The organism is Nocardia sp. NPDC057227 (assembly GCF_042669725.1).
GTDB lineage: Bacteria > Actinomycetota > Actinomycetes > Mycobacteriales > Mycobacteriaceae > Nocardia > Nocardia asteroides_A.
Map to the genome: position 1 here is coordinate 1 of NZ_JBHUXA010000007.1, position 112,825 is coordinate 112,825.

Below are 112,825 nucleotides of genomic sequence, written 5' to 3' on the forward strand. Positions count from 1 at the left end.
CGGAGATGTGTATAAGAGACAGGCGCACGGCCACGCGCCGGGCACCGTGCTCGCGCCACGACCTGGAAGGCTTCTCCCCATGATCGAATTTCCCGACTTCGACGCGCTCCGCGCCGCCGTGGGCACCGAGCTCGGCGGCAGCGACTGGATCGAGATCGACCAGGCGCGGATCGACCGGTTCGCCGAGGCGACCGGGGATCACCAGTGGATCCACGTGGACGCCGAGCGGGCCGCCGCCGGGCCCTACGGGCGCACCATCGCGCACGGGTTCCTCACGCTCGCGCTGCTCGCGCCGATCGCGCAGCAGGTGATGGCGGTGCGGTCGGCGCGGATGGCGATCAACTACGGGCTGGACAAGGTGCGGTTCATCGACCCGGTGCCGGTGGGGAGCAGGGTGCGCGGGACGGTCGCGCTCACCGCGGTCACCGAGGTGTCCGGTGGGGTGCAGGCGTCGCGGACCGTCACCATTGCCGCCGAAGGGGCCGCCAAGCCCGCGTGCGTGGCCCAGCACCTGGTGCGCTACCTGAGCTGATCGGCTCGCTGCAGGCGCACCGGCGTGAGCAAGCCGATGCCGCGGATGTCGGCGGGATCGCGTGCAACGAGGCGGAACTCGGCGGTGCCCGCGAGTGCTTCGGCCAGGGCCGGGTCGATGAGCACCGTATCGGGCTCGGCGAGCGCGGTGAGGCGGCTGGCCAGGTTCACCGTGGTGCCGAAGACGTCGCCGAGCTGGTGGATGACCGGGCCCCAGGCGGCGCCGACGCGCAGCCCCGGAATATCCGGGTCGGCGGCGAAGGCGTGGATCAGCCCGGTGCCGATCTCCGCCAGCGCGGCGGGAGTGTCTGCGGTGAACAGGATCTCGTCGCCGAGCAGCTTGACGACGCTGCCGCCCGCCGCGGCGACCACGTCGATCGAGCGGTGCTCGAACCGCGCCACCACCCGGACCAGATCACCCGCCCGGCGATCGCGGCTGAGCTCGGTGAAGCCGACGACGTCGGCGAAGCCGACCCCGCTGTCCCTGCCCGCCGGCGGGTCGGCCGCCGGGTCGAGCACGTGCAGGGCGTCCTCGAGCCGCCGCCGCCAGAGCTGGCCGAGCAGCCACTGCACCTCCGGCATCCGCTCGGCCAGCGCGGAGACGGTGTCGACGGTCTGCGGGGCGCGCTGCATCTGCCCGGCCACGATGTCGACCTGCAACCGGGCCAGCTGCGCGATGGCCCTGGCCAGGACGCCGGTCAGGTGCAGCGCCTCGGCCTCGTCGACCATCCCCTCGTCGACGTAGCCGGTGAGCAGCCGCAGCAGGCGGACGTCCGACGGCGCGAAGTCGGGGGTGCTGTCGTCCACCGCCGGGTAGCCGAGGGCGCGCAGGAACCTGCGGGCTCTGGCGGGCGGGATGCCGGCGACCTCCGCCGCGCGGTCGGCGGTGTACCGGCGGGGTTCGCCGAACGCCACCGGCCCCGCGGCCTCCCGCCCCGTGCCGCGCGCGACGGCGTCCGCGACCGCCTGCACGGCGTCGAACTCGGCATCCGCCACACCGGATCGCGGTCGCGCCGGCGTCGTGACGTCGGCGGGCGCGGTGGGGCCGGTGCCCGGTTCGGGCGGATCACTCACTCCCCCCAACCCCCGACCGTCAGGCGGGGCGGGCGACGGCGGGCGCGGCCGGGCAGACGGCGGGGGCGAGTTCGCGCGCCACCGCGGCGAAACCGTCGCGGACGTTCCCGTGCGGGCGCACCCCGCGCGCGACGGGGCAGGCGAAGACGTCGCCGACGGCGTCGACCAGGCAGATGTCGCGGCCCGCGCCGCACTCCTCGGCGAGATCGCCGGTGGGGTGCACGCCGAACCGCACCCGCTCGCGGTGCTCGGCGGCCCAGGCGGCGACGGCCCTGCGCTGCGCGGCGTCCGGCGCGGCCTCGGGCGGCCGGTCGCCGGTGAGGCGCAGCCCGGCGCCGAAGATCCCGGCGACGGCGAGCAGCGCGTCCAGCCGCTCGGCGCTGTGCCGGGTGAGCGGCACCGCGACCTCGAACTCGTAGACCCCGGCGGAGGCGAGCAGCTCCATGGCGCGCACGCTCGCCCGGTAGGCGCCCGGTCCGCGCACGGCGTCGTCGGCCGCCTCGGTCGGCGCGGCCAGCGCGACCCGCGCGGTGCGCCGGTGGTCGCCTGCGAGCTGCCTGGCCAGCGCGGGGGTGACCCCGGTGCCGTCGGTGTGGAAGGCGAAGCCGAGCCCGATGGCGCTCGCGTGCGCGGCGAGATCGGGGAAGTCGGCGCGGCCGGTCGGCTCGCCGCCGGACACCTCGACGGTGACCACGCCGAGCCGCGCGAATTCGTCGAGCAGGGCCAGGCTTTCGGCGGTGTCGAGCACGCGCGGCGCGCCCGGAGCGGGCAGCCGGTACGGCCCGGAGCGGGGGTAGCGCGGCGCGAGCTCCCAGACGACGGTCGCCGGTGCGGTCATGCCGACCTCCTCATGAGAATTACATTCTCCACACAGGATAATCCTGCTTCCGCAGCAGAACAAGGGCTGCGCGGCGCTACGGACCATCGACCCGGCGTTTCCCCTGCGGTATCCTCGAGCCAGGTGTGAGAGTGCCGTTCTCTTGATCGAAGATCGACCATCTCGGCACAGTCCACGACAGAGCGAGGAGTCCCGTGAACACCGACGACCTGATTCTGGTGAGCATCGACGACCATGTGGTCGAGCCGCTCGACATGTTCGACAACCACGTGCCGCGGAAGTTCGCGGAGTACGTGCCCAAGGTCGTCCCCAACGACAAGGGCATCGACCAGTGGATCTACCGCGACCGCCCGACCGGCGTCGCGGGGCTGAACGCCGTGGTCACCTGGCCCGCCGAGGAGTGGGGCCGGGACCCGGCGGGCTACGCCGAGATGCGCCCCGCCGTCTGGGACGTGCACGCCAGGGTGCGCGACATGGACGTCAACGGCGTCCTCGCCTCCATGTGCTTCCCGACCTTCACCGGGTTCAGCGCGGGCCACCTGAGCCGCGGCGGCCAGGACGAGATCACCGTCGCCATGATCGAGGCCTACAACAACTGGCACATCGAGGACTGGGCGGGCGCCTACCCGGGCCGCTTCATCCCGATCGGCATCCTGCCCATGTGGGATCCGCAGCTCGCGGTGGCCGAGATCGAGCGGCTGGCGAGCCGCGGCTGCCACTCGGTGACCATGCCCGAGCTGCCGCACATCGACGGCCTGCCCAGCTACCACGACGGCGACTACTGGGCGCCGGTCTTCAACGCGCTGCAGGACAACGACACCGTGATGAACCTGCACATCGGGCAGGGCTTCGGCGTGCTGCGGCTGGCGCCGGACGCGCCGATCGACAACCTCATGGTGCTGGCGCCGAGCATCTCGCTGATCGCCGCGCAGGACCTGCTGTGGGGTCCCGCCTTCCGGAAGTTCCCGAAGCTCAAGGTGGCGCTCTCCGAGGGCGGCGTCGGCTGGATCCCGTTCTTCCTCGACCGCTCCGACCGGCACTACACCAACCAGCGCTGGCTGCGCCGCGACTTCGGCGGCAAGATGCCGAGCGAGGTCTTCCGGGAGCACGTGCTCGCCTGCTACGTCACCGACCGGACCGCGCTGAAGTCCAGGCACGACATCGGGATCGACAACATCGCCTGGGAGTGCGACTACCCGCACTCGGACTCGATCTGGCCGAACGCGCCCGAGTTCGTGCTGGAGGAGCTGGAGGCGGCGGGGGCCTCGGACGCCGATATCCACAAGATCACCTGGGAGAACGCCTGCAGGCACTTCAACTGGGATCCCTTCCAGCACATCTCGCGCGCGGACGGCTCGGTCGGCGCACTCCGCGCCACCGCCACCGACGTGGACATCTCGACCACCTCGCGCGCCGCGTACGCCGCCGCCTACGCCGCCAAGGCCGGGTGACGCGGTGCCCGCTCGGCTGATGGTGTTCGCGACCCCGAAGGAGGGGCGTGACGAGGAGTACAACCGCTGGTACACCGAGGTGCATATCCCGGAGATGCTCGCCATTCCCGGCGTTGTCGCCGCCGAACGGCACCGGCTCGTGCGCGGTGGTCCGGACGAGGGGCGCTACCTCTCGGTCTTCACGCTGGAGGGTGATCCGACCGCCGTGCTGGCCGAGCTCGGGGCGCGCGCCAAGGATGGGCGGATGGCGGTGACGGATGCCGGTGATCCCGCGCGGACGCGGCTCACCGTCTGGGAGGAACTCTGATCGATCGGGACGAGCCCGGCACCTTTCGGTGCCGGGCTCGTCCCGTGTAGGGGGAGATTTTCGCCGTGCGGCGGCTGCCCGGTGGGCGCCGGGTCAGGACCGCCCCGGGCCCTCGAGGATCGTGACCGCGGCTACCGCGGTGGGGCCGCCGAGGTTGTGCGCCAGACCGATTCGGGCGCCGTCGACCTGGTTGACCGCGGTGCCGCGCAACTGCTCGAAGAGCTCGACGCACTGGGCGACGCCGGTGGCGCCCGGCGGGTGGCCCTTGCACTTGAGCCCCCCGCTGGGGTTGACCGGGAGCGCGCCGCCGACCGAGGTGACCCCGGCCTCGAGCAGCTTGTACCCCTCGTGCCGCTCGGCGAAGCCGAGGTCCTCGTAGCTCATGAGCTCGATGCCGGTGAAGTAGTCGTGCACCTCGGCGACGTCGATGTCGGACGGCCCGAGCCCGGCCATGTCGAAGGCGCGGCGCGCGGCGCGGACGGTGGCCTGGAAGGTGGTGAGGTCGGCGCGGTGCTGGTGCATGACGGTGTCCAGCCCGAGCCCGACGCCGCGCACCCAGACGGGGGCGTCGGTGTAGCGGTCGACCACGTCCTCGGCGGCGAGGATGAGCGCGGCGGCGCCGTCGCTCTGCGGCACGCAGTCGTAGACGCCGAACGGCTCGGCGACGATCGGCGCCGCCAGCGCCTGCTCCATGCTGATCTCGAAGCGCAGCCGCGCCTTCGGGTTCGTCGCGCCGTGCCGGTGGTTCTTCACCGCGACCATGGCGAGGTGCTCGCGGGTGGCCGGCGATTCGTACAGGTACCGGTTGACGTGCAGCGCGAACCCGGCGGGGGCGAAGAGCCCGAGCTGGTAGTCCCAGGAGCGGTGCCGCGTCATCGACTCCCACTCGCGCAGCATGTCCTTCTCCGCGGTCTCGCGCAGCTTGTCCGCGCCGATCACGAGGGCGACGTCCACCGCGCCGGAGGCGATGGCGTAGAGCGCGTTGCGCACCGCGTCGTTGCCGGTGGCGCAGGAGTTCTCGACGTGCGTCACCGGCAGGTCGGGCACGCCGAGCGAGTCGGCGAGCACGCCTGCGGGGAAGCCGTCGGTGGTGCGCAGCGCGCCGAACCAGGCGGCCTCGATATCGGTGAGCCGCACGCCCTTGTCCACCGATGCGGCGCATTCGGCGAAGGCCATGGGCAGCAGATCCTGGATGCCGAGCGCGTAGTGCTCGGCGAACGGCGTCATCCCGGCGCCGACGACCGCGACCCTTCTCATGAGTTCTCCGTTTCGGGTTCGAAGGCGTACCCGTAGTCCGGCACGCCGGAGCGCTCCGCGACCCGGCGCAGCACCATCCGCCCGCGCACCCCGATGGCGGCGGTGCCCGCGTCGGCGCCGGTGACCTTGGCGAGCGCGCGCACCCCCACCCCGTCGAGTTCGACGATGACCAGCGAGTACGGGCTCTTGAGCCCGGGCACCGGCATCCGGACGGTGGTCTCCGCGTACACGGCTCCGGTGCGCGGCAGCGGGACGAGGGTGTAGTCGGTGGCGAGCGTGCCGTCGGCGCCGAGCCGGTAGCGCGGCGGGAAGTCCAGCTCGTCGCTGCCCGGGTGGCTGCCCGCCTCCCAGCGCACCTTGGCCTCGAAGGCCCGGTCGTAGGCGGCGAGCGAGATCGGCAGGTCGGCGCCGGGTTCGAAGGTGCCGTCCGAGGGCGGCCGCGCGGGCGGCTCCACCCGGTGCAGCGCGACCGGGCCTGGCACGACGGTCACCCCGGAGAGGCTGGCCTGCTCGACGCCGACCAGCAGCCCGGCCGCGTCCCACTCGACCATGGTGGCGAGCGCGAAGAGCGCGGCGGAGGCGCCGAGCGTCGGCACCTGCGGCGGCGGGGTCTGGCAGAGCGCGGTGGCCTGCTTGTGGTCCACCCCGGCCACCGCGACCGGGGTGTCCAGCCAGGCCGCGGAGAGCGAGGCGGCGAGGCCGCGTTCGCGCAGCAGCCGGGGATCGCCGTAGTCGTGCACGCCCGCGTCGTTGCGGGTGCGCACCGGCAGGCTGCGGGAGACCCGCGCCGTGGTGCGCACCTGCGCGCCGTCCCGATCGGAGAGCCAGGCCGCCGCCGCGCCCGCGGGTTCCAGGTCGACCCCGATGACGAGGGTGCGCGGGCGGGCCGAGCTCAGCGCGTCCAGCGTGGCGGGGGCGCCGCCGAGCCGCTCGATCACCTCGAGTTCGGGGTCCAGCCCGAGCCCGGCCAGCAGCACCGCCGCGTTGCTGCTGCCGACCAGCGGCAGCTCGCGGCTGACCAGGACCACCCGCTCGACCGGTTCGCCGCCCGCCAGCGCGGCGCGCCCGGCCTCGACGGCGAGGGTCACGGCGTCCTCGTCGTCGCCGGCGACCCGGTCGTGGCGATCCCCCCAGCACGGCAGGTACGTCCCCATCGACGCGACGTGCGGCATGATCAGCTCCTCTCGGGCGTCAGGAGACCGCGCCCGCGGTCTTCAGCGCGATGATGCGGTCCCAGTCGAAGCCGAGCTCGAGCAGGACCTCCTCGGTCTGGGCCGCGAACTCCGGGCCGGGCCGCAGCTCCGGCGCGGCCACGTCGAACTGCACCGGGCTGGAGACCAGCTGCAGCTCGCCCGCGGGCAGCACGTACTCGTTCGCGCGGATCTGCCCGTCGGAGAGCAGCTGCTGCGAATCCTGCACCGGCGCCCACGGCCCGGCGAGGGTGGCGAAGCGCTCGGTCCACTCGGCCAGCGTGCGCGCGCCGATCGCCTCGCGCAGGATGGCCACGCCCGCCGCGGTGTTCTCCGCGATGGCCGCGGCGTCCGCGAAGCGCGGGTCGTCGGCCAGCTCCGGGCGGTCGATGTGCCGGACCACGTCGGCCCAGAACTTGCCGGGCTGCAGCATGACGAAGGAGAGGAACCTGCCGTCCGAGGTGGCGTAGAGCCCGGAGAGCGGGTTCGTCGGCGCGCCGTGCGTTCCCGGCTTCGGCGCCACCATCGGCTGCTTGCCGTGCGCGGAGAGCGCGATGGTGTGGCCGAGCGCCCAGAGCCCGCTGCCGAGCAGCGAGACGTCGACCACCGAGGTCTCGCCGGTGCGCTCCCGCTTGAGCAGCGCGGCCGCGATCCCGCCCGCCAGGTTGGTGCCGGAGATGGTGTCGCCGAAGGCGGGGCCGGGCGGCTGGATCATGCCGTCGGTGCCGGGCGGGGTGATGGTGGCGGCGACGCCGCCGCGGCACCAGAAGGCGGTCATGTCGTACCCGCCGCGCACCGACTCGGTGCCGCGCGGGCCGAGCGCGCTGCCCCTGGCGTAGACGATCGACGGATTCACCGCGCGGATGTCGTCCACGTCGATGCCGAACTTGCTGCGCGCCGAGGGCAGGAAGCTGGTCAGGAAGACGTCGGCGCCCTTGGCCAGCTCCAGGATCACCTCGCGCCCCTCGGCCACCGACATGTCGATCCCGACGCTGCGCTTGCCGCGGTTGGCGTGCTCGACGTTGGGATTCGGGTCGCCCTCGACGGTGAAGGCGCCGACCCGGCGCAGCCCGCGCTGCGGGTCGCCCGACACCGCGTGCTCCACCTTGACCACGTCGGCGCCCCAGTCGGAGAGCACCGCGCCCGCCGAGGGGACGAAGCCGTACATGGCGACCTCGAGCACCTTGATGCCCGCGAGCGGCCCGCTCACGGGAGCACCTCGGCAAGGGTCTTGAGCTGCAGGAACTCCTCCAGCCCCACCCGGCCCATCTCGCGGCCGATGCCGGACTGCTTGTACCCGCCGAACGGCGCGTCCGGGGCGAAGTAGTTGCCGCCGTTGATGCTGAAGGTGCCGGTGCGGACCCGCCGCGCGATCGCCTTGGCGCGCTCGGAGTCGGCGCTGAACACGCCGCCGGAGAGGCCGTAGATGGAGTTGTTGGCGATCCGGACGGCGTCGTCGTCATCGTCGTACGGGATGAGCGCGAGGACCGGGCCGAACACCTCCTCCTGCGCGATCTCGCTGTCCGGGTCGACGTTCGCCAGCAGCGTCGGCGCGTAGAAGAAGCCGGGATCCAGCTTCTTGCCGCCGGTCACCAGGGTGGCCCCTGCCTCGACCGCGCGCTGGACCAGCCCGTCCACCTTCTCCCGCTGCTGCTCGCTGATCAGCGGGCCCATGTAGGTGGCCGGGTCGTTCGGGTCGCCGTGCTTGACGTGCGCGAAGTTCGCCGCCACCAGCTGCGCGACCTGGTCGTGGTCCTTGCGCGGCACCAGCAGCCTGGTGGTGAGCGCGCAGCCCTGGCCCGCGTGCGTGACGATGCTGAACGCCGCGAACACGGCGGCCTTCGTGTAGTCGGCGTCGTCCAGCACGATCGCGGCGGACTTGCCGCCGAGCTCCAGGAACACCTTCTTGAGCGTGCCGCTGGCCGCGGCCATGATCTGCCGCCCGACCGGGGTGGAGCCGGTGAAGGTGACCACGTCCACGTCCGGGTGCGTGGTCATCCGCTTGCCGACCTCGACGTCGGAGGAGGCGAGGACGTTCACCACGCCCGCCGGGATGTCGGTGTGGTTCGCGATGATCTCGCCGATCGCGAGGGTGGCCAGCGGGGTGTCCGGGGCGCCCTTGAGCACCACGGTGCAGCCCGCGGCCAGCGACGGCGCCAGCTTGGCGAAGGCCAGCTGGTGCGGGTAGTTGTAGGCCGCGATGGCCGCGACGACGCCCGCCGCCTCCTTCTCCACCCAGCGGTGGTGCTGCTGGCCGCGGATCTCGACATTGCCGAGATCCTCGGTGAAGTCGTAGGTCTTCAGCAGGTCCGCGTAGTAGCGGACGATCTCGATCGGCGCCTCCAGCTGGTTCGCGTGCGTGAGCGCCTTGGTCGCGCCCACCTCGGCGATGGTCAGCGCGCGCAGCTCCTCGAGGTTCGCGCGCAGCGCCGTGTGCAGTTGATCGAGGCAGTGCGCCCGGAACTCCGCGTTGGTCGCCCAATCGGTCTCGTCGAAGGCGCGCCGCGCGGCGGCGACCGCCGCGTCCACCTCGGCCACGCCGGCCTCGGGGGCGTACCCGTAGATCTCGCCGGTGGCCGGGTCGAGCGAGGCGAGCGTCCGCCCGGTCTCGACCAGCTGCCCGTCGATCAGCAGTCGGCGCGCCACTGCGACCGCCTGTTCCTGCGTTGACATCCCGTCTCCTCGCTACTGGAAAGCACATTCTCTCTTGGCGAGAATGATACATTCAGCACAGCGGGCCGTGGCAACTATCGCCGATCGGGATTGCTCGCCCGCCTTGCGAAAACGGACAGCGCGAGAGTACCGTTCTCACATCCGAAAAGGAGATTCTTGTGTCGAAGACTACACCCGGGGGTCGCGCGTGAGGACCGCTGTGGTCACCGGAGGCGCATCCGGCATCGGCCTCGGTATCGCGGAGCGGCTGCGGAGCGACGGCTACCGCGTCGCCACCCTCGATCTGGCCCCCGCCGAGGACGACAAGCTCGGCTTCAAGGCCGACGTCACGAAGCCGGAGGAGATCGCAGCCGCGCTGGAGACGATCCGCGCCGAGCTGGGGCCGGTCACCGTGCTGGTGAACTCGGCCGGGCTCGAGGGCTTCGAGAAGTTCAAGAACCTCACGTTCGAGGCATGGAAGCGCGTCGTCGACGTGAACCTGCACGGCGTCTTCCACTGCGTGCAGGCCGTGCTGCCGGACATGCTCGAGCAGCGCTGGGGGCGGATCGTCAACATCTCCTCCTCCAGCACGCACTCGGGCCAGCCGTTCATGACGCACTACGTGGCGGCCAAGTCGGCGGTCAACGGGCTCACCAAGGCGCTGGCGCTGGAGCTCGGCCCCAACGGCATCACCGTGAACGCGGTGCCGCCCGGCTTCATCGACACCCCGATGCTGCGCAAGAACGAGGACGGCGGGCGCCTCGGCGGCACCGTCGAGGACCACATCAAGCGAACCCCGGTGCGCCGCATCGGGACCCCGGCGGACATCGCCGCGGCCTGCGCCTTCCTGATCTCGGAGGAGGCCGGCTACATCACCGGCCAGATCCTCGGGGTCAACGGCGGCCGGAACACCTGAGCAAGATCGAACGAGAGGAATTCCCGTGGGACGTGTAGAGGGCAAGGTCGCCTTCGTCACCGGTGCGGCCCGCGGCCAGGGCCGCAGCCACGCCGTCCGGCTGGCGGAGGAGGGCGCCGACATCGTCGCCATCGACATCTGCCACGACATCGACACCATCGGCTACCCGATGGCCACCCGCGAGGACCTGGACGAGACCGCGCGGCTGGTCGAGAAGACCGGCCGCCGGATCATCGCCGAGCAGGCCGACGTGCGCGACGCGCCGCGGCTGCGCGAGGTGGTCGCCACCGCCATCGCCGAGTTCGGCAGGCTGGACATCGTGGTTGCCCAGGCCGGGATCGCCGGGATGAAGGGCCAGCCGCAGTGGCAGGCCTGGTCGGACGTGATCGACACCAACCTGATCGGCGTCATCAACACCATCCAGGCGTCGCTGCCGCACCTGAAGGCGGGCGCCTCGATCATCGCCACCGGCTCGGTGGCGGCGCTGATGGACATCGGCAAGGTGGACCAGCCGGGCAAGGACCCGGGCGGTATCGCCTACGTGGTGGCCAAGCGCGGGCTGGCGCAGTACGTGCACCAGCTGGCGCTGCACATCTCAGTGCAGAACATCCGCGCCAACGTCATCCACCCGACCAACTGCAACACCCCCATGCTGCAGAGCGAGCCCATGTACCGCTCGTTCCGCCCCGATCTGGAGCACCCGACCCGCGCCGACGCCGAGCCAGCCTTCGGCGTCCAGCAGGCCATGCCGATCCCCTACGTGGAACCAGGGGACATCAGCGACGCCGTGCTCTTCCTTGCCTCCGAGGAGGCACGCTTCATCACCGGTACGCAGCTGCGCGTCGACGCGGGCGGCTACCTGAAGTGGTACGACTACCACATCTGAGAGGGAGAAACACCGTGAAGGTCCAGGTCGATCAGGATCGCTGCCAGGGGCACACATTGTGCGCCATGATCGCCCCGCAGTCGTTCGAGCTCAGTGATATCGACGGCCACTCCACCCCGGTGGCCGAGCAGGTCCCCGGGGATCAGACGGAGCAGGTGCGCGAGGCCGTGCACTCCTGCCCCGAGCGCGCGATCTCCGTCGCGGAATAGGAGGCGGCCCATGACCACCGGCGAGAACACGAGCCACCGGCAGCCCCGTTTCCACTTCGACCGGTTCGCACCCGAGTACCGGGAGAAGTTCCAGGACATCACCGAGGAGATGCAGGGCGAGTGCCCGCTCGCCTGGACCGACACCTACGACGGCCACTGGGTGGCCGCGGGCAACCGCGAGGTGTTCGAGCTCGCGCGCTGCCCGCACGTCTCGAACGACCACGATCCGCACGGCGTGCGCAAGGGGTACCGGGGCATCTCCATCCCGCCCGCCCCGCGCGCCCGCGGTATCCGCGGCGGCATCCTGGAGATGGACGAGCCGGAGCACCGCGAGCTGCGCTCCGCGCTCAACCCGTACCTCTCCCCCGCCGCGGTGAAGCGCTGGATCCCGTTCGTGGACGAGGTGGTGCGCGCCGCCATCGACGAGCACATCGAGAGCGGCCGCATCGATTTCGTGGACGAGCTGGCGAATGTGGTGCCCGCCGTGCTCACCCTCGGCATGCTCGGCGTCCCGCTGGCCAAGTGGACCATCTACAACGAGCCGGTGCACGCCGCCGTCTACACCCCGCCGGACTCCCCCGACTATCCGCGGGTCGCGGAGATGCACCGCGCGCTCGGCATCGACCTGCTCACCAACCTGGCCGAGATCAAGCAGAATCCGCGCCCGGGGCTGATCCACGCGGTCGCCGCCGCGCAGGTGAACGGCGAGCCGCTGCCGGACATGGAGATCCTCGGCATGCTCAGCCTGCTCATCGGCGGTGGCTTCGACACCACCACCGCGCTCACCGCGCACGCGCTGGAGTGGCTCTCGGAGAACCCGGACCAGCGGGCCGAGCTGAGCCGGGAGCGGGACGTGCTGCTCGACTCCGCCACCGAGGAGTTCCTGCGCTACTACACCCCGGCCCCCGGCGACGGCCGCACCGTCGCCGAGGACTTCGACGCGGCGGGCGCCTCCTTCAAGGAGGGCGAGCGGCTCTGGCTCTCCTGGGCCATGGCCAACCGCGACCCGGCCGTCTTCGAGGACCCGGAGCAGGTGGTGCTGGACCGCAAGGGCAACCGGCACTACAGCTTCGGGCTCGGCATCCACCGCTGCATCGGCTCGAACGTGGCGCGCACGGTCTTCAAGCGGATGCTGGTCGCGGTGCTCGACCGGATGCCGGACTTCCGGGCGATCCCGGAGGAGACGGTGCACTACGACACCATCGCGGTGATCCAGGGGATGCGGCACCTGCCCGCCACCTTCACCCCCGGCCCCCGGCTCGGCCCCGGGCTGGCGGAGACGCTGGAGAAGTTGCAGAAGGTCGTCGACGAACAGCGGCTCGCCGAGCCGGTCACCGTGCACCGCGGCGCCGCCGAGATCTGAATCCGGACCGATCGCGGGCCGCGCACGGGAATTCCGGGCGCGGCCCGCGCTTCGGCAGTTCACGAGTTGTGAGGAGGCGCCGTGGCGGACGGCACATCGGCGGAGACGCCTGCTTCGGGGCGGCCGTTGCCGCAGCTGGGGCTCGATACCGAGTTCTTCTGGAAGTCCGGCGCGGACGGGGTGCTCCGCATCCAGGAGTGCCGCTCCTGCGCCGCCCTGCTGCACCCGCCACAGCCGATCTGCCGCTACTGCCGCGGCCACGACCTCGGCGTCCGCGAGACCTCGGGGCGGGCGGTGCTGGCGAGCTGGACGGTGAACCAGCGCTTCGCGGTGCCCGGACTGACCCCGCCCTACGTGGTCGCCACGGTCGCGCTGGCGGACGACCCCCGGGTCCGGCTGACGACCAATATCGTCGACGCCGAGCCGGACGACCTCGTCCTCGGCATGCGCCTCGAGGTCACCTTCCAGCCCGACGCCGACGTCTGGCTCCCGCTCTTCCGCCCCGCCGCCGAGCAGGGCGAGCCCGCCGCGCTCCCGGTGGACGAGATCCCGCCGGAGCGCTTCGGCGAGCACGTCCGCCCCATGCTCGGGACCGACAAGTTCGAGGACCGCGTCGCGCTGACCGGCATCGGGATGTCCCGGATCGGCCGCAGGCTCATGGTGCCCGCCCTGGAACTGACGGTCGAGGCGTGCGAGCGCGCGGTGGCCGACGCCGGGCTCACCCTGGACGACATCGACGGCCTCGCCTCCTACCCCGGCGGCGGCAACCTCGGCGGCTTCGGCGAGGGCGGCGTCACCGCCCTGGAGGCCGCGCTCGGCATCCGTCCCACCTGGCACAACGGCGGCATCGAGACCTTCGGCCCCGGCGGTTCGGTGATCGCGGCGATGACCGCGGTGGCGACCGGCATGGCCAGGCACGTGCTCTGCTTCCGCACGGTCTGGGAGGCGACCTTCGCCGAACTGATGAAGGCGGGCCGGATCACCCCGTCCGGCGGCCGCACCACCAGCTGGCACATGCCCTTCGGCGCGACCTCCGCCGCGCACACCCTCGCGCAGAAGGCGCAGCGGCACTTCCACGACTACGGCACCTCGAAGGAGACGCTCGGCTGGATCGCGCTGAACCAGCGCGCCAACGCCGAGCTGAACCCGAGCGCGGTCTACCGCGAGCCGATGACCATGGACGACTACCTGAATGCCCGCCCGGTCACCACCCCGTTCGGGCTCTACGACTGCGACGTCCCGTGCGACGGCGCGGTCGCGGTGATCGTCTCCGCGGTCGAGGCCGCGCACGACCTGCCGATCACGCCGGTGCTGGTGGAGGCGGTCGGCACGCAGATCGTCGAGCGGATCGAGTGGGACCAGAGCACGCTCACCCACGAACCGCAGGTGCTCGGCCCGGCCGCGCACCTCTGGACCCGCACCGACCTGCGCCCGGCCGACGTCGACGTGGCCGAGCTCTACGACGGCTTCACCTTCAACTGCCTCTCCTGGATCGAGGCGCTCGGCTTCTGCGGCATCGGCGAGGCGGGCGACTTCCTGCAGGGCGGCAAGAACATCGCGCGCGACGGCGTGCTCCCGCTGAACACGCACGGTGGCCAGCTCTCGCACGGCCGCACGCACGGCATGGGGCTGCTGCACGAGGCGATCACGCAGCTGCGCGGCGACGGCGGCGAGCGGCAGGTCGCGGACGCCAAGGTCGCGGTGGTCTCCAGCGGCGGGCTCACCCCCGGCGGCGCGATCCTGCTGCGGACCGCGTCGTGACCCTCGCCGACCTGCGCACCGGCCCCGAACCGGTGCTCGCCGAGGTGAACGGCATCCCGGTCTCCGGGCTGCGCGCGGTGGCCGAGGCCCCGCGCGCGGTGCTGGTGGCGATGCACGGCGGCGCCACCAGCGGCCGCTACTTCGACTGCCCCGGCCACCCGGAGCTCTCGCTCTTCCGGATCGCGCACCGCCTCGGCTACACCGTGGTCGCCCCCGACCGCCCCGGCTACGGCGCCTCCGCCCCCTTCGCCGACGACCTGATCGAGCCGGAGCGCAGGCTCGACCTCATGTTCGGCGCGGTCGACGCCTTCCTCGGCGACCGGCCGCGCGGCGCGGGCACCTTCCTGCTCGCGCACTCCGCCGGGTGCGAGCAGGCGGTCCGCATGGCGGTCGACCCGCGCGCCGACGACCTGCTCGGCCTGGAGCTCTCCGGCACCGGCAGGCACCCGCACCCCGACTTCGCGCGTGTCTTCGAGGCCAGGCTGCGCGACGACCGCACGCCCGGCGTCGGCGAGCTGCTCTGGTCGCCCGCCCGGATCTACCCGCCGGACATCAGGGGCGGCGCCACCATCGGCGCGCCCGGCCCGCGGATGGAGGCGACGGCGCTGCGGACCTGGTCGAGCCAGGACTTCCCCGCGCTCGCCGCGCGGGTCCGGGTGCCGGTGCGGTTCACCGCCGCCGAGTACGAGCGGGTCTGGCGCGGCGACCCGGAGGCGCTGGCCGAGGTGGGCGCGCTGTTCACCGCGGCCCCGCGCGTGGTACTCAACCGGCAGCCCAACAGCGGGCACAACATCAGCGTGGGCCACACGGCCGCCGCCTACCACCTCGGGGTGCTCGCCTTCCTCGAGGAGTGCGTGGTAGCGGCCGTGACCGGTGAGTTCACCGGTCCCACCCCGCAATTCGACGGCGGTTCCGCGCCGTCGGGAAGGTGAAGGCAATGGTCGAGACCGATATCGCGCTGCTGCTGCTGCGCGTGGTCGTGGGCGGCACCATGATCGCGCACGGCGTGAACCACTGGATCGGCGGCGGCAAGATCGCCGGGACCGGGCGCTGGTTCGAGAGCCTCGGGCTGCGCAACGGCGTGCTGCAGGCGTGGGCCAGCGTTGTCACCGAGATCGGTGCCGGCGTGCTGCTGATCGCCGGGCTGCTCACCCCGTTCGCCGCGGCCGCCGTGGTCGGCGTGACGCTGGTGGCCGGGCTGCTCGCGCACCGGAAGAACGGCTTCTTCGTCTTCAAGGACGGGTACGAGTACGTGCTCGTGCTCGCCGCCACCGTGGTCGCGCTCGGGCTGCTCGGGCCGGGGCGGATCTCGCTCGACCACGCCTTCGACATCGAGATCACCGGCTGGGCGGGCGGCGGAATCGCGCTCGGGCTCGGGGTCGTCGCCACGCTCGGCCTGCTCGCGACCTTCTACCGGCCCACTACCTCGGAGGAGGCGCACTGATGCGCGTCGGATTCATCGGACTCGGCAGCCAGGGCGGGCCCATGGCCCGCCGGATCGCCGATGGCGGCTTCCCGACCACGCTGTGGGCGCGCCGCGCCGCTTCCCTGGAGCCGTACGCGGACACCGCCGCCCGCACCGCCGACTCCCCCGCCGCGCTCGCCGAGGTCAGCGACCTGGTGTGTCTCTGCGTGGTCGGCGACGCCGACGTCCGCGAGGTCGCGGCCGGGCAGAACGGGGTGCTGGCGGGCATGGCGCCCGGCTCGATCCTCGCCATCCACGCCACCGTGCACCCGGACACCTGCCGGGAACTCGCCGAACTCGCCGCGCCGAAGGACATCACGGTGATCGACGCCCCGGTCTCCGGCGGCGCGCCCGCGGTGGAAGCGGGGCGGCTGCTGGTCATGGTCGGCGGGCCTGCGGAGGCGGTGGAGCGGGCGCGGCCGGTCTTCGAGACCTATGCGAACCCCATCGTGCACCTGGGCGAGCTCGGCTCGGGGCAATCCGCCAAGCTGCTCAACAACCTGCTCTTCACCGCGAACCTGGCCACCGCGCACGGCGCGCTCCGGCTCGGCGCGGAACTCGGCATCGACCCAGGTCGCCTCGGCGAGGTGATCACGCACGGCACCGCGAACAGCTTCGCCCTCGGGCGGGTCGTCGCCGCGGGCGGTTCGCTGGACCAGCTGGCCGCGCACGCGGGTGACCTGCTGCTCAAGGATGTCCGGCTGGTGGCCGACCTGGCCGCGAAGGCGGGGGTCGCGACCGGGATCGAAGTCGGGGCCGCCGACGCCACGCTGGCGCTCATGGATCGGCAGCGCTGACCATGCGGGTCGGTTTCGTCGGTGCCGGGCGAATGGGCGCGCCCATGGTCGCCCGGCTGGCCGGGGCGGGCCACGAGGTGCGCGCGCTCGGCCGCTCCGCCGACGCGCGGGCCGGGGTGGCGGAGCTCGGCGCCACGCCGGTCGGCACCCTGGGGGAGGCGGCCGACGGCGCCGACGCCGTCGTGCTGTGTGTCTTCACCGACGATCAGGTGCGCGAGGTCTGCGCTGCCGAATCCTTCGGGGACGCAACGCTGATAGTGCACACCACCGGTAACCCGGAGACCGTCACCGCAGTTGCCGCCCGCGGCACCCGCGTGGTGGACGCCCCCGTGAGCGGCGGCCCGCACGACATTGCCCGCGGCTCCCTGACGGTCTTTCTCGGTGGTGCCGATGCCGATGTGGCCGTAGCGCGGGAAGTATTGCGCGCCTACGCGGATCCGATCCTGCACGTCGGCCCACTCGGCTCCGGCCAGCGGGTGAAGCTGGTGAACAACGCCCTCTTCGCCGCCCAGATCGGTCTGGTCGCGGACGCCGTCCGCCTCGGCGCCGAACTCGGCCTGCCCGAGGACGCCCTCCTCGCCGCACTCCCCCACGCCAGTGGCAACTCCCGAGCCCTCGCCGGCATCGCCGCCAAAGGCTCGGTGGCCGAATTCCGCTCCTCAGTAGGCGAATTCCTCCGCAAGGACGTCACCGTGGCCCGCGCCCTCGCCGAAACCCTCGGCGCCGACCTCGGCCTGCTCAGCGCCCCGATAGACGCCGGCGTCACCCGCCTCTGAGCTACCCGAGCGCCCTGTCGGGCCAAGCGCGATCGCCCGCCGTCGCGCGAGCGCCCTGTCGGGGCAGCGCGATCGGCCGCCGCCGCGCGAGCACCCTGTGGGGGGCAAGCGCGATCGGCCGCCGTCGCCGGGCGGCGATCGCGGCACGTGCCTGGTCGGCGCCGATAATCGACACCGGCACGCCCTGGCGCAGATCGGCCGCCACCGCGAATATCCGCTCGTGCGCCGCAGCGCCCTGGCGCCGGGTGAGATCGGCGACCTCCCACCACTGCGCCGGCACCGCCAGCCCCCGGCTACTCGACCGTGATCGCCCGCTCCGGGCAAGCCGAAACCGCCTCCTCGACGACCGACTCGAACTCCACCGGCACCGCGCCGGACACCGCCTCGGCGTACCCGCCGTCGGTCAGCGTGAAGACCTCGGGGGCGAGGCCGAGGCAGGCGCCGTGCCCGCGGCAGCGATCGTCGTCGACGGTGACCTTCACCGGTCACCGTCCGCGACATCGAGTTCCAGGTGCAGGGAGGTGAGGCCGCGCAGGATGAAGGTGGGCAGGTAGTGGTACTTGCGGGCGTCGGCGGGGCCGTGCACCGACTCGTCGACGCGCACCTCGGCGGTGCGGGCCAGCAGCCGCTCGATGGCGACGCGCGCCTCGGCGCGGGCCAGCGGGGCGCCGGGGCAGGAGTGCACGCCGCGACCGAAGGCGAGGTGCTGGCGGGCATTCGAGCGCGCGGGGTCGAAGGTGGTGGGGTCGTCGAAGCGGCGCGGGTCGCGGTTGGCGGCGCCGTTGACCACCATCAGGATGGTGCCGACCGGGACCTCGGTCTCGCCGACGGTTCCGGTCTCCTTGGCGAGCCGGAAGTCGCCCTTGACCGGGCTCTCCATCCGCAGCGATTCCTCGATGAAGTTCTGGATCCGGCTGGGATCCTCGCGCAGGTACTGCTGGATGTCCTGGCGCTCGGCGATCAGCTTCAGCGCCGAGCTGAGCAGCCGGACGGTGGTCTCCTGGCCCGCCGAGAAGAGGTTCGCCGCCACCCGGACCACGTCGATCACCTCGGGCTGCGAGCCGTCCGGGAAGGTCGCGGTCGCCATGCTGGTGAGCACGTCGTTGCGCGGGTTCTGCCTGCGCTCCTCCACGTAGCCGGAGAACTTGCCGTACAGGAATTCGATCGGGCTGTGCGACAGGTCGTCACCGGAGTTGCTGCCGACGGTGCCGCTCTGCCGGTGCGGGTCGCGCTGCAGCGCGTGCAGGAACTCCTCCTGGTCGTCCTTCGGGACGCCGAGCAGGTCCGCGATCACGTACAGCGTGAAGGGGCCCGCGAATTCGCGCATGCAGTCGCCGCCGGTCGCGAGGTAGTTGTCCAGCATCTTGTCGGCGATCGACCACATCGCCTCCTCGTTCTCCTTCAGCCGCTTCGGCGTGATGAGCCGCATGAGCAGCGCGCGGTGGGCGGTGTGCGTCGGCGGGTCGAGGGTGGGCAGCTGGTCGCTCATGGGGAGGCTGTCGCGGTGCTCGGCGATCAGCGCGGCGACGTCGTCGCCCTCCTCGATCTTCACCGGGAAGCCGGGGAACGGGCCGGTCACCGCGATGCAGGAGGAGAACCGGTCGACGTCGTTGTAGACCTCGAGCGCCTCCTCGTACCCGGTCACCATCATGACGTCGTGGTGCTTCTCGCGCTTCACCGGGCACTCGGCGCGCAACTCGTCGAAGTACGGGTACGGATCGGCCACCAGATCCTGGCCGAGGAAGAAATCCAGATCCTGGAAATTGTTGGCCACGCGACGGTCCCTTCGACACTCCGGCGGACTCCGCTGCGCGGCGACTTCGCCAGTTGACTTCCGTGATTGAGAATAAGGCTCTCACATGTGAGTATGAGATTTCCACAACGGCAGCTGCGCGTCAACCGAAGGACCGGATCCATGACCGATGATTCCACCGCGGACCGGCGGTTTTTCCAGGCCACCACCCGTGACTTCCTAGCCGGGACGGTACCGATCGGCACCGTTCGCGCGCTCGCCGAGTCCGGCACCGGTTTCGACCGGGGCTGGTGGCGCCGCGGCGCCGAGCTCGGCTGGACCGCCATGCTGGTGCCGGAGGAGCTGGGCGGTGGCTCGATCTCCGGGCAGCCGATGACGGAGCTCGCCCTCGTCGCCGAGGAGCTGGGGCGGGCCGCCGCACCCGGGCCGTTCGTCACCACGAGCGCGGTGCTGGCCGGGCTGGCGACGGGCGAGGACGTGGCCGAAACGGTGGCCGCGATCCTGTCCGGCGAGACCATTGCGACCTGGGCGGTGTACGAGCCGGGCCGCGGTTTCGACGCGCTCGGCGGGCGGGTGCCCGGCACCACCGCGACGCGATCGGGTGACGGCTATCTGGTCACCGGGGTGAAGGACCGGGTGGAGGCGGCCGACCAGGCCGATGTCTTCCTGGTCACCGCGGACGGCGACGACGGCCCGATCCAGCTGCTGGTGCGCGCCGACGACCCCGGCGTCACGGTCAGCCCGGCCTGGACCATCGACCTCACCCGCCGCACCGCCACCGTCACCTTCGACGCCGCCGCGGGCACCGCCGTGCACACCGGCGATGCCGCGGTGCCTGCGCTGCGCGCGCAGGCGAACACCGCAGCGCTGCTCACCGCGGCCGAGTCGGTCGGCGCCGCCGACCAGGCGCTCACCGCGACCCTGACCTGGCTCTTCGACCGCTACACCTTCGGCCGCCCGCTCGCCTCGTACCAGGCGCTCAAGCACCGCATGGCGGACAACAAGACCTGGCTGGAGGCGTGCCGCGCCACCGCCTTCGCCGCAGCGGCGGCGTGGGACGCGGGCTCGCCCGCCACCACCGAGAACGTCAGTATCGCGAAATCGTATGTGGCCGAACGCACCCCGGTGATCGCGCAGGACTGCGTGCAGCTGCACGGCGGCATCGGCGTCACCTGGGAGCACGACCTGCACCTCTACCTCCGCCGGATCACCCTCGGCCGCGCGCTGTACGGCACGCCCGAGGAGCACCGCAGGCACATCACCGACCTGCTCGAATCCGCCGCCTGACCGGAGAAAGGCCCGCACGCATGAGCACCGACACCGAGTCCGTCGAGGAATTCCGGGCCCGCGCCCGCGACTGGCTGCGCGAGAACCTGCCGCCCTCCTCCGGCACCGAGATGAAATCCGACTCCGAGGAGGCGTGGGACCGCGCCAGGCAGCTGCAGCGCATCCTGCACGACGGCGGTTTCGCCGGGATCTGCTTCCCCGGCGAGTACGGCGGCCGGGGCCTGAGCCCGGCGCACCAGCGCGCCTTCGACGAGGAGTCGCTGCCGTACGAGATGCCGCTGCTGCTCAACGTCCCGACGCTGGCCATCTGCGCGGCCAGCCTGCTCGACCTGGGCACCGAGGAGCAGAAACGCGCGCACCTGCCCGCGGTGCTGCGCGGCGACCAGGTGCTTGTCCAGTTCCTCTCCGAGCCGCAGGGCGGCTCCGACCTGGCCGGGCTCACCACCCGTGCCGAGCGCGACGGCGAGAACTGGATCCTGAACGGCTCCAAGATCTGGAGCTCCGGCGCCTACGCCGCGGACTACGGGCTCTGCCTTGCCCGCACCAACTGGGAGGTGCCGAAGCACCGCGGCCTGACCCTGTTCCTGGTCCCTGTGCACGCCGACGGCGTCACCGTGCAGCGGATCAAGCAGGTCACCGGCTCGACCGAGTTCTGCCAGGAGTTCTTCGACGACGTCGTGCTGCCCGCAGGCGCGGTGCTCGGCGAGGTGGACGCGGGCTGGGCGGCGGCTTCCCGGCTGCTCTTCCACGAGCGCGGCGCGCTCGGCGGCACCTCGCCGTTCACCAGCGGTGCGAAGCCGCACCTCGGCGGCGAGGCGGACGCCCTGCTCCGGCTGGCGCGGGCGACCGGGCAGCTCGGCGACACCAGGGTGCGCGAGGACATCGGCGCCGCGCGCGCCATGACCGTGGTGCGCGACCAGCTCATCGACCACGTCACCCAGGCCATCACCAGCGGCGCGCTTCCGCCGGCGGCCGGCTCGATCACCCGGCTCTTCTCCGCCGAGAACGCCTGGCTACAGACCGACACCGCGCTGCGGATCGCCGGGGCGGACGGCGCCACGCACGCGCCGGGCGCCGCCGCCGACACCGAGACGGTGGGGCTGGACTACCTCTTCCGCGCGGCCTGGAGCCTGGCGGGCGGCAGCACCGAGATGGCGCGCACCGTGATCAGCGAGCGGGTGCTCGGGATGCCGCGGGAGTACGCCGCGGACCGGGACGTCCCGTTCAACCAGGTCAAGCGCGGGCGGAGCTGACCGTGCGGTTCCTCTTCCACTACCCCGAGCTCGCGGGCGACCGGGGCGACCTGCTGGACGCCGGGCCGCTCGCCGAGGTCGCCGCGGCGGCCGAGCGGCACGGCTTCGACGGCTTCTCGATCAGCGAGCACCCGGCGCCGGGCGCGCGCTGGCTGGCCTCGGGCGGGCACCAGACGCTCGACCCGTTCATCGCGCTCTCCTTCGCGGCGGCCGCGACCACCCGGCTGCGGCTGCTCACGTACCTGTCGGTAGCGCCGTACCGGAATCCGATGCTGCTCGCCAAGGCGGCCGCGACGCTCGACCTGCTCTCCGGCGGGCGGCTCGTACTCGGGCTCGGCACCGGGTATCTCAAGGGTGAATTCCATGCTCTCGGCGTCGATTTCGCGGAGCGGAACACGCTCTTCGACGAGGCGCTCGACGTGCTGCCGCTGCACTGGAGCGGCGAGCCGTTCAGCTACACCGGCACGCACTTCGACGCCAGGGAGGTGATCGCCCGGCCGCGCCCGGTGCAGCGGCCCATCCCGATCTGGGTGGGCGGCAACTCGGCGCTCAGCCGCAGGCGGGTCGGGGCAAAGGCGCAGGGCTGGATTCCGATGACCGGCGGCGCGGAGCTCAGCACCACCGCGCGGACCGCGGAGCTGGGCACCATCCCGGAGCTGGCCCGCAAGATCGGCGAGATCCGGGAGCAGGCGGCCGCGGCCGGGCGCACCGAGCACATCGACCTGGTGTACTCCTACCACGCCGCCGCCGACCCGGAGATCGAGCCGGAGCGGCACCGCGCGGCCTTCGCCGAGCTCGCCGCGGCCGGGGTGGACTGGCTGGTCATCTCCAACCGGACGCCGACCGCCGAGGCCACCTTCGACTTCCTGGCGGCCTTCGGCACGACCTACCTGGCGTCATGAGCTGGTTCGAGGAGCGGGCCGGGCTGGCGGGCACGGTCGCGATCGTCACCGGCGGGGCGGGCGGGCTCGGGCAGGCCATCGTGGCCGACCTGGTGGCGAACGGGGTCGAGGTGGCGGTGCTCGACCGCGACCCCGAGGCCGCCGCCGCGCTGCCGGACGGCGTGCTGGTCCTGGTCGGCGACGCCCGCGACCCGGCGCAGCTCGCGGCGCTCTTCGCCGCGGTGGACGAGCGCTGGGGCCGGCTGGACACCCTGGTGAACGTGGTCGGCGGCACCTTCCGCGCCGCCTTCACCGACACCACACCCGGCGGCTGGGACGCGCTGCTGCGCACCAACCTCACGCACGTCCTGCACGCCTGCTCGCTCGCCGTTCCGCGGATGCGGGCCGGCGGGCGCGGGGGCAGCATCATCACCATCTCGACCGTCGAGGCGCACCGCGCCGCACCGGGTTTCGCGGTGTACGCGGCGGCCAAGGCGGCGGTCGAGCACTTCGCCCGGACGCTGGCGGTGGAGGTGGCGCCGGACGGGATCCGGGTGAACAACGTGGCCCCCGACTACATCCCGACCCCGAACCTGCGCCGGATCGGCGGCGGCGACGGGGCGCTGGACGACCCCGCCGGGGTCCGGGTGGCGATCCCCATGGGCCGGGCGGGCGTCGTCACCGACGTCTCGCACAGCGTGGTGTTCCTCGCCTCCCGGCTCTCGGCGTACATCACCGGGACCACCCTGCACCCCGACGGCGGCACGCACGCCTCGGCGGGCTGGTTCAACTGGCCAGGCGAGGGGTGGGCGAATCACGTTCCGCCGCGCTACCTCCGGGATCAGCCGACCGGGCCGATGTAGGGCAGCACGACGGCGCAGTCCGCGGGTGCGGCGTGCGCGGGGTCGAGGGTGTTCAGGATCTCGCGCACGGCCACCGGGTCCGCGGTGAGCTCGAAGTGCTCGGTGTAGTCGGTCGCGCACAGGTCCTGCAGCACCACATTGCGGACGTTCGGGCCGGACAGCTGCCCGGTCGGCCACGGGGTGGCGATCTGGTCGTACCGGGAGACGATGGTGGTGAACTCGATCTCCGGCGCGATGGCCGGGTCCGGGTTCAGCTCGGCCAGGAACGCCGTGCCCGGCGAGAATTGGCACGGCCCGCACGTCTCCTCCGCCTGATCGCGGACGCCGAGCTGCTCGAGCACGACGGTGAACGGCGCCGCGGTGCCGCTCAGCGTGGCGCCGTGCAGCGGCGCGGCCAGCGCGATGTAGTCGTCGATCGCCGGGATCCCGCCGAGATTGCGCAGGTAGTAGAACGGGATGGCGCCGCCCATCGAGTGCCCGACCAGATCCACCTTCGCGGCGCCGGTCTCGGCGCGCACCCGGTCGATGAAGGCGGCGATCTGCCGGGCGCTCTCCGGCGCGGGGCCGACCGAGCCGATCGGGCCGAGCGCGCCGGTGCCGAAGGTCAGCGAGAAGACGCAGAAGCCTGCCCCGGCCAGCACCGGGGCGAGGGTGTCCCAGGTGACGGTGTCGTTGCTCAGGCCGTGCAGCAGCACCACCGGCTCCGGATGCTCCTGACTCGGCTCGCACCCGGGCACGTTCGCGCCCGGTGGCGAGCTGCCCGGCGCGGTGACCTGCGCGGCGAGGCCGGACAGGTAGCTGTAGGTGGGCAGCTCGTCCGCGGCGGCGGGCGCTGCCGTCCACACCGTCGCGAGCGCCGTCGCGGCGGCGAGCGGTGCCGCGAGGCGGCGGGGAATGCGCATATCGATCTCCTGGTAGGCGCCGGTCGATCGCCGTGACCGACCGGTCGGTCACACCGTAGCCTGCCGGTAGGATCGGCGGAAGGGGGCGACGGGAAGGAATCGCATGCCACGTCCGGCCGAGCCGGGGCGCACCGCGCTGCTCACCGCGGGCGCCGAGGTCGCCGCCGATCGCGGGCTGCGTGGGCTCTCGATCAATGCCGTCGTCGAGCGGGCCGGGATGGCGAAGGGGACCTTCTACCATCACTTCGCGGATCGGCGCAGTTACGTCGTCGCGCTGCATCGGCGCTACCACGACGCGCTCGGCGCGACGGTCGCCGACGTGACCGTCGGGCTGGCCCCCGGCCTCGACCGGCTCACCGCCGCGGTCGCCGCCTACCTGGACGCCTGCCTGGCCACGCACGGGACCAAGGCGTTCCTGGCGCAGTCGCGGACCGACACCGACCTGCTGGACGAGGTGCACGCCCGCAACGGGACCGTCGCCGCCGGGATCGAGCCGGATCTGAGCGCGATCGGCTGGCCGGATCCGGGCGCGGTCGCGCACCTGCTCGTCGCGATGGTGGCGGAGATCGCGCTCACCGAGCTCTACGCCCGGGAACCACGACCCGACCTCCGCGCGACCGCGCTCACCCTGGTCACCCGCCCGTCCGCGTGAATCCCCCGGCCGCCCGCGTGAGCGCGTAGACCCGGGGGTAGTTCAGGCGGGCGGTGTCAGCGCGCGCAGGGCGAAGGCGGTGATGCGGTCGACCAGTTCGGGGTCGGGGAGTTCCCGGCGGCGGAGCAGGTCGGTGAGGGTGCCGATGGTGGCGTGCGCGATGAGCGCGGCGTCGAGATCGGGCGTGGCACTGCCCAGTTCGGCCAGATCGGCGTGCAGCAGCCCGGCCAGCGCCTCGCCGACGACGCCGGGGCCGGGCTCGAGCGCGATGCCAGGCCCCGCCGCGTTCCAGAGGACGGCGAGCGTGGCGGCCGCCGACTCCGCCTCGGCCTGGGCGAGCACCGCCCCGACCCAGCGCCGGACCCGGGCGCGCGGCTCGCGCTCCCCGGCCATCCGGTGCCCGGTGTAGCGCGCGAGCCGCTCCGCTCCGTCCTCGAGCAACGCGGCGACCAGCGCGTCCTTGGAGGGAAAGTGGCGGTAGAAGGCTTCGTTGGAGAGCCCGGCGGCGGCCACGATATCGGCGACCCGCGGCTTGCCGGTGGTACCACCGGCCGCCATGACGACCAGCGCGGCGTCCAGCAGGCGGCGCACCTCGTCGGCGTAGTCGGCGCCGCGCCTGGCCAGCGCCCGCTGCGCGATCCGGCGCGCCACCGCACCCGGTTCGTCCACCCGTGCCACCACCTTTCTCAGAATTGCATTCTGGTTCATGAGAGGCTTATTCTCAAGCCGACTTGGAGGTGCGATGACCGACCTGCACACCCCGCGGCTGGCCGCCTGGATGGATGCGGCCGGGCTGCCCGGCTCCGGCGCCCCGCTCCGCACCCGGCTGCTCTCCGGCGGCACCCAGAACGAGATCTACGAGGTGGCGCGCGCCGATTTCCGCGCGGCCCTGCGTATTCCACCGGCGGCGGCCCCGCCCGACCGGGACAGGGGAATCCTGCGCGAGTGGCGGATCATCGCGGCGCTGGACGGCACCGACGTCCCGCACACCCCCGCGCTCGCGGTCTGCACCGACCCGGCGGTGCTCGGCCGCACCTTCTACCTCATGGGCTTCGTGGACGGCTGGTCGCCGATGGACCACCAGCAGGCCTGGCCCGACCCCTTCGACGGCGACATCGAGTCCCGCCGCGGGCTGGCGCTGCAACTGGCCGAGGGCATCGCGCTGCTCTCCCGGGTGGACTGGCAGGGCCGCGGCCTCGGCGATCTGGGCCGCCCGGATGGCTTCCACGATCGCCAGGTCGACCGCTGGACCGGCTTCTTCGACCGGATCAGGGGCCGCGAACTGGACGGCATGGACGCCGCGACGAACTGGCTGCGCGCGCACCGCCCGCTCGACTTCGTGCCTGGCATCATGCACGGCGACTACCAGTTCGCGAACGTCATGTACCGGCACGGCGGCCCGGCCAGGCTGGCCGCCATCGTGGACTGGGAGATGGGCACCGTCGGCGACCCGAAACTGGATCTGGCGTGGATGCTGCAGGGCTGGCCGTTGAATACCGCCGACCCGGAACCGAGCGCCTTCGCCTACGTCGACATGAAGCACCTGCCCTCGCGCGAAGAGGTGGCCGCGCACTACGCCGCGGTCTCCGGTAGGCAGGTCGACGACCTGGACTATTACCTGGTGCTGGCGCAGTGGAAGCTGGCCATCGTGCTGGAGCAGGGCTTCCAGCGCGCGGGCGGCGACGAGAAGCTGCTCTCCTTCGGGCCGATCGTGCCCGAGCTCATGCGCTCGGCCGCCGAGCTCGCCGAGAGCACGGGGTACCGCGGATGAGCGCCGAATTCGAGTACGAGCGGCACGGCGCGGTCGGGCTCATCCGGTTGAACCGCCCGGCCGCGCGGAATGCCCTGACCGTCCCCATGATCGAGGGGATCGGCGCGGCGGCGCTGGCCGCGGAGGCCGACCCCACCATCCGGGTGCTGCTGCTCACCGGCGCGGGTGATCGCGCCTTCTGCTCCGGCATGGATCTGCGCGCCTTCGCCTCCGGCGCCGAGTTCAACGACAGCTCGCCGGGCGCGGTCGGGTACCTGCGGCTCACCGGGGGCGAGCTGACCGTGCCGGTGGTCGCGGCGGCGAACGGCTCGGCGGTCGGCGGCGGGCTGGAACTGCTGCTCGGCGGCGATATCCTGATCGCCGCGGAGAACGCGACCTTCGCCTTCCCCGAGGTGCGGCGCGGGCTCTTCCCCGGCGGGGGCGGCACCGCCATCGGGGCGCGCATTCCGGTGCACATCGCGCTGGAGCTCACGCTCACCGGCGCGTCGATCACCGCCGCGCGCGGGTATCAGCTCGGGCTGTTCAACGCGGTCGTCGCGCCGGACCTGGTCTTCGCGACCGCGCTGGAGTACGCCGAGCGGATCGCGGCCAATGCCCCGCTCGGCCTGGCCGCCTGCAAGGAGCTGGTGCGGCTCGCGGTCACCGACCCCGCGCGGGCGGCGGAGCGGCGGGCGCACTGGCAGCGCACCGTTTTCACCAGCGCGGACGCGGCCGAGGGGGCGCGGGCGTTCCTGGCGAAGCGGCCACCGGTGTGGCGGGGTCGCTGAGGTGCGCGCCGCGGTGTGCCCGGCGTACGGGCCGCCCGAGGTGGTCGAGGTACGGAAGATGCCGGAGCCCGAATCCGGCGCGGTGCGGGTGCGGGTGGTGGCCGCGGCGGTGAACTTCCCCGATGTGCTGCTGGTCGCCGGGCGGTACCAGGTGCGGGTGCCGCCGCCGTTCGTGGTCGGCAGCGAGTTCGCCGGGGTGGTCGCGGCGGCCGGTGGCGGGTTCGCGGCCGGGGAGCGGGTGACCGGTACCGGCATCACCGGCGCCTTCGCGGAGCTGGTGCGCGCGGATCCCACCGCGCTGCGGCGCATTCCGGACGGGCTGCCGTTCGATGTCGCCGCCGCGGCCGGGGTCGCGCACGGCACCGCCTATCACGCGCTGCGTGCGGTGGCGCGGGTCGGCGCGGGCGATCGGGTGATCGTGCTCGGCGCGGGCGGCGGGGTCGGGCTGGCCGCGGTGCAGCTCGCCACCGCGCTCGGGGCCGAGGTCACCGCGGTGGCCTCGACGCCGGAGAAGCGCGCGGCCGCCCGCGCCGGCGGCGCGGCCGCCACCGTCGACCCGAAGGGGGATCTGCGCGCGGCGCTGCGCACCGTGCTCCCGGACGGCGCGCAGGCCGTCATCGACCCCGTCGGTGGCGAGCTCGCCGAACCCGCGCTGCGCGCGCTGGCCCGCGGCGGCCGCTACGTGACCATCGGCTTCGCCTCCGGCGTGATCCCCCGCATCCCGCTGAACCTGGTGCTGATCAAGGGCATCCAGGTGCTCGGCTTCCAGTTCGGCGACCTCGACCCCGACCTCTACCGACGGCATCGGACCGAGTTGGCCGCGCTGCTCGCCGACGGCACGGTCCGCCCGCACATCGGCGCGCGCTATCCGCTGGCGGAGACCCCGGCCGCGCTCCGGCTGGTCGCGGACGGCCGGGCCGTCGGCAAGGTGCTGATCGAGCCGTGACTACTCGTACTCGATCGTGATGGCGGGGGTGCGCGGCTCGGACTGGCAGGTGAGGACGTACCCCTCGGCGAGGTCCTCATCGGTCAGCGCGTCGTTGATCCGCATCTCCACCCGGCCCTCCCGCAGCACGGCCATGCAGGTGCCGCAGTTCCCCGCCTCGCAGGCGAAGGGCGGGTTCAGCCCGGCCCTGCGGGCCGCCTCCAGCACCGTGTCGTCGGAGGCGAGCAGCACCGTCTCGGTGCGGCCGTCGAGCAGGATCGTCGCCTCGACGGCGGTCGCGGTAGCGGGCTCGTTGGCGTTTCCGGCCATGGCGGTACTCCCCTGGTCGAGCTCGAGCGAACGCTCGGCGTGAAGGCTGAGCACATGCTTAGCATGTGCTCGCGGACCCGGTCAACGTCCGCTCCACTCCGGCCTGCGCTTCTCGGCGAAGGCACGCGGCCCCTCCTGCGCGTCGGCGCTCTCGTAGCACTCGGTCGAGGCGTGCCTGGCCGCCCGCAGGGCCGCGGAGCGCCCCATCTCGGTGGCGAGCATGACCGTCTCCCTGGCGGCGCGCACCGAGAGCGGCGCGCCCGCCAGGATGTCGCGGGCCAGCTCCAGCGCGGTCTCCAGCAGGTTCTCGGGCTCGGCGAGCCGGTTGACCAGCCCGATCTCGTAGGCGCGGCGGGCGTCGATCGGCTTCCCGGTCAGCAGGATCTCCATCATGATCCGCTGCGGGATCATGTGGATGAGCGGCGACGCCCACGGCGAGCTGCGCCCCACCTTGACCTCGGTGACGGCGAAGGTCGCGGCGGTGCTGGCCACGCAGAGGTCGCAGGCCTGCGCGATCATCCAGCCACCGGCGAAGGCGTGGCCGTTGACCGCGGCGATGGTCGGCTTGCTCAGCTCGATGGTGTCGTAGGGCAGCGGGAACATATCCCGCGGCGGGACGCCCATGCCGGTGGCGACCATCTCCTGGAGGTCGCCGCCCGCGCAGAAGGTGCGGCCTGCGCCGGTGAGGATCGCGACGCGCAGCGCGGGGTCGCGCTCGAAGCGCTCCCAGGCGGCGAAGAGGCCGTCGCGGACATCCTTCGCCAGGCAGTTGCGGGTGCCGGGGCGGTTCAGGGTGAGGACGGCGATGCCGTCCGGGCGGGCGTCGAACAGGACGGCGTCGTCGCTCATCAGAATCCTCTCCGCTGGATCTCGCGGGCCGCGCGCTCCAGGTCGTCGCGAAAATCGGGGTGCGCGATGGCGACGAGGCGGCGCGCGCGCTCGGCCAGGGTGCGGCCGGCCAGCTCGGCGGCGCCGAACTCGGTGACGATCACGTCCACGTCGCTGCGCGCGGTGGTGACCGGGCCGGAGAGCGCGGCCGTGATCCGGCTGACCGTGCCGCCCTTGGCGGTGGCGGGCAGCGCGATCACCGCGTGCCCGCCCGGCGAGCGGGCGCCCGCGCGCACGAAGTCGACCTGGCCGCCGGTGCCGCCCAGGTAGGCCGAGCCGCTCTGCTCGGCATTGACCTGGCCGGTCAGGTCGACCTCGACCGCGGAGTTGATGGTGACCAGCCGGTCGAGCCGGGCCAGCACCGCGGGGTCGTGGGTGTAGGGGGTGGCGCACATGCGGATGCGGTCGTTGCCGTCGGCGAAGCGGTAGAGGCGGTCGGTGCCGATCAGGGCGCCGGTGATCGAGACGCCGGTGTCGATCGCCTTGCGCGCGTTGGTGATCACCCCCGCCTCGACCAGGTCGACCAGGCCGTCGCCGAGCATGCCGGAGTGCACGCCGAGGTCGCGGCGGTCGCCGAGCAGGCGGAGCACGGCGTCCGGGACCGCGCCGACGCCGACCTGCAGCACCGAGCCGTCGCCGATGAACTCGGCGACGTTGGCCGCGATGGACTGGTCCAGCTCGGTGATCGGTGCGGGCGGCACCTGCACCGGGTCCCGCGAGACCGCGACGGCGTAGTCGATGTCGGCCGCGGCGATGCGCTCGCCCGCGGTGCGCGGGACCCGGTCGTTGACCTCGGCCACCACGGTTCGCGCCGCGCGGACGGCGGCGAGGACGTGGTCGCTGATCAGGCCGAGGCTGTGCGTGCCGTCGGGGTCGGCGGGGGGTACCTGGACGAAGGCGACGTCGCAGGGGATGGCTCCGGTCGCCAGCATCGGGCCGACGCGGCTCACGTGGCACGGGATCACGTCGAGCAGGTGCGCCTTGGCGAGGGCGCGGAGCGCGCCGATGGCGCCCATGCTCACCGGGCGGAACGCCTTGGCGGCGGCCGGGGTGAGGAGGCCGGAGAAGCTGGTCGCGATGAAGAGCGAGAGGTCCGGGATCGCCGGGCCCTGCTCGATCAGGGCCTCGATCAGCGAGGTGGGCTCGCCGCAGGCCTGGCCGGCGACGATGTGGTCGCCGGGGCGGAGGATGGTCCGGAGGTCGAGGTCGGCGCGCGGGATCGCGGTCACCGCGCGGACCCGTTCGCGGCGGTGCCGTTCGCACCGGAGTGCCGCGCCGATCCCGAAACGGGCTCCGCGCGTCCGAGGCCGGCCAGGATCGCCTCGGTGTCGGCGCCGAGCCGGGGGGCGGGGCCCGCGATGCGGCCTGGGGTGCGGGAGAACCAGGCGGGCGGGCCGGGGAAGCGCAGGGGCCCGTTGGGTGAATCCACCGTCTGGAAGAAACCGGCCGCGTTCAGGTGCTCGTTGTCGAAGAGGTCGTCCAGCGAGTTCACCGCCGCCGCGGGGATCTGCAGGTCGCGCAGCAGCGCGAGCCACGCCGCGGTGGTTCGCTCGGCGAAGGTCGCGCTGAGCAGCCCGTACACCTCGTCGATGCGCGCCGCCCGCTGGGTCAGCGTCGCGAACTCCGGCCCGGCCCAGGCCGGTTGCACCGCGCCGACGAACGCGGCCCAGTGCTTGTCGTTGTAGACCAGCGCCGCCAGGTACCCGTCGGCCGTCTTGTACGGCCGCCGATTCGGCGTCACCGCCCGCGGATACCCCGCCGGACCGAGCGGCGGGTCGAAGAGCCGCCCGTTCGCATGCTCGACCAGCATGAACGCCGCCATGGTCTCGAACATGGCGATCTCCACCTCCTGCCCCTCCCCGGTGCGCTCGCGGTGGAACAGCGCCATCGTGGTGGCGTACACCGCGGTCAGCCCGGCCACCTTGTCCGCGACGATGCTGCCCATGTACCCCGGTGTGCCGGTGAGCATCTCCTGCGCCGCGGGAATCCCGCACTCGGCCTGCACGGTGTCGTCGTAGGCGGGTCGATCGGCGTCCGGGCCGCCGCGGCCGTAGCCGTAGCAATTGGTGTAGACGATGCCCGGGTTCAGCGCCGCGACATCGGCGTAGCCGAAGCCGAGCCGCTCGATGGCGGCGGCCCGCATGGAGTGCACGAAGACATCGGCCCCTGCCACCAGCTCGCGCAGCGCCGCGGCGTCCGCCTCGGTGCGCAGATCGAGCACCACGCTGCGTTTACCCCGGTTGACGTTGACGAAGACCCCGCCCATCCCCGGCTCCGGCCCGACCGAGATGTACCGCGTGTCGTCGCCGCGCGGCGGCTCGACCTTGATCACGTCGGCGCCCATGTCGGCCATGATCTGGGTGCAGTAGGGGCCCATCACCATCGCCGTGAGATCGATGACCCGCACCCCGGAGAGCGGACCTGTGTGCTCCATCGCGTCCTCTTCCGCCGCTATCTGATGAATCCTTGCAAGGATAGTGGTATCAAAGAGCGGTGGACAGTTTCTCCGGCGAACTCCGCGCCCCGCGCCCGATCGCGGCCGTGCTCGACGCCGCACTCGCCGCACGCCCGGCGGCCCCCGCCGTCATCGGTGCCGCCGGGACCTGGAGTTATCGCGAGCTCAACGAGCGCGCGGCACGGGCAGCGGGGGCGTTCTGGGCGCTCGGCGTCCGACCGGGCGACCGGGTCGCCGCCTGCCTGCCCAACGATCTCGAGATCGTCGCCGCCTTCCACGGCGCGCAGCGGATCGGTGCGATCTGGGCCGGAATCGGCGAGGCGCTTGCCCCCGCCGAGCAGCAGTACCTGCACGATCTGCTCGAACCGCGCGCGGTGCTTGCCGGGCCGCGCTGGTCCGGAGAATCCCGTTCCGCCGTCGATCCGGATCGGTGGGCGGAGCTCGTCGCGAGCGCCGGACCGGCTCCGGAGGTGGCGCACGACATCGACGCCCCGGCCGGAATCGGCTTCACGAGCGGTACGTCCGGCCGGCCGAAGGCGGTGGTGCACAGCCAGCGCAACCTGCTGCTTCCCGGCGCGGTCACCGTCGCCACCAGGGGCTGGGGGCCGGAGCTGCGCCGCGGCGACAGCTTCCCGCTCACCATCCTGAACATGCTGGTGCTCTCCACCCTGACCACGGCGCAGGCGCAGGGCTGCGCGGTGATCATGGACCGCAGGGACGCCGCCGGGGTCGCCGAGTGGATCGAGCGGCACGCGGTGACGGTGTGGAACGGCGCCCCGGCCCAGCTGCACGACCTGGCGCGGCGCCCGGAGGCGGACCTCGGTTCGCTGCGCGAGGTGTGGAGCGGCGGCAGTGACACTCCCGACACCCTGCGCGCGGCGTTCGCCACCGCGCACGGGATCGTCCCGCGCGCCACCTACGGGCTCAGCGAGGCGCCGACCGTGGTCGCCATCGATCCGCCCGGTGCCGCCTGGACCCCTGGCGCCAGCGGCGTCGTGACTCCGCAGTTCGATGTCGCCGCCTACGACGACGCGGGCACCCGGCTGCAGCCCGGCGCGCTCGGCGAACTCCGGCTCGCCGCCGCGAGCGACGGCCCGTGGGCCGGGCTCTGGCGGCCGACGCTGGGGTACTGGGCGGACGGTGCGGTCCGGCCGGTCGAGGCGGGGCCGTTCGCCACCGGCGACATCGGCACCGTCGACGCCGCGGGCAACCTCGCGGTGCTCGACCGCAAGAAGATGGTGATCATTCGCGGCGGCGCCAACGTCTACCCGCTGGAGGTGGAGCGGGTGCTCGCCACCCATCCGGACGTCACCAAGGTGGCGGTCTGCCCGGTGCCGGACGAGCGACTCGGGCAGAAGGTCGCCGCCGTGGTCGAGAGCGCGCGCGAGCTCGACTTCGCGGAGCTGGCGGCACACTGTCGCCGCGAACTGGCCGGGTACAAGGTGCCCGAGGTCTGGACGCGGGTGGCGGCGCTGCCGGTGAACGCCATGGGCAAGGTGGAGCGGACCGGGCTCACCGCCCTGGTCACCGCGGCGGACGCGGAGCCGGCCCGATGAGCGCCGAACCGGGGCCGGTGTTGCGGCTGTTCGGCCTGCGGGGGCGGGTGGCGATCGTGACCGGCGCCTCCTCGGGGCTCGGCGCGGCGGTGGCGGAGACCCTGGCCGAGCTGGGCGCCCGGGTCGCGGTGGTCGCGCGGCGCGCGGATCGGCTCGACGAGCTCGCCGCGCGGACCGGCGGCCTTCCCATTGCGCGCGACCTCTCCGATCCCGCCCAGGTGGCCGAGATCGTGCCCGCGGTCGTCGAGCAGCTCGGGCCGCCGGTGATCCTGGTGAACGCCGCGGGCAACCGGTTCACCACCGCGCGCGCCGAGGACGAGCCGCTCGATGCCGTGCACGACACCATCGGGCTGAACCTGGTGGCACCGTTCCTCTTGGCCCAGGCCGTCTTCCCGCACATGCGGGACGCGGGCGGCGGCGCGATCGTGAACGTCTCCTCGATCAGCGGGCGGGTCGGGGTGCCCGGCATCCCGCAGGCCTCCTACGCGGCGAGCAAGGCGGGGCTCTCCGGGCTCACCGCGGAGCTGGCGGTGCAGTGGGCGCGGCACTCGATCCGAGTGAACACGGTGGCGCCCGGCTTCTTCCGCTCCGAGATCACCGACAGCCTCTACGACGACGAGCGCGGCGCCGCCTACCTGCGCCGCAACACCCCGCTGCCCACCGAGGGCACCGCCGAGGACCTGGTCGGCGCCATCACCTGGCTCGCGGGCGACGCCGCGCGCTACGTCACCGGGCAGACCGTCGTCGTGGACGGCGGCTGGACAGCCCGCTGAACTGCAAGTTTCCGGCGCGAGCCGGTTGACACCCGAACACCTGGATGAAAGCATAATTTTACCCATAGGAGAATTGCATTCTCATCTGCGATGAGAATCAGCTCCGACCGGAGGAAGGACACTCTCGGCGATGTCTTCTGCACTACTCATCGAGAAGGGCGACGCGGGCACGACGGCGGCGCTGACCAGCGTGGACGATAGCGCGCTGCCGGAGGGGAACGTGACGGTCGACGTCGCCTACTCCACGCTCAACTACAAGGACGCGCTCGCGCTCACCGGCTCGTCGCCGGTGGTGCGCAAGTTCCCCATGGTTCCCGGCATCGACTTCGCCGGTGTGGTCGCGGAGAGCGACCACCCGGACTGGTCGGCGGGCGACGCCGTGATCCTGAACGGCTGGGGCGTCGGCGAATCGCACTGGGGCGGGCTGGCGCAGCGGGCGCGGGTGAACGGCGACTGGCTGATCCCGCTGCCGTCCGCCTTCGACGCGCGGCAGGCGATGGCGATCGGCACCGCCGGGTACACCGCCGCCCTCTGCGTCGAGGCGCTGGAGCGCTTCGGGATTCGCCCCGGGGACGGCGAGATCCTGGTGACCGGGGCGACCGGCGGGGTCGGCAGTGTCGCCATCGCGCTGCTCGGCGCGGCCGGGTTCACCGTGGCGGCGGCGACCGGGAAGGCGGCCGAGGCCGGGTACCTGAAGGGGCTCGGCGCGAGCACCGTGCTCGACCGGGCGGAGTTCGCCGAGCGCGGGAAGCCGCTGCAGAAGGAGCGCTGGGCGGGGGTGGTCGATACCGCGGGGAGCTACACGCTGGTGAACGCCGCCGCCCAGACCAGGTACGGGGGCGCGGTCGCTGCCTGCGGGCTGGCGCAGGGGATGGATCTGCCCGGCACCGTCGCGCCGTTCATCCTGCGCGGGGTGACGCTGCTCGGCATCGACAGTGTGCAGGCGCCGAAGGAGCGCAGGCTCGAGGCGTGGGCGCGGCTGGCCCGCGATCTGGACCCGGGTGCGCTGGATTCGATCGCCACCGAGATCCCGCTGGGCGAGGCGATCGCCGCCGCGGGCCGCTTCATCGACGGGACCGTTCGCGGTCGCATCGTCGTCGACGTGAATCGCTGAGGAGCAGCCGTGAGCACAGGTAATTCCGCAACGCCGCGGAAGACGGCGGGAACCGGAGCCGGCGCGCGGAAGACCGCGGGAGCGACCGCGGCTGCCGACGCGTCCGAGAGCAAGGTCGCACCCGCGGATACCGGCGCGGCCGCGAGCCAGGCCGCACCCGCGACCAAGGCTGCCCGGGCGACGAAGGCCGCGCCCGCGCGGAAAGCCGCCGCCGGGCGGAGTAATTCGGCTCCGGGCAAGGGCGCGGTCACGTCGCCGGGCGGCGTCGAACTCGACCTTTCCGATGTCGACCACCGGGTGGGCAAACCCGTCGGCGGCGGCCAGCTGTGGGACCCGTGCAGCACCTCGGACATCCGCCGCTGGGTGATGGCGATGGACTACCCGAACCCGCTGCACTGGGATCACGAGTTCGCCCGCGAATCCCGCTACGGCGGGCTGATCGCCCCGCAATCCATCGCGGTCGGCCTGGATTACGGCCACGGCGCGCAGCCCGCCTGCGTCGGCCACATCCCCGGCTCGCACCTGATCTTCGGCGGCGAGGAGTGGTGGTTCTACGGCGCCCCGGTACGTCCGGGCGACACCCTGTTCCAGGACCGCCGCTTCCACGACTACAAGGTGGCCGAGACCAAGTTCGCCGGGCCGACCATGTTCTCCCGCGGCGACACCACGCACCGCAACCAGCACGGCGTGCTGGTCGCCAGGGAACGCTCCACCGCCATCCGCTACCTCGCCGAGGAGGCGAACAAGCGCGGCATGTACGAGAACCAGCTCGGCGAGGTGAAGCGCTGGACCGCCGCCGAGCTCACCGAGGTGGAGCAGCTGCGGCACGAGTGGATCCTCTCCAACCGGCTCGGCGTCTCGCCGCACTTCGACGAGGTGAAGGTCGGCGACAAGCTGCCGCGCCGGGTGATCGGCCCGCACAGCATCGCCACCTTCACCACCGAGTACCGCGCCTTCCTCTTCAATATCTGGGGCACCTTCGGCTGGGTCGCGCCGCCCGGGATCAAGGATCCGTGGATCAACCAGGACCCGGGCTGGACCGAGGGTTTCGAGTTCGACGAGGAGGGCGCCAAGATCGACCCGCGCAAGCGCGACGGCCTCTACGTCGGCCCGTCGCGCGGGCACATCGACGGCGACAAGGCGGGCGAGGTCGGCATGGCGCGGGCCTACGGCTACGGCGCCACCATGGGCGCCTGGTGCACCGACTACCTCGGCTACTGGGCGGGCAACGACGGCCTGGTGCGGCACACCAAGGCCGACTTCCGGCTGCCCGCCTTCGAGGGCGACGTCACCTACTTCGACGCCGAGATCGTGGACAAGATCACGGATTCGGCGTGGGGCGTGCCGCTGGTGCAGGTGAAGCTGAAGCTCACCGACCAGAACTTCGGCACGCTGGTCAGCTGCCTCGCCGAGATCGAACTCCCGCACTGAGGGGCACGGAAACCATGACCACCCGCTCCCCCGCCATCGCCGCGGGACCACCCCTTGCCGACGAACCCGGGCTCGGCCCGCTCACCCTGCCCGGCTTCCTGCGCGAGGTCACCGCACGCTACGGCGACCGGGAGGCGCTGCGCGTCCCCGGCGGCGTCAGCTGGACGTACCGCGAACTGCACGATCGGGCGGTCGAGGTCGCCCGTGCGCTCCGGGCCGCGGGCGTCGGCAAGGACTCCCGCGTCGGCGTGCTCATGACCAACCGGCCGGAGTGGCTGGCCGCCGTCTTCGGCACCTCGCTGGCCGGCGGGGTGGCGGTGGCGCTGAGCACCTTCTCCACCCCGGCCGAGCTGGACCACCTGCTCCGGGTCTCCGGGGTGTCGGTGCTGCTGTTCGAACGGCACGTGGCGCGGGCCGATTTCGCCGCGGTGCTCACCGAACTCGAACCGGCACTGGCCGGGACGGCCCCCGGTGAACTGCGCTCGACGGCGTACCCGTTCCTGCGGCACCTGGCCGTGGTCGGCGAGCCGACCGGCGGCACGATCGAAGGCTGGGACACCTTCCTTGCCCGCGGCGCGAGCGAACCGGCCGAGCTGGTCGAGGCCGCCGCGGACTCGGTGCGGCCGAGCGACACCGCCGTGCTCTTCTTCTCCTCGGGGACGACGAGCAAGCCGAAGGGGATCCGCAGCGCGCACCGCGGGGTGGCGGTGCAGATGTGGCGCTTCGGGCAGATGTTCGGCTTCACCCCGGACGACACCGTGCGCTGCTGGACCGCCAACGGCTTCTTCTGGTCGGGCAACTTCGGCCAGGCGCTCGGCGCCACGCTCGCCGTCGGCGGCACCCTGGTGCTGCAGCGGCTCTTCGACGCCGCCGAGGCGGTGGCGCTGATCGAGTCGGAGCGGGTCACCTTCCCGGTGGCCTGGCCGCACCAGTGGGCCCAGCTCGCCGGCGCGCCCAACTGGGCGGAGACCGACCTGAGCAGCTTGACCTTCGTGGACAAGCACACGCCCGCCGCGGCGCACCCGACGGTGACCACCGAGTGGACCGAGTGCGGCCACGCCTACGGCAACACCGAGACCTTCACCATCACCACCTGCTACCCCGCCTGCACGCCGGACGAGGTGCACGCGGGCAGCAGCGGGGTGCCGCTGCCCGGGGTGACGGTGAAGATCACCGACCCGCTCGGCGGCGCGGTGCTCGCGCGCGGCGAGAGCGGCGAGATCTGCGTCAAGGGGCCGACGCTCATGCTCGGCTACGTCGGCACACCGCTGGACGAGACGCTCGACGCCGACGGGTACTTCCACACCGGCGACGGCGGCTACCTGGACGACGTCGACCGGCTGTACTGGGAGGGGCGGCTCACCGACATCATCAAGACCGGCGGGGCCAATGTCTCGCCGCTCGAGGTGGACGAGGAGCTGGCGCGGTTCCCCGGGGTGAAGGTGGGGCGCACGGTCGGGGTGCCGCACGAGACGCTCGGCGAGGTCGTGGTGGCGTGTGTGGTACCGCAGCCGGGAGCCGCGGTGGACGGGGACGCGCTGCGCGGGTTCCTGCGGGAGCGGTTGGCCAGTTACAAGGTGCCACGGCATGTGCTGCTCTTCGCGGAGGAGGAGTTCACGCTCACCGGGAGCGCGAAGATCAAGTCGTCCGACCTGCGGGAGTTGGCCGCGAAGCGGTTGGGCTGAGTCTCGGCGCCACAACGGTGTGGCGCCGGATGGGCGCGCGAGGGGTTCCGGAGGCCGACAAGGGAGTCGGTGCCGGAGCCCCTCGCGCGGTGTTTCAGCGGTGCGTTCCGGCTTCGGCGGCGAGCAGGCAGAGGGTGCCGATCGGGTCGGGGCCGAGGGGGTAGATGCCGACGTGGTCCGCGCCTGCGTCGAGATGGGCGGTGAGGGCGGTGACCACCTCGGGGGCGGTGCCGTGCAGCGCAAGGGCATCGATGAGGCGGTCGCTGCCGGTACCTGCCAGGTCGGCATCGGTGTAGCCGAGGCGGCGGAGGTTGGCGGCGTAGTTGGTGACGGCGATGGCGGTGCCGGGCGGGCCGGAGCGGGCGAGCGTGCGGGCCGCGGCCGGGTCCGGCTCGGGGAGCGCGAAGTGGCCGGGGAGCAGGAGCCGGTCGGGGCCGACGATCGCGCGCGCCCGGCGGGTGTGCTCGGGGGTGACCAGGCAGGGGACGGTGCCGCCCGCCCGCTCCCGCGCCAGCCGCAGCATGCGCGGGCCGAGCGCGGCGAGCACGATTCGCTGCTGCGGCACTCCCGCTTCCCGCAGGGTGTCCAGGTACGCGGCCAGCGTGTCGTACGGCGAGGCGTAGCCGGTGTCGACCTCCCGGTGCCCGATTCCGATCCCGAGCAGGAACCGGTCCGGATACCGCCCGGCGATCCGGTGGTACGACGCCGCCACCGTCACCGGGTCCGCCGACCACACGTTCACCACGCTGGTCCCGACGGTGAGCCGGGTGGTCGCCGCGAGCAGCCGTTCGGCGTACGCGAGGTCGGCGGGCGGCGAGGCGTCCAGCCACAGCGTGCCGAACCCGGCCCGCTCCAGCCGCGCGGCCCCGGCCCCGTCCACCTCGTGCGCACGCAGGTGCGCACCGAACAACCCCAATTCGATACCCATGCAACGACTTCAGCAGCCACGCGGGCGGGGAGCCAGATCGGAACCGCACGCGCAGCGATAAGCTCCGCTTATGGAACTGCGGGCGCTCCGGTACTTCGTGACGGTCGCCGAGGAGCTGCACTTCGGCCGGGCCGCCGAGCGGCTGCACATCGCGCAGCCCGCGGTGAGCCAGCAGATCGCCCGGCTGGAGCGGGAACTCGGGGTGCGGCTGCTGGACCGCTCGCCGCGCCGGGTCCGGCTCACGAGTGCCGGGCAGCGGGTGCTCGCGGCGGCGCGGACCGCGCTGTCCGCGGCCGAGGAGGTCAGGGCGGCGGCGGGTGCGCACGCGGTGACGCTGCGGATCGGGATCGCGCCCGGGCTCGGGGCCAGGCTGGAGCGCGGGATCGACGCGCTGCGCGCGGCGGGCGAGCCGTTCGACGTGGTGCTGGTGGATCTGCCGCTCACCGCACGGTTGAGTGCGCTGCGGCGCGGTGAGCTGGATCTGGCGCTCGCCCGCGGCGAGGTCTCGGCGCCCGGCTTCACCGTGCTGCCGACCTGGACCGAACCGCTGCTCGCGGTCGTCTCCCGCAGGCATGTCGCGGCCGGGCTGGCCGCGGTCTCGTTCGAGGATCTGGCGGGCGGGGTGCTGCGCATGCCCGCCAGGGAGCACGATCGGCAGTTGCACGATGCGGTGGCGAGCGCGGTGCGCGAATCCGGGGTGCGGCCGCGGCTCGGGCGGCCCGCGGGGGCCGCGCGGGACGCGGTCATCGAGATCGGGGCCGATCCGGAGAGCTGGACGGTGCTGCCCGCCGACCAGGTCGCCGAGCTCGGCTCCCGTGGGATCGCCGCCATCCCGCTGACCCCCGCGGTCACCATCAGCGGCAGCGTCGTCGTGCCCGACGCGGGCCCCGGTCACGCCGCGCTCTGCGCCGCACCCGCCTTCGCCGGTGCGCTCGCCGCGCCGCCGCCTCGGCTCCGATAGCGCCTCAGGCGCGGTAGCGGGCGGCGAGAATGCGGCGGTGGGCGGCGGGGGTGCCGAAGAGGGCGCGGTCGAGGGTGGCGCGCTTGAGGTAGGTGTGGATGCCGCTCTCCCACGTGTAGCCGTAGCCGCCGTGCAGCTGCATCGCGCTGCCCGCGACCGCGACCGCCGCCTCGGTGGCGTAGGACTTGGCCATGCCGGCGGAGATCTCCGCACCGGGTGCGGATGTCTCCAGAGCACGGACCGCCTCGGCGACCAGGTGCCCGGCGACGGTCACCCGGACCAGCATGTCGGCGCACGCGTGCTTGACCGCCTGGAACGAGCCGACCGGGCGGCCGAACTGCTCCCGCACCCGCACATAGGCGACGGTCGCGTCCAGCATGGCCTCGGCGATGCCGAGCGAGTCGCACGCCGTCGCCAGCGCGGCCCGCGCGCCCAGCGCGAACGGCCTCTCGAACCGCCACACCGCGCGGGGTTCCGCGCCGTCCGCGGTGACGGAGCCGACCGTCCGGGTGGCGTCGACCAGCGGTACAGGAGTGCAGGTCACGGCATCGGGATCGACCGCGGCGAGAACCGCGTCGCCACCGGCATCGCGAGCCGGGATCAGCAGCAGATCCGCCGTCGGAGCGTCCAGCACGAAGTGCGCGGCGCCGGTCACCCGCCCGCCCGCCAGCCGGAAGGCCGCGGAGTCGGACGCCGTAGCCCCCGTACCGCCCTCCCCGAACGGGGAATCGCTCCCGAGCACGACGACCGGCACCCGCCGCCCCGCCACCACCGCGCGCAATACCTCGTCCCGCAGCGCATCACCACCGACGGCGAGCAGCGCGGGCACGCTCAGTGCGAGCACCGAGGGCAGCGCGGTCCGCGCGGCAGCCCGACCGGCTTCGGTCAGGAGCAGAGCCACCTCGGCGACCCCCGCCCCGGCCCCGTCGAACTCCTCGGGCACCGCCAGCCCCGGCCACCCGGCCCGAGCGACAGCGTCCCAGGGCACCGGCCCGTCCCCCGCCTTGCCGAGCAGCTCCCTGGCAACGGACCGCAACTCGTCGTGGAACTCCGCGAACGCGCTCACGGCACCACCGGTTCCCGCGGCAGCCCGAGCCCGCGCTCCCCGATGATGGTGCGCTGGATCTCGCTGGTCCCCCCGGGAATGGTCCACTCCCAGGACCCGATGAAGTCCAGCACCCAGGCCCCGGACTCCCACCCGCCGGACGCGGGTTTGCGCAACACCGTGTGCGCACCGACCCCACCGAGCTCGGCCCCGAAATCCGTCATCCGCTGTAGCAGTTCGCTATAGAAGAGTTTCACCACGGAGGCGTCGGCGGGCCCGGCCGTCCCGGCTTCGTGCCGCTCGACCAGGTCGCGGCAGAGCGCACGCAACCCGGTGAGCTCGATCTCCAGCGCGGCGAGCCGATCGTCGACCACCGGGTCGTCGTGCACCCGCGCCCCATCGACCAGCCACCGGAATCCGGCGTGGCCGAGCCGCTCGGCGAGCTCGAGCATGGTCAGCCCGCGCTCGGCGCCGAGCGTCTGCTGCGCGACCTGCCAGCCCTCGTTCTCGGCACCGATCAGGTTCTCGGCCGGGATGCGCACCTCGTCCAGGAAGATCTCGCAGAAGTGCGCGTCGCCGGTGGCCTGCCGGATGGGCCGCACCTCGATCCCCTTGCTGCGCATGTCGAGCAGGAAGTACGAAATGCCGCGCCGCTTGGGCGCTTCCGGGTCGGTGCGGGCGAGGAGCAGGCACCAGTCGGCGTACTGGGCGCCGCTGGCCCACACCTTCTGCCCGGTGACGACGAACTCCTCGCCCTCGCGGCGCGCGGCCGTGCGCAGGGCCGCGAGGTCCGAGCCTGCGCCGGGCTCGGAGAAGCCCTGCACCCAGATCTCGCCGTCCAGAATCGCGGGCAGGTGTTTCCGCCGCTGCTCCGGGGTGCCTGCGCCGAGCAGGGTGGCTGCGGCGTGGTGCACCGAGACGAAGGCGAGCACGAGCCGTGGCGCGTCGTGCGCGGCCAGCTCCTGGTAGAGCACGATCTGCTGCTCGACCGGCATGCCGCCGCCGTACTCCGCGGGCCAGTGCGGAACCGCGAACCCGGCCCGGCGCAGCCGCTGGAACCAGTCCTGCTGGAACGCGACGAAATCCGCCCCACCGACACCGGTCTGCGCCTGCCGCCAATCAGCCGGAATCTCGCGCCGGCACCACTCCCTGACCCGCTCCCGGAACGCCCCGAGCTCCTCCGCGCTCACCGCGCGCGATCCCGCAACGCCAGCAACCGATCCCGGTGCTCCGCACTCTGCATGGAGACGACCTCCGCCGCGAACCCCGCCTGCATCGGCCCGCCCAGCGCCTGCGACAGATACATGTTCACCACCCGCTTGGTCCCTCGCAACGCCTCCACCGGCTGCGCCGCCAACCGCCGCGCCAGCGCCAGCGCCTCGTCGAGCAGTGCGTCCGGCGCGACGACCCGGCTCGCCAGCCCCACCTGCACGGCGGTGGCCGCATCGATCCGATCCCCCGTGTACAGGAACTCCCTGGTCCGCAGAATCGGCGTGAGCAGGGGCCAGAACGCGGCGCCGCCGTCCCCGGCGACCAGCCCGACCGCCACGTGCGGATCGGCGAGATACGCCTTCTCCGACATGAGCACCACATCGCAGAGCACCGCGATGCTCGCGCCGAGCCCGACCGCGCCGCCGTTCACCGCCGCGATGACCGGCAGCGGGAAACGCAGCAGCTCCTCGATGATCTGCGCGCCCTCGCGAATACTCTCGTCCCGCGCCACCGGGTCGTCCAGGAACGAGGTGATCCAGTTCAGGTCGCCGCCGGCACTGAAGGCGCGACCGGCACCGGTCAGCACGACCGCCCTTGCCTCGGTGTCGGCGGCCAGATGCCGCCAGACCTCGGCCAGCGCGCGATGCAGGTCGGCGTTCACCGCGTTGAGTTCGTCCGGCCGGTCGATGAGCACGATGCGCACCGGCCCGTCGGCGGTGATGGTGAGCCCGGGAGGCAGCTGCACGGCGGTCACACCCCTCGCGGGTCGGAGAAGAGCCCGGCCAGCCCGGCGGTGCCGATGCGGGCGGCCAGCGCCTCCTCGGTCCCGGCGATGCCGAGCGGAAGGCGGCGCAGCGGGAGGCTGTGCCGGGAGAGCCAGGAGAGCGTGGCCTCGTCGCAGAAGCCGAGCGCGCCGTGCACCTGGTGCGCCACCCGGAAAACGGTCTCCGCGGCCTCCAGCGCGGCCAGCCGCAGCGCCAGCGCGTCGGCGACGGCCTCGGGGCGGCCCGCCTGGATGCTCCAGAGCGCGTAGCGGGCCAGCATCTCGACGCCCCTTCGCTCCACCTCGGCGTCGGTGAGCTGGAACTGCACCGACTGGAACTCGGCCAGCGGCTTGCCGAACTGCTCGCGGAGCAGCACGTGCTCGCGGGCGAGTTCGACGGCGCGGTCGAGCATGCCGAGCAGGGTCCAGCCGGGCAGGGTCAGGGCGAGCGCCGGGTCGCCGGCGGCATCGGTCGGCACGACCTCGATCGGTACGACGAACGCGGTCTCCCGCGCGGTCCCGGTGCCCGGCAGTGCCCGCACCAGCCCGCGCGAACCGGTCAACCCGACCGCGGCCACCCGCAGCTCGAGCCCGGCGAGCGGCGCGGCCGATTCCGGGCCGGCCACCACGACCAGCGCGTCCACCTCGAGATCGTCCGGGCGGGCGAGCCGCTCGGCCACCGGATACGGCGTCGCCCAGTACCCGGCGCTGCGGCACAGCGCCGCCGCCGCCTCCAGCTCGACCGGATCCCGATACGGCGCCAGCTCCCAGGCGCCGAGCCGCTCCAGCACCGGCGCGATCAGCCCGTGCCGCAGCCCCGGCTCGGCCTCCGCCCGCTGCACCAGCTCGTCCCCGCCCGCGGCTTTCAGGGCACGCAACGCCTGCGCACCGAATTCCCGCGCCTCATCGGCCAGTTCGATATGCATCGCACCCCCCTCCAGCGACTGCTCCCCGTGCGCGTCGTGCACGACCACCGCCCGCACGCCGGCCTGCGGCAGGGCTACCCCGGCACCGGACGACAGCGCCCCCTCGGGCGGAACAGCCGCGGCACTCACGCCGCCTCCCCGTTCCGGCGACCCCCGCCGAGCAGTGCCCGCGCCAGCAGAATCTGCTGCATCTCGATACTCCCCGAGGCTACGGTGGCGGCATTCGCGTACCGCCAGTGATCGTCGACCGCACGGCGGAAGCGCCGCCGCGGCCCCTCCTCGTCCGGCACGTGCGCCGCCAGCTCGGCGAGCAGTGCCGCACTCTCCTGGTCCAGCCGGGTGACCGCGATCCGGTAGGCGGCGGTGTCGGCCGGGTCCACCGTGCCGGTGCTCTGCGTGGCGATCACCTGATAAGCCAGCAACCGCGCCCGCCGCGCCCTGGTGAGCATGCGCGCCCAGCGCCCCGGCAGCGCCGCGGGCAGCGTGGCCCAGCGCTCGCCGAGCACCTCGGGCGCGGTCAGCAGCAACCGCTCGCAGCGGGCGTAGCGCGCGATCCCGACCCGTTCGAAGGCGAGCACCTCGCGCACCACCGACCAGCCCTCGCCCACCCCGCCGAGCACGTCGGCCGAGGTGGCGCGCACCCCGTCGAAGAACACCTCGTTCAGGTGGTGCGGCCCGAGCATGGACCGGATCGGCCGCACCAGGATCCCCGGCGCCGACATGGGCAGCAGGAAAACGGTCAGCCCCTGCTGCTTCCGCTCCCCCGACCCGGTGCGGGCGAGCAGGAAGCACCACTGCGCCATGGTCGCGTAGGAGGTCCAGATCTTCTGCCCGGAGATCAGCCAGCCGTCGCCGTCGGGCCGCGCCGCGGTGCGCAGCGAGGCCAGGTCGGAGCCGGCGTCCGGCTCGCTGAACCCCTGGCACCAGATCACCTCGCCGCGCGCGATCGGCGGCAGGTGCTCGCGCTGCTGCTGCTCGGTGCCGTGCCGCATGACGGTCGGCCCGACCCAGTTGACGCCCATGTACTGGGCGCCGCGCGGTTCGTGCTGCGCCCACATCTCCTCGCGGACGACGGTCTGCTCCCACACCGAGGCGCCGCGGCCGCCGAACCGCTCCGGCCAGGCGGCGCAGAGCAGCCCGCGCTCGGCCAGCACCCCGCTGAACCGCTGCGCGACCGCGAGATCCGCCGGGTCGTCGGTGAAGGCGCCGAGAAAGCCGTCCGGGACCTCCGCGGCGATCAGCCGCCGGAGCTCGCCCCGCAGACTCGCGGCGGCCTCGCCCATCGTGAAGTCCATGCGTCGCACCGTACTTCAATCCTCATAAGGATAGCAATATTTGTATGGTCATCCACCGCTGACTACACTGCCGCCATGACGGTGAGAGCGACCCGCGGGCGGACCGGCGAAGGGCGGCGCCGATGACGAGCCCCCGCCGCGGCCGGGTGCCGCAGCGCCGGATCGCGGAGACCGTCGCCGCCGAGCTGCGCACCCGCATCCTGGCCGGGGACGACACCTACCGGCTCCCCACCCAGGACCAGCTGGTCCAGGACTTCGGGGTCAGCTACCCGTCGATCCGGGAGGCGCTGCGCATCCTGGAGACCGAGGGGCTGGTCACCGTTCGGCGCGGCAATGTCGGCGGCGCCGAGGTGCACCGGCCGGACGCGACGTCGGCCGCCTACCACCTCGGGCTCGCGCTGCAGGGCGCCCGCGTCACGCTCGGCGACCTGGCCGCGGGGCTGCGCATGCTGGAGCCCACCTGCGCCGCCGAGTGCGCCACCAGGCCGGATCGCGCCGAGACCGTCGTCCCCGCGCTCACCGAGAACGTCGAGAAATCCGCGGGGCTGCTCGACGACGGCGTCGCCTTCACGCACGTCGCGCGCGAGTTCCACGATCTGATCGTCGCGCACACGCCGAATCTCACCGTCCGCTACGTGGTGAGCACGCTGGTCACGCTGTGGTCGGCGCAGGAGGAGGCCTGGGCCGAGGTGATCACCAGGCAGGGCGAGTACCCCTCCCGCGACGAGGCGAACGCGGTGGTGCGCACGCACCGCCGGATCGCGAAGGAGATCGAGGCCGGCCGCGCCGCCGAGGCGGAGCGGCTCTACCGGACCCACCTCGCCGCCAGCCAGGCCGTCGTCCTTGAACGGTTCGACGGCGGCGTGGTGAACGCCTCCTCGGCGGGGGCGCGGCTCGCCATGCAGTCGGTGTCGCGCACCCGGCTGTAGCCCGCTTTCCGCGATATTCGCCCTGCTCGCGCGCATTCTGGGTAATCTCATTCTCAAAATTGTTCATATCACATTCCGGCAGCGGGGCGAGCACCGCCCCGCGGCCGGGCGGGTCCGCGCGCCCACCCGACGACCCCTGCCTGCCTTCGGTTTTCATTACTAAAGGCAAGTATTGCAATCCTTGTGAGGATTGACGTAGCGTGGCCCGCGACACACTCCTCCGATCCGCACGGGAGGCTCCGCCTTGACTCGAGGGGCGCGCTACAGCACCACCACACCGTTCACCCTCGCCGAGGGCGTCAGCGTCGAGCGGCGCACGCCGCCGAGCCGGCTGTTCGGCGCCAACGGCCTTCGCACCGGCCCGGACAACCGCATCTACATCGCGCAGGTCGCAGGCAGTCAGATCAGCGCGCTCGACGTGCGGACCGGCGATCTGGAGACGATCAGCGCCAAGGGCGGCGATATCGTCGCCCCCGACGACATCGCCTTCGACCCGGCGGGCAACCTGATCGCCACCGAGTACATGGACGCCAGGGTCAGCGTGCGCGGCACCGACGGCAGCAGCCGGGTGCTCCGCGACGACCTGCCCGGCGCCAACGGCATCACCGTGTACAACGGCAGGCTCTTCGTCAACGAGTGCCGGATCGGCGGCCGGCTCATGGAGCTGCCGCTCGACGGCAGCGCGCCGGTGGTGCTGCAGGACAACCTGCCCATGCCGAACGCCATGGAGGTCGGCCCGGACGGGCTCCTCTACTACCCGGTCATGGGCACCAACGACATCTGGCGGATCGACCCGGACGGCGGGACGCCGGAGCGGGTCGTCGGCGACCTGGCCGGGCCGGACTCGGTGAAGTTCGACGCCGCCGGGTTCATCGTCTCCACCCAGGCCGGCTCCGGCCAGGTGCTGCGGATCGACCCGCGCACCGGCAACCGTGAGGTGCTTGCCCAGCTCGCCCCCGGGCTGGACAACTGCACGTTCGTTGACGGCCGGCTCTTCGTCTCCAGCTTCGACGGCTCGATCACCGAGGTGCTCGGCGGCGGCGACAGCGCGTCCGTGCTGCCCGGCGGGCTGCTCTGGCCGCTGGATCTCACGGTCGGCCCGGACGGCACGCTCTACGTCGCCGACGGCACCTTCCTCTACGAACTCCGCGACGGCGCGCTCCAGGTGGTCGCCTCGCTGTTCAGCCTCAATTCCCCCGGCTACGTGCGCGGCATCACCGCGACCGGCGTCGGCGAGTTCGTCGGCTCGACCTCGACCGGGCAGATCGTCACCTACAAGCACGGCCCGGAGCCGGAGACGGGGCTCATCGCCGACGGCTTCGACCAGCTGTACGGGGTCGCGGTCGCCGCGGACGGCACCATCGTCACCGCGGACGCGGGCACCGGAAAGGTGGCCTCGATCCGCGGCGGGCAGACCGAGGTGATCGCCTCCGGGCTGCAGCGCCCGATCGGCGTCGCCTTCGGCCCGGACAATGCCGTCCTGATCTCCGAGTCCGGCGCCGGGCGCATCGTCTCCGCGGGCGCGGGCGGGGTCGACACCGTGGTGGACGGCTTGGAGACCCCGCACGGAATCCTGGTGCGCGGCAACCAGTTGCTCATCGTCGACGTCGGGCTCAAGGCGCTGATCGCGGTCGATCTGGTGACCAAGGCCAGGCAGACGCTCGCCGCCGAGCTGCCCCTCGGGGTGCCGGAGGGCGTGGTCGCCAAGCCGCTCAAGGGCACGCCGCCGTTCTCCGGCCCGATGGGGCCGTTCGCCGGCATCACCGCGGGCCCGGACGGCACCGTCTACGTCTCCGCCGACGCCGAGGGCAGTGTCCTCGCCGTCCGCATCGACGGGTGATGGTCGTGCCCGAGTCCGGCCACGCCGAGTTCCCGGCCGCACCACGGAGGTGCGCGGCATGAGCGATATCGATCTCGGCCTCTCCGGCCGCGTGGTGATCGTGGCGGGCGCGGGCGGCGGTGGTATCGGCACCGCCGTCACCAAGCTGATCGCCAGGGCGGGCGCCACCGTGATCGCGGTGAGCCGTGGCAAGGAGAATCTCGCCGAGCACGTCGAACCCCTTGCCGAAGCGGGTCTTCCGGTGATCCCCTTCGCCGCGGACGCGAGCACCGACGAGGGCGTCGCGAGCATCCTCGAGCGCGCCCGCACCGCGGACGGCGAGCTGCACGGCCTGGTCAATATCGCAGGCGGCGCGGCACCGACCACCTGGATGCCTGCCACCCGGGTCACCCGCGAGGACTGGCGCGCGCTCTTCGCGCAGAACCTGGAGACCATGTTCTTCCTCAGCCAGGCGGTCGCCGCCGAGCTGAAAGCGGAGAACCGCGCGGGCTCGATCGTCTCGCTCTCCTCGATCAGCGGCATGAACACCGCCCCGTTCCACATCGCCTACGGCACCGCGAAGGCCGCGCTGGTCGCGGCCACCCGCACGCTCGCGGTCGAGCTGGCGCAGACCGGCATCCGGGTGAACGCGGTGGCGCCCGGCGTCACCGCGACCCCCGCCTCCACCGCCTACGTCGGCGACGACCCGGAGCGCGATCGCACCGCCATCGCCATGGGCCGCCGCGGCACCCCGGAGGAGCAGGCCGGGCCGATCCTGTTCCTGCTCTCCGACCTGTCGAGCTACATCACCGGCCAGACGCTGCTGGTCGACGGCGGGCTGAACCTCAAGTGGACCCACCTCGGCGCCGACCACACCTCGCTCTTCCTGGAGAACGAGGACTTCCGGGCCGCGATCACCCGCTGACCTTCGAACGGGAGGATGTCATGACCGACAACACAACGGAACCGCTCTCGACCCCGATGGAGATCGGCGTCGATGCCTATATCTCGCCGGAGTACGCCCGCGCCGAGGGCGACAAGCTGTGGGCGAAGGTGTGGCAGCAGGTCGGCCGGGTGGAGGAGATCCCGCGGGTCGGCAACTACCTGACCTACGACATCATGAACGACTCCATCCTGGTGGTGCGCACCGCGCCGGACACCTTCCGCGCCTACCACAATGTCTGCGCGCACCGCGGCCGCAGGCTGGTCGACACCCCGCCCGGCGCGCACGACGCGCGCGGCAGTGCCAAGCAGTTCGTCTGCGGCTTCCACGGCTGGCGCTACGACCTGGAGGGCCGCAATACCTTCGTCCCCGAGCGCGAGGACTGGAACTGCGCCCTCACCGAGCGCAACGACGGACTGAACCAGGTCAAGGTCGACACCTGGGGCGGCTGGCTCTGGATCACCATGGATCCCGAGGCCGAGCCGCTGCGCGACTACCTGAACCCCGCCGCCGCGCTGCTCGAGCACTTCGAGCTGGAGAAGATGCGGTACCGCTGGCGCCGCTGGGTCGACTTCGACTGCAACTGGAAGGTCGCCTTCGAGGCCTTCATGGAGACCTACCACGTGCCGTACACGCACCCGGAGTTCACCAATTTCGGCAGCTTCCTCGGCTGGGCGCGCCCGCAGGGCAAGCACTCCAACATCGGCTACGACGCGCCGAAGGGCATGGAGGAGAACCAGGCCAAGCTGCGCGTCGGCGGCGGCGCCGACGCCAGGGTCTCCACCGCCACGCTGCAGAACTTCACCTGGGAGAACGCCAACACCAACACCACCCGCACCCTGGTGGATGTCGCCAACCGGCTGGTTGACGAGCTGCCCGAGGGCACCCCGAGCGACCAGGTGCTGCGCTACTGGCTGGACACCGCCCGCGCGGAAGATCAAGCGCGCGGGGTGGATTGGCCCAAGGTCGACCCCTCGGTGGTGGCGCAGGCGGGCACCGCGTGGCAGATCTTCCCGAACTTCCAGATCGGGCACGCGGTGAACAACATGCTCTGCTACCGCTTCCGGCCCAACGGCGCCGATCCGGACAAGTGCCTCTTCGAGGCCGCCGTCTTCGAACTCTTCCCCGAGGGGCAGGAGCCGGAGACGCACTGGGAGTACACCCCGGTCGGCGACCCCGGCTGGCGCTCCGTGCTGCCCCAGGACTTCGACAATATGGCCGCCGTGCAGCAGGGCATGAAGTCACGCGGCTTCTCCGGCCCCAAGCCGAACCCGTACCGCGAGCGCAGCGTCGTCAACCTGCACCACAACCTCGCCAGGTACATGGGCACCGGCGAACCCACCGACCTGATCTGAAGGAACCATCCCATGACCGACTGTGCACCCACGCAGACCCCCGAGGTCGACCTCGACGCGCTGCGCGAGATCTACCTCGCCGAGCGGGACAAGCGGCTGCGGACCGAGGGGCAGGGCCAGTACCTCGTCACCGAGGACGGCTTCGACGAGTTCTACGCGGGCGACCCGTACACCACGGTGGAGCCGCGCGAGCCGATCACCGACGAGATCGGGGTCGCCATCCTCGGCGGCGGCTGGGCCGGGCTGCTCGCCGCGGCCCGGTTGCAGGAGGCGGGCGTCACCGACTTCCGGATCATCGAGCTGGCGGGCGATTTCGGCGGCGCCTGGTACTGGAACCGCTACCCCGGCATCCAGTGCGACACCGACAGCTACGCCTACCTGCCGCTGCTCGAGGAGACCGGGTACATCCCGACCGAGAAGTACGCCCGCGGCGACGAGTGCTTCGAGCACGCGCAGCGGATCGGCAAGCACTACAACCTGTACGAGCGCGCCATCTTCAGCACGCTAATCGAGTCGCTGGAGTGGGACGAGCCGAGCGGCCGGTGGAATATCGGCACCAACCGCGGCGACGCCATCCGCGCGCGCTGGGTGATCCTGGCGCAGGGCCCGTTCAACAAGCCGAAACTGCCCGGCATCCCCGGTATCTCGGAGTTCGAGGGGCACACCTTCCACAGCGCCCGCTGGGACTACGCCTACACCGGCGGCAGCATGCAGGGCGGCCTGGACGGGCTCGCGGGCAAGAAGGTCGCGGTGATCGGCACCGGCGCCAGCGGCATCCAGGTGATCCCGCACCTCGCGAAGTCCGCCGAGCACCTGTACGTCTTCCAGCGCACCCCCTCCTACGTCTACGAGCGCGGCGACGTGCCGACCGATCCCGAGTGGGCCGCCACGCTGAAGCCCGGCTGGACCAGGGAGCGCAAGCGCAACTTCCACACCGCCGCCTTCGAGGCGTTCGCGCCGGGCCAGCCGGACCTCATCTGCGACGGCTGGACCGAGGTGAGCCGCAATGTGGAGGCGCAGATCACCGCCACCGAGGGTTGGGCAACGCTGACCCCGGAGAAGTTCATGGAGCTCCGCGAGGCCGCCGACTACGCGGCGATGGAGCGGGTGCGGCAGCGCGTGGACGCGCTGGTCGACGACCCGGCGACCGCGGCGGCGCTCAAGCCGTACTACCGGTTCCTGTGCAAGCGGCCGTGCTTCAACGACGAGTACCTGCCCACCTTCAACCGGGACAACGTGACGCTGGTCGACGTCTCGAAGACCAAGGGCGTCGAGCGCATCACCGCGACGGGCATCGTCGCCGACGGCGTCGAGCACGAAGTCGACTGCATCATCTTCGCCAGCGGCTTCGAGATCACCACCGACCTGGACCGGCGGCTCGGGATCGCGCCGTTCACCGGGCGCGACGGGGTCTCGCTCTACGAGCACTGGGGCGACGGCTACAAGACGCTGCACGGGCTGACCACCCGCGGGTTCCCGAACGTCTTCTTCACCGGGTTCATCCAGGGCGGGGTCACCGCGAGCACCACCGACATGTTCGACCAGCAGGCCGGGCACATCGCCTACATCCTGGCGCACGCCGCCGGGGCCGGGGTCACCTCCATCGAGCCGACGCCGGAGGCGGTTCAGGAATGGTGCACCACCGTCCGGGAGACCGCGGTGGACAACACCAGCTTCCAGCGCGAATGCACGCCCGGGTACTACAACAACGAGGGCGAGAAGCAGATCCGCTCGCACCTCGGCGAGCCGTACTGGCCCGGGTTCTACGCCTTCGAGGACGTCCTGCAGGCGTGGCGGGATACCGGCGAGCTGCCGGGGCTGGAGCTCGGCAAGTGAGCACCGGTCTCCGCCGGACGGCACGCGGGCTCGGCGCGGCAGCGCCGACAGGCGCGCGGCGATGAGCGAACTGCGCTACGACGGGCGGGTCGCCGTGATCACCGGTGGCGGGCGCGGGCTGGGGCGCGCGTACGCGCTGCTGCTCGCCGCCCGCGGCGCGAAGGTCGTGGTCAACGACCTGGGCAGCAGCGTGCGCGGCGACGAGGTGGTCGGCAGCCCGGCCGCCGACGTGGTCGCCGAGATCGAGGCCGCGGGCGGCACCGCGACCACCTCGACCGACTCCGTCGCCACCCCCGATGGCGGGCAGGCGATCGTCGACACCGCCCTCGAGCGCTTCGGCCGCCTCGACATCCTGATCCACAACGCGGGCAATGTCCGCTACGGCTCACTGCGCGACATGCCCTACGCGGATTTCGAGGCCGTACTGGACGTGCACCTGCGCGGCGCGTTCCACGTGGCGCGGGCGGCGTTCCCGGTCATGGCCGACGCCGGCTACGGCCGGGTGGTGCTCACCTCGTCCATCGGCGGCATCTACGGGAACAAGAACGTCGCGAACTACGCGGCGGCCAAGGCCGGCGTGCTCGGCCTCTCCAACGTGATCGCCCTGGAGGGCGCCGAGGCGGGCGTGACCAGCAATGTCATCGTCCCCGCCGCGGTCACCCGGCTGGCGGACGGGCTGGACACCTCCGCCTACCCGCCCATGGGCCCCGAGCTGACGGCACCCGCCGTCGGCTGGCTCGCGCACGAATCCTGCTCGGTCAGCGGCGAGATCTACGCCGCGGTGGCCGGGCGGGTGGCGCGGCTCTATCTCGCCGAGACCACAGGGGTGTACCAGCCCGCCTGGACGGTCGAGCAGGTCGGCGAGCGCATCGACGAGATCCGGGACACCGCGAACTCCTGGATCCTGCCCACCGCAACCGGGCACGTCGACCATTTGACGAGAAGTTTCGCGCTGGCCACGGAGGGTGCGCAGCATGTCGGTTAAGGTTTACGAACGCATCATCCAGCTTTTCGAAGCCGAGGGCATCAATACCGTATTCGGTATTCCGGACCCGAACTTCGTGCACATGTTCCACCTCGCCGAGGAGCGCGGCTGGAACGTCATCGCCCCGCACCACGAGGAGACGGCCGGGTTCATGGCCGAGGCGGTCTCCCGGATGACCGGAAAGGCCGCGGTCTGCATCGGCACGCTCGGCCCCGGCATGGCGAACATGGCGGGCGCCATCCAGTGCGCCAAGGTGGAGAACTCCCCGGTCATCTTCCTCGGCGGGCAGCGCGCCCGGATCACCGAGCAGCGGGTGCGCCGCGGGCGGATCCAGTTCGTCAAGCAGGCCGAGCTCTTCGCGCCGTCGGTGAAGTACAGCGCGAGTATCGAGTACGCCGACCAGACCGACGAGATCATCCGCGAGGGGCTGCGCCGGGCGCTCACCGGCACCCCCGGCCCGGTCTACATCGAGTGGCCGAAGGGCATCATCCAGGAGGAACTGGATGTCCCCGAACCGCTGCCGCCGCACCGCTACCGGCTGATCGGGCAGACCGCCGGGCAGGACCGGATCGACGAGGCGGCCGAGCTCATCCGCGCCGCGAAGCAGCCGATCCTCATCGTCGGGCACGGCGTGCACACCACGAGGGCCGGGGAGTCGGTGCGCGCGCTGGCCGAGCTGATGGCGGTGCCGGTGATCCAGACCTCCGGCGGCACCTCGTTCATCGAGGGGCTGGAGGACCGCACCTTCGCCTACGGCTTCTCGCCCTCGTCCATCGACGCGGTGGTCAAGTCCGACCTGGTGCTCGCCGTCGGCACCGAGCTCGGCGAGCCGGTGCACTACGGCGTCGGCAGGCACTGGGTCGCCGGTGAGGCGAACCGGAAATGGATTCTGGTGGAACAGAATCCGGAGGCGATCGGGGTGAATCGCCCGATCGACGTCCCGCTGGTCGGCGATCTCCGCGCCATCGTCCCGCAGCTGGTCGCGGCGCTGAAGGACACCCCGCGCACGGCGACCCCCGAGCTGGCGGGCTGGATCGAACAGGACGCCGCGCGCCTCGCGGAGCTGGCCGAGACCGCGCCGTCGGGGCAGAAGCAGGTGCACCCGGCCCGGCTCATCGTGGAGGCGACGAAGGCGTTCCCGCCGGAGGGCATCATGGTCCGCGACGGCGGCGCCACCACCATCTTCGGCTGGACCTACTCGCAGGCCAAGCCGCACGACGTGATCTGGAACCAGAACTTCGGGCACCTCGGCACCGGGCTCCCCTACGCCATCGGCGCCTCGGTGGCCGAGGGCCGCAAGCGCCCGCTCATGCTGGTCACCGGCGACTCCTCGTTCCTCTTCCACATCGGCGAGCTGGAGACCGCGGCCCGGCTGAACCTGCCGCTGGTCTGCGTGGTCGCGGTGGACTACTCCTGGGGGCTGGAGGTCGGCGTCTACAAGGGGCTCTTCGGCCAGGGCTCGCTGGAGACCGGAACGCACTGGAGCACCGAGACCCGCTTCGACAAGATCGCGGAGGGGTTCGGCTGCCACGGCGAGTACGTGGAGCGCGAGGAGGACATCGCCCCCGCGATCAAGCGCGCCTACGCCAGCGGGCGGCCCGGCGTCATCCACGTGGTGGTCGACCCGAAGGCGAATTCCGAGGAGATGCCGAGCTACGACGAGTTCCGCACCTGGTACGCCGAGGGGATGCAGTAGCCATGCGCACGTTCGGCACCTTCTACATCGGCGGCAAGTGGATCGAGCCGGCGACCACGGCCACCTTCGAGGTGATCAACCCGGCCACCGAGGAGGTGGCGGGCACGGTCGCACTCGGCTCGGCGGCCGACGTCGACCGCGCGGTGGCCGCCGCCCGCTCCGCCTTCCCCACCTGGTCGGCGACGCCGGTCGCCGAGCGCGCCGCCGTGCTGCGCGCCATCGGCGACGAATACGACAGGCGCCGCGGCGATCTCGCGGCGGCGCTGACCGAGGAGATGGGGGCGCCCTCCGCGCTGGCGGGCGGCTTCCAGGTCGATCTCGGCGCCGGGCACCTGAGCACCGCCATCGGCATCCTGGAGACGTTCGAGTTCGAGGAGCAGCGCGGCGCCACCCTGGTGGTGAAGGAGCCGATCGGGGTCTGCGGGCTGATCACGCCGTGGAACTGGCCGCTGAACCAGATCGCGGTCAAGGTCTTCCCCGCGCTCGCCACCGGCTGCACCGTCGTGCTCAAGCCGTCCGAGCAGTCGCCGTTCTCCGGGCAGATCCTCGCCGAGATCCTGGACGCGGCGGGCGTCCCCGCCGGGGTCTTCAACCTGGTGCAGGGCGACGGGCCGAATGTCGGCGTCCCGCTCTCCGCGCACCCCGACGTCGACCTGGTCTCGTTCACCGGCTCCACCAGGGCCGGGATCGAGATCGCGCGCAATGCCGCGCCGAGCGTCAAGCGGGTCACCCAGGAGCTCGGCGGCAAGAGCCCCAATATCGTGCTGGACGACGACGATCTGCCGTCGAACGTCGGCATCGCGGTCGGCACCCTGATGAACAACTCCGGCCAGACCTGCAGCGCCCTGTCGCGCATGCTCGTCCCGCGACACCGGGTGGACGACGCTGTCGCCGCCGCCCGCGAGGCCGCGGCCGGGCTCACCGTCGGCGACCCCACCGGTGACGTCGCGGTGGGGCCGGTGGTCTCCGGCACCCAGTTCGAGAAGATCCAGGCGCTCATCGCCACCGGCATCGAGGAGGGCGCCACCCTGGTCGCGGGCGGCCCCGGCCGCCCCGACGGCCTCGACCGGGGCTACTACGTCAAGCCGACGGTCTTCGCGAACGTCACCAACGACATGACGATCGCCCGCGAGGAGATCTTCGGCCCGGTCCTCACCATCATCGCCTACGACGACCTGGACCACGCCGTCGAGATCGCCAACGACACCGAGTACGGGCTCGCGGGCAACATCGCGGGCGCCGACCTCGAGGTCGCCCGCTCGCTCGCCCGCCGCATCCGCGCCGGGTGGGTCTCCATCAACGACGCCTTCGACTTCCACTGCCCGTTCGGCGGGTACCGCAAGAGCGGGAACGGGCGGGAGTGGGGCGAGTTCGGGTTCCACGACTATCTGGAGATCAAGGGGATTCTCGGGTACGCGCCGGAGGGGTGACGCCCGGAAGCGGGGCGTGTTTTCGCTGGTCGTCGGCGGAAACGAGCGGCGGGATTGTTCCACACCGAAGCAGACCGGCAGGTCGGGTCTGGGCCGTAGCGTGGCGGCTGTCATGCGTCAGTCCATTCGGCACGGCCGAACCCGGGCCTGCCTCTGCCAGATCGGGTGTGAGCATCATGACGACAGACATCACGACACCGCCCTTGGCGGTCCTGCTCGCCGAACCACCGCCGGTTCGGACCGCGGAGTTCCAGGCCCGGATGAGCGAGTTGCGGGCACAACTGGAACGCGAGGGCGCCCACTGGAAGGGCGACGCCAAATGGTGGGGTTACGTCCTGGAACTGAACCAGAAGGCCGTCGACACGACGCTGGAAATCCGCGAGCTGCTCTGGGACATCCTCAGCGACTTCCTCCCCGACGCCATCGCCTGGCCGGTCAGCGCGATGATGTTCGCGCACAAGATCTGGATCCAGGAGGTCTCCGGCGGGTGGGGCTGCAAGCTGACCGCGACCTGGCTGATGCCGCTGTGGCCGGTGCCGTCCTCGCTCGGCCCGGTGGAGGACCCGTTCCTGTGGTGGTCGGTCTACGAGCCGGGGCAGACGTGGAGCGCCGACGAGAAGTTCGCCAGCCACATCAGCGCCGCCAACCCGGCCCTCGCCGAGTACCGGGACCGCCTGTACTGCGTCTACCGCGGCTACGGTGACGCCCACCTGTGGTGGACGACCTACGACCCCGACACCGGATGGAACGACGACAGCACGCTGCCCGGCGCTCCCCAGAGCCGCAACGGGCCCGCGCTCGCGACCTACCGGGACAAGCTCTACTGCGTGCACCGCGGCGCCGACCAGTGGCTGTGGTGCACCGTCTACAACGGCAGCACCTGGACCACCGACACCCGGCTCCCCGGCAACCCGGAGACCGGCACGGGACCGGCCCTCGCGGTCTACCGGGACCGGCTCTACTGCGTCTACCGGGGCGCGGGCGATCACAGCCTGTGGTACGCGAGCTTCGACGGCAGCTCCTGGAGCGGCCACCGGAAGCTCGACGGGGCCCCCGAGTCGCTGACGAATCCCGCGCTGGCCGTCTACCAGGACCGGCTCTACTGCGTGCACCGCGGCTACGGCGACGCCACCCTGTGGTACACCGCCTTCGACGGCACCCGCTGGAGCACCGACCGGAAGATCACCGGCGCCCCGCAGAGCGCGGACGGCCCTGCCCTCGTGGTCTTCGACAACAAGCTGTTCTGCGTCAAACGCGGCCACGGCGACGAGACACTGTGGTGGCTGTCGTTCGACGGCAGCAACTGGTCGAGCACGCGGAGCTTCCCGTACGGCAACCAGAGCGCGGCCGGGCCCGCCCTGTCGACCTATCGGGACAAGCACGGCACCCGCGACCAGATCATGTGCGTGCACCGCGGCCACGGTGCCTCGCGCTCGGGCGACGCCGAACGCGACGCGGCCGAAGCCGCGATCGTCGCGGAGGAGGATGCCTGGAAACTGACCGATCCCGCACTCCCCCGGCAGGACTGACGCCGGGCGGAACACTCGTTCACCCTCCGCCGGTGTGCACCGGCGGAGGGTGCTCAGCCCCGCCGGGCGAAGAGCGCCGCGGACGCGCAGTATCCGGCCAACGCCAGCCCCGCACACCACAGAACGGCGGGGACCACCTCGCCCCCGGCACCGGTCAGCGCACCCCGCATCGCCCCGAGAATCGGCGTTGCCGGTTGGTGGTCGGCGAAGCCGCGCAACCAGGGCGGCATGCTCTCGGTGCGGACGAAGGCGCTGCTCACGTACGGGACGAACATGATGGCGTAGGTGAAGCCGCCCGCCGCCTCGGGGGTGCGGGCGAGCAACCCCATCGCCACCGCGATCCAGGTGACGGCGAGGACGAGCAGAAGCACAATCCCGGCGGCGGTGAGGAGGCCGGGGAGCCCCGCGCCGGTGCGGAATCCGAGCACGGCGGCGAAGCCGAAGACGACAACGACGACGCCGAGATTGCGCACCACGCCCTCGAGCGCGTGCCCGGCGAGCAGGGCCTGCCGGTAGATCGGCAGGGTGCGGAAGCGGTCGACGGCGGCGCTGTGCACGTCGGTGGCGACGCCGGTCGCGGTGATGGAGGCGCCGAAACCGGTGCAGAGCAGCACGATTCCGGGCAGCACGTAGTCCAGGTACGGCATGCCGACCTGGATCGCGCCGCCGAAGACGTAGACGAACAGCAGCATGAGCAGGATCGGCAGCAGCGCCGAGACCAGCAGCGTGTCGCGGCCGCGCACGGTCCGGCGCAGCGCGCGCCGGAACATGACCGCCGAATCGGCGCACCCGGCCGCGAACCGGTTCACCGAGCGGCGGCCTCGACCAGGTCGGCGGCCCGGTCGGCGGCATCGGAGCGCTCCGCCAGCCGGCCGGCGAGCTCGCGGGTGCGCGCCACCGTCTCCGGCGCGAGCAGGGTGCGCACGCCCGCGGTGAGCCGGTCGGCGTCGAGTTTCGCGAAGGGCAGGTGCACCCCGACCCCGAGCCGCTCGACCTGCCCGCCCCACATGGGCTGGTCGAAGGAGACCGAGCAGACCAGCGTCGGCAGCCCGGCGCGCAGGCTCTCGAAGGTGGTGCCGATCCCGCCGTGGTGCACCGCGGCGGCGCACCTGGGGAAGACGATGTCGTGCGCCAGCGGCCCGACCACCCGCACCGTGTCGCCGGATTCGGCGTCGGCGGCGGCCAGATCGCTCCAGCCCGCGCTCACCAGCGCGCGCACCCCGAGCCGCTCGCTCACCTCGGTGACCATGGCCAGCACCTGATGGGTGTCCCGGATCGGCATGCTGCCGAAGCCGAAGTACACCGGCGGCTCCCCGGCGTCGATCCAGGCCAGCAGCTCGGTGTGGTCGTCGGCCAGCTCGCCGATCGCCTCGCGGGCGGCGCGCGGCAGCGCCAGGAAGCCGACCAGCGGCCGCCGGTCACCCCAGTCCTCGGCCAGCCCGGGCACCAGCGCCGGGTCGTAGATCTGCACCTCACGCACCCCGCGCTCGGCGCACATGGCGGCCGGGCTCTTCGTGGTCTTGCGCAGCCCGAGCTCGCCGCGCAGCTGGTTGAGGTAGCGCAGGAAGACCACGCGCCGCAGGTTCTCCGCGACCGACCAGGTGGCCCGGTTCACCGCGGCGGGCGGCTGCCAGTGCGGCGGCAGCGCGCCGGGGAACGGATACGCGCTGGTCTTGCGGCCGGGGAAGCCGTGCAGCGTGACCAGCCCGGCGCCGGACGCCTCGGCCACCGAGACCGCCCGGTCCTCGGTGAGCAGCGTGGAGACGATCACCTCGGCGCCCGCGCAGACCTCGATGACCTCGCGGTTCATCCGCTCCGCGTACTCGGCCATCTGCTTGCCGACCAGCTGCATGAGCCGCAGGCTGCTGCCCGCGGCGAGCGCCCGCTGTCCCTCCTCGGAGGAGTAGAGCTGCTGTACGTCCGGCCCGCAGGGCTGGGCCTTCAGCCCGGTGCCCGCGGTGAAGTCGACGAGGTTGGGCGGGGCGCCGACGATCACCTCGTGGCCGCGGTCGCGCAGCGTCAGCCCGAGCGCGACGGCGGGTTGCACGTCACCTCTGGTCCCGGTCAACGGAATTGCGATCTTCACACCAGTTCCCTCACTACCGTGGCCGTATGCACATCGCGCTGTTCACCGATTTCCACCCCGGAACCGTCGGCGGCATCCAGACCTCGGTCGCCGCCCAGTACCGCGGTGCTCGGCGGCTCGGGCACCGCGTCACGGTATTCACCGCGCCCGGTCCGGAATCTACCGAACCCGACCCGGACCTCGTGGTCCTTTCGCCGCTGCGTGCGCTCTCGGTCAACGGCTTCGCCGCGGTGCTGCCGACCCGGGCGAACGCGCGGCTGATCGACGCGGTCTTCGCCGAGCGCGGGCCGGTCGACATCGTGCACACCCAGACCACCTACGGCGTCGCGGTCGCCGGGGTGAAAGCGGCGCGGCGGCACGGTATTCCGCTGGTGCAGACGATCCACAGCCGGGACGACGTCTTCATCCAGCACACCGCCCCCGCCCCCTACCCGGCGGCGCTGGCCATGCGCGCCGTGCACAACAGCGTGCTGCCGCATCGGGGGCGGATGCCGCGCCTTCCCGAGTCGCGGGCCGCCAGGCATGCCTGGCACACCATGATCGCGCAGGCGCAGGCCGCGGACGCGGTGATCGTGCCGTCGGCGCACTTCGCCGAGCGGTTGCGGGCGCACGGGTTCGGGGGGCCGTTGCACGTGATCTCCAACGGAGTCGACGACGATCTGCTCGACGAGCTCGGGGCCGAGGCACCCGCCGACGCCGTCGAGACGCCCGCACCTGCGGTCGCGGCGGCACCCGCCGATGAGCGCGAGAAGGCCACGTGGGGGGTCGCCGGTGGCGCCGACCCGCTACCCGAGCCCGTCCGGCGGGCGGACGCCGGGCCGCTGCGGGTGCTGTGGTGCGCCCGGCTCTCCGCGGAGAAACGGCCGCTGGCCGCGATCGAGGCCGTGCTCCGGGTGCCCGGCGCGGTCCTCGACGTCTACGGCGACGGCGACCAGCTGGCGGCGGCCCGCGAACTGGCGGGTGCCGACCCGCGAATCCGCTTCCACGGCGCCCGCTCGCAGCGCGACTGCCTGCACGCCATGCGCGAGCACGACGTCCTGCTCTTCCCGTCCCTCGGCTTCGACACCCAGGGCATGGCCCTGCTCGAGGCCGCGGCAGTGGGGTTGCCGGTGGTGTACTGCGACCCCGCGCTCGGCGAGTCGATTCCGCCGGGCGGCGGCGTCCTGACCGGCCCCGAACCCGACGCCATCGCCGCCGCACTGCGCACCCTCGCGGACTCCCCCGCCGAGCTGGAAACCCTGCGCACAGCGATAGCGGCCACGCCGTTCCCCGCCCTCCAGTCCGCGCTCAGCACCGAGATCACCGCCGTCTACGCGAAGCTGCTCGCCGACCCGCCCCACGCGCGCATGCCGCGCACCCCGGCGGAGGTGCCGACCGCCCCTGGCAGGCTGCCGCTGCTCGGCCACAGCACCGCGGCGCTCCGCGACAGCCTCGGCTTCGTCCGCTCGCTGGCCGCGGTGGGCCCGGTGGTCCGGGTCTACCTCGGCCCGCGCCCCGCCTACGTCCTCACCACCCCGGAGCTCGTCCGCCAGGTCGGCTTCGGCACCGCGGGCGAGTTCCACCGCGACGACCTGCGCGCCGCCATGCACGAGGTGGTCCGCGGCGCCTCCAATGTGCTCAGCGGCACCCCGCACGAACTCCGGCGCCGGATGATCGCCCCCGCCCTTCGCCAGCGCCGCCTGCAGGACTACGCCGCCGTCACCGCCGGGATCGCCGACACGTGGGCCGCCGCCCTTCCCGGCTCGGTGAACCTCATGGAGTCGGCGCACGCCCTCGTCCTGGACACCATCTCCGCCACCCTCTTCACCGCCGACTTCGGCGCCGCCGCCAAGGCCGAGGTGCGCCGCAATATCCCGTGGCTGCTGGCCCAGGTGGTGCGGCGGGCCGCGCTGCCGGACGCCGTGAACCGCGCCAGGATCGTCGCCGACCGGAAGTTCGCCCGCAAGGCCGCGGCGCTGCGCGGCGAGATCGGCGCGGTGGTGCGCGCCTACCGCGCCGACGGGCAGGACCACCGCGACGTGCTCTCCGCGCTCATCGGCCACGTGGACGCCGAGACCGGCGCCACGCTCGGCGACGAGGAGATCGTGGACGAGCTGATCCTCATGCTCGCGGCAGGCGTCGGCTCCACCGCCTCCATCCTGGCCTGGGTCTGGTACGAGACGCTGCGCGCCCCCGACATCGCCAAAGCCGTTCGCGCCGAACTGGACTCGGAGGTCGGCGCCGGTCCGGTCGAGCCCGACCACCTGTACCGGCTGCCGTACCTGCGCCGGGTGATCCTGGAGACGCTGCGCTACTGGGGACCGTGGGTGAGCACGCAGAACGCCGACGGCCCCGTCACCTTCGACGGCCTCACCCTGCCGGACGGCGCGGTCATCGTCTACAGCCCGTACCTGGTGCACCACGACCCGAGGCACTACCCCGACCCCGCCCGCTTCGACCCGGAGCGCTGGGCCCCGGAGCGGGTGGACGGCATCGACCGCAAGGCCGTGCTCCCCTTCGGCGTCGGCGCCAGGCACTGCCCCGGCAACAACTTCGCGCTGCTCACCATCACGCTCGCCACCGCCGCGCTGTTCACGCACTGGGATCCGGTCCTGGACAGCGGCTACCGGGTGAAGCCGTCCAGTGGCGACTTCGTCGCGGCGCCGTCCCGGCTCCCGGTCACGCTCCGGCCGCGGACTGCGCGATGAGCACGGCGTAGAGCCCGATGATGAACAGCACCGGCGGGCCGAGCGGATACTCCCCGCCGCGCAGGAACCGCACCGCGCCGTAGCCGGGCAGCAGCGCGAGCGGCACCGGAAGCAGCCCCAGCCAGAACCGGGCGCCGCCGTACTCCCACGGCCGCACCAGCGCCAGATCGGCCCCGACCGCCAGCGCCACGAACAGCAGCGACACGGCCGTGCTGCCCACCGCGCCGAGCACATTCGAGTAGTAGTGCTCCCCCGGCCGCGGCTCGCGCGCGGTCTTCCTGGCGAACTCGAACTGCAGGAACGCACCCGCGAAGATCAGCGCCGCGGGGGCGAGCGACCAGAACCCGGAGGCAACCCCCTCGGTGTCGAGCACCGAGACCAGGACGTAGGCGGTTACCAGCAGCTGCACCGGGTAGGTGACCACCAGGTTGACCAGGATGTCGTCCCTGACCCACGCCGAGATCCGCTCCAGCCCCCACAGCCCGAGCCCGTAGAGCAGCACCGCCGCGATGGCGAGCGCGGAGCCCGCCGAGAGCAGCAGGCTCCCGGCCACCGCGAGCACGGCGATCACCGCCATGCCGATCCGCAGGTCGGTGGCGGTGACCGCGCCGGTGACCAGCGGCCGGTCCGGATTGTGCACCCGGTCGTAGCCGAGATCCTTCTGCTCGTCCACCATGCGCAGGTAGAGCAGCACGATCGCGACGATCAGCACCCGCAGCCCCGTCGACCAGGACGGCCGCCACGCCGAGTCCGGCGCCGCGAGCAGGCCGAGCGTCGCCTCCAGCGCGAAGACCCACAGGACCCCGTAGAGCAGGTAGTGCGGCTTGTACATGACCCGGGCGAAGCGGGCCAGCCGGGTGGCGGTGCCGATCACCCCGGTTCCCGGCCGTCCAGGAAGGTCAGGTCGATCTCGGCGGCGGTGGCGCCCTGGCCGATCACACAGCGCACGGTGGTCAGGTCGCCGGTGCGGGTGGCGATCTCGGCTCGGCATTCGGTGCGGAGGTCGAGTTCGACGAAGCGGTCGAAGCGGCTGGTGACGGAGAGGAGTTGCGGGTTCGCGGATTCGGCGTTCAGCAGGGTGAGGGCGCTCTGCCTCGCGGCTTCCAGGAGAACGCTGCCGGGGACGTGGTCGAGGTGGTGGTCGAAGAGGAAGGGGTGCAGGGGGTCGACTGCCAGCGGTACCCGGACGGCATCGCCGATCTGCGGCGAGGCACCGGCTCCGCCCGTGGCATCGGCGTGCTCCGGCGCGCCGCGTCCGCCGGCACCGGCCTGCGCCGAGGCGCCGAGCTGTTCGGGGGCACCGACAATCACGTTGCGCCGGTTCTCCCGGCCGACCGTGCCGGGCGGCACCGGCTCGGCGGCGACCGTCGGGCCCGGGGCGGGCGGGAGTTCGAGGCTCTGCCGGAAGGCGCCGCGCAGGCGGGCCCAGCGGTCGGGGGAGGTCCAGGAGAACGAGCCGTCGACGGTCATGAGCGGGCCCGCGGGGCCGGCGATCTCCAGCACCATGTCCAGGCCGGACACCGCGCCCGCTTGCCGATGCACGCGCGGGACGTCCACCGCCAGTACCAGATTGGTGGGTTCGGGGGTGCACTCCCAGGCGGCGCCGGGCACACCGATGCCGTTGAAGGTGCGCACCAGGAACGCGGAATCCAATGGGGCGCCGAAGAACTCGTGGGTGAGCGCGATCGAGGCCTGGCGGGCGGTCTCCATGACGAGCAGCGGGTCGTGCAGCCGGGCCGGGGTGCCGGTGTGGTCGCCGTAGTAGGCGTGCATTCTCGGCAGTTGCGCGCCGGCCAGGTAGCCGCCGCCCTCCCGCGCGGCGAGCGAGGTCACGAAGACCTCGGCGACGGCGGCGCGGTGGGTCAGCTCGCGGCGTACGGGCTGCTGGTGGGATACGCCGGCGACGACCGCTTCCAGGCTCATCCGAATTTCTCCGTCCAGTCGGTGGCGGTCACCGGGCGCAGGGTCTGCGCTTCGGTGCCGACGCGCATGGGCAGTACCTGTGAGCCGAGGACGATTGCGGACCAGGGGTCGACGGGGGTGCCGGTGGTCAGTGCGCTGGTGAGCAGGGTGGTGGGGTCGGTATCGGCCGGGAGCGGGGCGAGGTCGTGCAGTATTCGCTCCAGAGCGGCTTCTCGCTCGAACGAGCGTTCCGGGGTCAGGGCGTACAGCTCCTCGGCCAGTGCACCGGCGCGATCCGCGGGCGGTATCGGCGGGGTGACTGTCGCGTCACTTGTTGTGCCGTGGGCAGACCGGGTGGCGGCGATGACCTCGGCGCGGAGGGGCTCCGGGAAGTAGATGGCGAGTTCGCGGAGGACGTCGGCGGGGTCGTCGGGGGTGTGCACCAGGTTCAGGAGGTAGTTGTCGCGGCCGAGGAGGTGGCGCAGCTCGCCGGGGCGGCGCTTGCGCGGGTCGGTCGGGCCCTTGGCGCGGGCGAGGCGGATGGGAACCGGGAGCGGATCGGCGGCGGCCGCGACGACCAGGACGAGCGCGTCGGAGATCCCGACGAGCAGGTCGGCCAGCCTGCGCCGCTCCGGCGAGGCGATATTCCAGGCGTAGTACCAGAGCGCGCGGGCCAGGTGCCGGTTCACCGGAACGATCTCGGCGGCGACCACCCGGTACCCGTTGTCGCCCAGCCACTTCAGCGCCGGATGGACGGCACGGGCGACGATCGCGTCCGGTTTCAGCAGCAGCATGGAGTGCCCGGTGGCGAAGGCGGCCGGGTCGAGCCCGAGCCGCTCCAGCTGCTCGACGGTCTCCGCGACGTAGGTGTCCCCGCGGTAGGCGGCGACCTTCTCCGGCTGCGGGGTGAGCCGGGCGAGCAGCGCCCCGAGATCGCCGCTCACGGCCTGCTCCCGGCCAGGATCTCCGCGATCGACGGCAGCGGGTCACCGAGGTAGCCGACCTCCAGGCAGTGGTCGAGCAGCAGCCGCAGGTACTCGGCCCCGGACTCGGGCGCGGGGCGGAGCAGGTCGGCGTTCCCGGTGTCGAAGCGCAGCCTGCGGACGAAGTAGCTGGTGTAGAGCGCGCCGATGCGCCGGTAGTACTCGCGCTCGATCGGTGGCAGGTCGGCCTCGTCGAAGGTCGGCTCCGGGACGAAGGTCGCGACGGCGAACGACGGGTACTCGGCCAGCACGTCGGAGACCTCGCGCAGCGAGAGTGTGTCCCGGCCGAGCGCGTGCAGGGTCCGGCCGCGGACCCGCTCGAAATCGGTGGCGGCGGCGGCGATCAGGTCGGCGACGTGGTCGACCGGGGCGAGGCTCAGGGTGGCGTCGTAGCGGCCGGGCAGCGAGCGCAGCTTGCCCTCGACCATGAGCTTGAGCACGGTGTACAGGTTCTTGTGGTCGCGGATGGCGCCGGTGTCGCTCGCGCCGGTGACGATGCCCGGCCGCACCACCGTCCAGTCCAGGCCGGAGCCGCGGACCAGCTGTTCGGCCCGGTACTTGCTCGCCTCGTAGCCGGTGCCGAAGGTCTGGCCGTGCTCCAGTTCGTCCTCCAGCACGGTGCCGCCGCGCATGCCGCAGACGTAGGCGGTGCTCACGTGCACCAGGGGGACGGTCAAGCGGCGGGCCAGCGCGAGCACGTTCTCGGTGCCGCGCACGTTCAGCTCCGCGTACTGCCGCTCGGTGGCGTCGAAGGCGGTGGTGGCGGCGCAGTGCACGATCATCGCCACGCGGCCGTCGAGATCGGCGGCGGCGCCGCCGAATTCGGGCTCGCGGATATCGCCGGAGAGCCGCTCGTCCGGTTCGAGCACGGTGCCGTCGTTGCGCACGACGGCCGAGGCGGCGTGCAGCAGCGCGATCACCGGGCGGCCGGCGGCGCGGAGCCGGGCCACCACCTCGGCGCCGACCAGCCCGCTGGCGCCGGTCACCAGCACGGCGCCGGTCACCGGGTGCGCTCCGCGAGCGAGGAGCCGATCAGCTCCTGCACCTGGCCGACGCGGAGCACGCCCGCCAGCTGCTCCGGCTTGTAGCCGGGCAGCTCGAAGGTGCGCTCCAGGACGACGGTGAGCTCCATGAGCCGCAGCGAGTCGTAGCCGAGGTCCTCGATGAGCCGGTGCTCGGCGGTGAGCTCGGCGGCCGGGCGCGGCGCCATGGCGGCGACCAGTTCGCTGACCCGTGCGGCCACGGTGGGGTCGCTCATCCCTGCGCTCCTTCCCGCAGATGCGGTTGCTGCCCGCCCGAGGCGAGCAGGTCGCGCGCCTCGTCCAGCGGGAGGTCGGTGTTCAGGTATCCGGCGATCCGCAGCCAGTCGTAGCCGATGGCGAGGGTGCGGCGCCACTGCTCCCTGGAGTCGAAGGAGGCGGGGAAATCGGTTCCCCCCGCCACCCGGCGGACCAGGGTCACGAAGTCGTCCAGGAGGGCGAGCGCGGACGCCGGGTCGCCCGCGGCGTAGACGACGCGTTCCGCGCCACCGGCACCCGTTTCGACCGCCGCGTCGACGACGCGCTCTGCGCCTGTTTCGACCGCCGCCGCGCCGGGCGAGCCCGGCTCGGGCTGGGCGCCGAGGGCGGATATGCCGTCGACTGCCGGGCTGAACCGCACGGTCTGCGCGGCCGCGAGGGCGGCGAGCAGTTCGGCGCGGTGCTCGGCGGCGGCGGGGAGCAGGCGTTCGAGCGTCGCGGAGGCCGCGACATCGGCGGGGAGCGGGTGGATCCCGAAGGCGGACACCAGCACCCGGACCGCCATGGCGAGCATGCGGTGCGCCGCGATGTCGGCGACCGCCCACTGGCCGTCCTTCACCGCACCGGCGAGATCCTCCCCGGCGTTCTCCAGCACGATGTTCGACCACACCAGCTGCAGCGCGCACTCGGTGAAGCGGCGCGCGGGCAGCGGCGAGAGCGTCACGGCCGCCCCGCTTCCCGCCGCACCGCGCACCCCGAGCGCGGGCGCGGCACCGTGCGGGACGGGGGTATACGGCCGGACCGGATCGCACATGGCCAGCGCGGGGGTCAGGACCCCGGCACCGCGCCACTCGACCCCGACGAACCCGAGCCGCACGAACTCCGCCAGCTCGGCCCCGATCGAACCGCCCCGCTCGAGCAGCACCGGCACCGGCCGCCGGAACACCACCGAGCGCCAGGCCCGGGCGGCGTCGTCGGCGAGCACGAAGACGTCGTCGCCGCGCAGCACGTGCACCCGATCGCCGATCTGCCAGGTGGTCACCCCCGGACGCCGGGCGAAGAGCAGCCGCGCCGGATCGTCCGGCACGGAATCCACCCCCAGCTCCGCCGCGAAGGCCAGCAGCTCCGTGACCGCGGACAACGCCCGAGCCCGCGCCGCGAGCGCCCGCCCTTCGGCGCCCGTCCGCGCCAGCTGCTCCGGCAGCCACTTGGTCTCCAGGTAGGTCTCCCCCGACCGCGCCGCCCACGCCTTGAGCGCCTGGTTCACCCCGTCCCGCGCCCACTCCAGCGCCTCGGCGTTCGCCCCGAGCAGCTGCCAGAGCACCGCGTACCGCAGCGCCTGCCCGGCCCTTGCCGTCCACCACCCGGCGAGCCGCTCCGCCAGCTCCGCGGGGGCGAGCACCGCGCGCAGCGCGGCCAGGTCGACGTCGCCGCCCGCGCGCACCACGGTGGCGCCGAGGAACCGCTGGCACCGGTTCAGCACGTCCTCGTCGAGCGCCGAGCCGTCGGCGACGGTCGCCAGCTGCCCGCGCAGCTGGGCGACCGAGCGGGTGCGGATCTCCACCCGCCGCCCGTCGACGAACAGCACGGTGGGCAGCGTCGGCAGCTCCTCGTCGCCCGCCGCCACGACCAGGAAGTCCACATCGGATCCGGCATTGCCGAACCCCTCGGCCAGCGACCCCTCGAACAGCACCGCAGCCCCATCGGGCACCCGCACCTGCCCCAGTGCCCCCTCGAGCAGCCCGGTCACTCGATCGGCGGGCAACGCGGGCCCACGCCCGCCTGCGCGGTCCGCGTCCTCCGCACCGCCGGCAGCCTCGGAACGTCCGTCCCGATCCGGCCCCTCCCCGGTCCGAGCGGGCTCGGAAGACCCGACACGATCCGGCTCGTACACCTCGCTCCCCGGAATCCCGCCCGCCCGGAACAACTCCCACATGTGCCGACGCCGCGGCTTCCCGCTCGACGTCCGCTGGATGATCCCGCGCGGCCCGGTCACGATCTGCACGGTCCGAGCCGGTCCGAGCTCCCCCCGGACAATGGTGTGCGCCTTCGGCAACCACTCCCCCGGTGCCGACTCGGCGAACAGCACGATGCCCTGATTCCCGGCATCGGGAATGGCGACCGCGGCCAGCTTCCCCTTGGTGATCCCGGCCTCCTGCGCCACCCGGGACTCGATGTCCTCCATGAACACCGGCTTGCCACGCACCTTGAGGCTCGACCCCATCCGCCCGAGCACGAAAACCTCACCGCGATACAGGAACCCGGCGTCTCCGGAGTACAGCACCCCGTCCTCGATCCGGGTCGACGAGGTGGCACCCGGCGGCCCGGAGTACCCGAGCGCCACCGACCCGCCGACCACGACCATCTCGCCGAGCGTGCCGTCCGGCAGCTCGTTGCCGTCGGAATCCACCACGCGCACCGTCGATTCCGGTGTGGAGAAGCCGAGTCCGGTGATCCACCCGGCGCCGTCGACGCTCGCCCCGTCGGACAGCTCCGCGGCCTCCAGCACCGAGATCGGCGCACCGAACCGCAGTGCGGCGGTGTCCACCCGGAGCGCGGTGATCGGCCGGTCCCGCGCCGACGAGGTCACCATGAGCGTCGACTCGGCCAGCCCGTAGGCGAGCGTGTACGCGCGCGTGCTGAACCCGAGCGGCCCGGTCAGCGCGGCGAAGGAGCGCAGGTCGGCGACCTCCACCGGCTCCGAGCCGACCGCCAGCGTGCGCCAGCCGGACAGATCGAGCCCGGCGACCTCCTCGGGCCGCACCCGGTGCGCCACGTAGCCGAGCGCGAACGACGGCGACGGCGAGTGCTGGGCCTCGGTCATGGCGCGCAGCCAGCGCGCGGGGTCGCGGACGAACTGGTCCGGCCGCATGAGGTACAGGTCGCCCTGGTTGGTCACGGTGGTGAGGAACGCGCCGACCAGCCCCATGTCGTGGTAGAGCGGCAGCCAGGAGACCATGGCCTCGCCCGGCCGCCAGTCCACCAGCGCCGAGATCATCCCGACATTGGTGGCGAGGTTCGGCCAGCTCACCCGGACCCCGCGCGGCGTGCCGGTGGAGCCGGAGGTGAACTGCAGCAGCGCGCACTCGTCCGGATCGGAGAACTCCCGTGCCCCCGGCTCCGGCAGCGTGGCCAGGTCGACCACCAGCGGTTCGTCGGTGCGGCCTGCTGCGGCGTGTGCCTGCCGCGCGAGGTCGGCGAACTCGACCGAGGTCACCACCAGCCGCGGCTGCGCCTGCTCCAGAATGGCGGCGACATGCGCGATGTACTGGCTCAGATCGCCGAAGAGCGGCGGCGCCACCGGGGTGAAGATCCCGCCGCACGCCCAGACCGCGTAGAAGGCAGCGGCACAGGGGAATCCGGTCGGCATGATGACGCAGACCCCGGCGCCGCCGGGCAGCCCGCGCTCGCGCATGAGCGCGGCGATGGACCAGCTCAGGTCGGCGAGCTCGGCGTAGCTGCGGTACTCCCAGCCGTCGCCCTCCTCGGCGAAGTACACCCCGGCGTCGGTGGCCGGTGCGGCCAGCCAGCCCCGGATCCGCGCGACGTGCTCGTCAGGCTCCACTCTCGGCTCCTCCATCGGCGAGCACGGTGACCGTGCCCGCTGTCCCGTCCACCCGGATCCGCATCCCGGTCCGCAGCCGCCGCGTGCTGCCCGGCACCTGCACCACCGTCGGCACCCCCAGCTCGCGCGCCACGATGGCGACGTGCGTGAGCGGGCTGCCGCGCTCGATCACCAGCGCCGACGCCGACGGCAGCGCCGCCACCCAGCCCGGGTCGGTGCGGTAGGTGACCAGGATGCCGCCCGCCACGTCGCGCGGCTCGTCCACCACCACCGCGTTGCCCTCGACCACGCCCGCCGCCGACGGGATACCGCCGAGCACGTCGCCCGGCACCGCCGCCGGGATATCGGTGACCGGGACCCAGCCCTGCGCGGCCAGCGCATCCGGCGTGAAATCCGTTCCGCGCGTCTCGAACCGGGCCGGGGCGACCAGCCCGGCGTCGGCGGTGCGGGCGATCCGGCGCGCGGCGATCCGGTCGCGCAGCTCGGCGGCGGGCGCGCTGTCGTAGCATTCGCGCAGCTCGTCGACGGTGAGCGTGAAGACGTCGGTGAAGTCGTCGAGCACGCCGCGCGCGGCCAGGTCGCGCCCCATGGCCCTGATCATCCGCTTGACCATGCCGAAGGCGCGGGTGCGGCAGAACCGCAGCCGCTCCCGGTGCGCGGCGCAGCGCGCGGTCTTGGCCCGCACCCGGTCGTAGATCCGGCGCCGGACGCCGCGCAGGTGCGCGTCCAGGTAGGCGTCCGGGTCGATGGCGTCGGCGCCGGGCACGGTGCTGTCGTCGGCGCCGATCCGGCCGAGCGCGCTGCGCAGCATGACGAAGAGCCCGGCGGGGTCCTCGCGCAGGTCGGGGATCTCCAGCTTGAGCTCGTCCAGGCTGCGGTAGCCGTAGCGGTCGAGGTAGTCGTCCACCTCGCGCAGGAACTCCGGGTGGCCCGCCGCTCGCAGCGCGGTGTAGGTCTGCCCGGGGTCGGTGCCGCGGATCAGCTCGGCGACGGCCGGGTCGGCGTGCGCGCGCTCGGCCAGGTCGGTCATGGCGCGCGCCGGTTCGGCCGACTCCACATCGGCGCCGGGCCCGAGCAGGGCGTAGAGCAGCGATTCCGGTGCGCGCGGCAGGAAGAGCTTGGTGAGCAGGAACATGGTGCCGGTCAGGGTGAGCAGGATGGCGTCCAGCACCATCATCGGGCCCCACCGCTCGACCAGGTCCCGGTCCACCTCGCGGTAGGCGGCGTATGCCTCGGCGCCGTCGGTGTACTCGACCGCCTCGTAGCGGTCGTAGACCCGGTAGAACTCGGCGCAGAAATCCGCCATCATGCTGTCGATATCGCGGAGCCTGCGCCGATAGACAACAGCCGTCCGCGCCCGGGAGCGGGCCCGGCGCAGCGGGGAGCCGAAGGTGAAGGGGCGCAGGGTGCGGGCGATCTCGTTCGGCAGCGGCTCGGCGACGCCGAGCGCCGCCTCCAGCACCTTGCGGTTCAGCGGGTAGCCGGGCGCGATGCCGACCATCCGATACCACTGCAGCAGGTTGTAGTACACCCGGCCGTTGAACCGGCCGAGCAGGTACGGCGTCCACGAATCCAGCTGGCGCAGCTGCGCTTCCGGCACGCCGAGCGATTCCGCGTAGCCGCGGTACACCCGGCCGTAGATGCCCGCCGCCACGGTGAAGGTGAGCGGCGAGGTGAGGCCGTTGAAGCTCTCGATGATGTTGGAGTTGTCCCAGATCCGCAGCTCACCGGCGGGGACGTCCTCGCCGGCGCCCTGGTCGAGCGCCTGGTCGAGGGTGCGCGCGGTGGTACCGAGCGTGGTGATCGGCCGGGCCTGCAGGAACCAGAGGCCGTCGGCGTCGATGGCCCACTCGATGTCCTGCGGGGAACCGAGCGCGGCGGCCAGCTCGCGGCCGTGCCGGGCGAGCTCGGCCAGCTCGGCGGGGTCCAGCACCCGCGCCGCCCGCCGCTCGGCCGGGACATCGGTGGTGACGAGGCCGTCGCCGGGGCCGGGCAGGTACTCCTGCTCCTTGGCGCCGACGGTCAGCTCGAGCACGGCGCCCGCCGGGTCGACGACGGCGGTGTCGGCGTCCACCGCGCCGGAGACCAGCCCCTCGCCGAGGCCGTAGACGGCGCTCACCACCAGCCGGTCGGCGTCGCCGGTCACCGGGTCGACGGTGAAGAGCACGCCGCTGGCCCTGGCCGCGACGAAGCGCTGCAGCACCACCGCGAGCTCGGTGATCGGCGGGCGCTCCCGGGCGAAGGCGTACCGGATCGCCCGCTCGGTGAAGCACGAGGCCCAGCACTGCCGGACCCGCTCCGCCACCGCATCGGCGCCGGTGACGTGCAGGAAGGAGTCGAACTGCCCGGCGAAGGAGTCGACACCGCCGTCCTCCCCGACCCCGGACGAGCGCACCGCGACGGTGCCGCCGATCCGCTCGTAGGCGGCCGTGATCGCCGCCTCGGGAAGGGCCGCCTCGGCGACGGCCTTGCGCAGATCGGCGGCTGCGGTCAGTGCGGAGTCGAGATCCGCGGCGTTCGCGAGGGCGGCGAGCCGCTCGCGCAGCCCGGCGGCGGCCAGGAATCCGGCGAACACCTCGGTCCCGAGCACCGTCCACTCCGGCACCCGCGCCCCCGCTGCCACCAGGGCGTGCAGTCCGGCCGCTTTTCCGCCGCTGCCCGCACCGAGCACCTCCAAGACGCCTCCCAGCCACCCGCCCGACGTATTTCGCTCGCTCGAGTAAACCCGACGAGCGCCCTGTTTATCAGGGAATGGCCCGCAGCGGCGGCCCGCAAAGATCGGGGCAGCGCCGGTATGCGCCACCAGCGGCGCACGGCGCGCGCGGTGCCCGCGGGATGGCGCAGCACCATGATCATCCGGGGTCCGGCCAGCTCGCCACCGCCGCGATCCCCGAACCCCTCCCCATCGGCGCTCGACTGTGCTATCCCTACAATGATTGAAAGTATCGGAACCACTCAGCGGGAGAAGTTTCATGCCTACTGCCGAACCGTCGAAGGCCATCGATCGCCGGAGCTTCTACATCGACGGGAAGTGGGTGGCCCCGCAGGGTACGGCGGAGATACCGGCGATCGAGGCCGCGACCGGCGAGGTGATCGGCGTGGCCGCGCTCGGCAGCGAGGCGGATCTGGAGTCCGCGATCACCGCCGCGCACGCCGCGCACACCCGCGGCGAGTGGGCGAACACCAGCCCCGCCGAGCGGGCCGAGGTGCTGCACCGCTTCGCCGACGCGCTCGCCGCGCGCGGCGACGCCACCAGCGAGCTGGCCACCCGCGAGAACGGGATGCCGATCGGGCTCTCCCAGGCGTTCAACGGTCAGGCGCCCGCGCACCTGCTGCGCCAGTACGCCGATCTCGCCGCGGATTTCGACTTCGAGGAGATCCGGCCGAGCGCCCAGGGCGCGACCATCGTGCGCCGGGAGCCGGTCGGCGTGGTCGGGGTGATCACCCCGTGGAACTATCCGCAGGCCAAGGCGCTCATCTCGATCGCGCCCGCGCTCGCCGCCGGGGGCACGGTGGTGCTCAAGCACTCCCCCGACACCGCGCTCGACCCCTATGTCATCGGCGAGGCCGCCGAGGAAGCCGGGCTCCCGCCGGGCGTGCTCAATATCGTGCTCGCCGACCGCGAACCCGCGAGCCTGCTCACCCGCCACCCGCTGGTCGACAAGATCGCCTTCACCGGCTCCACCGCCAGCGGCGAGCGGGTCGGCGCCGAGGCCGGGCGCCGCTTCAAGCGGATGACGCTCGAGCTCGGCGGAAACTCCGCCGCCATCGTGCTCGACGACGTCGATCTGGACGCCTTCGTCACCGGCATCGCCACCGCCGCGTTCATGAACAACGGCCAGACCTGCACCGGCCAGTGGCGGGTGCTCGCCCCCCGCGCCCGCTACGACGAGATCGTCGCCGCGCTCGCCGAGTGGGCCTCGACCCAGACCATCGGCGACCCGCTCGACCCCGCCGTCACCATCGGCCCGCTGGCCAACGAGCGCCAGCTGAACAAGGTGCGCGGCCACATCGCCGACGCCACCGCCGACGGCGGCCGCCTCGTCTACGGCGGCAAGCAGCCGGAAGGGCTGACCCGCGGCTGGTTCATCGAGCCGACCGTCTTCGCCGACGTCGCCAATACCCACCGCATCGCGCGCGCCGACCTCTTCGGCCCGCTCGTCGCCGTGATCCCCTACACCGACGAGAACGAGGCTGTCGCGCTCGCCAACGACAGCGACTACGGCCTGGCCGGGTCGGTGTGGACCACCGACGAGCAGCACGGCATCGATATCGCCCGCCGGATCCGCACCGGCACCATCGGGGTGAACTACTACCTCAACGATTTCTACGCGCCGTTCGGCGGGGTGAAGGGCAGCGGGATCGGCCGCGAGCTCGGGCCGGAGGGGTTCCAGGAGTTCCTGGAGTACAAGACCATCTACGCCAGCAGCGCGCTGCTGCCGGACTGAGCGGCGCGTACCGCTTCGAGCAGAAGCGGTCCTTCCGGCCGTCAGCTCCCGTACCGCTCGTGCAACGCCCCCGCCAGGACCGCGTCACCGTGCGCGGACGGGTGGAACGGAATGCCGGTGAGATCGGCGCGCGGGTCGAGGGTGCCGTTGGCCCACGGTTCGGCCGAGCACAGCCCGTGCCCGGCGGTGATCGCCCCGGTGTCGAGGAAGTCGACGCCGAGCAGGGCGGCCGCCTCGCGCTGGGCGGTGTCGAGCCGGTTCAGGTACTCGACCACCGCGCCGCCGCGGGGCTGCACGAAGGTGCCGGCGCCGAGCAGGTTCAGGCAGACCGTGTCGCCCTCCGGCGGGAAGAGCTCGGGGTAGCCGACGAGGACGATGTGGGCCAGGGGCGCGTAGTAGCGCACGTACCGCACGACCTGCTCGATCCGCTCGGCGTAGGCGGCGCCGGAGACCGCGCGGAAGTCGGTGATCCGGCCCTGCGCGGCCGCCTCCCGGTCGCAGCCGTCGACCAGGTTGTAGACGCAGGAGACCAGCGACCCCCACAGCGTCTTCGGGTTCTCCGACCCCCAGGCGTCGTTGAAGCCGAACTGGATCGCGACCAGCTCGGTCTCCGGCCCGAACCCGCCGGCCCGATCGGCATTGATCGCCTCCCGGCCCAGCGTGTAGCCGGTCGCCGACTCCAGCGCCGCACCGGCGCAGGATTCGTCCCTGAAGTCCGCGGTGCCCGCGACCCCGAGCAACCGGCTCAGCTGGTTCGGCCACGAGGTGGTGCCGCGCACGCACTCCGCGGCGTCCCAGTGGATGGCGTTGGCGGCGAACGAGTCACCGAGCACCACCAGGGTGCTGCCCGGTGCGGGCGGGGCGGCGGCCGCGGGGGACGGCAGCAGAGCCGCCACCGCCACCGCTACGGCCGCGAGAATCACCTTCACCCCGCCACCGTGTACCGCCGCCCGCCGCGCCCGCCCGCGTTCGGCGGGACGTGGCCGCAACCGCCTAGACCACCGGCTCCTTGACCAGCTGGATGTAGGCGGCGCCGCTGTCGAGCACCCGCGGCTGCTTCCAGACCTCGATCGGGAAGCTCACCATGACCACGGACTGCCCGAGGTGCACCAGCGCCTTGGCGTCGTCCGGCATCGAGGCGAGCGGGAAGCGCGCGTCGACGTAGACCATGATGTCCTCGAGCCGCGCCATGCCGGCGTCGTACAGCTCCTGCATCTCGTCCATGGTGGAGGCCAGCCGCTTGGCGTAGCGCTCCTCCTCGGTCGGCAGGCACCAGTCGCTGAACCGCTCCAGATCGGCGAATTCCTCGGGCAGCTTAGACATTGGCGCGATCCTTTCCGTTGGTGGCGGCGGCCGAGCCGTTCTGCCCGGCCTTGAAGCGGTCCACGTACTGGTGGGCGGTCATGTGCAGGTGGCGGAGCAGGATCTCCTGGTCGCAGAGCGGGAAGTCGGTGACGACCCGGGTGCCGATCTGCGTCTGCGTGGCCTCGAGGGTGTTCGCGTCCTGGAACGCGTACTCCTTGAAGGTCACCGCGGCGAGCTCCTGCGACAACCGCTCGCGCAGGTTCTTCGGCGGGACGAAGTACAGGTCCGCCTCGAAGATGTGCTTGTCCACCGCGGTCGGCCAGTAGTTGTAGGTGAGGTACCAGCCCGGCGCCCAGAAGAGCAGCGTGAAGTTGGGGAAGAACTCGAAGGAGTCGGTGCCCCAGGACTTGTGCCTGCCGGGGTTGATGGCCGGCGGCAGCTCGTCGGGCAGGATGCCGTCGATGTCCGGCCGGTCCCACGGCCCGAACAGCCCGCTGTGCAGGATCCGCTCGATCGGCTTGACCATGCCGAGGTCCTTCGGCGGCGACATGCCGCCCCAGGACGAGACCATGGAGTGGTCGCCCTTGATGTCGTAGGCGAGCGCCTCGAAGCCGAACTTGGCCAGCTTCTCCGCCTCCTCCCGCTCCGCCTGCTTCATGTGCAGGATCGGCGCGTGGTAGAACTCGGTGAAGGCGTCGATGAAGAGCTTCCAGTTGGCGTTGATCTCCGAGCGGTAGCTGTAGTGCTCGGTCATCTCGTGGTACGGGTAGCCCTTGAGCCCCTCGCCGAACTCGCCGAGGTAATCCGCCAGCGGCTCCGCGTTGTCGTCGAGGTTGATGAAGATGAACCCCTCCCAGACCTCGCAGCGCACCGGGACCAGGCCGTACTGGTTCTTGTCCAGGTCGAAGAACTCGCCCTCCTGCTGGACGAAGGTCAGATCACCCTTGAGGCTGTACCGCCAGGCGTGGTACTTGCAGGTGAACTGGCGGCAGACGCCGGACACCTCCTCGCCGGGGTAGTCGTTCCACACCAGCTTGTTGCCGCGGTGCCTGCACAGGTTGTAGAAGGCGCGCACCACATTCTCGGTGTCCTTGACGATGATCAGCGAGGTGCCCGGACCGGCCGAGGGGAGCTCGCGCGTGACGTAGCTGCCCTTCTTCGGCAGCAGCTCCACGCGGCCCATCTGCAGCCAGGTCTTCTTGAAGATGGCCTGCTGCTCGAGCAGCCAGTGCTCGGGGTCGACCGAGTCGTTGTAGTTGACGGGAGCCGTGCCGAGTTCGGGCCAGTTCTCGGTCCACGTACCCGCCTCGGGCTTCGGGAAGAAGGGCATTGTCGGTCTCCTCTAATACTGGCAGTGGCCGTCTCCGCTACGAGAATAGCATTCTCATATCTGAACAACAGACTTTCACCCCGCGGGCGAATCGTCAACTGCCACTGTTGCCGGGGTGCCGCGGGCACGCCGAAGGGCCGATCGGGTTCCCTCCGCTGAGGAGGGCCCGACCGGCTGTTTTCGCGCGCCGAGGGCTAGGAGAGCCCGAGGTCCCTCGCGACGATCATCTTCATCACTTCGCTGGTACCGGCGTAGATCCGGGCCACGCGGGCATCGGTGTAGAGCCGGGCGATCGGATACTCCATCATGTAGCCGTAGCCGCCGAAGAGCTGCAGGCAGCGGTCGACCACCCTGGCCTGCGTCTCGGTACAGAAGAGCTTCACCCGGGCGGCGTCGGCGCCGGAGAGCACGCCGTCCACCAGGTCGAGCACGGCCCGGTCGATCATGGTCTGCGCCGCCTCGACCTCGGCGCTCATGGCGGCCAGCTCGAACTTGGTGTTCTGGAACGAGGCGACCGGGGTGCCGAAGGCCTTGCGCTCCTTCGTGTAGTCGATGGTGGCGGCGATGGCGGCGCGGGCCTGGGCGACCGAGCCGACGGCGACGGTGAGCCGCTCCTGCGGCAGGTTGTGGCCGAGGTAGCCGAAGGCGGCGCCCTCCGCGCCGAGCCGGTTGCGGGCGGGCACCCGGACGTCGGTGAAGGAGAGCTCCATGGTGTCCTGCACCTTGCAGCCCATCTTCTCCAGCTCGCGGCCGCGCTCGAAGCCGGGCATGCCGTCCTCGACCACGAGCAGGGTGAGCCCGGCACGGCGGTTCTCCGGGTCCGTCGAGGTGCGCGCGACCACGATCACCAGGTCGGCGAGGAGCCCGCCGGTGATGAAGGTCTTGGCGCCGTTCAGCACGTACTCGTCGCCGTCCCTGACCGCGCTGGTGCGCATCCCGGCCAGGTCGGAGCCGGTACCCGGCTCGGTCATGGCGACGGCGGTGAGCAGGGTGCCGTTCGCCAGCCCGGGGAACCAGCGCGTGCGCTGCTCGTCGTTCGCGTACTCCAGGAAGTACGGCAGAATGACGTCCAGCTGGGTGCGGACCGTGCCGAGCGTGACCTGCGCCCGGTACGCCTCCTCCTGCAGGATCACGTTGTAGCGGTAGTCGCGCAGCCCCGCTCCCCCGTGCTCCTCGGGCAGCGCGATGCCGAGCATGCCGAGCTCGCCCATCTCGGCGAAGAGCTCGCGCGGCAGCTTGCCGTCCTTCTCCCAGCCGACGTAGTTCGGCACCACCTGCTTCTCCACGAAGGTCCGCACCAGCTCGCGGAAGGACTCGTGGTCGGGGGTGAAGAGATCGCGGCGCACGGTCAGCTCACCAGCTCGACGACGGTGGCGTTGGCGGTGCCGCCGCCCTCGCACATGGTCTGCAGGCCGTAGCGGATGCCGTTGTCGCGCATGTGGTGCAGCATCCGGGTCATCAGCACGGCGCCGGAGCCGCCGAGCGGGTGACCCAGCGCGATGGCGCCGCCGAGCGGGTTCACCAGCGCCGGGTCGGCGCCGGTTTCGGCGATCCAGGCCAGCGGGACCGGGGCGAACGCCTCGTTCACCTCGAACACGCCGATGTCGCCGATGCCGAGGCCGGTCTTGCGCAGCACCTTCTCGGTGGCCGGGATGGGGCCGGTGAGCATGAGCACCGGGTCCGAGCCCGCCACGGCACCCGCGTGGTAGCGGGCCAGCGGGGTCAGGCCCAGCTCGCGGGCTTTCTCCGGGGTGGTGAGCAGCAGGGCGGCGGCGCCGTCGGAGATCTGCGAGGAGTTGCCCGCGTGGATCACGCCGTCGTCGCGGAAGGCGGGTTTCAGCCCGGCCAGCTTCTCGACGGTGCTGCCGCGGCGGATGCCCTCGTCCGCGGTGATGCCGTCGACCGCGACGATCTGGTCGGCGAAGGCCCCCGCGTCCTGGGCGGCGGCGGCGCGCTCGTGCGACAGCACGGAGAACTCGTCCACCCGGGTGCGGTCGAAGCCCCACTTCTCGGCGATCAGCTCGGCGCCGATGCCCTGGTTGAACTCGAAGCCGTTGTAGCGGGCCAGGGCTCGCGGGCCGTACGGCGCGCCGCCCGCCTTGGCCGCGCCGAGCGGCACCCGGCTCATGGACTCGACGCCGCCCGCGACCACCACGTCCTGCTGGCCGGAGAGCACCGCCTGCGCGGCGAAGTCCAGTGCCTGCTGGGACGATCCGCAGGCGCGGTTCACCGTGGTGCCGGGAATGCTCTCCGGCCAGCCCGCGGCCAGCACCGCGTACCTGCCGATATTGCTCGACTGGTCGCCGACCTGGGAGACGCAGCCCCAGATCACGTCGTCCACCAGGGCCGGGTCCAGCCCGGTGCGCTCGGCGAGCGCGTTCAGCACGACGGCGGAGAGGTCGGCCGGGTGCACCCCGGACAGGCCGCCGTTGCGTTTGCCGACGGCGGTGCGGACCGCTCCGGCGATGACTACCTCGGGCATGTTCAGCTCCCGTTCTCGGGGCGGATCGGCGGGCGGTGGATGGTCCACCGGCCGGTGAATCGCGGCTCCCGTCGTTCGGCGAACGCGGCGAAGGCCTCCGGTGCGTCCGCCGTGGCGAAATTGAGGCCCTGGGCGCGGGCCTCGGCGCTGAGGGCCTGGCGCAGGGTGTTGTCGGCGCCCTCGTGCAGGAGGGCTTTGGTCTGGGCGAGTGCCACCGGGGGGCCCGCGGCCAGCCGGTGCGCGAGCTCGTCGGTGAAGGGGTCGATCTCGGCGTCGGGAACGACCCAGGTGACGAGGTTGAGGGCTTTCGCCTCGGCGGCGTCGATGGTTTCGGCGAGCATGGTGAGGCGTTTGGCCTGTTGCATGCCCGCCAGTTTGGGAAGGAGCCAGGAGCCGCCGAGGTCCATCGTCAGGCCGCGCTTGGTGAAGACCTGGGCGAAGGTCGCCGATTCGGCGGCGACTACGAGGTCGCAGCCGAGGGCCAGGTTCCAGCCCGCGCCGATGGCCGGGCCGGTGACCTTCGCGATGGTCGGGAGTGGCAGTTCGTTCAGGAGGAGTGCCACGTCCGTGAGGGCGCGCATGCGGTAGATGGGGTGGGCGTTGTCCGGGACCGAGATGTCGGCGCCGGAGCAGAACGCCTTGCCCGCGCCCTGAAGGACCAGAGCCCGCACCGTGCGGTCCTTGGCCACGGCTCGGAACGCGTCCGCCAGTTCGGCCCAGAGCTGGGCGTCTATGGCGTTTCTGCGGTGCGGGCGATTCAGGGTCAGGGTCCGGACGCCGTCGTGGTCTTCCGTCAGTAGAACGGTGCCGTCGGCCGCCACGGCGGCCTGGTTGTTCTTGCCCGATCCCTCGCCTTCCGGCCCGGGTTCGGGCAGGGGATCCGGGGTGCTCATGGGATGGCCTCGGCCCTGGACTCGCCGCCGATCACGGCCGTCGACCGGAGGGTCGCGATCTCCCCCGCGTCGTAACCGAACTCGGCGAGCACCGTGTCGGTATGTTCGCCGAGGCCGGGGACCGGGTTCATCGGCGGGTCGAAGCCGGAGAGGATCGCGGGGGGCAGCAGGGAGGGGATCGGGCCCGCGGGGGTATCGATCTCGCGCCAGCGGTCGCGCTCGACCAGCTGGGGGTGGTTCAGGACCTCGCTGGGGCGGTTGTACTGCGAGTTGCCGATTCCGGCCGCGTCGGCGATGCGCTGGATGTCGGCGAGGTCGTGCCGGGCGCACCAGGCGGCGATGGCTTCGTCGAGTTCGGCGCGGTGCCGGGTGCGGCCGGGGTTCGTGCGGAAACGGTCGTCGGCGGCGAGGTCGGGGCGGTCGATGACAGCGGTGGCGAGGCGCTGCCATTCGCGGTCGTTGGTGGTGCCGAGGACGACGGTGCGGCCGTCGCGGGTCGGGTACGCGCCGTACGGCGCCACCGCGGGGGAGCTCATCCCCAGCGGCAGCTGGTCGATGCCGGAGTGCCTGGCGTAGGTCAGGTGGTACCCCATCATCTCGGCCATCGTGTCGAACAGGCTCACCGCGATACTCGCGCCGCCGGATGCCGTGCCACCACGGGCACGGTCCCGCTCGTACAGCGCGGCGAGGATGGAGAGTGCGGCATACAGACCCGTGGTCACGTCGGCCATGGGCGGCCCGGGCTTGGCGGGCGCGTCGGCGGTGCCGGTCACCGCGCACACCCCGGACTCCGCCTGCACGAGCAGGTCGTAGGCCCGCTTGTGCGAGAGCGGCCCACCGGCCCCGAACCCGTCGATCTCCACCGAGATCAGCTCCGGGTACTTCTCGGCCAGCTCGGCCGCGGACAGCCCGAGCCGCCCGACCGCACCCGGCGCCAGATTCGACACCAGCACGTCGGCCTCGGCGAGCAGCCGGTGCAGAACGGCGACGCCCGCCTCGGATTTGAGATCCAGCGCCACCGACTCCTTCCCCCGGTTCACCCAGACGAAGTGCGCCGCCTGCCCGAGCACGACGTCGTCGTAGTGCCTGGCGAAATCCCCGCCCGCCGGGTTCTCCACCTTGATCACCCGCGCCCCGAAGTCGGCCAGCGTGCGGGTGCACATGGGCGCCGAGACCGCCTGCTCCAGCGCGACGACGGTGACGCCCGCGAGCGGCCCCATCAGATCACCGTGCCGCCGTCCACCGGCAGCACCTGCCCGGTGATGAACGACGCCGCGTCCGAGGCGAGGAAGACGAACGCCCCCGCGACCTCCTCCGGCTCGGCCCAGCGGCGCAGCAGGATCCGGTCCAGCATCGCGGGCGCGAAGCGGTCGTCGGTGCGGATGGTCGCGGTCATCGGGGTGGCCGCCAGCGGGGCCAGCGCGTTCACCAGGATCTGCTTGCGCGCGAACTCCTTCGCCAGCGACTTGGTGATCCCGATGATGGCCGCCTTGGCCGCCGAGTAGTTCACCTGCCCCAGCGTGCCGACGAGCCCGGCCGCCGAGGTGACGTTGATGACCCGCCCGGTGCCGTCGGTGGCCAGGAAGGGCAGCGCCCCCTGGGTGACGTTCACCGTGCCGAGCGCGTGGATCTCGAAGAGCTGCCGCACCGACTCCGCGGTGGTGTCCTTGAACATCGCGGGCGCGGTGACGCCCGCGTTGTTCACCACGATGTTCAGCGTGCCGCCGGTGAGCGCGGCGGCGCGCTCCCCCGCCTCGCCCGCGGCGTCGCGATCGGTCACGTTCAGCGCGAAACCCACCGCGGTTCCGCCGTTTCCAGTAATCTTCTCGGCAACCGCAGTAGCCGCGGCACCGTCCAGATCGGTTACAAGCACCGCCGCGCCCGCGGCGGCGAGCGCCTCGGCCACCGCCGAGCCGATGCCGCCGGCCGCGCCGGTCACCAGGGCCGAACGGCCGGTGAGGTCGAACAGGTTGCGCTGCGCCATCAGTAGCTCCTCGGCAGTCCCAGGCCGTGCGTGCCCAGGTAGTTCAAGATCATTTCTTGGCTCACGGGGGCGATCCGCATGACGCGCGCCTCCCGGAAGTAGCGGGAGACGTGGTACTCCTCCGAGTACCCCATGCCGCCGTGGGTCTGCAGCGCGCGGTCGGCCGCGGTGAAGCCGGCGTCCGCGCACAGGTATTTGGCCGTGTTCGCCTCGCGGCCACAGGGTTTGCCGTTGTCGTAGCGCCAGGTGGCCTTGCGCAGCATGAGCTCGGCGGCGTCCAGGTGCGCCAGCGAGTCCGCGAGCGGGAACTGAATGCCCTGGTTCTGCCCGATCGGCCGGTCGAAGACCACCCGCTCCTTGGCGTAGCGCGCGGCGCGGTCCAGCGAGACGCGGCCCAGCCCGAGCGCCTCGGCGGCGATCAGCATCCGCTCCGGGTTCAGCCCGTCGAGCAGGTACTTGAAGCCCTGTCCCTCCTCGCCGACCCGGTCCTCGACCGGAACCCGCAGGTCGTCGATGAAGACCTCGTTGGAGCTCACCGCGTTGCGGCCCATCTTGGCGATCGGCCGGATGTCGACGTGATCGCGGTTCAGGTCGGTGAGGAACAGCGTCATGCCGTCGGTCTTCTTGGTCACCTCGCTGTACGGCGTGGTGCGGGTGAGCAGCAGGATCTTCTCCGACTCCAGCGCCTTGGAGATCCATACCTTGCGGCCGTTGATCACGTAGTGGTCGCCGTCGCGCTTGGCGAACGTGGTGATCCGCGGCGTGTCCAGCCCGGCCCCCGGTTCGGTGACGCCGAAGCACACGTGCAGGTCGCCCGCGGCGACCCGGGGCAGGGTGCGCTGCTTGAGCTCCTCGGAGCCGTGCACGACCACCGGGTGCATGCCGAAGATCGACATGTGGATCGAGCTGGCGGCGTTCATGCCGCCGCCGGAGCGGGAGACCTCCTCGGCCAGCAGCGTCGCCTCGGTGATGCCGAGACCGTGCCCGCCGTACTCCTCCGGGATGGTGATGCCGAGCCAGCCGCCGCGCGCGATGGTCTCGTAGAACTCCGTCGGGAATTCGTGCGCCCGGTCCTTCTCCATCCAGTAGTTGTCGTCGAATTTGCGGCACAGCTCGGCCACCGACGACCGGATCAATTCCTGATCCTCGGACAGTTCGAAGTTCATACCTTCGGACACTGTGCACCTCCACTTCTCGTCATGCGGTCGCGAGCACGCCGGTGCGGGAGGCCGATCCAACCTCCCGCACCGGCGGCTTCGACCGGCGATCGTCCATCCGGCGCGCTACCCCTGTGCCTCCCCAGTCGAGGCGGGCGCGCGCGGACGAGCGCGGGTCGCCCTGGTGCCGTGGCACCGGGTCAGTGCGACGCCGAGTTCACCGGCGTCGGCGCCGCGTCGTCGAGGCGCGTCTCCCCCGCCACCCGGTGCCCGAGCGCGTCCAGGTCGTAGGACTGCCTGGCGAGCCAGAAGCGGAGGAAGTTGGTGATCGAATAGCGCAGGAACAGCGCGGAACCCACGATGGTCCCGGCGACGCCGCCGAGCGCGAGGGTGATGGCGTCGCGCTGCGCCAGCGGGTCGGTGGTGCCGTGCGCGAGGAAGTACGAGATCACCGCGACGGCGAGGCCGAGCCCCATGAGCACGACGCCGGTGCGCAGCCAGAGACCGGAGCGGCCCGCGGCCGGGTCGGGGATCTTGAGTTCCTGCAGTTCGCGGACGAAACGGTCCGCGCGGGTTTCGGTCATGGGGTGTGACTTCCTAGGTAGAGGGCGGCCAATTCGTTGCGGATTCCGTCTTCCGGGTGGCCCTGACGCACCACCCGGCCGCGCACGAGCACGGCGGCGTGGTCGGCGATGTCGAGCACGGCGGCGGCGAACTGCTCGACCACGAGCACCGCGACGCCCTGCCGCGCGATCTCGGCGACCTCCTCGTACAGCCGGCCGACCACCAGCGGCGCCAGCCCCATGGAGAGCTCGTCGAGCAGCAGCACCGCCGGGTCGGTGACCAGCCCGCGGGCCAGCGCCAGCATCTGCTGCTCGCCGCCGGACATGGTGCCCGCCAGCTGGTTCGCCCGTTCGCCGAGGATCGGGAAGCGGCTGAACGCGATCTCCTCGACCTCCGCGCGGGGGCGCCCGGTGAAGGTCATCATGAGCAGGTTGTCGCGCACGGTGAGGTTCGGGAAGACGCCGCGCCCCTCCGGGATCAGGCAGACGCCTGCCCTGGCCAGGTCGCGCGGGTTGGCGCCGGTGACGTCGCGGCCGCCGAGCAGCAGTCTGCCAGCGGACGCCGGGTGCGTGCCGGAGATGACGCTGAGCGCGGTGGTCTTGCCCGCGCCGTTCGGCCCGAGCAGCGCCACCACCTGTCCGGCCCGCACCTCGAGGTCGACGCCGTGCAGCACGGTGATGGCGTCGTAGGCGGCCTTGACGCCGTCCAGCGCGAGCAGCGGCGCCGGTCCGGAGCCGTTCGCCGACACGGCCTCCGCCGTGAATCCGGTGGTCATACTTCCCCCAGGTACGCGGCGAGCACGGAGGCGTCGGAGCGGACGACCGAGGGCGGGCCGGAGGCGATGATCTTGCCGAGATCCAGCACGTAGAGCTCGTCGCAGACGTTCATGACCAGCCCCATGTCGTGCTCGACCAGCAGCACCGCGGTGCCGTCGTCGGCGAGCGAGCGGAGCAGCCCGGCGAAGCGGTCGGTCTCGGTGTGGTCCTGGCCCGCGGCGGGCTCGTCCAGCAGGATCAGGTGCGGCCTGGCCGCGATGGCCCGCCCGACCTCGACCAGCCGGGCGGTGCCGGTGGGCAGCTCGTCGGCCGAGTGGTCGGCGACGTGGTGCAGCGCGAGCCGCTCGATGATCTCGGTGACCACCTGGGCCGCCTTGCGCTTGGCCGGGCCCAGCTCCGCGGCGACCAGCAGGTTGTCCCGCACGCTCAGCCTGCCGAAGAGTTCCAGCCGCTGGAAGGTACGGGCCAGCCCGTGCCTGGCGCGGCGCGCGGGACCGAGCTTGGTGACGTCCTTGCCGCCGATCGCGACGGTGCCGGTGGTCGGGTTGCGCAGGCCGCAGATCACGTCGAACAACGTGCTCTTGCCCGCGCCGTTCGGGCCGATCAGCCCGGTGACGGCGCCACGCTCGGCACGCAGCCCGGCGCCGTCCAGCGCCCGGTTGCCACCGAACACCACGGTCACGTCGTCAACTTCCAGTAGTGACGGCACGGTCGAGCACCTCCTCGTCCTCGGTCTTGAACGGCCGTTTCACGCCCCACCACTCGACCGGAACCACCGCCGGATCCGGGGCGGGCCTGGTGCGCGAGCTGTGCCAGACCCGGGCGGCGATCAACGCGAGCACGACGCCACCGGTGAACTCCCAGCCGTCGATGGTCTCCAGCAGCCGCAGCCCCCAGAGCCCGAGGATCACGGCGATGAGCACCGGGGCGACCAGCCGGTCGCGCAGCATCGGGAACCACTCGCGGCGCATCGGGGTGATCGCGCCCTCCTTGAGCACGCCGCCGCCGAACAGGATGCCGCCGAGCGAGGGCAGCACCTGCGAGAGGTTGAGCAGCCCCGGCCAGAGCACCGGGATGACGTTCAGCGGCCCGGCGAAGACCAGGCCGGTGAAGAGCCCGGCGCCCACCGCGCCCAGCCCGGCGATGGTGACGATCAGGAAGATCGGCAACCCGGCGACCAGGTTGAACTGCTCCGGCGCCACCGCGCTGACCTGCATGCCGTAGAGCGCGCCGCCGAGCCCGGCGATGGCCGCGCTCAGCGCGAAGACCAGTACCCGCGCCACCAGCAGGTTGCCGCCGAGCGTGGCGTAGGCGGCCTCGCTGTCGCGCAGCGCGATCAGCCTGCGGCCGAACTTGCTGCGCCGCAGCAGCGCGATCCCGATGCCGACGATTGCCAGGCAGACCGCGGCGAAGACCGTGATCCCCGCGGTGGTCTCGACCTTCAGCCCGAACAGGTCGGGGCCGACGATCGAGACCGAGCCCTGGTCGAACAGCGAGATCTTCACCCCGAGCAGCTCGAACGAGGGCAGCGTGAAGATCCAGCGGTCCAGGATCACCGCGAAGGCGGCGGTCGCCAGCGCCATGTAGACGCCGGAGAGCCGCAGCGCCGGGATCGCGATCACCGCCCCGACCACCGCGGTGATGCCCATGGCGGCGAAGAGCGCCCACCACTGGCCGTCCGGCCCGAGGTGCCCGTAGGCCACCGCGCCGATCCCGGCCAGGCTGAGCTGGCAGAGCGAGATCTGCCCGGCGAAGCCGAGCAGCGGCACGTAGGAGAGCGCGATCATGCCCCAGGCGAACATCGCCCCGTAGGTGATCATGTCCGGCTCGCTGAGCATGCTCGCGAGCATCAGCCCGAGCACGACCACCGCGGCCGCGAAGGCGGCCGAGCCGCCGAGGGTCGGCAGCGGCACCGCGCCGAGCTTGCGGTCCCGCCCGCGAAGCCTGCCGTGCGGGAAGACGAGCAGCGCCAGGAAGAGCAGCAGCGCGGGCGCCGCCAGCCGGAGGCCGGGCAGGTACTCGTTCTGCGGCAGGTAGCCGGTCAGGTAGCTCTCCAGCAGGCCGACGACGACCGCGCCGAGGAACACCATCGGCAGGTTGCGCAGCCTGCCGAAGATCGCGGCGGTGTAGGCGGAGACGATGAGCAGCGAGAGCTGCGCGGCGTCGAGGGTGACCGTCGGCGCGATCAGGATGCCGCCGATGGCGGCCAGCTCGATGCCGAGGATCCAGGCGATCCGATTGGCCTTGCGCGGGTCGGCGCCGGTCAGCCCGACCAGCGCGCGGTCGTCCACGGTGGCCCGCATCTCCGCACCGGTCCTGGTGCGGGTCAGCAGCACGCGCAGCCCGACCGCCACCGCGATCGCGACGATCATGGTGAGCGCCTGGTGCCAGGTGAGCGTCACCACGCCGAGGTCGATCGACGGCTGGTCCGCGAAGAACCGCGGCAGCGAGCGGGATTCGTTCGGATTCCAGACCCAGCGGGCCAGCACGATGAGCCCGCTGAGCAGCGCGATCGTCATCACCAGCTTCTCGGCGTCGCCGAGCCCCTGGGTCGGCGCCAGCGCTTTACCGAAGAGCAGCCCGAAACCGGGGGCGAAGACCAGCAGCACGGCGGCGAGGGCCAGCGGAACCGGCCAGCCCCAGCCCACCGAGAGCTGCCAGTACACGAACGCCGAGACCATGCCCGCCGCGCCGTGCGCGAAGTTGAACACGCCGGTCGTGGTGTAGGTGAGCACCAGTCCGCTGCCGATGATGGCGTAGATCGCCGCGGTGCTGAGACCGACGATCCCGAAGGCGAGGAACTGTTCCATCAGCGCCCGTGCTCCGTCACTTCAGGTCCGCGATGCTCTTGCCGACGTCGGCGAGGGTCAGCGGCTTGCCGAAATCGGCGGTGTACTTGTACGGCGTGAAGCCGCAGTTGAAGACGCCCTCGGTGTTCGGCCCGAAGTCCGCGGGCTTCCACCCGTCGGGGGTGGCCTGCTGCACGTTGAAGCAGCGCGGCTGCTCGGCGAACGGCTTGGAGAGGTCGACGGGGGCCTGCAGCCCGCCACCGGTCCACTTCGTCTCCTTCGCCGCGGTGTTGTAGACGCAGGCGCGGGTCAGGTCGTCGCCGCAGGCGGTGGCCGCCTTGGCGAAGAGCAGCCAGGCGCCGAACGCCTTGAGCCCCTGGAAGGTGATGTCGCTGTCCGGCGAGTACTGCGCGTACAGATCCTTCAGCTGCTGCACCGCCGGGACCTTCGCCGCGGCCGAGAGCGGCGCGGTGTCGGTCAGGTCGGCCACGTTGTTCTGGAAGCCGAGCGAGGTCTTCGCGGCGTCCAGGAAGATCTCGTTGTACGAGTTGGAGTTCGCGTCGATCCAGTCCAGCTTGTAGTTCATGCTGGTCAGCACCTCTTCGAGCTTCGCGAGGTAGCGGAACTCGCCGAAGAAGATGAGCCCCTTGACGTTCGCGGCCTTGATCGCCTGCGCGTAGGGGGTCCAGTCCGGCACGCCGGAGATCGGGTACAGATCGCTGTAGGCGATCGTCGCGCCCGCGGCCTTGAGCGACTCGGTGAGCTTCTCGCCCATCACCTTGGTGATCGGGTTGTCGCCGTTGATCATGCCGATCGCGCCCTTGGAGTCCGGGTACGCGGTGTTGATCAGCCAGTCCTGGAACCCGGTGTAGGGGTTCACGTTCTCCGACATCGTCGAGCCCGCGTTCAGCTGCAGGTCCGAGCCGGTGTTCGCGGTCTGGGTGACCTGCGCCGGGAACTCGGGGAGCAGGCAGTTCAGCCGGTCCTTGACGCCGAGCCCGTCCAGCGCGGCGCTGCCGCCGACCAGGAAGAAGTCCTCACGACAGGCTTCCAGCATGCGCTGGCGCACCTCCATGAGCTTGGCGTCGCGCAGGTTCGTGGAGATCTTGCGGCCGTTGATGCCGCCCGCGGCGTTGCACCAGGAGGTGAAGACCTTCGCGGCATCCACGAAGTCGGGGTTCTTGGTGAAACCGATGTCGGAGAAGACGCCGACCTCGATCTCGGTGTCGGAGACGCCCTGGGCCGACGAGGCCCCGGGGCTGCCCGGCTTGCAGACATCGCTCAGGGAGCCGAAGTCACCGGAGGCTGCCGGGGCGTTGCCACCGCCGGTCGGGGTCTCCTCGCGGGAGCCGCCTTCACGACCGCACCCCGCTATCAGGAGCGCGATCGCCATCAGGGCGACGACTGTTCGCTGCGGTTTCACCGTGGTCCTCCTCTGCCGCTGCACTGCAACGGAAACTATCTTCTCAGATTTGGATAATCAATATCTGATTTTGCGAGAGTGCCACTATGCATGGTGCACGCCGAGCGCCCGGCCGGCTCGACCCGCGACCGACGTTGACAGGGCCCCGCCTGCATGGAAATCTACTAGTTGGATTTTGAGAACGTAATTCTCCTTGCAGGAAAGGAAGGTGCCGCCGATGACTGTGCTGACGCTCGAGGCGGCTGGGCTGCTCGATGTCGACTCCGGTGAGATCGTCCGGCCCGGCATCCTGCACATCGAAGGCGATCGGATCGTCGGGGTCGGCGGTCCGGCGCGGGGTGAGGTCGTCGATCTCGGCGATCTCATCCTGCTGCCGGGGTTGCTCGACATGGAGGTCAACCTGCTGATGGGCGGGCGCGGCGAGACCGGGCTCTCCTCCAGCGTGAAGGACGACCCGGCGCTGCGCGTGCTGCGCGCCGTCGGCAACGCGCGGCGCACGCTGCGCGCGGGGTTCACCACGGTGCGCAACCTCGGGCTCTTCGTCAAGACCGGTGGCTACCTGCTGGACGTCGCGCTCGGCAAGGCGATCGACCAGGGCTGGATCGAGGGGCCGCGGATCGTGCCCGCCGGGCACGCCATCACCCCCACCGGCGGGCACCTCGACCCGACCATGTTCGCCGCGTTCGCCCCCGACGTGCTCAAGCTGACCGTCGAGGAGGGGCTCGCCAACGGCGTCGACGAGGTGCGCAAGGCGGTCCGCTACCAGATCAAGCACGGCGCGCAGCTGATCAAGATCTGCGTCTCCGGCGGGGTCATGTCGCTCACCGGCGCGCCCGGCGCGCAGCACTACTCGGACGAGGAGCTGCGCGCCATCGTCGACGAGGCGCACCGCCGCGGGCTCAGGGTCGCCGCGCACACGCACGGCGCGGACGCGGTCAAGCACGCCGTCGCGGCCGGTATCGACTGCATCGAGCACGGCTTCCTGATCGACGACGAGGCCATCGACCTCATGGTCGAGCACGGCACCTGGCTGGTGCCGACCACCCGGCTCGCCGACGCCATGGACGTGTCGAAGGCCGAGCCGGAGCTGCAGGCCAAGGCCGCGCTGATGTTCCCCAAGGCCCGCACCTCGGTGCTGGCCGCGTACAAGGCCGGGGTGAAGATCGCCGTCGGCACCGACGCGCCCGCGATCCCGCACGGCCGCAATGCCGACGAACTGGTGGCGCTGGTGGAGCGCGGGCTGCCCGCGGTGGACGTGCTGCGCGCGGCCACGATCCGGGGCGCCGAGCTGATCGGCGTCGAGGATCGCGGACGGCTCGCCGAGGGGTTGCTGGCCGACGTGATCGGCATCCCCGGCGACCCGATCGAGGACATCACGCTCACCAGGGACGTGCGGTTCGTGATGAAAGGCGGAAAGATCCATGTCCAGAAGTGACGACCTGCTGGAGATCCAGCAGACGCTGGCCCGGTACGCGGTGACCATCACCAAGGGCGACATCGACGGGCTGCTCGCAGTCTTCACCCCGGACGGCAGCTACAGCGCCTTCGGCGACACCTACACCCTCGACCTCTTCCCCGACCTGGTCGCGGCGGCGCCGAAGGGGCTCTTCCTGACCGGGCTCCCGGTGCTGGAGATCGACGGCGACACCGCCGCGGGCACCCAGCCGCTCTGCTTCATCGACCAGAGCACGCACGACATGCGCATCGGGTACTACACCGACGCGCTGGTGCGCACCGCGGACGGGTGGCGGATCAAGACGCGGCGGATGACCTTCATCCGGCGCAGCGGGGATCACGACTCCGGGATTCCGCACGCCTTCGAGCGCACCAAGGGATGAGCGCCGACGCGAGGTCGGCGGGCGGGAGCGGAGCCGCCGCGGGCGCGGACTTCACCGGTGACCGGGGCGTCGCGGAGTTCCGCGCGGCGCTGCGGGCCTGGTTGGCGGCGAACGATCTCACCCCCGGGCCGGATCATTCGCTGGACGGGCAGGTCGAGCAGCTGCTGCGGGTGCGGAGCGCGCTCTTCGACGCGGACTGGATCCGCTACGGCTGGCCCGCCGAGGTGGGCGGGCTCGGCGGCCCGGCCGCGCTGCGCGCCGTGCTCGGCGAGGAGATCGCCTCCCGCGACCTGGCCGAGCCGGGCATCTGGTCGATGATCGAGGTGCTCGCGCCGACCATGATCTCCTACGCCCGCCCGGAGCTGGCCGCCGAGATGGTGCCGCTGCTGCTCTCCGGCCGCGAGCAGTGGTGCCAGGGCTTCTCCGAGCCCGGCTCGGGCAGCGACCTGGCGTCGCTCAGCACCAAGGCCGTCCCCGACGGCGACACCTGGGTGGTCTCCGGGCAGAAGGTCTGGACCAGCCTGGCGCAGTACGCGGCCCGCTGCGTCCTGCTCACCCGCACCGGGCCCGGCCACGACGGGATCACCGCGTTCTTCGTCGACATGGACTCCCCCGGCATCACCGTCCGCCCGCTGCGCACCATGCACGGCGTCGACGAGTTCGCCGAGGTGTTCTTCGACGACGTGGTCGTCCCCGCCGACCGCATGCTCGGCAACCCGGGCGACGGCTGGCGGGTCGCCATGGACCTGCTCCCGCACGAGCGCTCCACCTGCTTCTGGCACCGCATCGCCTACCTCTTCACCCGGCTGGACCAGGTGCTCGAGCAGACCACGCAGACCGACGACGCCGCGCTCGGCGCCGCCTACCTGGCGCTGCACCAGGTGCGCAGCCGCTCCCGCGGCACCCAGCGCAACCTCGCCGCCGGCGCCAGGCTCGGCCCGGAGACCTCGATCGACAAGGTGCTGCTCGCCTCCGCCGAGCAGCGGCTCTTCGACACCGCGCGGGAGCTGCTGCCCGGCGCGGTCGAGCTGGACGACGGGCCGTGGCGCACCGAGTTCCTGTACTCGCGGGCGGCCACCATCTACGGCGGCACCGCCGAGATCCAGCGCAACATCATCGCGCGCCGCCTGCTCGACCTCGGAAAGGAGTAGGCGTGACCCTGGACGCCGCCGAACTGGCGATGCTCACCGACACCCTGCGCCGCACCCTGTCCCGCGCCTCCGGCCAGGAGCTGGTCACCGCGCTCGGCGAGCTCGGCTGGCCCGACCTGCTCGACGACGCGCCGGAGCTCGCCGTGCCGCTGGTCTTCCGGCTGCTCGGGGAGACCGGTGCGCACGCCCCGCTGCTGCTCGACGTGCTCAGGCACGCGGGCGCCGCTCCCTCGGCCCTGCCCTTCGCGGGCGGGCGGTGGGTGGAGTGGGCCGAATCGCCCCCGGCGGGCGGCCCCGGCGCGAACAGCCGGAACTCGGGCGGACCCGGCGCGAACAGCCGGAACTCGGGTGGGGCAGGCGCGGACGGGCACCGGCCCGACGGCGAAGGGACGGGCGACGGACACCCTCCCGGTTCGGTGGACGAGGCGCTGCCGCTGCGCGCGGTCGCGGCGGGGGCGACGCTGCCCGCGCACGCGCTCGCCGAGGGGCGCCGGGCGCTGGGCTGGTGGCTGCTCGGCACCGGCCACGCCATGCTCGCCCTCGCCCGCACGCACGTGCTGGAGCGCACCCAGTTCGGCCGCCCGCTCGCCTCGTTCCAGGCGGTCAGGCACCGCCTCGCCGAAACCCTCGTCGCCCTGGACGGCGCCGAGGCGGCGCTGCTCGTCGCCGACGAGGCGGCCGCGGCCGCGCGGCAGCCCAACGGCGACAATGCGACCGGCGTCTCCCCCGCGGGCAATGGCGGTGGCACGCCGACGGTGCACGGCCTCGAGCCGGCCGAGGCGGCGACGCACGCCGCGCTGCTGGCGAAGGCCGCGGCCGGGCAGGCGGGGCTCACCGCGGCCAGGCACTGCCAGCAGGTGCTCGGCGGCATCGGCTTCACCGCCGAACACGCACTGCAGAGCCACGTGCGCCGCACCCTGGTGCTGGACGGACTGCTCGGCAGCACACGGGAACTCACCCGCGAGGCGGGCGCCTACATCAGGAAGTCCGGCGCGGCCCCCCGGCTCGCCCAGCTCTGACCCGCGCCAGGATCGGGCTCGCCGCCGCCGTGCCGAGCGGATATCGACATCGCTATCCCGTTGCGCGAACGCGTATTTCGTGCCCCCGGCGGTGGGCCGCTAGCGTCGGAGCCATGGAGTGGAGTCTGCGCTCGGCAGAAGAGCTTTCAGCCGCCCTGCGGGCGGGCAAGGTGACCTCGGTGGAGCTCACCGACGAGGCGATCGCCCGCATCGAACGCGACGACGAGGCGATCAACGCGATCTGCGTCCCGGATTTCGACCGGGCGCGGACCGCGGCGCACCGCGCGGACCAGGCGCGGGCCCGCGGCGAAATGCGGCCGCTGCTCGGTATTCCGGTCACGGTCAAGGAGTCCTACGACATCGCCGGGTTGCCGACGACCTGGGGCATACCCGCGCACCGGGACCACGTACCGGCCCAGGACGCGGTACAGGTGTCGCGGCTGAAAGCAGCAGGCGCGGTGATCCTCGGCAAGACCAACGTGCCGTTCATGCTGCGCGACATCCAGACCTTCAACGACATCCACGGCACCACCCGCAATCCGTGGGACCACGACCGCACCCCGGGCGGGTCCTCCGGCGGTTCGGCCGCGGCTCTCGCGGCCGGCTTCGGCGCGCTGTCCATCGGCTCCGACCTCGCCGGCTCACTGCGCACCCCCGCCCATTTCTGCGGCGTCTACGCCCACAAACCGACCCTCGGGCTGGTACCGACCCGCGGCATGGCCGCCCCGCCCGCGCCCGCGCTGCCGACCGACCTCGACATCGCCGTCGCGGGGCCGATGGCGCGCACCGCCGGTGACCTCGCGCTGCTGCTCGACGTGATGGCCGGACCCGACCCGCTCACCAACGGCATCGCCTACCACCTCGCCCTGCCACCCGCGCGGCACGAGCGGCTCGCCGACTTCCGCGTCCTGATCGTCGAGGACCACCCCCTCATCCCGACCGGCTCGGCGGTGCGGGCAGGCGTGAACCGGGTCGCCGAGGCACTCGCCGACGAGGGCGCCCGCGTCGAACTACACAGCCCGCTCCTGCCCGACCTGACCGAAGCGGCGACGCTCTTCCTGCTGCTGATGCTGTCGAACGCAGGCGCAGGTCTCCCCACCGAGGTCTACGAACAGCTACAGACCGGCGCCGCCGCCATCGGCGCGGACGACCGCAGCCTGGACGCGGCACGAGCGCGCGGCCTGACCCTCAGCCACCGCGACCGGGTCCAGGCGGACAACCGCCGCGAACTCCACCGTCACGGATGGCGGCAGCTCTTCGCCGAGTTCGACGCCGTGGTGTGCCCGATCACGCCGACCCCCGCCTTCCCGCACGACCACAGCGGCGGTCTGGAGGACCGGCACATCGACATCGACGGCATCGCACACCCGTACTTCGATCAGCTCGTCTGGGCCGGGGTGGCCGGCATGCCCGGCCTGCCCGCCACCGCCATCCCCGCAGGCCGGTCTCCGGAAGGGCTGCCGGTCGGCGTGCAACTCATCGGCCCGATGTTCGAAGACCACACCCCGTTGCGGCTGGCCGAACTCCTCGAGCGGAAGATCGGCGGCTTCTCGGCACCGCGGTAGCCCGCACCGCCGGGGACGTCCCCCCGACACCGGAACGCCCGGTACCGGAGCAATCTCCGGTACCGGGCGATCGGCGGACCCGACGGGTCAGCAGGCGGTCGAGGTGCCGCCCTGGATGGCGATCAGCGCGCAGAAGGTGGCCGAGGCGACCTTCCAGGTGCTGCCCTCCTTCACCGCCTGCCCGGTCTGGTCCGGGAGCACCGGCGCACCGTTGATCAGCAGCGAGTAGCCGACATCGGCATTGCTCGCGTCGACCAGCTTGATCGCGCCCACCGAGACCGTGGTGCCCTGGCCCTGCGGGTTGCTCGCCTGCGCCTGCAGGATCTGCAGGAAGGCATCACCGCTCTGCACCTGCGCGGCCCGCTTGTCGGCGGGCTGCGTGGCGTCGAAGAAGGTGGTGTAGGCCTGGGTGATCGCCTGCGTGGTCGCCGCGTCGGCGGTGGCGGGCGCGGCCGTCGTGGTAGCGGCGGCCTTGGTGCTCGTGGCCGCGTCGGACTCGTCGTCCGAGCCGCAGCCGACCAGCACGGCGGACGCGACGACCGCGAGACCGATACACGCTGTTGCCTTGCGGAAGAGGGATTCGCGCATGAAACTTCCTCGTTTCAGGGGGAGGGAACGGACGATTTCCGGACCTACTGCATCTTGGCCTTCATATCGTCCAGATGAACCAGAACCGGGAAACCGTTGACGCTCAACGCGTTCCCGTGCCCGGTCTGATGGGAGTCGAACACCGACTGGATGGCCGCGTAGAAGCCCTGCACGTCCAGTGTCTGGTTGACGGCCCGTTTGGCCTGGCGCAGGCCGAAGGCGGGCATGGTCGCGATGTGCGCGGCCAGTTGCCTGGTGTGCGAGTCGAGCTCGTCCCGCGGCACCACGGTGTTCACCATGCCGGTCTGGCGCGCCTCCTCGGCGGTGACCGGACGGCCGGTGAACAGGATCTCCTTCGCCTTGCGAGCGCCGAGCTCCCAGGTGTGGCCGTGGTATTCGACGCCACCGATCCCCATCATCACCACGGGATCGGAGAACAGCGCGTCCTCGGCGGCCACGATCAGGTCGCAGGGCCAGCACAGCAGCAGGCCACCGGCGATACACCGGCCCTGCACCGCCGCGATGGACGGTTTGGGCACGTTGCGCCAGCGCAGCGAGTACCCGAGGTACCGCTGCGACTCGGAGCCGTAGATCTGCTCCAGCGTGATCTTGTCCGTCCAGCCCTTGCCTGCCTTGAGATCGTGCCCGGAGGAGAAATGTTTGCCCTCCGCCCTGAGCACGATCACCGCGACCCCCGTGTCCTCGGCGGCGCGGGTCCACGCGGCGTCGAGTTCGTCCAGCAGCTCACCGTTCTGGGCGTTGGCCACCTCGGGCCGGTCCAGGGTGATGGTGGCGATGCGGTCCGCGACTTCGTAACGGATGTACAAGACGTGCTCCTTGCCGCCGGGGTGCGATTCAGCGAGAATAACATTCTCACTTGCGGAAGTAATAGTCTCTACAAAGAGGAAACATGCGTACCGTGACGGCACTGTCGCATGACGTTCTCCGGTACAGTGCATTCATGTTCTCTTCATATGACCGGGGATCGAGGTGCCCGTGACCAGCCCGAGCGAGAAGCCGGCCTGGAAGCAGCGCGCGATCGAGCGGTCGCTACGCTCGGCGAAGCTACGCGCGGAGGAGCGCGTGCAGCGTTTCCTCGACGCCGCCCAGGCCATCATCACGGAGAAGGGAAGCACCGACTTCACCGTGCAGGAGGTCGTCGACCGCTCCCGCCAGTCGCTGCGCAGCTTCTACCTGCAGTTCGACGGCAAACACGAGCTGCTGCTCGCGCTCTTCGAGGACGCGCTGGCGCGCACCTCCGAGCAGCTGCGCGCGGCCGCCGACGGCCAGACCGACCCGATGGACAAGCTCCAGGTCGCGGTCGAGCTGCTCTTCGAGCTGTGCCGGCCGGATCCGGCCGCGCAGCGCCCGCTCTTCACCGACTTCGCCCCGCAGCTGCTCGTCTCGCACCCGGGTCACGTCAAGGTGGCGCACGCGCCCATGCTCGCGCTCTTCACCGAATTGATGGACCAGGCCAAGGAGAAGGGCGAGCTGGGCCAGGACATGAACTCCCGCCGCACCGCCGCCATGGTGATGCAGACGGTCATGTTCACCGCCCAGTCCACCGGCGCGGTGGACGAGGAGACGCAGCACCCGATCACCGCCACCGAGGTGTGGAACTTCTGCGCGCACGGTTTCGCGCGCGGGTAGCAAGGAATCAGTCCCCGGGTCCGGACACGGTGAGGGTGTCCGGTGGGCCGCCGGAGAGAACGAACGCACGCGTGAGCGAGCGGAGGGACGCCGCCCTCCGCTCGCTCACCCGTTTCAGGGGGCGGGGACCTCGATCACGGTCGCCGACCCCATGCCGCCGCCCGCGCAGAGCGCCGCGATGCCGAAGCCGCCGCCGCGGCGGCGCAGCTCGTGCACCAGCGTGACGATCATGCGGGCGCCGGTCGCCGCCACCGGGTGGCCGAGCGAGCACCCGCTGCCGCTGTAGTTCACGATCTCCGGATTCAGGTCGAGCGCCTTGATGGTGGCGATCGGCACCGAGGCGAACGCCTCGTTGATCTCGATCAGCTTCACCTGCCCGAGCGTGATCCCCGCTCGCCGCACCACCTTGGTGATCGCCTCGATCGGGGCGAGCCCGGTGACCGCCGGGTCGACGCCGACCGACGCCCAGGCCCGGATGTAGCCGAGCGCGGGCAACCCCAGCTTGTCGCTGGCGATGGCGAGCGCGGCCGCGCCGTCGTTGGCGCCGGAGGCGTTGCCCGCGGTGATCGAGAAGCCCTCGATCTCCGGGTGCAGCACCTTGAGCGAGGCCAGCTTCTCCAGGCTGGTCTCCCGGCGCGGGTGCTCGTCGGTGTCGAAGAGGCCGTGCGGGGTCTCGATCGGGACGATCTCCTCCTTGAAGCGCCCCTCGTCGATCGCGGCGATGGCATTGCGGTGCGAGCGCAGCGCCCAGGCGTCCTGCTCCTCGCGGGTGAGCCCGGCGCGCACCGCGGCGTTCCAGCCCACCGTGATGGACATGTCCATGGCAGGGGCGTCCGGGCGGTCCGGGTGGCTGGGCGAGGTCCACGGGTCGATCCACTCGTCCTCGCCGACCTTGAAGCGGGCGCGCGGTGCGGTGGAGTCGCTGTTCACGCCGCCCGCGATGATCAGCTCGTCCATCCCGGACCTGATGCCCGCCGCCGCGGACTGCACCGCGGCCATCCCGGCCGCGCAGTGCCGGTTCTGCGCCAGCCCCGGCGCCGTGGTGAGCCCGGCGGTGACCGCCGCGTGCCTGGCCAGCACGCCGCCGCCGTAGCGGCCCTCACCGAGGATGACGTCGTCGATCCGGCCTGCTTCCAACCCTTCGGCGGCGGCGCTCACCACGTGCTTGGCCAGGTCGAAGGCGTTGGTGTCGCGCAGCGTCCCCTTCCTGGCGGTACCGATCGGTGTCCGCAGCGCGGAGACGATGACGGCTTCGGGCATGGAGGGCCTCCCCGGCTCGATGTGAGAATAGTATTCTTTGTATTCGAGAGTACGACTTGCGAGAAGGGATTGCGACATGCAGATCGATGGAGGCTCCGCGCTCGTCGTCGGCGGTACCGGTGGGCTCGGCGAGGCGACCGTGCGGAGGTTGCACGCCGCGGGCGCGCGAATCGTCGTGGCCGACGTGGCCGACGACAAGGGCAAGGAGCTCGCGAGCGAACTCGGCATCCGCTACGTGCACACCGACGCCACCGACGAGGACTCGGTGCGCGCCGCCGTCGAGGAGGCGGAGTCGCTCGGCCCGCTGCGCATCGCGGTCGACACCCACGGCGGCCCCGCCACCGGCGGGCGGCTGATCGGCAAGGACGGCAAGGCGCTCGCGCTGGACGGCTTCCGCACCACGATCGAGTTCTACCTGACCGCGGTCTTCAACGTGCTCCGGCTCTCCGCCGAGGGCATCGCCCGCAGCGAGCCGCTGGAAGAGGGTGCCCGCGGCGTCATCGTCACCACCTCCTCGATCGCCGGCTACGAGGGCCAGATCGGCCAGCTGCCCTACGCCGCCGCCAAGGGCGGCGTCGCCGCCATCACCCTGGTCGCCGCCCGCGACCTCTCCCCGCTCGGCATCCGCGTCGTCTCCATCGCCCCCGGCACCATCAACACCCCCGCCTACGGGCAGAACGCCGACAAGCTCGAGGCGTACTGGTCCCCGCAGATCCCGTTCCCCAAGCGGATGGGGCGCTCGGACGAGTACGCGAAGCTCGCGGTGAGCATCATCGAGAACGATTACTTGAACGGTGAGGTCATCCGCCTGGACGGCGCCCTGCGCTTCCCCCCGCGCTGACGGCCCCCGGACCGCGAAAAGCCCTCGGCGCGGTGCGCCGAGGGCCTCCCGTGTTGTTCGAGTCGATCAGACAACCGCCGCCGCTCGGCTGGCATTGGAGTGGATCGCGGTGCCGACCTGCGTCACCAGCGCGTGCGGCAGATCGTGCCCCATGTCCGGAAGGGGCAGGTAGGTCGAGCCCGCGATGGCGGCATGGGTGGCCGCACCGCCCGCGATCCCGATCAGCGAATCCTCGCCGCCGTGGATCACCAGCGCGGGCACCCGCACACCCCGCAGGCCAGGGGTGCGGTTGGGCGCCATGAGGGCCGCGCTGATCTGCCGGACCGAGCCCTCGGGGTGCCGAGCGCGATCGTAGGCGCGGGTGGCCAGGTCGAGCCGACGCGCACGGTCGGCCTCGGCGTGGGTCTTGGAGCCGATGAGCGCGTACAGCGCCGCGGTCTGCGCGATCGCGGCGTCACGGTCCTCGGGCAGCTTCTTGACCAGCTCCTGCAGCACCTCACCGTCGGCCATGCCGATCGACACGTGCGGGGTGCTCATGATCGAGCACAGCGACAGCACCCGCGAGGCGTTCTCGATCGCGAGCAGCTGGGCGACCATCCCGCCCATCGAGGCGCCGACGACGTGCGCGCGTTCGATACCGAGGTGGTCGAGCAGCTCTACGGTGTCGCGCGCGATCGCCCGCAGAAAGTACTGCCGCGGCGCGTCCTTCCATTCGGTCAGCCCGCTGTCGCGATTGTCGGGCCGGATCACCCGGTACCGCTCGCCCAGCTGGTCGACGATCTCCTGGGGCCAGTGGATCAGCTGCGAGCTGAGGCCCATGATCAGCAGCAGCGGTTCTCCCGCCGGATTTCCCTCGTCGCGAAAACACATCCGGACTTCGGACAGCTCAGCGAACTGGTCACGCTCTTCGTTCATGACACCCTCCCGAAACTGTGGTCGGTTAGCAAACCTGTGGCAAGCCGGGTCGTGATCTGAAACGTGGAGCGAGAAGATACTAAACGGTCCAGAGTCTCCTGGTGCAGCCATTCGGCATCATCGGGGCAAACATGCGGCGTAGACCGCTGAAAATGGCTGAGCCGGGCCGCATGTGCAGACTTACCTGTTCGCCGTGAGCTTGGCGATGACAGCGTGGAATTCCGGATTCTGGAACGAGAGTGCTCCGTCGCGTTCGCGTAGTCCAGGGCAGCCGGCACGGCGGCCTCCATGCAGGTTCAACAGCCGCTTGATGCTCTCGACCGCCTGCTCGCGAAGCTCGCGGCGAGCATTATCGAGACCGGTGCCGAAGGGGAATCGCTGCCCCCGTCCCGAACCATCGCAGCTCGATTCCGAGGGTCCGGCTGAGCAGGCGGGCGGGGACCGGGATCGGCCGGGTCAGCACGATCTCGGCGCGGTTGTCCGGGGTGGCCGCACAGTGATCCGCAGCTCGTTCGGGCGTCGACACCGGGCGATCGGCGCAGAGTACGCCGGGTGTCGGAGCCCGATGCCCGCTCGAAATCGTGACAGGCGAGAGCGCATCTGCTCGAATGGTGAGCGACCGTGGATTCCAGCGGTCATGGCCTGGCGGGGGGCGGGGGCGGATCGTGGATGCGATGCACACAACCGGCTGGTTGCGGCGCGACGAGGGCACACCGACGACGCGCTCGATCGGGCAGGTGGTGCGCGAGTACCGGCTCGCGGCGGGCGCCAATCAGGGCACGGTGGCCGAGGCTTTGGGGCTGACCCAGCAATTTCTGAGCCAGGTCGAGAAGGGCAGTCGGAAGGCGACGCTCGAGCACCGTCGCGGCTTCGCCCGGGTCCTCGGGATCCCTCCGGAAGAACTCGGGCTCGCGCACCCGGCACGCGGGCGGGTGTTCACCGAGGCCGACCCCTCGGTTGCCGCGAGTCGAGGTCGGTGGCGAGCTCAGCGACACTGGCTCAACAGCCACCGCAGTGAACTGGCACGGGTGGCGACCCGGTACTACGACGTCGACTGCCGCCTGCCGCGGACCTCGCTGATCAGCGGCGATGGATGGGTGCCCGCCGCTCCCGTGGAGCTGGACTCGATTCGGCTCCACCTCGACGAGCAGCCCCGGACCACCGAGGTCACCGGAGCCGAGCAACAGACCCGGCCCGTCCGTCCACTGCGCCTCCGGGATATCCGCTTCGAGACCTACTCCGCCGCGGTACGGCACCTCGATCCGCCGCGCCTCTTCGAGTCGCGGCCGAGCTACCGCTATCTCGGTGGAACCATTGCCGATGGATCCATGAGTTTCGGGCTCGCCGCCTACTTCGACAAACTCGATGTCAGTGAAGCACTCGCTCACGAAACGGCGGCGGCCTGCCTGGCTCGTCCCGACACGGATGTGTCCGATCTCCGAGATGCTCTACCGTTCCGTGAGCTCGTCGGTGACCCGTTCGATGCCGTGCGGCGTGCCGTCATCCCAGCGATCACAACCCTGACGATCCGGCTCCGCCGATTCCCGCAACCACCGTCGTTCCTTCTGCACTGGCGAGATCCGGATCGGGTCGCGACGGCGGCAGGCGTCTACGACGTGATTCCGGCGGGCGAGTTTCAGCCTTCCGGGGTAGCCCTGTGGGACCGCCACAACGACTTCTCCCTCTGGCACAACATTGTCCGCGAGTACTCCGAGGAACTGCTCGGCCGCCCGGAACACGACGGCACTCGGAGCACTCCGATCGATTACGCGAACTGGCCGCTCTTCCAGAGCCTGGGAGCTGCCCGCGCCCGCGGGACGATGAGCGTGCACCTGCTCGGTTTCGGGCTCGACGCGCTGACGCTGGCGGCCACCCTGCTGACCGTGGTCGTGATCGACGACGATGCCTTCGATGACATATTCGGCTCCGCGGTGCGCTTCAACGAAGAGGGCGAGATCGTCGGTATCGGAGACGGCCGCGGTGCCGACGGAGTGCCATTCACGCGTGAAGCGGTGACGCGAATGCTCGACACGGAACCCATGGCCGCACCGGGAGCCGCGTGCCTGGCGCTGGCGTGGCAACATCGACACAGCTTGATCGGCTGAGATGAACCGGGAGGGCCCAATGCACTCGCGCGCATTGACCGAGAGCGAGCAGGCGTGGCTTCGATCCCGTTCCTACCTGCGTGAGAACCGGCTCGAACTCGATCGCGCTGCTGCGGCTCAATTCCCGGAGTTGCACCGGGTAGCGGGATCCGCACTTCTCGCACGGTGTGAGTGGCTGCTGACCGCCCCGCTTCCCCTGCACGACATCGTGCTGCAGGGGCAGTTCGACAAACCTGATATCTCCGCGCCAGTTCTTCGGAGTTCCGCGTTGCCGACCCGCGACGACGGCCCGCCGTACGAGAAATACTCGGCGGCGGTGCAGGAGATAGCGGCACCGGCGGTGTTCGAGAATCGTCCGACCTACCGGTTGCTTCGCGCCGAGCTGGCAGGCGGTGATCCGGTTCTCGAATTCGGGCTCGGACACTACTTCGACAGCGTCGACGTGGGCGAGGCCGCTGCCCACGAATTCGCGGTGGCCTACCGTGACGGAGTCGCCGAACCCGGGGTGCGTACGGCGATCACCGACCCGTGCGATCTACGGCAGCGTCACGCGAACCTCGCGATCAGCACCGTGACCATCCGTCGTGATACTCGCACCGGCGAGCGTGAGTTCCTTTTGCACTGGCGCGATCCCCGCAAGACCGGGCATGCGGGTGGCCTGTACCAGGTCGTACCCGTCGGCGTCTTCCAGCCCTCCGGGTACGCGGCCTGGAACACCGGCAACGACTTCTCGCTGTGGCACAACATGATCCGGGAGTTCGCGGAAGAACTGGGCGGTGCCGATGAAGACCACGGCAGCGAGCAAGCCCCGATCGACTACCGATCGTGGGACTTCGCGCGGCGAATCGACCAAGGAATCGACGCGGGGACGATCGAAGCGTACTGCCTCGGGCTGGGCGTGGACCCCACGAGTTTCGCCACCGACCTGCTGACGGCCGTCGTCATGGACGGACCGGTCTTCGATGATCTTTTCGGCGACATACCGGTCGACAACGACGAGGGCCGGGTGCTCGAGTTGCAGCCCTTCACAGTGGAGCACGTTCGTCGGCTCTGCGCCGAACACCCGATCCAGGCCGCTGGCGCGGCCGCTCTCGAGTTGGCCATCACCGGCGTGCGTTGACCGGAATACAGCGACCTGTTGTACAACACCAGGTTGTTGTTGCTCCGACCGTCTCCGGAGCCACGCTGGTGGAGTGAACATTTCGGAGACGAGCGACCTATTGCACCACGCTCTCGATCTCGGGCTGGAATTCAAGACGCGCTCGGCGATCTTCGGCCGGCGTGATTCCGCCGAAGCGATCCGCGACCTGCTACTCACCGACCTTCCGAACATGCCGGCCGAGGCGGGAGCGATACTCGACGACTTCCGCGAGCAGATACTGCCGCTGTGCAAGAACGAGGCGTCACCACGCTTCCTCGGATTCGGCGACACCGGCGACGATCCGCTCGCACTGGCAGGCAGCCTGCTGGCCACCCTGACCCAGCAGAACCTGATCAATCAGTCGTTCGACAGTCCGAGCGCGACCTTCATCGACATCGCGGTACTCCGTTGGCTGCGCGAACTTCTCGACTATCCGAACCCGGACGTCGGCGAGGTCCGGACGGTGTGGGATGTCGGTGGCATGATCACGCCGGGCGGGACGACCAGCAATGCTGTGGCGATGATGCTCGCCCGGGAGGCCAAGACACCGGGGACCATGCAATCCGGTGTCACCGATCCCGGCCGCTTCGCGATCGTGGTTCCGGAGGGGATCGGGCACTACAGCGTCCGGGCAGCCCTGACCTGGATCGGCTGCGGCGCGCAGATCATCGAAGTGCCGACGACAGGGTTCCGTTATGACAAAGCCGAACTCGCGCGAGCGCTCCGGTGTCACCGCGATCGGGTGATGGCAGTGGTGGCCTACGCCGGCGATAGCCGGACCCAGACCATCGACGATCTGCGGTCGATCCATGACCTCGTCCGGGCGATCGACCCGACGATCTGGCTGCACGCGGACGCGTGCTGGGGGCTGCTCGCGGCGTTATCGCCGACCTTGCGGCAGAAGATCGACGGTATCGCGGATTTCGACAGCATCACCGTCGACCCACACAAGATCCTTGCCGTGCCCTACAGCTCGAGTGGCCTTCTGGTTCGTGACCCCAGCGTTGTCCGGAGCATTTCCACCCATTCCGATCTGATCATGCAGGAGGACTTCGCTTTCGGGCAGATCACACCCTTTCTCGGAACCCGGGAATGGACCTCGTTGAAGCTCTGGATGATGTTGCGCGGTCGAGGTCGCAGCGGCCTGGCTCGGCTCGCCGAACGGCGCTGCGAATCCGCGCAGCGGTTCGCCGAATTGGTGGACGCTCAGCCACGGCTGGTCCGCCTCAATGACCCGGACCTGGCAGCGGTCGTCTTCGCATATCTGCCGATCGGGATCGAGGCCGGGCAGGTGGGCCGCCGCGCACTCGATCGCATCAACGATCTCAACCTGGCGATCCACGCACGAATGCTGACCGAGGGCAGGTGGCATCTCCATCAGTTCACGATGCGGGACGACCTGGGCCGGCTGCACGGCGGCGCGACCCTCCACCCACTGCGGTTCATGGCAGGCAATCCGGCCGCTACCGAGACACATATGCACGAACTCCTGGCGTACCTGACCATTCTCGTCCGCGAGATCGAGGGTGACGACGCATGAGGGATGCCGGATTTCGCGCGGTATACGAAGCCGCGGGCATGTACGACAAGCTGTTGCTGCCGCACTACTTCGGTGGCGTCGAGGACGTCGACCTGGTCAGTAGCTGGCTGAACGAGAACTACGGCGCGCCGACCTCAGCCCTCGACGTGGCCGAGTTCGGATGCGGCACCGGTCGAATGACCGAAGCGCTGGCACCCTTCGCTCGAAATCTGGTACTCGCCGACAACAGCGAAGTGATGGTTTCGGCGGTAGCCCGCAAATTTCCGGATGCGCAGACGTTCTGCGGGGATACCAGCGACGTCACCACGTCGTTGCTCGCAGCAGGCCGAGCACAGAGCTTCGACCTGGTGACCGCATTCTGGTCACTGACCTACCCGATCGGCGAGTTCTTCGAAGAACTGACCGCCGCGGGGGTGCGCTCACATCCGGACCAGGCATCGGCGCGTGGCCGTGCGCACGAATTCGTATCCGGCCTGACACGGCTGGTGGCACCGGGCGGACATCTCCTCGCCATGCTGTTCGATGCCGAAAGCCCGGAGCAGCAGTTGGTCACCCGGGCCTGGGAAAAGGTCGCCCCTTTCCCGGACGGAGACCGCTCCTACACGCGCGACATCGTGATCCACGCTCTTCGCGTCGCGGAGAGTCAGGGAGCGGGCAGACTGACGCACACCCGGCGCGGAGGAGTCGCGTGGGCACCCTCCGGGCATGCGGCCCGCGAGTGGTTCTTCGGAGTTCACTTCAAGCACCACCCACAACTACTCGCCGACGCGGATCTCGCCGCCACGGTGGCGGGCTTCATCGAGCGACACACGATGCCGAACGGTGGAGTCGCGCTACCGAGTGGTGTGCATGTGATCGATTTCTGTGTGGGTGCGCACCCGGAGACATCACTTCCGGACGGAGTACTCGCATGACGCCGGAGCTGTTCTGCGCCGCAGCGCGAATATGCGATGCCTTCACACCCGAGGGAGGGTACGGGTTGATCTACGGATCGCAGGCCGTCGAGCCCGACCGATCCCACGCCGACCTCGACATCGTGCTGGTCGGCGAGGAGCGACCGGGTGCCGCCGCCATGAAGGAACTCGTCGCCGCCGTAACCCGGATCCATAGTGACTTCGATCTACGCGTCGACACCGAGGTCGAGTACGAGACGAAGCTCTTCGCGAGCTACACCGATGTCGACCACGCTGTCGGGCTGCGCTGCTTCCCGAGATCTGCCGGGCGACTTCGCCCCGGCCCGGTCGTCACCGAGAAGGGTTGGCTCAACTCATCCGACTTCGCGCAGCGCTTGGTGCTCAATGCTCTCACCGGTGAGCATCTGTTTCTCGGCGGGAACGTACATCGCTACCGGGTCGATTGCGCGCGAGCTGAGCGCGCGTTGATCCTGCTGGTTTCGTCGATGCTCGGATCCGAGGACTTCGGAGCGCACGAGGCGGTGCGCGCTCTCTCCTGCGGCCCCGACGGTGCAGAGGGCAAGGACTATCTGGGCTACCACCGGAACGCGCGCCTCTACGCGACGGTTCGAGCAGGGCTGGCCCGGCTGAGTCGTCGGGAAGATCGGACCTGCGACAATAACGCCACCAACCCCTCGTGAAAGGAATCACCGGTGAGCCCTGTCGGCATCACACCGCTCCTCGACCGTGTCGCCTCCGCCGTGTCGGAGGCGATCGTGCGAGTCCGTCCGGATATGGCGGATGCGGACCCGGTGGTGCGACGATCCGATCGGGCCGACTTCCAGTCGAATGCCGCGCTTCCGTTGGCGAAGCGGGCCGGGGTGCCGCCGGTCGGCCTGGGCGGCGAACTCGCGCGGTGCCTCGATACCGAGGTGATCGCCGAGGTGGAGGTGTCCGGGCCGGGATTCTTGAACATCACCCTGGCCGACCGGGCCGTCTGGGCGAGCGTCGCGGCGCGGCTGGCCGACGATCGGCTCGGCGTTCCCGTCACCGAGGAGCACCGGCGGGTGGTCATCGACTACTCCGCGCCGAACGTGGCGAAGGAGATGCACGTCGGGCATCTGCGCACCACGATCATCGGGGACAGCCTCGCCCGGATCTTCGGATTCCTCGACGCCGATGTCGTGCGCGCGAACCACCTGGGCGATTGGGGCACGCAGTTCGGGATGCTCATCCAATACATCGATGAGCATCCCGAATCATACTGGCACACAGCCGAACTCGGTTCCGGTGACAGCTCGGTATCGGCGCTGGATCGGCTGTACAAGGCCGCGCGGGCACTCTTCGACTCGGACGCCGAGTTCGCGGACCGGGCCCGCACCCGCGTGGTCGCCCTGCAGGCGGGCGATCCCGCCACCGTCGCGCGCTGGCGCGAGATCGTCGCCGAGTCGGAGCGGGCCTTCGGCGCGATCTACGACCGGCTCGGAGTACTGCTCACCCCGGACGACTACGTCGGTGAGTCGTTCTACAACGACCAGCTCGACGACACCATCGCCGAACTCGTCGGCACAGGGGTGGCGGTTCGGAGTGAGGGCGCCGTGGTCGTGCTCTCCGAGCAGGTCACCGGCCCCGACGACCGGCCCGCCGTGCTGATGGCGCGCAAGCGCGACGGTGGCTACGGCTACGACAGCACCGACCTGGCCACCATCAGGTACCGCATCACGGCGCTCGGCGCCGACCGGCTGCTCTACGTCACCGATTCGCGGCAGGCACTGCACTTCCGGCTGATCTTCGAAACCGCCCGCCGCGCCGGCTGGCTCACCGACGAGATCCGCGTGGACCATGTCTCCTACGGCACCATTCTCGGCCCGGACGGCAAGCCGTTCAAAACCAGGGCGGGCGGCACCGTCCGCCTGCTCGACCTGCTGGACGAGGCCGAAGCGCGGGTCCGCGCCATCGTCGCCGAGAAGAACCCCGAGCTGCCGGAGGCCGAGCTCGACGTCATCTCGCGGCAGGCCGGAATCGGCGCCGTGAAGTACGCCGATCTGTCCACCTCGCGGGTCAAGGACTACACCTTCGACCTCGACCGGATGACCGCGCTGAACGGCAATACCGGCGTCTACCTGCAGTACGCGCACGCACGGGTGCGCGCGATCCTGCGCCGCACCGGAACGGCGGGCGAGGTCGACGAGCGCGCGCCACTGGCACCGGCAGAGCGAGCGCTGGCGCTCGTCCTCGACGGTTACGGGACGGTGCTGGCCGAGGTCGCCGAGACGCTGGAGCCGCACCGGCTCGCGAGCTATCTCTACGACCTCGCGCGAACCTGCACCGGCTTCTACGACGCCTGCCCGGTCGCGACGGCCGACGAGCCCGTGCGCTCGAATCGAATCGCGCTGTGCCTGCTGACAGCCCGAACGCTGGAGATGGGGCTCGGCCAGCTGGGAATCGCGGCGCCGCACCGCATGTGACCCCTACTTCCCCGCGGTGAGCTTCGCGATCGTGGCATGGAAATCCGGGTGCTGGAAGGAGAGGTCCTCGGCGGCGTTGGCGTAGTCGAGTGTGGCCAGCACCGCCCGCTCGAGGTGCAGGTTGAGTAGCCGCTTGGTGCTCTCGACCGCCTGCTGCGGCAACTCCAGAATCCGCTTGGCGGCGGCGAGCGCCTCGGTGAGCGGGTCGGCGACGACGTGGTTCACCAGCCCCATCTCGCGGGCCCGCGCGGCGGGGATCTTGGCGCCGGTGAGCGCGTACTCCTTGGCGAGCAGCAGGCTGGTGTGCAGCGGCCAGGTGAGCGGACCGCCATCGGCGGCGACCAGCCCGACCTGCACGTGCGGGTCCTTGAGGTACGCGGTCTCGGCGATGTAGGCGACGTCGCTCAAAGCAACCAGGCTGCAACCCAGGCCGACGGCGGGGCCGTTCACGGCGGTGACGAGCGGGAGCCGCAGCCGGGCCATGCCGAGCACGATCTCGCGTCCGTGCCGGATCGTCTTGGCGCGCAGCGGCGCGTCCTTGGCCAGCTCGGCGAGGTAGGCGAAGTCGCCGCCCGCGGAGAAGGCCTTGCCCGCGCCGGTGAGCACGGCGACCCTGGCCTCGGGGTCGTCGTCGAGCTGCGGCCAGAGCTTGGCCAGCCCGGTGTGCAGGCTGTCGTTCACCGCATTGAGCGCATCGGGGCGGTTCAGCGTGATGATCCGGAGCGGGCCTTCGGCGTCGACGCGGATCTCGGCGGGCAGGTCGTACATGATCAGGCTCCTAGGTCGAGAATGCGCTGGGCGATGATGTTCTTCTGGATCTGCGAGGTGCCGCCCATGACGCTCTGGGCGCGGCTGTAGAGGTAGTTGCCGAGCATCTCCTCGTCGCCGGTCCCGGCGACGGCGAGCGCGGCGTGCCCGACGGACTGCTCGACCCAGGTCATGAGCAGCTTGTCCAGCGAGCCGTCGGGGCCGTGCGTGACACCGTCGAGCTGTTCGGAGAGCCGGCGCCGGACGTGCAGCCGCAGCATCTCGGTCTGCACGGCGGCCCAGGCCAGTTCGTCCGGCTGCGGGCCGTCCACCCGGGACTGCAGCTGCCGCACCGTCTTCGCGTAGCGGGCGGCGAAGCCGAGGGTGGAGGGCTCGCGTTCGTGGCCGACGACGGTCATCGCCAGTTTCCAGCCGTCGCCGGGTGCGCCGACCATCTGTGCGGCGGGCACCCTGGCACCGTCGAAGAGCACCTGCCCGAATTCCTTGGTGACGCCGCTGATCATGGTGAGCGGGCGCTGCTCGATCCCGGGCTGCTTCATCGGCACGATGAAACCGGAGATGCCGCGGTGCCGCGGGGCGTCGGGGTCGGTGCGGGCCAGCAGCAGGCACCAGTCGGCGACGTCGGAGTAGCTGGTCCAGATCTTGTGGCCGTGCAGGACGTAGTCGTCGCCGTCCCTGGTGGCGGTGGTGCGCAGCGAGGCCAGGTCGGAGCCGGCCCCCGGCTCGCTGAAGCCCTGGCACCAGCGCTGCGTGCCGTCGATCATGCCGGGCAGGAAGCGCTGCTGGATCTCGGGGCTCGCGTGCCTGCCGAGCCCGACCACCAGGTAGCCGAGGCTGGGCCGGGCGGGGGCGCCCGCGGCGGCCAGCTCCTCGTCCAGGATCACGTCGTAGACCGGGGGCAGCGCGTGCCCGCCGAACTCGGCGGGCCAGGAGAGGCCGAAGAACCCGGCGCCGTAGAGCGCGCGGTGCCATTCGCCCGCGCGCGCCCAGTACGCGTCGCCGGAGGACGGGAACTCGCCCGCCACCCCGGCCAGCCAGGTCCGCAGCCGCGCCCGGAACTCGGCCTCCGCGGGCGAATCACGAAAGTCCATGGTCGATCTCCTCCAGACGGACGCCGAACAGTTCGGTCGAGGTGAGCACCCGGCGCAGGAACACGTGCGCGAGGCACTCCCAGGTGTTGCCGATGCCGCCGTGCACCTGGATCGAGGTCTCGCACACGGTGCGCGCGGCGCGGGCGGTGTAGATCTTGGCGATCCGGGCGGCGCGCAGCGCCTCGGCGGGCGGCAGCTCGTCCACCGCCCAGGCGGCGTGCCTGAGCACGCTGATCGAGCCCTCGATCAGCGCCCTGCTCTCCGCGAGCAGGTGCGCGACGGCCTGGTACGAGCCGATGGTGTGGCCGTACTGCTCGCGCATCCGGGCGTACTCGACGGCCAGATCCTGGACGCCGCGCGCGGCGCCGAGCAGGTCGGCGGTGGTCGTGGTGACGGCGAGCGCCTGCCACTGGGTCAGCTGCTCGGGCGAGAGCTCGCCGAGCTGCTCGGTGGCGCCGGTGATCTCGGCCGTGTGCCGGGTCAGGTCGGCGCCGGGCAGCCGCTCCCCCACCTCGGCGGCGAGCAACTGCCGGTCGTCGAGCAGCAGCACCCGCTGCCCGGCGGCATCCGCGGGGCGGTCGGGCTGTTCGCCGCGGGCACTACCCGGCGCGGTGACGCTGGTCGCGCCGGGCCGCTCACCGTTGGCACCACCAGGCGCGGCGACGTCGATCGCGCGGCCGTTCAGCCCGATGGTCGCGCCGGCCTCGGCAGGCCCGCGCAGGTCGTCGGCGAGGACCGGGCCGAGGAACGGCACGTCGACCAGCCCGCGCCCGAACTCCTCGGCGACGAGCGCGACCTCGACACCGGAGGCGCCGTCCGAGCGCAGCGTGCGCCAGCCCGCGGTGCTCACCGCCTTCTCCAGCCGGGCCAGCCGCTTCGCGTCGTCCAGCTCGGCCACCGAACCGGGGCCGAGGTCGTCGGCGAGTTTCGCCGCCGCATCGCGCAGCTGCCGCTGCTCACTGGTCAGTCGGACGTCCATAGCGCTCCTCGAGGACTCGGCGCAGCACCTTGCCGGAGGGCAGGCGCGGGATCTCGGGCACGAACACGACCCGGCGGGGCCGCTTGTAGCCGGCCAGGTGCGTGCCGACCAGGGCGATCAGCTCGTCGGCGGTGACGCCGTCGGCGTGCACGGCGGCGACGACGGCCTCGCCGTCGCGTTCGTCCGCGGTGCCGAAGACGGCGCAGTCGCGCACCTGCGGGTGGCCTTGCAGCACGGCTTCGATCTCGGCGGGCGCGACCTGGAAGCCGCGGACCTTGATCATCTCCTTGGCCCGGTCGGTGAGCCGGATCCAGCCGTCGGCGTCCACCCAGCCGACGTCGCCGGTGCGGTACCAGCCGTCGGCGAAGGCGCTCGCGTTCTCGGAGTCCGGCAGGTATCCGGCCATGATCGAGGCGGCGCGGCACTGGATCTCGCCGAGTTCGCCCGGCGGCAGCGGTACACCGCTGCCCAGCTCGGCCACCCGGATCTCGACGCCGGGCGCGGCGCGGCCGACGGTGTCGAGCCGGGCGCCGGTCAGCGGGTTGCAGGCGATCACCGGCAGCTCGCTGGCGCCGTAGGCGGGCAGCCAGGGCACGCCGGTGCGCGCGGTGACCCGCTCGGCGACCTCGGCGGTGACCGGGGTGGCGCCCCACATGATGTAGCGCAGCGAGCTCAGGTCGTAGCGCTCGAGCGCAGGGTGCGCGGCGAGGGCGAGCGCGATCGGCGCGACCGCCATCTCCACCGTGATCCGCTCCGCGGCGATGGTGCCGAGCACGGTGTCCAGGTCGAACCGGCGGTGCAGCCGCATGCTCGCGCCCGCCTCCAGCACGGTGACGATATTGAGCAGCCCGAGGATGTGCGAGGGCGGCGTTGCGATCTGCAGCCGGTCGGCCGCGGTCAGCCCGAGCACCTCGATCCACTGCCGCACCGCGACCGCGAGCGAGCCGTGCGTGTGCCGCACCGCCTTCGGCAGCCCGGTGGTGCCCGAGC

Annotated in this window: 102 protein-coding genes (1 of these 102 cut by a window edge); 50 read left to right on the forward strand and 52 right to left on the reverse strand. The window is 71.7% G+C overall.

Going from position 1 to position 112,825, the window contains the following annotated elements; genetic code table 11:
• The first annotated feature begins 79 nt into the window (after window positions 1-79).
• Window positions 80-532, forward strand: coding sequence for a MaoC family dehydratase (locus ACFUJ1_RS11995; RefSeq protein ID WP_378645004.1), 453 nt, complete (start codon window positions 80-82; stop codon window positions 530-532).
• On the opposite strand, the gene ACFUJ1_RS12000 is transcribed toward ACFUJ1_RS11995, so the two are convergent.
• Both ACFUJ1_RS12000 and ACFUJ1_RS12005 read right to left on the reverse strand, forming a co-directional pair.
• Window positions 520-1,605, reverse strand: coding sequence for an adenylate/guanylate cyclase domain-containing protein (locus ACFUJ1_RS12000; protein ID WP_378645006.1), 1,086 nt, complete (start codon window positions 1,603-1,605; stop codon window positions 520-522). The genes ACFUJ1_RS11995 and ACFUJ1_RS12000 overlap by 13 nt on opposite strands.
• A 19-nt stretch (window positions 1,606-1,624) precedes the next feature.
• Entirely contained in the window at window positions 1,625-2,443 is an 819-nt protein-coding gene (locus ACFUJ1_RS12005; protein ID WP_378645008.1) for a radical SAM protein, read from the reverse strand.
• Window positions 2,444-2,637: 194 nt separating this feature from the next.
• Between ACFUJ1_RS12005 and ACFUJ1_RS12010 the strand changes: the two genes are divergently transcribed.
• Window positions 2,638-3,894 (forward strand): amidohydrolase family protein, encoded by a 1,257-nt coding sequence (locus ACFUJ1_RS12010; RefSeq protein WP_378645010.1) that lies wholly within the window; start codon window positions 2,638-2,640, stop codon window positions 3,892-3,894.
• Window positions 3,895-3,898: 4 nt separating this feature from the next.
• Entirely contained in the window at window positions 3,899-4,201 is a 303-nt protein-coding gene (locus tag ACFUJ1_RS12015; protein WP_378645011.1) for a hypothetical protein, read from the forward strand.
• Between the two features lie 93 nt (window positions 4,202-4,294).
• Here the strand turns inward: ACFUJ1_RS12015 and ACFUJ1_RS12020 are convergent, their stop codons facing one another.
• The 4 genes from ACFUJ1_RS12020 to ACFUJ1_RS12035 are packed head-to-tail and all read right to left on the reverse strand — an operon-like array spanning window position 4,295 to window position 9,321.
• On the reverse strand, window positions 4,295-5,458 hold the full coding sequence (locus tag ACFUJ1_RS12020; protein ID WP_378645012.1) for a thiolase family protein: 1,164 nt from the start codon (window positions 5,456-5,458) through the stop codon (window positions 4,295-4,297).
• Window positions 5,455-6,630, reverse strand: a complete 1,176-nt coding sequence (locus tag ACFUJ1_RS12025; RefSeq protein WP_378645013.1) for an OB-fold domain-containing protein — start codon at window positions 6,628-6,630, stop codon at window positions 5,455-5,457. The genes ACFUJ1_RS12020 and ACFUJ1_RS12025 overlap by 4 nt, the downstream gene beginning before the upstream one ends.
• A 19-nt stretch (window positions 6,631-6,649) precedes the next feature.
• Window positions 6,650-7,858 carry a CaiB/BaiF CoA transferase family protein gene (locus ACFUJ1_RS12030; protein WP_378645014.1) on the reverse strand — a complete coding sequence of 403 codons (1,209 nt, stop codon included), beginning with the start codon at window positions 7,856-7,858 and terminating at the stop codon, window positions 6,650-6,652.
• Entirely contained in the window at window positions 7,855-9,321 is a 1,467-nt protein-coding gene (locus ACFUJ1_RS12035) for an aldehyde dehydrogenase family protein (RefSeq protein WP_378645015.1), read from the reverse strand. Before ACFUJ1_RS12035 ends, ACFUJ1_RS12030 begins: the two co-directional genes overlap by 4 nt.
• Before the next feature lie 187 nt (window positions 9,322-9,508).
• On the opposite strand from ACFUJ1_RS12035, the gene ACFUJ1_RS12040 reads away from it, so the two are divergent.
• From ACFUJ1_RS12040 to ACFUJ1_RS12080, 9 genes are all read left to right on the forward strand, one after another.
• Complete coding sequence (locus ACFUJ1_RS12040) at window positions 9,509-10,216, forward strand: SDR family NAD(P)-dependent oxidoreductase (RefSeq protein ID WP_378612083.1); 708 nt, start codon at window positions 9,509-9,511, stop codon at window positions 10,214-10,216.
• A gap of 25 nt (window positions 10,217-10,241) precedes the next feature.
• A complete protein-coding gene (locus ACFUJ1_RS12045) occupies window positions 10,242-11,102 on the forward strand; it encodes a mycofactocin-coupled SDR family oxidoreductase (protein ID WP_378645016.1) in 861 nt (286 codons plus the stop codon).
• Between the two features lie 14 nt (window positions 11,103-11,116).
• The gene (locus ACFUJ1_RS12050; RefSeq protein ID WP_378645017.1) at window positions 11,117-11,311 is read left to right on the forward strand and encodes a ferredoxin; all 195 of its coding nucleotides are present in this window, start codon (window positions 11,117-11,119) and stop codon (window positions 11,309-11,311) included.
• Window positions 11,312-11,321: 10 nt separating this feature from the next.
• Entirely contained in the window at window positions 11,322-12,674 is a 1,353-nt protein-coding gene (locus tag ACFUJ1_RS12055) for a cytochrome P450 (RefSeq protein WP_378645018.1), read from the forward strand.
• Between the two features lie 81 nt (window positions 12,675-12,755).
• Entirely contained in the window at window positions 12,756-14,435 is a 1,680-nt protein-coding gene (locus ACFUJ1_RS12060) for an OB-fold domain-containing protein (protein ID WP_378645020.1), read from the forward strand.
• On the forward strand, window positions 14,432-15,367 hold the full coding sequence (locus ACFUJ1_RS12065; RefSeq protein ID WP_378645022.1) for an alpha/beta fold hydrolase: 936 nt from the start codon (window positions 14,432-14,434) through the stop codon (window positions 15,365-15,367). Before ACFUJ1_RS12060 ends, ACFUJ1_RS12065 begins: the two co-directional genes overlap by 4 nt.
• Before the next feature lie 5 nt (window positions 15,368-15,372).
• A complete protein-coding gene (locus ACFUJ1_RS12070) occupies window positions 15,373-15,879 on the forward strand; it encodes a DoxX family protein (RefSeq protein ID WP_378645023.1) in 507 nt (168 codons plus the stop codon).
• Window positions 15,879-16,697: an NAD(P)-dependent oxidoreductase gene (locus tag ACFUJ1_RS12075; protein WP_378645025.1), complete on the forward strand. Its 819-nt coding sequence runs from the start codon at window positions 15,879-15,881 to the stop codon at window positions 16,695-16,697. The genes ACFUJ1_RS12070 and ACFUJ1_RS12075 overlap by 1 nt, the downstream gene beginning before the upstream one ends.
• Window positions 16,698-16,699: 2 nt before the next feature.
• Window positions 16,700-17,473: an NAD(P)-dependent oxidoreductase gene (locus ACFUJ1_RS12080; RefSeq protein WP_378645026.1), complete on the forward strand. Its 774-nt coding sequence runs from the start codon at window positions 16,700-16,702 to the stop codon at window positions 17,471-17,473.
• Window position 17,474: 1 nt separating this feature from the next.
• On the opposite strand, the gene ACFUJ1_RS12085 is transcribed toward ACFUJ1_RS12080, so the two are convergent.
• Genes ACFUJ1_RS12085 through ACFUJ1_RS12095 form a run of 3 tightly spaced genes read right to left on the reverse strand, consistent with a single transcriptional unit; the run spans window position 17,475 to window position 19,247 of the window.
• Complete coding sequence (locus ACFUJ1_RS12085; RefSeq protein WP_378645028.1) at window positions 17,475-17,753, reverse strand: hypothetical protein; 279 nt, start codon at window positions 17,751-17,753, stop codon at window positions 17,475-17,477.
• A 13-nt stretch (window positions 17,754-17,766) separates the two neighbouring features.
• Window positions 17,767-17,955, reverse strand: coding sequence for a ferredoxin (locus ACFUJ1_RS12090; protein ID WP_378645029.1), 189 nt, complete (start codon window positions 17,953-17,955; stop codon window positions 17,767-17,769).
• Window positions 17,952-19,247 carry a cytochrome P450 gene (locus tag ACFUJ1_RS12095; protein WP_378645031.1) on the reverse strand — a complete coding sequence of 432 codons (1,296 nt, stop codon included), beginning with the start codon at window positions 19,245-19,247 and terminating at the stop codon, window positions 17,952-17,954. The genes ACFUJ1_RS12090 and ACFUJ1_RS12095 overlap by 4 nt, the downstream gene beginning before the upstream one ends.
• Before the next feature lie 141 nt (window positions 19,248-19,388).
• Between ACFUJ1_RS12095 and ACFUJ1_RS12100 the strand changes: the two genes are divergently transcribed.
• From ACFUJ1_RS12100 to ACFUJ1_RS12115, 4 genes are read left to right on the forward strand one after another with little or no spacing between them, the layout of a single operon-like run.
• Window positions 19,389-20,513, forward strand: coding sequence for an acyl-CoA dehydrogenase family protein (locus ACFUJ1_RS12100; RefSeq protein WP_378645032.1), 1,125 nt, complete (start codon window positions 19,389-19,391; stop codon window positions 20,511-20,513).
• 20 nt (window positions 20,514-20,533) lie between these two features.
• The gene (locus ACFUJ1_RS12105; protein ID WP_378645034.1) at window positions 20,534-21,766 is read left to right on the forward strand and encodes an acyl-CoA dehydrogenase family protein; all 1,233 of its coding nucleotides are present in this window, start codon (window positions 20,534-20,536) and stop codon (window positions 21,764-21,766) included.
• Window positions 21,767-21,768: 2 nt separating this feature from the next.
• Window positions 21,769-22,668, forward strand: coding sequence for an LLM class F420-dependent oxidoreductase (locus ACFUJ1_RS12110; RefSeq protein ID WP_378645035.1), 900 nt, complete (start codon window positions 21,769-21,771; stop codon window positions 22,666-22,668).
• On the forward strand, window positions 22,665-23,510 hold the full coding sequence (locus ACFUJ1_RS12115) for an SDR family NAD(P)-dependent oxidoreductase (protein WP_378645037.1): 846 nt from the start codon (window positions 22,665-22,667) through the stop codon (window positions 23,508-23,510). Before ACFUJ1_RS12110 ends, ACFUJ1_RS12115 begins: the two co-directional genes overlap by 4 nt.
• On the opposite strand, the gene ACFUJ1_RS12120 is transcribed toward ACFUJ1_RS12115, so the two are convergent.
• On the reverse strand, window positions 23,489-24,412 hold the full coding sequence (locus ACFUJ1_RS12120) for an esterase/lipase family protein (protein ID WP_378645039.1): 924 nt from the start codon (window positions 24,410-24,412) through the stop codon (window positions 23,489-23,491). The two genes, ACFUJ1_RS12115 and ACFUJ1_RS12120, sit on opposite strands and share 22 nt — an antisense overlap.
• Window positions 24,413-24,515: 103 nt before the next feature.
• Here ACFUJ1_RS12120 and ACFUJ1_RS12125 point away from each other — a divergent pair, with 103 nt between their 5' ends.
• Window positions 24,516-25,064 (forward strand): TetR/AcrR family transcriptional regulator, encoded by a 549-nt coding sequence (locus ACFUJ1_RS12125; protein ID WP_378645041.1) that lies wholly within the window; start codon window positions 24,516-24,518, stop codon window positions 25,062-25,064.
• A 42-nt stretch (window positions 25,065-25,106) separates the two neighbouring features.
• Here the strand turns inward: ACFUJ1_RS12125 and ACFUJ1_RS12130 are convergent, their stop codons facing one another.
• On the reverse strand, window positions 25,107-25,733 hold the full coding sequence (locus ACFUJ1_RS12130) for a TetR/AcrR family transcriptional regulator (protein WP_378645042.1): 627 nt from the start codon (window positions 25,731-25,733) through the stop codon (window positions 25,107-25,109).
• A gap of 73 nt (window positions 25,734-25,806) precedes the next feature.
• Here ACFUJ1_RS12130 and ACFUJ1_RS12135 point away from each other — a divergent pair, with 73 nt between their 5' ends.
• From ACFUJ1_RS12135 to ACFUJ1_RS12145, 3 genes are read left to right on the forward strand one after another with little or no spacing between them, the layout of a single operon-like run.
• A complete protein-coding gene (locus ACFUJ1_RS12135; protein WP_378645044.1) occupies window positions 25,807-26,835 on the forward strand; it encodes a phosphotransferase family protein in 1,029 nt (342 codons plus the stop codon).
• Window positions 26,832-27,602, forward strand: a complete 771-nt coding sequence (locus tag ACFUJ1_RS12140) for an enoyl-CoA hydratase-related protein (protein ID WP_378645046.1) — start codon at window positions 26,832-26,834, stop codon at window positions 27,600-27,602. Before ACFUJ1_RS12135 ends, ACFUJ1_RS12140 begins: the two co-directional genes overlap by 4 nt.
• Before the next feature lies 1 nt (window position 27,603).
• A complete protein-coding gene (locus ACFUJ1_RS12145) occupies window positions 27,604-28,548 on the forward strand; it encodes a zinc-binding dehydrogenase (RefSeq protein WP_378645047.1) in 945 nt (314 codons plus the stop codon).
• Here ACFUJ1_RS12145 and ACFUJ1_RS12150 read toward each other — a convergent pair whose 3' ends face one another.
• The 4 genes from ACFUJ1_RS12150 to ACFUJ1_RS12165 all read right to left on the reverse strand — a co-directional run bounded on the left by ACFUJ1_RS12150 (window position 28,549) and on the right by ACFUJ1_RS12165 (window position 32,179).
• Window positions 28,549-28,857 (reverse strand): 2Fe-2S iron-sulfur cluster-binding protein, encoded by a 309-nt coding sequence (locus tag ACFUJ1_RS12150; RefSeq protein WP_378645339.1) that lies wholly within the window; start codon window positions 28,855-28,857, stop codon window positions 28,549-28,551. It abuts the gene before it with no gap.
• A gap of 81 nt (window positions 28,858-28,938) precedes the next feature.
• Window positions 28,939-29,706, reverse strand: a complete 768-nt coding sequence (locus ACFUJ1_RS12155) for an enoyl-CoA hydratase/isomerase family protein (RefSeq protein WP_378645049.1) — start codon at window positions 29,704-29,706, stop codon at window positions 28,939-28,941.
• Entirely contained in the window at window positions 29,706-30,974 is a 1,269-nt protein-coding gene (locus tag ACFUJ1_RS12160; protein WP_378645050.1) for an acetyl-CoA hydrolase/transferase family protein, read from the reverse strand. The genes ACFUJ1_RS12155 and ACFUJ1_RS12160 overlap by 1 nt, the downstream gene beginning before the upstream one ends.
• Window positions 30,971-32,179 (reverse strand): CaiB/BaiF CoA transferase family protein, encoded by a 1,209-nt coding sequence (locus ACFUJ1_RS12165; protein ID WP_378645052.1) that lies wholly within the window; start codon window positions 32,177-32,179, stop codon window positions 30,971-30,973. The genes ACFUJ1_RS12160 and ACFUJ1_RS12165 overlap by 4 nt, the downstream gene beginning before the upstream one ends.
• A 59-nt stretch (window positions 32,180-32,238) precedes the next feature.
• On the opposite strand from ACFUJ1_RS12165, the gene ACFUJ1_RS12170 reads away from it, so the two are divergent.
• The 5 genes from ACFUJ1_RS12170 to ACFUJ1_RS12190 all read left to right on the forward strand — a co-directional run bounded on the left by ACFUJ1_RS12170 (window position 32,239) and on the right by ACFUJ1_RS12190 (window position 38,759).
• Window positions 32,239-33,756 carry a class I adenylate-forming enzyme family protein gene (locus ACFUJ1_RS12170; protein ID WP_378645054.1) on the forward strand — a complete coding sequence of 506 codons (1,518 nt, stop codon included), beginning with the start codon at window positions 32,239-32,241 and terminating at the stop codon, window positions 33,754-33,756.
• The gene (locus ACFUJ1_RS12175) at window positions 33,753-34,529 is read left to right on the forward strand and encodes an SDR family NAD(P)-dependent oxidoreductase (protein ID WP_378645055.1); all 777 of its coding nucleotides are present in this window, start codon (window positions 33,753-33,755) and stop codon (window positions 34,527-34,529) included. The genes ACFUJ1_RS12170 and ACFUJ1_RS12175 overlap by 4 nt, the downstream gene beginning before the upstream one ends.
• A gap of 130 nt (window positions 34,530-34,659) precedes the next feature.
• Window positions 34,660-35,643 (forward strand): MDR family oxidoreductase, encoded by a 984-nt coding sequence (locus ACFUJ1_RS12180; RefSeq protein ID WP_378645057.1) that lies wholly within the window; start codon window positions 34,660-34,662, stop codon window positions 35,641-35,643.
• 9 nt (window positions 35,644-35,652) lie between these two features.
• On the forward strand, window positions 35,653-37,074 hold the full coding sequence (locus ACFUJ1_RS12185; protein ID WP_378645058.1) for a MaoC family dehydratase N-terminal domain-containing protein: 1,422 nt from the start codon (window positions 35,653-35,655) through the stop codon (window positions 37,072-37,074).
• A gap of 14 nt (window positions 37,075-37,088) precedes the next feature.
• Window positions 37,089-38,759, forward strand: coding sequence for a class I adenylate-forming enzyme family protein (locus ACFUJ1_RS12190; RefSeq protein WP_378645060.1), 1,671 nt, complete (start codon window positions 37,089-37,091; stop codon window positions 38,757-38,759).
• A gap of 94 nt (window positions 38,760-38,853) precedes the next feature.
• Here the strand turns inward: ACFUJ1_RS12190 and ACFUJ1_RS12195 are convergent, their stop codons facing one another.
• Complete coding sequence (locus ACFUJ1_RS12195) at window positions 38,854-39,687, reverse strand: TIGR03620 family F420-dependent LLM class oxidoreductase (RefSeq protein WP_378645061.1); 834 nt, start codon at window positions 39,685-39,687, stop codon at window positions 38,854-38,856.
• A gap of 70 nt (window positions 39,688-39,757) precedes the next feature.
• Here ACFUJ1_RS12195 and ACFUJ1_RS12200 point away from each other — a divergent pair, with 70 nt between their 5' ends.
• A complete protein-coding gene (locus ACFUJ1_RS12200; protein WP_378645063.1) occupies window positions 39,758-40,648 on the forward strand; it encodes a LysR family transcriptional regulator in 891 nt (296 codons plus the stop codon).
• A gap of 4 nt (window positions 40,649-40,652) precedes the next feature.
• On the opposite strand, the gene ACFUJ1_RS12205 is transcribed toward ACFUJ1_RS12200, so the two are convergent.
• From ACFUJ1_RS12205 to ACFUJ1_RS12225, 5 genes are all read right to left on the reverse strand, one after another.
• On the reverse strand, window positions 40,653-41,714 hold the full coding sequence (locus tag ACFUJ1_RS12205) for an acyl-CoA dehydrogenase family protein (RefSeq protein WP_378645064.1): 1,062 nt from the start codon (window positions 41,712-41,714) through the stop codon (window positions 40,653-40,655).
• Window positions 41,711-42,883, reverse strand: a complete 1,173-nt coding sequence (locus ACFUJ1_RS12210; RefSeq protein WP_378645066.1) for an acyl-CoA dehydrogenase family protein — start codon at window positions 42,881-42,883, stop codon at window positions 41,711-41,713. The genes ACFUJ1_RS12205 and ACFUJ1_RS12210 overlap by 4 nt, the downstream gene beginning before the upstream one ends.
• The gene (locus ACFUJ1_RS12215) at window positions 42,880-43,650 is read right to left on the reverse strand and encodes an enoyl-CoA hydratase/isomerase family protein (protein WP_378645067.1); all 771 of its coding nucleotides are present in this window, start codon (window positions 43,648-43,650) and stop codon (window positions 42,880-42,882) included. The genes ACFUJ1_RS12210 and ACFUJ1_RS12215 overlap by 4 nt, the downstream gene beginning before the upstream one ends.
• Window positions 43,651-43,655: 5 nt before the next feature.
• Window positions 43,656-44,594: an acyl-CoA dehydrogenase family protein gene (locus ACFUJ1_RS12220; RefSeq protein ID WP_378645341.1), complete on the reverse strand. Its 939-nt coding sequence runs from the start codon at window positions 44,592-44,594 to the stop codon at window positions 43,656-43,658.
• A 125-nt stretch (window positions 44,595-44,719) separates the two neighbouring features.
• A complete protein-coding gene (locus ACFUJ1_RS12225) occupies window positions 44,720-45,889 on the reverse strand; it encodes an acyl-CoA dehydrogenase family protein (protein ID WP_378645069.1) in 1,170 nt (389 codons plus the stop codon).
• A 122-nt stretch (window positions 45,890-46,011) separates the two neighbouring features.
• Between ACFUJ1_RS12225 and ACFUJ1_RS12230 the strand changes: the two genes are divergently transcribed.
• The 9 genes from ACFUJ1_RS12230 (at window position 46,012) to ACFUJ1_RS12270 (ending at window position 58,411) form a co-directional block, all read left to right on the forward strand.
• Window positions 46,012-46,818, forward strand: coding sequence for a FadR/GntR family transcriptional regulator (locus tag ACFUJ1_RS12230; protein ID WP_378645070.1), 807 nt, complete (start codon window positions 46,012-46,014; stop codon window positions 46,816-46,818).
• A 244-nt stretch (window positions 46,819-47,062) separates the two neighbouring features.
• Window positions 47,063-48,658, forward strand: a complete 1,596-nt coding sequence (locus ACFUJ1_RS12235) for an SMP-30/gluconolactonase/LRE family protein (RefSeq protein ID WP_378645072.1) — start codon at window positions 47,063-47,065, stop codon at window positions 48,656-48,658.
• Between the two features lie 58 nt (window positions 48,659-48,716).
• Window positions 48,717-49,562, forward strand: coding sequence for an SDR family NAD(P)-dependent oxidoreductase (locus tag ACFUJ1_RS12240; RefSeq protein ID WP_378645074.1), 846 nt, complete (start codon window positions 48,717-48,719; stop codon window positions 49,560-49,562).
• A gap of 20 nt (window positions 49,563-49,582) precedes the next feature.
• The gene (locus ACFUJ1_RS12245; protein ID WP_378645075.1) at window positions 49,583-50,935 is read left to right on the forward strand and encodes an SRPBCC family protein; all 1,353 of its coding nucleotides are present in this window, start codon (window positions 49,583-49,585) and stop codon (window positions 50,933-50,935) included.
• A gap of 12 nt (window positions 50,936-50,947) precedes the next feature.
• On the forward strand, window positions 50,948-52,771 hold the full coding sequence (locus ACFUJ1_RS12250; RefSeq protein WP_378645077.1) for a flavin-containing monooxygenase: 1,824 nt from the start codon (window positions 50,948-50,950) through the stop codon (window positions 52,769-52,771).
• Between the two features lie 61 nt (window positions 52,772-52,832).
• Window positions 52,833-53,756, forward strand: a complete 924-nt coding sequence (locus tag ACFUJ1_RS12255) for an SDR family NAD(P)-dependent oxidoreductase (RefSeq protein WP_378645078.1) — start codon at window positions 52,833-52,835, stop codon at window positions 53,754-53,756.
• A complete protein-coding gene (locus tag ACFUJ1_RS12260) occupies window positions 53,746-55,452 on the forward strand; it encodes a thiamine pyrophosphate-binding protein (protein ID WP_378645080.1) in 1,707 nt (568 codons plus the stop codon). The genes ACFUJ1_RS12255 and ACFUJ1_RS12260 overlap by 11 nt, the downstream gene beginning before the upstream one ends.
• 2 nt (window positions 55,453-55,454) lie before the next feature.
• Window positions 55,455-56,882 (forward strand): aldehyde dehydrogenase family protein, encoded by a 1,428-nt coding sequence (locus tag ACFUJ1_RS12265; protein ID WP_378645082.1) that lies wholly within the window; start codon window positions 55,455-55,457, stop codon window positions 56,880-56,882.
• A gap of 176 nt (window positions 56,883-57,058) precedes the next feature.
• Entirely contained in the window at window positions 57,059-58,411 is a 1,353-nt protein-coding gene (locus ACFUJ1_RS12270; protein ID WP_378645083.1) for a hypothetical protein, read from the forward strand.
• Window positions 58,412-58,464: 53 nt separating this feature from the next.
• Here the strand turns inward: ACFUJ1_RS12270 and ACFUJ1_RS12275 are convergent, their stop codons facing one another.
• Window positions 58,465-59,220 (reverse strand): ABC transporter permease, encoded by a 756-nt coding sequence (locus ACFUJ1_RS12275; RefSeq protein ID WP_378645085.1) that lies wholly within the window; start codon window positions 59,218-59,220, stop codon window positions 58,465-58,467.
• Entirely contained in the window at window positions 59,217-60,497 is a 1,281-nt protein-coding gene (locus tag ACFUJ1_RS12280; protein WP_378645086.1) for a glycosyltransferase, read from the reverse strand. The genes ACFUJ1_RS12275 and ACFUJ1_RS12280 overlap by 4 nt, the downstream gene beginning before the upstream one ends.
• 26 nt (window positions 60,498-60,523) lie before the next feature.
• Between ACFUJ1_RS12280 and ACFUJ1_RS12285 the strand changes: the two genes are divergently transcribed.
• Complete coding sequence (locus ACFUJ1_RS12285) at window positions 60,524-63,184, forward strand: cytochrome P450 (protein ID WP_378645088.1); 2,661 nt, start codon at window positions 60,524-60,526, stop codon at window positions 63,182-63,184.
• On the opposite strand, the gene ACFUJ1_RS12290 is transcribed toward ACFUJ1_RS12285, so the two are convergent.
• From ACFUJ1_RS12290 to ACFUJ1_RS12320, 7 genes are read right to left on the reverse strand one after another with little or no spacing between them, the layout of a single operon-like run.
• Window positions 63,156-64,058, reverse strand: coding sequence for a hypothetical protein (locus ACFUJ1_RS12290; protein WP_378645090.1), 903 nt, complete (start codon window positions 64,056-64,058; stop codon window positions 63,156-63,158). The genes ACFUJ1_RS12285 and ACFUJ1_RS12290 overlap by 29 nt on opposite strands.
• Window positions 64,055-65,107, reverse strand: coding sequence for an AfsA-related hotdog domain-containing protein (locus tag ACFUJ1_RS12295; protein WP_378645092.1), 1,053 nt, complete (start codon window positions 65,105-65,107; stop codon window positions 64,055-64,057). The genes ACFUJ1_RS12290 and ACFUJ1_RS12295 overlap by 4 nt, the downstream gene beginning before the upstream one ends.
• Window positions 65,104-66,030, reverse strand: coding sequence for a nucleoside-diphosphate kinase (locus ACFUJ1_RS12300; RefSeq protein ID WP_378645094.1), 927 nt, complete (start codon window positions 66,028-66,030; stop codon window positions 65,104-65,106). Before ACFUJ1_RS12300 ends, ACFUJ1_RS12295 begins: the two co-directional genes overlap by 4 nt.
• Complete coding sequence (locus ACFUJ1_RS12305) at window positions 66,027-67,073, reverse strand: SDR family oxidoreductase (RefSeq protein WP_378645095.1); 1,047 nt, start codon at window positions 67,071-67,073, stop codon at window positions 66,027-66,029. The genes ACFUJ1_RS12300 and ACFUJ1_RS12305 overlap by 4 nt, the downstream gene beginning before the upstream one ends.
• On the reverse strand, window positions 67,070-67,327 hold the full coding sequence (locus ACFUJ1_RS12310) for an acyl carrier protein (RefSeq protein ID WP_378645097.1): 258 nt from the start codon (window positions 67,325-67,327) through the stop codon (window positions 67,070-67,072). The genes ACFUJ1_RS12305 and ACFUJ1_RS12310 overlap by 4 nt, the downstream gene beginning before the upstream one ends.
• On the reverse strand, window positions 67,324-70,872 hold the full coding sequence (locus ACFUJ1_RS12315) for an AMP-binding protein (protein WP_378645098.1): 3,549 nt from the start codon (window positions 70,870-70,872) through the stop codon (window positions 67,324-67,326). The genes ACFUJ1_RS12310 and ACFUJ1_RS12315 overlap by 4 nt, the downstream gene beginning before the upstream one ends.
• Entirely contained in the window at window positions 70,862-73,543 is a 2,682-nt protein-coding gene (locus ACFUJ1_RS12320; RefSeq protein ID WP_378645342.1) for a phosphoenolpyruvate synthase, read from the reverse strand. The genes ACFUJ1_RS12315 and ACFUJ1_RS12320 overlap by 11 nt, the downstream gene beginning before the upstream one ends.
• A gap of 301 nt (window positions 73,544-73,844) precedes the next feature.
• Between ACFUJ1_RS12320 and ACFUJ1_RS12325 the strand changes: the two genes are divergently transcribed.
• Window positions 73,845-75,320: an aldehyde dehydrogenase gene (locus ACFUJ1_RS12325; protein ID WP_378645100.1), complete on the forward strand. Its 1,476-nt coding sequence runs from the start codon at window positions 73,845-73,847 to the stop codon at window positions 75,318-75,320.
• Between the two features lie 41 nt (window positions 75,321-75,361).
• Here the strand turns inward: ACFUJ1_RS12325 and ACFUJ1_RS12330 are convergent, their stop codons facing one another.
• The 14 genes from ACFUJ1_RS12330 to ACFUJ1_RS12395 all read right to left on the reverse strand — a co-directional run bounded on the left by ACFUJ1_RS12330 (window position 75,362) and on the right by ACFUJ1_RS12395 (window position 90,023).
• A complete protein-coding gene (locus ACFUJ1_RS12330; RefSeq protein ID WP_378645101.1) occupies window positions 75,362-76,249 on the reverse strand; it encodes an SGNH/GDSL hydrolase family protein in 888 nt (295 codons plus the stop codon).
• A 64-nt stretch (window positions 76,250-76,313) separates the two neighbouring features.
• Complete coding sequence (locus ACFUJ1_RS12335; protein ID WP_233017267.1) at window positions 76,314-76,643, reverse strand: hypothetical protein; 330 nt, start codon at window positions 76,641-76,643, stop codon at window positions 76,314-76,316.
• Window positions 76,636-77,955, reverse strand: coding sequence for an SRPBCC family protein (locus ACFUJ1_RS12340; RefSeq protein ID WP_378645103.1), 1,320 nt, complete (start codon window positions 77,953-77,955; stop codon window positions 76,636-76,638). Before ACFUJ1_RS12340 ends, ACFUJ1_RS12335 begins: the two co-directional genes overlap by 8 nt.
• A gap of 194 nt (window positions 77,956-78,149) precedes the next feature.
• Window positions 78,150-79,301, reverse strand: a complete 1,152-nt coding sequence (locus ACFUJ1_RS12345; protein WP_378645104.1) for an acyl-CoA dehydrogenase family protein — start codon at window positions 79,299-79,301, stop codon at window positions 78,150-78,152.
• A 2-nt stretch (window positions 79,302-79,303) separates the two neighbouring features.
• A complete protein-coding gene (locus ACFUJ1_RS12350; RefSeq protein ID WP_378645106.1) occupies window positions 79,304-80,437 on the reverse strand; it encodes a thiolase family protein in 1,134 nt (377 codons plus the stop codon).
• Between the two features lie 2 nt (window positions 80,438-80,439).
• A complete protein-coding gene (locus ACFUJ1_RS12355; RefSeq protein ID WP_378645107.1) occupies window positions 80,440-81,330 on the reverse strand; it encodes an enoyl-CoA hydratase/isomerase family protein in 891 nt (296 codons plus the stop codon).
• Window positions 81,327-82,550, reverse strand: a complete 1,224-nt coding sequence (locus ACFUJ1_RS12360; RefSeq protein WP_378645109.1) for a CaiB/BaiF CoA transferase family protein — start codon at window positions 82,548-82,550, stop codon at window positions 81,327-81,329. The genes ACFUJ1_RS12355 and ACFUJ1_RS12360 overlap by 4 nt, the downstream gene beginning before the upstream one ends.
• Window positions 82,550-83,314, reverse strand: coding sequence for an SDR family NAD(P)-dependent oxidoreductase (locus tag ACFUJ1_RS12365; protein ID WP_378645110.1), 765 nt, complete (start codon window positions 83,312-83,314; stop codon window positions 82,550-82,552). Before ACFUJ1_RS12365 ends, ACFUJ1_RS12360 begins: the two co-directional genes overlap by 1 nt.
• Window positions 83,314-84,480, reverse strand: coding sequence for an acyl-CoA dehydrogenase family protein (locus ACFUJ1_RS12370; protein WP_378645112.1), 1,167 nt, complete (start codon window positions 84,478-84,480; stop codon window positions 83,314-83,316). Before ACFUJ1_RS12370 ends, ACFUJ1_RS12365 begins: the two co-directional genes overlap by 1 nt.
• A gap of 191 nt (window positions 84,481-84,671) precedes the next feature.
• Window positions 84,672-85,055, reverse strand: coding sequence for a hypothetical protein (locus tag ACFUJ1_RS12375; protein ID WP_378645113.1), 384 nt, complete (start codon window positions 85,053-85,055; stop codon window positions 84,672-84,674).
• Window positions 85,052-85,810: an ABC transporter ATP-binding protein gene (locus ACFUJ1_RS12380; RefSeq protein ID WP_378645115.1), complete on the reverse strand. Its 759-nt coding sequence runs from the start codon at window positions 85,808-85,810 to the stop codon at window positions 85,052-85,054. Before ACFUJ1_RS12380 ends, ACFUJ1_RS12375 begins: the two co-directional genes overlap by 4 nt.
• Window positions 85,807-86,520 carry an ABC transporter ATP-binding protein gene (locus ACFUJ1_RS12385; RefSeq protein ID WP_378612148.1) on the reverse strand — a complete coding sequence of 238 codons (714 nt, stop codon included), beginning with the start codon at window positions 86,518-86,520 and terminating at the stop codon, window positions 85,807-85,809. Before ACFUJ1_RS12385 ends, ACFUJ1_RS12380 begins: the two co-directional genes overlap by 4 nt.
• A complete protein-coding gene (locus tag ACFUJ1_RS12390) occupies window positions 86,498-88,621 on the reverse strand; it encodes an ABC transporter permease (RefSeq protein WP_378645116.1) in 2,124 nt (707 codons plus the stop codon). The genes ACFUJ1_RS12385 and ACFUJ1_RS12390 overlap by 23 nt, the downstream gene beginning before the upstream one ends.
• A gap of 16 nt (window positions 88,622-88,637) precedes the next feature.
• A complete protein-coding gene (locus tag ACFUJ1_RS12395) occupies window positions 88,638-90,023 on the reverse strand; it encodes an ABC transporter substrate-binding protein (protein ID WP_378645118.1) in 1,386 nt (461 codons plus the stop codon).
• Window positions 90,024-90,246: 223 nt separating this feature from the next.
• On the opposite strand from ACFUJ1_RS12395, the gene ACFUJ1_RS12400 reads away from it, so the two are divergent.
• From ACFUJ1_RS12400 to ACFUJ1_RS12420, 5 genes are all read left to right on the forward strand, one after another.
• Window positions 90,247-91,458: an amidohydrolase family protein gene (locus ACFUJ1_RS12400; protein ID WP_378645344.1), complete on the forward strand. Its 1,212-nt coding sequence runs from the start codon at window positions 90,247-90,249 to the stop codon at window positions 91,456-91,458.
• On the forward strand, window positions 91,445-91,861 hold the full coding sequence (locus ACFUJ1_RS12405; RefSeq protein WP_378645119.1) for a nuclear transport factor 2 family protein: 417 nt from the start codon (window positions 91,445-91,447) through the stop codon (window positions 91,859-91,861). Before ACFUJ1_RS12400 ends, ACFUJ1_RS12405 begins: the two co-directional genes overlap by 14 nt.
• Complete coding sequence (locus tag ACFUJ1_RS12410) at window positions 91,858-93,012, forward strand: acyl-CoA dehydrogenase family protein (RefSeq protein WP_378645121.1); 1,155 nt, start codon at window positions 91,858-91,860, stop codon at window positions 93,010-93,012. The genes ACFUJ1_RS12405 and ACFUJ1_RS12410 overlap by 4 nt, the downstream gene beginning before the upstream one ends.
• A 2-nt stretch (window positions 93,013-93,014) precedes the next feature.
• On the forward strand, window positions 93,015-94,031 hold the full coding sequence (locus tag ACFUJ1_RS12415) for an acyl-CoA dehydrogenase family protein (RefSeq protein WP_378645122.1): 1,017 nt from the start codon (window positions 93,015-93,017) through the stop codon (window positions 94,029-94,031).
• A 113-nt stretch (window positions 94,032-94,144) separates the two neighbouring features.
• The gene (locus ACFUJ1_RS12420; RefSeq protein WP_378645124.1) at window positions 94,145-95,596 is read left to right on the forward strand and encodes an amidase; all 1,452 of its coding nucleotides are present in this window, start codon (window positions 94,145-94,147) and stop codon (window positions 95,594-95,596) included.
• 87 nt (window positions 95,597-95,683) lie between these two features.
• Here ACFUJ1_RS12420 and ACFUJ1_RS12425 read toward each other — a convergent pair whose 3' ends face one another.
• Complete coding sequence (locus tag ACFUJ1_RS12425; protein ID WP_233017252.1) at window positions 95,684-96,184, reverse strand: hypothetical protein; 501 nt, start codon at window positions 96,182-96,184, stop codon at window positions 95,684-95,686.
• A gap of 44 nt (window positions 96,185-96,228) precedes the next feature.
• Window positions 96,229-97,011, reverse strand: coding sequence for an enoyl-CoA hydratase (locus tag ACFUJ1_RS12430; protein WP_378645125.1), 783 nt, complete (start codon window positions 97,009-97,011; stop codon window positions 96,229-96,231).
• A 157-nt stretch (window positions 97,012-97,168) separates the two neighbouring features.
• Between ACFUJ1_RS12430 and ACFUJ1_RS12435 the strand changes: the two genes are divergently transcribed.
• Window positions 97,169-97,834, forward strand: coding sequence for a TetR/AcrR family transcriptional regulator (locus ACFUJ1_RS12435; protein ID WP_378612280.1), 666 nt, complete (start codon window positions 97,169-97,171; stop codon window positions 97,832-97,834).
• 114 nt (window positions 97,835-97,948) lie between these two features.
• Here ACFUJ1_RS12435 and ACFUJ1_RS12440 read toward each other — a convergent pair whose 3' ends face one another.
• Window positions 97,949-99,094 (reverse strand): thiolase family protein, encoded by a 1,146-nt coding sequence (locus ACFUJ1_RS12440; protein WP_378645127.1) that lies wholly within the window; start codon window positions 99,092-99,094, stop codon window positions 97,949-97,951.
• Between the two features lie 76 nt (window positions 99,095-99,170).
• Between ACFUJ1_RS12440 and ACFUJ1_RS12445 the strand changes: the two genes are divergently transcribed.
• Complete coding sequence (locus ACFUJ1_RS12445) at window positions 99,171-99,935, forward strand: SDR family NAD(P)-dependent oxidoreductase (RefSeq protein ID WP_378612157.1); 765 nt, start codon at window positions 99,171-99,173, stop codon at window positions 99,933-99,935.
• A 66-nt stretch (window positions 99,936-100,001) separates the two neighbouring features.
• Here the strand turns inward: ACFUJ1_RS12445 and ACFUJ1_RS12450 are convergent, their stop codons facing one another.
• A complete protein-coding gene (locus ACFUJ1_RS12450) occupies window positions 100,002-100,850 on the reverse strand; it encodes an alpha/beta fold hydrolase (protein WP_378645128.1) in 849 nt (282 codons plus the stop codon).
• A 674-nt stretch (window positions 100,851-101,524) separates the two neighbouring features.
• Here ACFUJ1_RS12450 and ACFUJ1_RS12455 point away from each other — a divergent pair.
• The 6 genes from ACFUJ1_RS12455 to argS all read left to right on the forward strand — a co-directional run bounded on the left by ACFUJ1_RS12455 (window position 101,525) and on the right by argS (window position 108,997).
• Complete coding sequence (locus ACFUJ1_RS12455; protein ID WP_378645345.1) at window positions 101,525-102,955, forward strand: helix-turn-helix domain-containing protein; 1,431 nt, start codon at window positions 101,525-101,527, stop codon at window positions 102,953-102,955.
• 34 nt (window positions 102,956-102,989) lie between these two features.
• Complete coding sequence (locus tag ACFUJ1_RS12460; protein WP_378645130.1) at window positions 102,990-104,075, forward strand: hypothetical protein; 1,086 nt, start codon at window positions 102,990-102,992, stop codon at window positions 104,073-104,075.
• Between the two features lie 73 nt (window positions 104,076-104,148).
• On the forward strand, window positions 104,149-105,636 hold the full coding sequence (locus tag ACFUJ1_RS12465) for a pyridoxal phosphate-dependent decarboxylase family protein (protein WP_378645131.1): 1,488 nt from the start codon (window positions 104,149-104,151) through the stop codon (window positions 105,634-105,636).
• Window positions 105,637-105,674: 38 nt separating this feature from the next.
• Window positions 105,675-106,550, forward strand: a complete 876-nt coding sequence (locus ACFUJ1_RS12470; protein WP_378645133.1) for a methyltransferase domain-containing protein — start codon at window positions 105,675-105,677, stop codon at window positions 106,548-106,550.
• Window positions 106,547-107,230, forward strand: coding sequence for a hypothetical protein (locus tag ACFUJ1_RS12475; RefSeq protein ID WP_378645134.1), 684 nt, complete (start codon window positions 106,547-106,549; stop codon window positions 107,228-107,230). The genes ACFUJ1_RS12470 and ACFUJ1_RS12475 overlap by 4 nt, the downstream gene beginning before the upstream one ends.
• 60 nt (window positions 107,231-107,290) lie before the next feature.
• Window positions 107,291-108,997, forward strand: a complete 1,707-nt coding sequence (gene argS, locus ACFUJ1_RS12480) for an arginine--tRNA ligase (RefSeq protein WP_378645347.1) — start codon at window positions 107,291-107,293, stop codon at window positions 108,995-108,997.
• Between the two features lie 3 nt (window positions 108,998-109,000).
• On the opposite strand, the gene ACFUJ1_RS12485 is transcribed toward argS, so the two are convergent.
• The 4 genes in view from ACFUJ1_RS12485 to ACFUJ1_RS12500 are tightly spaced (at most 2 nt apart) and all read right to left on the reverse strand, a layout consistent with a single transcriptional unit that may run on beyond the window.
• Window positions 109,001-109,765, reverse strand: coding sequence for an enoyl-CoA hydratase/isomerase family protein (locus ACFUJ1_RS12485; protein WP_378645136.1), 765 nt, complete (start codon window positions 109,763-109,765; stop codon window positions 109,001-109,003).
• 2 nt (window positions 109,766-109,767) lie between these two features.
• A complete protein-coding gene (locus ACFUJ1_RS12490; protein ID WP_378645137.1) occupies window positions 109,768-110,856 on the reverse strand; it encodes an acyl-CoA dehydrogenase family protein in 1,089 nt (362 codons plus the stop codon).
• Window positions 110,843-111,835, reverse strand: a complete 993-nt coding sequence (locus tag ACFUJ1_RS12495; protein WP_378645139.1) for an acyl-CoA dehydrogenase family protein — start codon at window positions 111,833-111,835, stop codon at window positions 110,843-110,845. The genes ACFUJ1_RS12490 and ACFUJ1_RS12495 overlap by 14 nt, the downstream gene beginning before the upstream one ends.
• On the reverse strand, window positions 111,813-112,825 hold the 3' portion of the coding sequence (locus ACFUJ1_RS12500) for a class I adenylate-forming enzyme family protein (RefSeq protein ID WP_378645140.1). Its footprint extends 388 nt past the window's final position; only the last 1,013 of its 1,401 coding nucleotides appear in the window; the start codon falls outside the window, past its right edge — the gene reads right to left on this strand; the stop codon is at window positions 111,813-111,815. The genes ACFUJ1_RS12495 and ACFUJ1_RS12500 overlap by 23 nt, the downstream gene beginning before the upstream one ends.

Bases quoted from the DNA above. Each gene is read 5' to 3' on its own strand.
- ACFUJ1_RS12370 (WP_378645112.1), bottom strand. From the start codon at position 84,480: ATGAACTTCGAACTGTCCGAGGATCAGGAATTGATCCGGTCGTCGGTG.
- ACFUJ1_RS12310 (WP_378645097.1), bottom strand. From the start codon at position 67,327: ATGAGCGACCCCACCGTGGCCGCACGGGTCAGCGAACTGGTCGCCGCC.
- ACFUJ1_RS12450 (WP_378645128.1), bottom strand. From the start codon at position 100,850: ATGAACGAAGAGCGTGACCAGTTCGCTGAGCTGTCCGAAGTCCGGATG.
- ACFUJ1_RS12105 (WP_378645034.1), top strand. From the start codon at position 20,534: ATGAGCACCGACACCGAGTCCGTCGAGGAATTCCGGGCCCGCGCCCGC.
- ACFUJ1_RS12075 (WP_378645025.1), top strand. From the start codon at position 15,879: ATGCGCGTCGGATTCATCGGACTCGGCAGCCAGGGCGGGCCCATGGCC.
- ACFUJ1_RS12390 (WP_378645116.1), bottom strand. From the start codon at position 88,621: ATGGAACAGTTCCTCGCCTTCGGGATCGTCGGTCTCAGCACCGCGGCG.
- ACFUJ1_RS12295 (WP_378645092.1), bottom strand. From the start codon at position 65,107: ATGAGCCTGGAAGCGGTCGTCGCCGGCGTATCCCACCAGCAGCCCGTA.
- ACFUJ1_RS12230 (WP_378645070.1), top strand. From the start codon at position 46,012: ATGACGAGCCCCCGCCGCGGCCGGGTGCCGCAGCGCCGGATCGCGGAG.
- ACFUJ1_RS12180 (WP_378645057.1), top strand. From the start codon at position 34,660: ATGTCTTCTGCACTACTCATCGAGAAGGGCGACGCGGGCACGACGGCG.
- ACFUJ1_RS12440 (WP_378645127.1), bottom strand. From the start codon at position 99,094: ATGCCCGAAGCCGTCATCGTCTCCGCGCTGCGGACACCGATCGGTACC.
- ACFUJ1_RS12365 (WP_378645110.1), bottom strand. From the start codon at position 83,314: ATGGCGCAGCGCAACCTGTTCGACCTCACCGGCCGTTCGGCCCTGGTG.
- ACFUJ1_RS12470 (WP_378645133.1), top strand. From the start codon at position 105,675: ATGTACGACAAGCTGTTGCTGCCGCACTACTTCGGTGGCGTCGAGGAC.
- ACFUJ1_RS12265 (WP_378645082.1), top strand. From the start codon at position 55,455: ATGCGCACGTTCGGCACCTTCTACATCGGCGGCAAGTGGATCGAGCCG.
- ACFUJ1_RS12410 (WP_378645121.1), top strand. From the start codon at position 91,858: ATGAGCGCCGACGCGAGGTCGGCGGGCGGGAGCGGAGCCGCCGCGGGC.
- ACFUJ1_RS12225 (WP_378645069.1), bottom strand. From the start codon at position 45,889: ATGGACTTCACGATGGGCGAGGCCGCCGCGAGTCTGCGGGGCGAGCTC.
- ACFUJ1_RS12005 (WP_378645008.1), bottom strand. From the start codon at position 2,443: ATGACCGCACCGGCGACCGTCGTCTGGGAGCTCGCGCCGCGCTACCCC.
- ACFUJ1_RS12080 (WP_378645026.1), top strand. From the start codon at position 16,700: ATGCGGGTCGGTTTCGTCGGTGCCGGGCGAATGGGCGCGCCCATGGTC.
- ACFUJ1_RS12195 (WP_378645061.1), bottom strand. From the start codon at position 39,687: ATGGGTATCGAATTGGGGTTGTTCGGTGCGCACCTGCGTGCGCACGAG.
- ACFUJ1_RS12490 (WP_378645137.1), bottom strand. From the start codon at position 110,856: ATGGACTTTCGTGATTCGCCCGCGGAGGCCGAGTTCCGGGCGCGGCTG.
- ACFUJ1_RS12360 (WP_378645109.1), bottom strand. From the start codon at position 82,550: ATGGGGCCGCTCGCGGGCGTCACCGTCGTCGCGCTGGAGCAGGCGGTC.
- ACFUJ1_RS12445 (WP_378612157.1), top strand. From the start codon at position 99,171: ATGCAGATCGATGGAGGCTCCGCGCTCGTCGTCGGCGGTACCGGTGGG.
- ACFUJ1_RS12380 (WP_378645115.1), bottom strand. From the start codon at position 85,810: ATGACCACCGGATTCACGGCGGAGGCCGTGTCGGCGAACGGCTCCGGA.
- ACFUJ1_RS12100 (WP_378645032.1), top strand. From the start codon at position 19,389: ATGACCGATGATTCCACCGCGGACCGGCGGTTTTTCCAGGCCACCACC.
- ACFUJ1_RS11995 (WP_378645004.1), top strand. From the start codon at position 80: ATGATCGAATTTCCCGACTTCGACGCGCTCCGCGCCGCCGTGGGCACC.
- ACFUJ1_RS12200 (WP_378645063.1), top strand. From the start codon at position 39,758: ATGGAACTGCGGGCGCTCCGGTACTTCGTGACGGTCGCCGAGGAGCTG.
- ACFUJ1_RS12335 (WP_233017267.1), bottom strand. From the start codon at position 76,643: ATGTCTAAGCTGCCCGAGGAATTCGCCGATCTGGAGCGGTTCAGCGAC.
- ACFUJ1_RS12250 (WP_378645077.1), top strand. From the start codon at position 50,948: ATGACCGACTGTGCACCCACGCAGACCCCCGAGGTCGACCTCGACGCG.
- ACFUJ1_RS12455 (WP_378645345.1), top strand. From the start codon at position 101,525: ATGCACACAACCGGCTGGTTGCGGCGCGACGAGGGCACACCGACGACG.
- ACFUJ1_RS12475 (WP_378645134.1), top strand. From the start codon at position 106,547: ATGACGCCGGAGCTGTTCTGCGCCGCAGCGCGAATATGCGATGCCTTC.
- ACFUJ1_RS12405 (WP_378645119.1), top strand. From the start codon at position 91,445: ATGTCCAGAAGTGACGACCTGCTGGAGATCCAGCAGACGCTGGCCCGG.
- ACFUJ1_RS12135 (WP_378645044.1), top strand. From the start codon at position 25,807: ATGACCGACCTGCACACCCCGCGGCTGGCCGCCTGGATGGATGCGGCC.
- ACFUJ1_RS12165 (WP_378645052.1), bottom strand. From the start codon at position 32,179: ATGGAGCACACAGGTCCGCTCTCCGGGGTGCGGGTCATCGATCTCACG.
- ACFUJ1_RS12020 (WP_378645012.1), bottom strand. From the start codon at position 5,458: ATGAGAAGGGTCGCGGTCGTCGGCGCCGGGATGACGCCGTTCGCCGAG.
- ACFUJ1_RS12270 (WP_378645083.1), top strand. From the start codon at position 57,059: ATGACGACAGACATCACGACACCGCCCTTGGCGGTCCTGCTCGCCGAA.
- ACFUJ1_RS12025 (WP_378645013.1), bottom strand. From the start codon at position 6,630: ATGCCGCACGTCGCGTCGATGGGGACGTACCTGCCGTGCTGGGGGGAT.
- ACFUJ1_RS12220 (WP_378645341.1), bottom strand. From the start codon at position 44,594: ATGCATATCGAACTGGCCGATGAGGCGCGGGAATTCGGTGCGCAGGCG.
- ACFUJ1_RS12150 (WP_378645339.1), bottom strand. From the start codon at position 28,857: ATGGCCGGAAACGCCAACGAGCCCGCTACCGCGACCGCCGTCGAGGCG.
- ACFUJ1_RS12240 (WP_378645074.1), top strand. From the start codon at position 48,717: ATGAGCGATATCGATCTCGGCCTCTCCGGCCGCGTGGTGATCGTGGCG.
- ACFUJ1_RS12425 (WP_233017252.1), bottom strand. From the start codon at position 96,184: ATGCGCGAATCCCTCTTCCGCAAGGCAACAGCGTGTATCGGTCTCGCG.
- ACFUJ1_RS12420 (WP_378645124.1), top strand. From the start codon at position 94,145: ATGGAGTGGAGTCTGCGCTCGGCAGAAGAGCTTTCAGCCGCCCTGCGG.
- ACFUJ1_RS12260 (WP_378645080.1), top strand. From the start codon at position 53,746: ATGTCGGTTAAGGTTTACGAACGCATCATCCAGCTTTTCGAAGCCGAG.
- ACFUJ1_RS12120 (WP_378645039.1), bottom strand. From the start codon at position 24,412: ATGCGCATTCCCCGCCGCCTCGCGGCACCGCTCGCCGCCGCGACGGCG.
- ACFUJ1_RS12115 (WP_378645037.1), top strand. From the start codon at position 22,665: ATGAGCTGGTTCGAGGAGCGGGCCGGGCTGGCGGGCACGGTCGCGATC.
- ACFUJ1_RS12035 (WP_378645015.1), bottom strand. From the start codon at position 9,321: ATGTCAACGCAGGAACAGGCGGTCGCAGTGGCGCGCCGACTGCTGATC.
- ACFUJ1_RS12375 (WP_378645113.1), bottom strand. From the start codon at position 85,055: ATGACCGAAACCCGCGCGGACCGTTTCGTCCGCGAACTGCAGGAACTC.
- ACFUJ1_RS12340 (WP_378645103.1), bottom strand. From the start codon at position 77,955: ATGCCCTTCTTCCCGAAGCCCGAGGCGGGTACGTGGACCGAGAACTGG.
- ACFUJ1_RS12155 (WP_378645049.1), bottom strand. From the start codon at position 29,706: ATGAGCGACGACGCCGTCCTGTTCGACGCCCGCCCGGACGGCATCGCC.
- ACFUJ1_RS12350 (WP_378645106.1), bottom strand. From the start codon at position 80,437: ATGCCCGAGGTAGTCATCGCCGGAGCGGTCCGCACCGCCGTCGGCAAA.
- ACFUJ1_RS12255 (WP_378645078.1), top strand. From the start codon at position 52,833: ATGAGCGAACTGCGCTACGACGGGCGGGTCGCCGTGATCACCGGTGGC.
- ACFUJ1_RS12055 (WP_378645018.1), top strand. From the start codon at position 11,322: ATGACCACCGGCGAGAACACGAGCCACCGGCAGCCCCGTTTCCACTTC.
- ACFUJ1_RS12485 (WP_378645136.1), bottom strand. From the start codon at position 109,765: ATGTACGACCTGCCCGCCGAGATCCGCGTCGACGCCGAAGGCCCGCTC.
- ACFUJ1_RS12495 (WP_378645139.1), bottom strand. From the start codon at position 111,835: ATGGACGTCCGACTGACCAGTGAGCAGCGGCAGCTGCGCGATGCGGCG.
- ACFUJ1_RS12175 (WP_378645055.1), top strand. From the start codon at position 33,753: ATGAGCGCCGAACCGGGGCCGGTGTTGCGGCTGTTCGGCCTGCGGGGG.
- ACFUJ1_RS12125 (WP_378645041.1), top strand. From the start codon at position 24,516: ATGCCACGTCCGGCCGAGCCGGGGCGCACCGCGCTGCTCACCGCGGGC.
- ACFUJ1_RS12070 (WP_378645023.1), top strand. From the start codon at position 15,373: ATGGTCGAGACCGATATCGCGCTGCTGCTGCTGCGCGTGGTCGTGGGC.
- ACFUJ1_RS12325 (WP_378645100.1), top strand. From the start codon at position 73,845: ATGCCTACTGCCGAACCGTCGAAGGCCATCGATCGCCGGAGCTTCTAC.
- ACFUJ1_RS12285 (WP_378645088.1), top strand. From the start codon at position 60,524: ATGCACATCGCGCTGTTCACCGATTTCCACCCCGGAACCGTCGGCGGC.
- ACFUJ1_RS12355 (WP_378645107.1), bottom strand. From the start codon at position 81,330: ATGAGCACCCCGGATCCCCTGCCCGAACCCGGGCCGGAAGGCGAGGGA.
- ACFUJ1_RS12190 (WP_378645060.1), top strand. From the start codon at position 37,089: ATGACCACCCGCTCCCCCGCCATCGCCGCGGGACCACCCCTTGCCGAC.
- ACFUJ1_RS12140 (WP_378645046.1), top strand. From the start codon at position 26,832: ATGAGCGCCGAATTCGAGTACGAGCGGCACGGCGCGGTCGGGCTCATC.
- ACFUJ1_RS12245 (WP_378645075.1), top strand. From the start codon at position 49,583: ATGACCGACAACACAACGGAACCGCTCTCGACCCCGATGGAGATCGGC.